93 protein-coding genes, 3 tRNA genes and 1 other RNA gene (1 of these 97 running past the window's edge) are annotated in these 115,343 nt (G+C 62.0%); 43 read left to right on the top strand and 54 right to left on the bottom strand.

Features of this window, described 5'->3' with window-relative positions; genetic code table 11:
- The 8 genes from KGJ62_13100 to KGJ62_13065 form a co-directional block, all read left to right on the top strand.
- Positions 1-201: the end of a DUF1559 domain-containing protein gene (locus KGJ62_13100; GenBank protein ID MDE2127518.1), read on the top strand. Its footprint begins 501 nt before the window's first position; 201 of the gene's 702 nt are visible here — the last part of the coding sequence; its start codon lies off the left edge, out of view; it ends in the stop codon at positions 199-201.
- A gap of 49 nt (positions 202-250) precedes the next feature.
- Positions 251-454: a hypothetical protein gene (locus KGJ62_13095; protein MDE2127517.1), complete on the top strand. Its 204-nt coding sequence runs from the start codon at positions 251-253 to the stop codon at positions 452-454.
- Positions 455-700: 246 nt separating this feature from the next.
- Positions 701-4,057, top strand: a complete 3,357-nt coding sequence (locus KGJ62_13090; GenBank protein MDE2127516.1) for a zinc-dependent metalloprotease — start codon at positions 701-703, stop codon at positions 4,055-4,057.
- Positions 4,058-4,106: 49 nt separating this feature from the next.
- Positions 4,107-7,088, top strand: coding sequence for a hypothetical protein (locus KGJ62_13085; protein ID MDE2127515.1), 2,982 nt, complete (start codon positions 4,107-4,109; stop codon positions 7,086-7,088).
- A gap of 215 nt (positions 7,089-7,303) precedes the next feature.
- Entirely contained in the window at positions 7,304-9,922 is a 2,619-nt protein-coding gene (gene gyrA, locus KGJ62_13080; protein ID MDE2127514.1) for a DNA gyrase subunit A, read from the top strand.
- Positions 9,923-10,038: 116 nt separating this feature from the next.
- Entirely contained in the window at positions 10,039-10,641 is a 603-nt protein-coding gene (locus tag KGJ62_13075; GenBank protein ID MDE2127513.1) for a sigma-70 family RNA polymerase sigma factor, read from the top strand.
- Positions 10,634-11,173 carry a hypothetical protein gene (locus tag KGJ62_13070; GenBank protein ID MDE2127512.1) on the top strand — a complete coding sequence of 180 codons (540 nt, stop codon included), beginning with the start codon at positions 10,634-10,636 and terminating at the stop codon, positions 11,171-11,173. The genes KGJ62_13075 and KGJ62_13070 overlap by 8 nt, the downstream gene beginning before the upstream one ends.
- Positions 11,148-13,097: a hypothetical protein gene (locus KGJ62_13065; GenBank protein MDE2127511.1), complete on the top strand. Its 1,950-nt coding sequence runs from the start codon at positions 11,148-11,150 to the stop codon at positions 13,095-13,097. The genes KGJ62_13070 and KGJ62_13065 overlap by 26 nt, the downstream gene beginning before the upstream one ends.
- Positions 13,098-13,112: 15 nt before the next feature.
- Here KGJ62_13065 and KGJ62_13060 read toward each other — a convergent pair whose 3' ends face one another.
- From KGJ62_13060 to KGJ62_13045, 4 genes are read right to left on the bottom strand one after another with little or no spacing between them, the layout of a single operon-like run.
- A complete protein-coding gene (locus KGJ62_13060; protein MDE2127510.1) occupies positions 13,113-14,543 on the bottom strand; it encodes a TolC family protein in 1,431 nt (476 codons plus the stop codon).
- A complete protein-coding gene (locus KGJ62_13055; protein MDE2127509.1) occupies positions 14,536-15,000 on the bottom strand; it encodes a MarR family transcriptional regulator in 465 nt (154 codons plus the stop codon). Before KGJ62_13055 ends, KGJ62_13060 begins: the two co-directional genes overlap by 8 nt.
- Positions 14,997-18,224: an efflux RND transporter permease subunit gene (locus KGJ62_13050; protein MDE2127508.1), complete on the bottom strand. Its 3,228-nt coding sequence runs from the start codon at positions 18,222-18,224 to the stop codon at positions 14,997-14,999. Before KGJ62_13050 ends, KGJ62_13055 begins: the two co-directional genes overlap by 4 nt.
- The gene (locus KGJ62_13045) at positions 18,221-19,831 is read right to left on the bottom strand and encodes an efflux RND transporter periplasmic adaptor subunit (protein ID MDE2127507.1); all 1,611 of its coding nucleotides are present in this window, start codon (positions 19,829-19,831) and stop codon (positions 18,221-18,223) included. The genes KGJ62_13050 and KGJ62_13045 overlap by 4 nt, the downstream gene beginning before the upstream one ends.
- A gap of 217 nt (positions 19,832-20,048) precedes the next feature.
- Here KGJ62_13045 and KGJ62_13040 point away from each other — a divergent pair, with 217 nt between their 5' ends.
- From KGJ62_13040 to acs, 4 genes are all read left to right on the top strand, one after another.
- The gene (locus KGJ62_13040; GenBank protein ID MDE2127506.1) at positions 20,049-20,792 is read left to right on the top strand and encodes a DUF542 domain-containing protein; all 744 of its coding nucleotides are present in this window, start codon (positions 20,049-20,051) and stop codon (positions 20,790-20,792) included.
- Positions 20,793-21,157: 365 nt separating this feature from the next.
- Complete coding sequence (locus tag KGJ62_13035; protein ID MDE2127505.1) at positions 21,158-21,874, top strand: hypothetical protein; 717 nt, start codon at positions 21,158-21,160, stop codon at positions 21,872-21,874.
- 41 nt (positions 21,875-21,915) lie between these two features.
- On the top strand, positions 21,916-23,106 hold the full coding sequence (locus KGJ62_13030) for a hypothetical protein (GenBank protein MDE2127504.1): 1,191 nt from the start codon (positions 21,916-21,918) through the stop codon (positions 23,104-23,106).
- Positions 23,107-23,336: 230 nt separating this feature from the next.
- Complete coding sequence (gene acs / locus KGJ62_13025) at positions 23,337-25,313, top strand: acetate--CoA ligase (GenBank protein ID MDE2127503.1); 1,977 nt, start codon at positions 23,337-23,339, stop codon at positions 25,311-25,313.
- 42 nt (positions 25,314-25,355) lie between these two features.
- On the opposite strand, the gene KGJ62_13020 is transcribed toward acs, so the two are convergent.
- The 6 genes from KGJ62_13020 to KGJ62_12995 all read right to left on the bottom strand — a co-directional run bounded on the left by KGJ62_13020 (position 25,356) and on the right by KGJ62_12995 (position 29,669).
- Complete coding sequence (locus KGJ62_13020) at positions 25,356-25,748, bottom strand: VOC family protein (protein ID MDE2127502.1); 393 nt, start codon at positions 25,746-25,748, stop codon at positions 25,356-25,358.
- Between the two features lie 62 nt (positions 25,749-25,810).
- Positions 25,811-27,064 carry a Glu/Leu/Phe/Val dehydrogenase gene (locus tag KGJ62_13015; GenBank protein ID MDE2127501.1) on the bottom strand — a complete coding sequence of 418 codons (1,254 nt, stop codon included), beginning with the start codon at positions 27,062-27,064 and terminating at the stop codon, positions 25,811-25,813.
- Between the two features lie 253 nt (positions 27,065-27,317).
- On the bottom strand, positions 27,318-28,043 hold the full coding sequence (locus KGJ62_13010) for an aquaporin (protein MDE2127500.1): 726 nt from the start codon (positions 28,041-28,043) through the stop codon (positions 27,318-27,320).
- Positions 28,040-28,456, bottom strand: a complete 417-nt coding sequence (locus KGJ62_13005; GenBank protein MDE2127499.1) for an arsenate reductase ArsC — start codon at positions 28,454-28,456, stop codon at positions 28,040-28,042. The genes KGJ62_13010 and KGJ62_13005 overlap by 4 nt, the downstream gene beginning before the upstream one ends.
- A complete protein-coding gene (gene arsM / locus KGJ62_13000; protein MDE2127498.1) occupies positions 28,447-29,310 on the bottom strand; it encodes an arsenite methyltransferase in 864 nt (287 codons plus the stop codon). Before arsM ends, KGJ62_13005 begins: the two co-directional genes overlap by 10 nt.
- Positions 29,307-29,669 (bottom strand): helix-turn-helix transcriptional regulator, encoded by a 363-nt coding sequence (locus KGJ62_12995; GenBank protein ID MDE2127497.1) that lies wholly within the window; start codon positions 29,667-29,669, stop codon positions 29,307-29,309. Before KGJ62_12995 ends, arsM begins: the two co-directional genes overlap by 4 nt.
- A 438-nt stretch (positions 29,670-30,107) precedes the next feature.
- Here KGJ62_12995 and KGJ62_12990 point away from each other — a divergent pair, with 438 nt between their 5' ends.
- From KGJ62_12990 to KGJ62_12980, 3 genes are read left to right on the top strand one after another with little or no spacing between them, the layout of a single operon-like run.
- A complete protein-coding gene (locus KGJ62_12990; protein ID MDE2127496.1) occupies positions 30,108-32,408 on the top strand; it encodes an HDIG domain-containing protein in 2,301 nt (766 codons plus the stop codon).
- Positions 32,359-32,715, top strand: coding sequence for an rRNA maturation RNase YbeY (ybeY, locus tag KGJ62_12985; GenBank protein ID MDE2127495.1), 357 nt, complete (start codon positions 32,359-32,361; stop codon positions 32,713-32,715). Before KGJ62_12990 ends, ybeY begins: the two co-directional genes overlap by 50 nt.
- The gene (locus KGJ62_12980; GenBank protein ID MDE2127494.1) at positions 32,712-34,127 is read left to right on the top strand and encodes an HlyC/CorC family transporter; all 1,416 of its coding nucleotides are present in this window, start codon (positions 32,712-32,714) and stop codon (positions 34,125-34,127) included. The genes ybeY and KGJ62_12980 overlap by 4 nt, the downstream gene beginning before the upstream one ends.
- Here the strand turns inward: KGJ62_12980 and KGJ62_12975 are convergent.
- Complete coding sequence (locus tag KGJ62_12975; GenBank protein ID MDE2127493.1) at positions 34,094-34,414, bottom strand: Rieske 2Fe-2S domain-containing protein; 321 nt, start codon at positions 34,412-34,414, stop codon at positions 34,094-34,096. The genes KGJ62_12980 and KGJ62_12975 overlap by 34 nt on opposite strands.
- A gap of 1,095 nt (positions 34,415-35,509) precedes the next feature.
- Here KGJ62_12975 and KGJ62_12970 point away from each other — a divergent pair.
- The 7 genes from KGJ62_12970 (at position 35,510) to KGJ62_12940 (ending at position 40,824) form a co-directional block, all read left to right on the top strand.
- The gene (locus KGJ62_12970) at positions 35,510-36,427 is read left to right on the top strand and encodes a matrixin family metalloprotease (GenBank protein ID MDE2127492.1); all 918 of its coding nucleotides are present in this window, start codon (positions 35,510-35,512) and stop codon (positions 36,425-36,427) included.
- 4 nt (positions 36,428-36,431) lie between these two features.
- The gene (locus tag KGJ62_12965; protein ID MDE2127491.1) at positions 36,432-37,544 is read left to right on the top strand and encodes a hypothetical protein; all 1,113 of its coding nucleotides are present in this window, start codon (positions 36,432-36,434) and stop codon (positions 37,542-37,544) included.
- Between the two features lie 135 nt (positions 37,545-37,679).
- Positions 37,680-38,057 (top strand): hypothetical protein, encoded by a 378-nt coding sequence (locus KGJ62_12960; GenBank protein ID MDE2127490.1) that lies wholly within the window; start codon positions 37,680-37,682, stop codon positions 38,055-38,057.
- A complete protein-coding gene (locus KGJ62_12955; GenBank protein MDE2127489.1) occupies positions 38,054-38,479 on the top strand; it encodes a hypothetical protein in 426 nt (141 codons plus the stop codon). Before KGJ62_12960 ends, KGJ62_12955 begins: the two co-directional genes overlap by 4 nt.
- A complete protein-coding gene (locus KGJ62_12950) occupies positions 38,449-39,222 on the top strand; it encodes a hypothetical protein (protein MDE2127488.1) in 774 nt (257 codons plus the stop codon). Before KGJ62_12955 ends, KGJ62_12950 begins: the two co-directional genes overlap by 31 nt.
- A 151-nt stretch (positions 39,223-39,373) precedes the next feature.
- Entirely contained in the window at positions 39,374-39,829 is a 456-nt protein-coding gene (locus KGJ62_12945; GenBank protein ID MDE2127487.1) for a hypothetical protein, read from the top strand.
- A gap of 851 nt (positions 39,830-40,680) precedes the next feature.
- Positions 40,681-40,824 carry a hypothetical protein gene (locus KGJ62_12940; GenBank protein MDE2127486.1) on the top strand — a complete coding sequence of 48 codons (144 nt, stop codon included), beginning with the start codon at positions 40,681-40,683 and terminating at the stop codon, positions 40,822-40,824.
- Between the two features lie 82 nt (positions 40,825-40,906).
- Here the strand turns inward: KGJ62_12940 and KGJ62_12935 are convergent, their stop codons facing one another.
- Both KGJ62_12935 and KGJ62_12930 read right to left on the bottom strand, forming a co-directional pair.
- Complete coding sequence (locus KGJ62_12935) at positions 40,907-42,961, bottom strand: DUF4965 domain-containing protein (GenBank protein ID MDE2127485.1); 2,055 nt, start codon at positions 42,959-42,961, stop codon at positions 40,907-40,909.
- A 17-nt stretch (positions 42,962-42,978) separates the two neighbouring features.
- Positions 42,979-44,307, bottom strand: a complete 1,329-nt coding sequence (locus KGJ62_12930; GenBank protein MDE2127484.1) for an SAM-dependent methyltransferase — start codon at positions 44,305-44,307, stop codon at positions 42,979-42,981.
- Here KGJ62_12930 and KGJ62_12925 point away from each other — a divergent pair.
- Genes KGJ62_12925 through KGJ62_12915 form a run of 3 tightly spaced genes read left to right on the top strand, consistent with a single transcriptional unit; the run spans position 44,290 to position 48,390 of the window.
- Positions 44,290-47,001 (top strand): hypothetical protein, encoded by a 2,712-nt coding sequence (locus tag KGJ62_12925; GenBank protein MDE2127483.1) that lies wholly within the window; start codon positions 44,290-44,292, stop codon positions 46,999-47,001. The two genes, KGJ62_12930 and KGJ62_12925, sit on opposite strands and share 18 nt — an antisense overlap.
- On the top strand, positions 46,991-47,482 hold the full coding sequence (locus tag KGJ62_12920; protein ID MDE2127482.1) for a low molecular weight phosphotyrosine protein phosphatase: 492 nt from the start codon (positions 46,991-46,993) through the stop codon (positions 47,480-47,482). Before KGJ62_12925 ends, KGJ62_12920 begins: the two co-directional genes overlap by 11 nt.
- A gap of 41 nt (positions 47,483-47,523) precedes the next feature.
- Positions 47,524-48,390 carry a fructosamine kinase family protein gene (locus KGJ62_12915; GenBank protein ID MDE2127481.1) on the top strand — a complete coding sequence of 289 codons (867 nt, stop codon included), beginning with the start codon at positions 47,524-47,526 and terminating at the stop codon, positions 48,388-48,390.
- A 151-nt stretch (positions 48,391-48,541) separates the two neighbouring features.
- Here KGJ62_12915 and KGJ62_12910 read toward each other — a convergent pair whose 3' ends face one another.
- The 17 genes from KGJ62_12910 to KGJ62_12830 form a co-directional block, all read right to left on the bottom strand.
- Entirely contained in the window at positions 48,542-49,318 is a 777-nt protein-coding gene (locus tag KGJ62_12910) for a response regulator (protein ID MDE2127480.1), read from the bottom strand.
- Between the two features lies 1 nt (position 49,319).
- Positions 49,320-50,507, bottom strand: coding sequence for a hybrid sensor histidine kinase/response regulator (locus KGJ62_12905; protein MDE2127479.1), 1,188 nt, complete (start codon positions 50,505-50,507; stop codon positions 49,320-49,322).
- Between the two features lie 38 nt (positions 50,508-50,545).
- Positions 50,546-51,001, bottom strand: a complete 456-nt coding sequence (locus tag KGJ62_12900; protein MDE2127478.1) for a response regulator — start codon at positions 50,999-51,001, stop codon at positions 50,546-50,548.
- Positions 50,991-53,813: a PAS domain S-box protein gene (locus KGJ62_12895; protein ID MDE2127477.1), complete on the bottom strand. Its 2,823-nt coding sequence runs from the start codon at positions 53,811-53,813 to the stop codon at positions 50,991-50,993. Before KGJ62_12895 ends, KGJ62_12900 begins: the two co-directional genes overlap by 11 nt.
- Positions 53,814-53,847: 34 nt before the next feature.
- Positions 53,848-54,675 (bottom strand): hypothetical protein, encoded by an 828-nt coding sequence (locus KGJ62_12890; protein ID MDE2127476.1) that lies wholly within the window; start codon positions 54,673-54,675, stop codon positions 53,848-53,850.
- Positions 54,672-56,582, bottom strand: a complete 1,911-nt coding sequence (locus KGJ62_12885) for a hypothetical protein (GenBank protein ID MDE2127475.1) — start codon at positions 56,580-56,582, stop codon at positions 54,672-54,674. Before KGJ62_12885 ends, KGJ62_12890 begins: the two co-directional genes overlap by 4 nt.
- Positions 56,583-56,611: 29 nt before the next feature.
- Positions 56,612-57,331 (bottom strand): hypothetical protein, encoded by a 720-nt coding sequence (locus tag KGJ62_12880; protein ID MDE2127474.1) that lies wholly within the window; start codon positions 57,329-57,331, stop codon positions 56,612-56,614.
- Positions 57,332-57,335: 4 nt separating this feature from the next.
- On the bottom strand, positions 57,336-58,910 hold the full coding sequence (pilM, locus tag KGJ62_12875; protein MDE2127473.1) for a pilus assembly protein PilM: 1,575 nt from the start codon (positions 58,908-58,910) through the stop codon (positions 57,336-57,338).
- A gap of 38 nt (positions 58,911-58,948) precedes the next feature.
- Positions 58,949-59,158: a hypothetical protein gene (locus tag KGJ62_12870; protein ID MDE2127472.1), complete on the bottom strand. Its 210-nt coding sequence runs from the start codon at positions 59,156-59,158 to the stop codon at positions 58,949-58,951.
- A gap of 28 nt (positions 59,159-59,186) precedes the next feature.
- Positions 59,187-59,792 carry a hypothetical protein gene (locus KGJ62_12865; GenBank protein ID MDE2127471.1) on the bottom strand — a complete coding sequence of 202 codons (606 nt, stop codon included), beginning with the start codon at positions 59,790-59,792 and terminating at the stop codon, positions 59,187-59,189.
- Positions 59,789-60,193: a hypothetical protein gene (locus tag KGJ62_12860; protein MDE2127470.1), complete on the bottom strand. Its 405-nt coding sequence runs from the start codon at positions 60,191-60,193 to the stop codon at positions 59,789-59,791. The genes KGJ62_12865 and KGJ62_12860 overlap by 4 nt, the downstream gene beginning before the upstream one ends.
- 89 nt (positions 60,194-60,282) lie before the next feature.
- A complete protein-coding gene (locus KGJ62_12855; GenBank protein ID MDE2127469.1) occupies positions 60,283-60,681 on the bottom strand; it encodes a type II secretion system protein in 399 nt (132 codons plus the stop codon).
- A gap of 113 nt (positions 60,682-60,794) precedes the next feature.
- Positions 60,795-61,193, bottom strand: a complete 399-nt coding sequence (locus tag KGJ62_12850) for a type II secretion system protein (GenBank protein MDE2127468.1) — start codon at positions 61,191-61,193, stop codon at positions 60,795-60,797.
- Between the two features lie 585 nt (positions 61,194-61,778).
- Positions 61,779-62,177, bottom strand: coding sequence for a prepilin-type N-terminal cleavage/methylation domain-containing protein (locus KGJ62_12845; protein ID MDE2127467.1), 399 nt, complete (start codon positions 62,175-62,177; stop codon positions 61,779-61,781).
- A 294-nt stretch (positions 62,178-62,471) separates the two neighbouring features.
- Positions 62,472-62,864 (bottom strand): type II secretion system protein, encoded by a 393-nt coding sequence (locus KGJ62_12840; GenBank protein ID MDE2127466.1) that lies wholly within the window; start codon positions 62,862-62,864, stop codon positions 62,472-62,474.
- Between the two features lie 354 nt (positions 62,865-63,218).
- The gene (locus tag KGJ62_12835; GenBank protein ID MDE2127465.1) at positions 63,219-64,439 is read right to left on the bottom strand and encodes a type II secretion system F family protein; all 1,221 of its coding nucleotides are present in this window, start codon (positions 64,437-64,439) and stop codon (positions 63,219-63,221) included.
- A gap of 6 nt (positions 64,440-64,445) precedes the next feature.
- The gene (locus tag KGJ62_12830; GenBank protein MDE2127464.1) at positions 64,446-66,155 is read right to left on the bottom strand and encodes a type II/IV secretion system protein; all 1,710 of its coding nucleotides are present in this window, start codon (positions 66,153-66,155) and stop codon (positions 64,446-64,448) included.
- Between the two features lie 670 nt (positions 66,156-66,825).
- Here KGJ62_12830 and KGJ62_12825 point away from each other — a divergent pair.
- The 5 genes from KGJ62_12825 to KGJ62_12805 all read left to right on the top strand — a co-directional run bounded on the left by KGJ62_12825 (position 66,826) and on the right by KGJ62_12805 (position 76,479).
- Entirely contained in the window at positions 66,826-67,500 is a 675-nt protein-coding gene (locus KGJ62_12825; GenBank protein ID MDE2127463.1) for a response regulator transcription factor, read from the top strand.
- 140 nt (positions 67,501-67,640) lie between these two features.
- Positions 67,641-70,499 (top strand): PAS domain-containing protein, encoded by a 2,859-nt coding sequence (locus KGJ62_12820; GenBank protein ID MDE2127462.1) that lies wholly within the window; start codon positions 67,641-67,643, stop codon positions 70,497-70,499.
- 109 nt (positions 70,500-70,608) lie between these two features.
- Positions 70,609-74,067 carry a response regulator gene (locus tag KGJ62_12815; protein MDE2127461.1) on the top strand — a complete coding sequence of 1,153 codons (3,459 nt, stop codon included), beginning with the start codon at positions 70,609-70,611 and terminating at the stop codon, positions 74,065-74,067.
- 155 nt (positions 74,068-74,222) lie between these two features.
- Positions 74,223-75,014: a phytanoyl-CoA dioxygenase family protein gene (locus tag KGJ62_12810; protein ID MDE2127460.1), complete on the top strand. Its 792-nt coding sequence runs from the start codon at positions 74,223-74,225 to the stop codon at positions 75,012-75,014.
- Positions 75,015-75,174: 160 nt separating this feature from the next.
- A complete protein-coding gene (locus KGJ62_12805; GenBank protein MDE2127459.1) occupies positions 75,175-76,479 on the top strand; it encodes an MFS transporter in 1,305 nt (434 codons plus the stop codon).
- Between the two features lie 141 nt (positions 76,480-76,620).
- Here the strand turns inward: KGJ62_12805 and KGJ62_12800 are convergent, their stop codons facing one another.
- The 14 genes from KGJ62_12800 to KGJ62_12735 all read right to left on the bottom strand — a co-directional run bounded on the left by KGJ62_12800 (position 76,621) and on the right by KGJ62_12735 (position 92,232).
- Positions 76,621-77,280, bottom strand: a complete 660-nt coding sequence (locus KGJ62_12800; GenBank protein MDE2127458.1) for a hypothetical protein — start codon at positions 77,278-77,280, stop codon at positions 76,621-76,623.
- A gap of 57 nt (positions 77,281-77,337) precedes the next feature.
- On the bottom strand, positions 77,338-78,165 hold the full coding sequence (locus KGJ62_12795; GenBank protein MDE2127457.1) for a phytanoyl-CoA dioxygenase family protein: 828 nt from the start codon (positions 78,163-78,165) through the stop codon (positions 77,338-77,340).
- A gap of 1 nt (position 78,166) precedes the next feature.
- Positions 78,167-79,129, bottom strand: coding sequence for a D-glycerate dehydrogenase (locus tag KGJ62_12790; protein MDE2127456.1), 963 nt, complete (start codon positions 79,127-79,129; stop codon positions 78,167-78,169).
- 30 nt (positions 79,130-79,159) lie between these two features.
- Positions 79,160-80,005: a type II secretion system protein gene (locus tag KGJ62_12785; GenBank protein ID MDE2127455.1), complete on the bottom strand. Its 846-nt coding sequence runs from the start codon at positions 80,003-80,005 to the stop codon at positions 79,160-79,162.
- Positions 80,006-80,021: 16 nt separating this feature from the next.
- Entirely contained in the window at positions 80,022-81,116 is a 1,095-nt protein-coding gene (aroC, locus tag KGJ62_12780; GenBank protein ID MDE2127454.1) for a chorismate synthase, read from the bottom strand.
- Positions 81,116-83,206, bottom strand: a complete 2,091-nt coding sequence (locus KGJ62_12775; GenBank protein ID MDE2127453.1) for an ADP-ribosylglycohydrolase family protein — start codon at positions 83,204-83,206, stop codon at positions 81,116-81,118. Before KGJ62_12775 ends, aroC begins: the two co-directional genes overlap by 1 nt.
- Positions 83,207-83,271: 65 nt before the next feature.
- Entirely contained in the window at positions 83,272-84,633 is a 1,362-nt protein-coding gene (locus tag KGJ62_12770) for a site-2 protease family protein (protein ID MDE2127452.1), read from the bottom strand.
- A 3-nt stretch (positions 84,634-84,636) separates the two neighbouring features.
- Entirely contained in the window at positions 84,637-85,776 is a 1,140-nt protein-coding gene (gene dxr, locus KGJ62_12765) for a 1-deoxy-D-xylulose-5-phosphate reductoisomerase (GenBank protein MDE2127451.1), read from the bottom strand.
- On the bottom strand, positions 85,773-86,528 hold the full coding sequence (locus tag KGJ62_12760) for an isoprenyl transferase (GenBank protein ID MDE2127450.1): 756 nt from the start codon (positions 86,526-86,528) through the stop codon (positions 85,773-85,775). Before KGJ62_12760 ends, dxr begins: the two co-directional genes overlap by 4 nt.
- Positions 86,529-86,534: 6 nt before the next feature.
- Positions 86,535-87,092 carry a ribosome recycling factor gene (gene frr / locus KGJ62_12755; protein MDE2127449.1) on the bottom strand — a complete coding sequence of 186 codons (558 nt, stop codon included), beginning with the start codon at positions 87,090-87,092 and terminating at the stop codon, positions 86,535-86,537.
- Positions 87,073-87,846, bottom strand: coding sequence for a UMP kinase (locus tag KGJ62_12750; protein MDE2127448.1), 774 nt, complete (start codon positions 87,844-87,846; stop codon positions 87,073-87,075). The genes frr and KGJ62_12750 overlap by 20 nt, the downstream gene beginning before the upstream one ends.
- A gap of 47 nt (positions 87,847-87,893) precedes the next feature.
- Complete coding sequence (locus tag KGJ62_12745; GenBank protein ID MDE2127447.1) at positions 87,894-88,799, bottom strand: elongation factor Ts; 906 nt, start codon at positions 88,797-88,799, stop codon at positions 87,894-87,896.
- Between the two features lie 35 nt (positions 88,800-88,834).
- Positions 88,835-89,866 (bottom strand): 30S ribosomal protein S2, encoded by a 1,032-nt coding sequence (gene rpsB / locus KGJ62_12740; protein MDE2127446.1) that lies wholly within the window; start codon positions 89,864-89,866, stop codon positions 88,835-88,837.
- Positions 89,867-90,189: 323 nt separating this feature from the next.
- Positions 90,190-92,232: a hypothetical protein gene (locus KGJ62_12735; protein ID MDE2127445.1), complete on the bottom strand. Its 2,043-nt coding sequence runs from the start codon at positions 92,230-92,232 to the stop codon at positions 90,190-90,192.
- Between the two features lie 116 nt (positions 92,233-92,348).
- Between KGJ62_12735 and KGJ62_12730 the strand changes: the two genes are divergently transcribed.
- The 4 genes from KGJ62_12730 (at position 92,349) to KGJ62_12715 (ending at position 95,023) form a co-directional block, all read left to right on the top strand.
- Entirely contained in the window at positions 92,349-92,966 is a 618-nt protein-coding gene (locus tag KGJ62_12730) for a class II aldolase/adducin family protein (protein ID MDE2127444.1), read from the top strand.
- Positions 92,967-93,203: 237 nt separating this feature from the next.
- A complete protein-coding gene (locus KGJ62_12725) occupies positions 93,204-94,172 on the top strand; it encodes a hypothetical protein (protein ID MDE2127443.1) in 969 nt (322 codons plus the stop codon).
- 20 nt (positions 94,173-94,192) lie between these two features.
- A complete protein-coding gene (locus KGJ62_12720) occupies positions 94,193-94,831 on the top strand; it encodes a hypothetical protein (GenBank protein MDE2127442.1) in 639 nt (212 codons plus the stop codon).
- A 9-nt stretch (positions 94,832-94,840) separates the two neighbouring features.
- A complete protein-coding gene (locus KGJ62_12715) occupies positions 94,841-95,023 on the top strand; it encodes a hypothetical protein (GenBank protein MDE2127441.1) in 183 nt (60 codons plus the stop codon).
- 21 nt (positions 95,024-95,044) lie between these two features.
- On the opposite strand, the gene KGJ62_12710 is transcribed toward KGJ62_12715, so the two are convergent.
- From KGJ62_12710 to KGJ62_12700, 3 genes are all read right to left on the bottom strand, one after another.
- The gene (locus KGJ62_12710; protein ID MDE2127440.1) at positions 95,045-97,366 is read right to left on the bottom strand and encodes an HAD-IC family P-type ATPase; all 2,322 of its coding nucleotides are present in this window, start codon (positions 97,364-97,366) and stop codon (positions 95,045-95,047) included.
- An 88-nt stretch (positions 97,367-97,454) separates the two neighbouring features.
- An RNA gene (gene rnpB, locus KGJ62_12705) (RNase P RNA component class A) lies at positions 97,455-97,816 on the bottom strand.
- Positions 97,817-97,859: 43 nt separating this feature from the next.
- Positions 97,860-99,347 carry an alkaline phosphatase family protein gene (locus KGJ62_12700; GenBank protein MDE2127439.1) on the bottom strand — a complete coding sequence of 496 codons (1,488 nt, stop codon included), beginning with the start codon at positions 99,345-99,347 and terminating at the stop codon, positions 97,860-97,862.
- A gap of 160 nt (positions 99,348-99,507) precedes the next feature.
- Here KGJ62_12700 and KGJ62_12695 point away from each other — a divergent pair, with 160 nt between their 5' ends.
- Both KGJ62_12695 and KGJ62_12690 read left to right on the top strand, forming a co-directional pair.
- The gene (locus KGJ62_12695) at positions 99,508-101,256 is read left to right on the top strand and encodes an HlyD family efflux transporter periplasmic adaptor subunit (protein ID MDE2127438.1); all 1,749 of its coding nucleotides are present in this window, start codon (positions 99,508-99,510) and stop codon (positions 101,254-101,256) included.
- A gap of 12 nt (positions 101,257-101,268) precedes the next feature.
- Entirely contained in the window at positions 101,269-102,516 is a 1,248-nt protein-coding gene (locus KGJ62_12690) for an ABC transporter permease (protein ID MDE2127437.1), read from the top strand.
- A gap of 136 nt (positions 102,517-102,652) precedes the next feature.
- Here KGJ62_12690 and KGJ62_12685 read toward each other — a convergent pair whose 3' ends face one another.
- Entirely contained in the window at positions 102,653-104,449 is a 1,797-nt protein-coding gene (locus tag KGJ62_12685) for a M3 family oligoendopeptidase (GenBank protein ID MDE2127436.1), read from the bottom strand.
- Between the two features lie 604 nt (positions 104,450-105,053).
- Between KGJ62_12685 and kynU the strand changes: the two genes are divergently transcribed.
- The 3 genes from kynU (at position 105,054) to KGJ62_12670 (ending at position 107,520) form a co-directional block, all read left to right on the top strand.
- Positions 105,054-106,301, top strand: coding sequence for a kynureninase (gene kynU, locus KGJ62_12680; GenBank protein ID MDE2127435.1), 1,248 nt, complete (start codon positions 105,054-105,056; stop codon positions 106,299-106,301).
- Entirely contained in the window at positions 106,301-106,951 is a 651-nt protein-coding gene (locus tag KGJ62_12675) for a cyclase family protein (protein ID MDE2127434.1), read from the top strand. The genes kynU and KGJ62_12675 overlap by 1 nt, the downstream gene beginning before the upstream one ends.
- 152 nt (positions 106,952-107,103) lie before the next feature.
- Entirely contained in the window at positions 107,104-107,520 is a 417-nt protein-coding gene (locus KGJ62_12670; GenBank protein ID MDE2127433.1) for a hypothetical protein, read from the top strand.
- A gap of 129 nt (positions 107,521-107,649) precedes the next feature.
- Here the strand turns inward: KGJ62_12670 and KGJ62_12665 are convergent, their stop codons facing one another.
- Positions 107,650-108,276, bottom strand: a complete 627-nt coding sequence (locus tag KGJ62_12665; GenBank protein MDE2127432.1) for a sigma-70 family RNA polymerase sigma factor — start codon at positions 108,274-108,276, stop codon at positions 107,650-107,652.
- Between the two features lie 299 nt (positions 108,277-108,575).
- Complete coding sequence (locus KGJ62_12660; protein MDE2127431.1) at positions 108,576-109,319, bottom strand: SIMPL domain-containing protein; 744 nt, start codon at positions 109,317-109,319, stop codon at positions 108,576-108,578.
- A gap of 142 nt (positions 109,320-109,461) precedes the next feature.
- Here KGJ62_12660 and hemL point away from each other — a divergent pair, with 142 nt between their 5' ends.
- The 4 genes from hemL (at position 109,462) to KGJ62_12640 (ending at position 113,969) form a co-directional block, all read left to right on the top strand.
- The gene (gene hemL, locus KGJ62_12655) at positions 109,462-110,760 is read left to right on the top strand and encodes a glutamate-1-semialdehyde 2,1-aminomutase (GenBank protein ID MDE2127430.1); all 1,299 of its coding nucleotides are present in this window, start codon (positions 109,462-109,464) and stop codon (positions 110,758-110,760) included.
- Positions 110,761-110,897: 137 nt separating this feature from the next.
- Complete coding sequence (locus KGJ62_12650; protein MDE2127429.1) at positions 110,898-111,218, top strand: hypothetical protein; 321 nt, start codon at positions 110,898-110,900, stop codon at positions 111,216-111,218.
- A 113-nt stretch (positions 111,219-111,331) separates the two neighbouring features.
- Entirely contained in the window at positions 111,332-112,015 is a 684-nt protein-coding gene (locus tag KGJ62_12645) for a TIGR03936 family radical SAM-associated protein (protein ID MDE2127428.1), read from the top strand.
- 7 nt (positions 112,016-112,022) lie between these two features.
- On the top strand, positions 112,023-113,969 hold the full coding sequence (locus KGJ62_12640; protein MDE2127427.1) for an Rne/Rng family ribonuclease: 1,947 nt from the start codon (positions 112,023-112,025) through the stop codon (positions 113,967-113,969).
- Between the two features lie 87 nt (positions 113,970-114,056).
- Here KGJ62_12640 and KGJ62_12635 read toward each other — a convergent pair.
- From KGJ62_12635 to KGJ62_12620, 4 genes are all read right to left on the bottom strand, one after another.
- Positions 114,057-114,141: transfer RNA gene (locus KGJ62_12635), tRNA-Ser, on the bottom strand.
- A 39-nt stretch (positions 114,142-114,180) separates the two neighbouring features.
- Positions 114,181-114,256 (bottom strand) — tRNA-Arg (locus KGJ62_12630).
- Between the two features lie 41 nt (positions 114,257-114,297).
- Positions 114,298-114,370: transfer RNA gene (locus KGJ62_12625), tRNA-Arg, on the bottom strand.
- Between the two features lie 160 nt (positions 114,371-114,530).
- A partial coding sequence (locus KGJ62_12620) for a hypothetical protein (protein ID MDE2127426.1) occupies positions 114,531-115,343 on the bottom strand: 813 nt, incomplete at its 5' end.

Here is a 115,343-nt window from a genome sequence, read left to right as displayed (position 1 = left end):
TGGACGTACGACGGTCGCGACGAGTTCTATCCAATCGCCATACACTCTAACGGCATTAACGCAAACTATGCCGATGGCCACGCGAAGTGGAATACAATCGGCCCTGTCTTCCAGATCGCCGACAACACCGGATGGGCCATCGACTGGTGGGCATGCTACGGAGCCTACTCATACACGACCTCGACATGCCCTGCGCAGTGACTGCAGCAGCGCGGACACCGCTTGACGACCAATCTGGAGCAGTAAGCGCATGACCACCACCGGGTTGGATCCCAAGAAGCTGGCGGCGGCGGTTATCGGTTGCGTGCTGGCCATCGGCCTAGCGGTTTATGCCGGCATGCGGGTCAACCAGCAGAGCCAACCGGTGAAGATACCCAGCAAGGAGGCGTTCCGCAAGTACGGCCCGGCCGGGCCTAACCCGAACATCCCACACGGGTCGATGCCGGGCCACTAGCAGCGGCGCCTTGTGAAGAAGCGTTCAAGGGGGAGCGGCTATCCGCCACTCCCCCTTGAACCACGTCTGCGAACCCGGCCAACGAGCCGATATTGCAAGTTACGCTCTGTTCATGGCATTCTATACTCAAGTTGGCCTGCCGCTTCAAGTTATCGTTTGCTTTCGCGAACTTCGTCCAGCCGGCTCTCCCCTGGCCGTTCCGGGCTTAGCCGTTCGCACTATCTCGCCGCCACCTGAGGTGCCTCCTTGTTCCTGCTCAAACCGCTAGCCGCGCTCAGCGCGGCAACCCTCCTCGCTGTCGCTGCCGGAGCTGCTCCCGCAAAGACGGCGATTTTGATTTACAAGGCAAAAGCCGGCGCTATGGCCCGATATAGCTCAACCGGCACGCTGACGATGCGCGACGGAGCTCAAACTGCCATCGTCGGCGTGCGCGAGGTGGAGCGCGTTACGTTTTCGGCAGTTGCCGCCGACGGCTCAATCTCGATGGACAGACTGGACGAGTCGGACCAGTTGACGGTGAACGGCAAAACTACGAACGATGACACGCACGCCACCACGCACATGGTCATTACACCCAACGGTACATTGACGGCGTACAAAACCAGCGATCCCGATCCGGACCACGTCTCAGCGCGCCTCTACGTGGCCACCGACCCAATCTATGCCGCGCGAGCGCTTGGCGTGGGCGATAAGTGGAGTATCGATTATAAGCCGAATGCAGAATTAGGCCTGCGCGCGGCGCACGGCGACTACACGTTGACGGCATTCGAGAAGAACCACGGCGTGGATACGGCGCGAATTACCTTTAGCTACCACGAGACCGGAACGGCTCCCGATATCGGCGCCTCCGGCACGCTTTGGATTGAGCTCACCACGGGAGATACCGTATCCGGCGACGTGCACCTGGATTCAGTTCCTTTCGGCGGCGCATCGTCGTCGCTCGCGTCCGGCGACGTCCACCAGGAGCGTATCGAGGGTGGGCCGCTCTCCTCCGGTGCGCTGACGCCGGCGTCCGACCTGCTCACCAAGACGATCGACGACACCGTGAAGGGCTTTGAGAAGCTGCCGGGCCTGTTTACGCTCTATCGAAAATCAGAGTTTGGCCGCGACACCATCTATATGGAGATACCGGAAAGCCAGCTCAACCATCTGTACATGCTTGAGGCGACGGTGGCTTCAGGTACGGCCGAGCAGGTCATCGCCGGCGAGCCGATCGACGACCTGGTGTTTGAGTTTCAGACGGTCGCTCCGGATCGTCTTGCCATGGTAACGCCCAACACAACGTATCGGGCCACGCCGGGCACGCCGATGGCACGCGCCATTGCGCGTTCCTTCGCCAGTTCGTATCTGGAGTCGTTCCACATAGAAGCGCGGCAAAAGAGCCGAAAGAGCCTGCTCATCAACGTGAGTGACCTGTTCCGCGGTGATATCGCGAACGTCAGCGCGCTCTTCAGCGGACCGGGCTTCGCGCTGGGCGGTGGGCTGTCGTTTGGCGGCACCTACATCATGGATCGCGAAAACACATTCATCCAGTCGCTGAAGGTGTTTCCGCAAAACATCGAGGCAGAAACGCTCTACAACTTCATCAAGCCCGGCGCCGGCATCGGTGGCAGCGTCACGCTGCCGGACCCGCGTTCCGCCGCCATCCGCGTGAGCTACGCGCTGTTTCAGCTGCCGGAGACCGGCTACACCCCGCGGCTCGCCGACCCGCGGATTGGATACTTCCTTACCGCGTGGCAGAACTTCAGCGATGATGCCAGGCAAGACCCATTGGTGCACTACATATACCGCTGGAAGCTGCAGAAGGCCAATCCGAAGGCGGCGCTCTCGCCACCCGTCCACCACATCGTCTTCTGGCTGGACAACGCGATACCGCTCCAATACCGAGCCGCGATCCGCCACGGATTGCTCTACTGGAATGCCGCGTTCGACAAGATCGGAATAGAGGATCCGATCGAGGTCCGGCAGATGCCCGACAATGCAGACTGGGATCCCGCCGACATGCGCTACAACGTGGTGCGCTGGGTGGCGTCGCCAAACAGCGCGTATGCCGTTTCGTGGATGCGTGTGAATCCCTTGACGGGTCAAATCCTCAACGCCGATATCACCGTGGATTCCGGCATGGCTCACGTTACACGGATCGAGCAGAAGCGGATTATCGATCCTGCCTCCTGGTTCGCCAACCCAAAGCCGGCTTCGCCCCTGGCATGGGAGCAATGCGACATGGCCCAGGGGGCCGAGACCTCGGCGGAATTCGGATGGCTTGCGAGTTCGCTCCTTGCGCCGCCCGGCCTCCAGCTGGATCCGCAAAAGTTCGTCGACTCGTTCCTCAGCAGCACCGTGGCGCACGAAATGGGCCACATTCTGGGGCTGCGGCACAACTTCATTGCCAGCTCCTGGCACAGTCTCGCCGACCTTCAGAATGCAAGTCTAGTCGAGAAGCAAGGCATCACCGCTTCCGTGATGGACTACCTGCCGTTCAACATCGAGGCCATCGGACATCCCGGCGTTCCGTACTGGACTCCTGTGTTGGGAACTTACGATAAATGGGCCATCGAATATGGCTACACGCCGATACCCGGATCAACGCCGGAAGCCAAGAAGTGGCGGCTTAACGCAATCGCATCCGAGTGCAATCTGCCCGGCCATGCCTACGAAAGCGATGAGATGGCCGACCAGTGGGATCCTGCCGTGGTTCGATTCGATCTCGGCTCCGACCCGCTTCAGTACTGGCACGCCATGATCCAGCTCAGCAGGAAGTTGATGACCTCGCTGGGAGACCGGGTGCCGAAATACGGGCAGAGCTATTCACGCTTCACGCAAGATTTTGAACTGCTTCTTGGCGAGTATGCGCATGCCGCCGCCGTAAGCTGCCTCTATATCGGCGGACTTTATGCCAATCAAAACTTCCGCGGTGACCCGGGGCAGCGCCCGCCAATGCTGCCGGTTCCGGCCGATGAGCAGCGGCAAGCGCTGGCGCTGGTCAGCCGGTACGTGCTCGGGCCCGATGCCTGGCAAATCCCAAAGGCCTACTACAACAACCTGACCGGTCCGCAATATACCGATCTCAACGGCCTGGTATTTGGCGCAAACGACTTTCCGGTTCGCGATACGCTTCAAAACGTTCAGGGCGCCGCGCTCAAGCACCTGTTCAGCGGTCCCGTGCTGGATCGGATTGCCAATAACGAGTTCAAGGTTGGAGACAGCAATGGCGCCTTCAAACTTACCGAGTTGTTTCATGCCGTATCGGCATCGGTGTGGAGCGAGCTGGAGGCGCACAAAGACGTATCCGCGCTGAGGCGGCAGCTGCAGCGCGACTTCCTCGACACCATGACGGCAATGGTGCTGGGCTCCGGCGCTCCCGTGCCGGACGATGCGCGAATGTTGGCCTGGTACCAGCTTGTCAACCTCAGGACGCGCATTGTCAACGCGCTGCCGGCAGGACATTACAACACCTACACCCAAATCCATCTGCGTGAGTCGCTCATGCGGATCAATCGCGTTCTTGATGCGCAAGAGACCATCGGTGGCTCCGGCGGTGGGGGCCAAAGCCTCCTCAGCATGCTGTTCGGCGGCTCGAAACCAGCCACGCCGCGGCACTGAGTAACGGTCCGGCCATCTCGTACCAATTGGAAAGGGTGGGTGTTCTCCTATGGCCCGTAACGCTCTGGGCATCTTCTGGACAAACGCGGCGCGACGGATCTCGGCTGCTCCGGCGGCCGCATGCCTGCTTGTTGCCGCGCTGGCAGTAACTACGGCCCAGGCGCCAAAGGTCACCATTCAGGCTGCCACATTCTGGACGCCTGGAATCTGCACGCCGCCCGGTATCCCGATGGCTGGCGATTTTGACGGCAGCGGACGTGACGCCATCCTCTGCCTGAATCCGTCGGGCGATGCCTTTATCGATGTGGTGCGCACCTCCGCCATCGGCAAGCCGGTGTCGCCCGCGCGCGCGCTCTCCAGTTTTGGATCCGATGCGCTGGCGGCGGCAGCCGGCAAGTTTGATGGCTCCGGCCAACTGGGCGTGATCGCCATGTTTCACGATGGTGAAGTTCGGTTGGCGCACGACATCGTGAACGGCACGTTCACGCGGAATGATTTCATCGCCGATGCCCCGCTCTGGCTGCGCAGTGCACCGCCGGTACACGCATGCTCACTGCAGCTTGCAGACGGCAAGGCGCAGGATGTGTTGATTGTGAATGGCAGCGGGGATGCGGCGCTGCTGGTGAATACCAGCGCTCCGGGCAAACTCAGCTTTTCGCTGCACCGCGTCCGCGCGCAATTCAACCGCATTACCACGCTTGCCCCGGCAACCACCGGCGCGACCGGCGCTCAGAACGTGATCTGGCAGGATGCAGCCGGCCAGCTCTACAGCACGGAGCTCACCGTGAGCCGCGCCGGTGAGGTTTCGGCCGCCACGCATCTCCTATGGAAGGGAAGTCCGGGCGAACACTTCGCAACCGGCTGCTTTCGAGGTGGCCACCGTGACGACCTGATTGTGGGTCGGAGCTTTCTGCCGGACTGCGATCCCTCGCATGCGTCGATAATGGCAGCGCTGCCCAGTGTCAAGGCTGCGGCATCGGACCGCGCGTGGCTGACCGGCGACTTTGACGCAACCGGCCGCGACGCATTGGTGCGACTGACGCACACCGGAGCGCCGCTGGTTGGTGACGATACGCTCATCCAATTTGCGTCTCCTGCCGGCGCGGTCAATCCAGACCGGGATCAGGATAACGATGGACTTCCCGATGCGTGGGAAACAGGCGCGATCAAGCCCGACGGGCTCGACCTGAAGGCTATGGGCTGTTCGCCGCTTCACGCCGACGTAATCGTGGAAGTTCAGCCATTTGCCAACGTGGATCAGAAACACCTGCACGAAGACCTTGCACGGGCAGTTGCGTACTATGCTAAATTGCCCGTCAAGAACCCCGACGGCAAGCCCGGCATCAACCTGCACGTGATCTTCCGCAAACCGATCCCGATGACGGAGGCCGGAAAGCCATGGTGGACCCTGGCCGACGAATATCAACGCCACCGCGGGATTACGCACTATATGGTGGTTTACCACGGCGGTGGCGGGCAGAGTGATGAGATGGCCGACCGCGGTAGCTGCGGCGACTCCGCGCTTTGGGCCGTGTTTCTCCACGAATTCGGTCATCAGGTAGGCCTGGACCATACGGGATTCTATCCCGTGGATCACTGCCCGCTCTATCCCAGCCTGATGAACTATCCGTACTCCTACCAGTTAAACGGAAACGGCAACGATATCGGCTACTCCAACGGTGCGCTCGCCGGTTTTGTGCTTAATGAAAAGCATCTCTCGGAGGTCCTGCCGTTTCCAATCGACAAAGTGCGGTTTCTCGCCGGGCCGCCGTACCACTACCACATCAAGCCGGGGCCGGATGGCAAGACGACGCTTATCGACTGGAACTGGAACGGCATCTTTGGGGAGAAGAACATCTCGGCCGACATCAACTACGGTTACAGCACCACGGCGGGTGATCGCCATCCGGTTGGCAAAACCATGACCGCGCCCGCGCTTGCAGCGTCCGGAAGTGGCGCCCGGGCGCGCCTGCTGGTGTTTTCCGGTGTTTTGGACGGCAAAAGCCCGATTCTAAGCGGTCCAGCGGATCTCAAGAAGCCAAACCTTGCTGCCGATAATCCCGGAAAGCTGATCGTCTATGCATGGCCCGGAAAGGCCGGGGTTGCAGACCACGCCAAGTTTGATCCGCCGGTGACCGTGGAGGCTCACGATGTGATCGGTTCCGCCAGCGCTGCCGGTGTTCACGGCCGCGTTTGGGTGGCATATCCCACGCTAGCCGGCGTCAAGGTCCGCTCCGTGCTCGCACCCGACGGCCACGATCCGTCATTCGGACCCGTAGTCGCCATACCCGACTCGACCGGTGCGGCGCCAACGCTCGTGGCCGTCAACGGACAGCTGCTTTTGCTGCTTTGGAATGGACCGACGAAGGAAGTCACGACGCGCCTGCTGAGTCCCAGGGGTGAATCGCTGGAACCTGGCGCCGTGCAAACGCTCGACCTGAAGTGCGACGATCCTCCCGGCGCATTCCAGGGCGCGAACGCGAACGGCGAGCCGGTTGTGTGGTTCGGCCTTATGCAGGACCAGAGCGCAACTGCCACGGCGCGATTCCAGGTTCGCCGGTACCAGATGCTTCCGGGCGGGCAGTTGAAACTGTTGGCGATGGAGTGGGTTGGCGGTGACAAGGGCGGCGAACGCGGGGCTGCGCGAACGGTTCTGCTGTGGCACGCCGCAGCAGGTTTCAAGCACGGACAGCCGCTCCTCTTCTCTTGCGGCCTGCTCGGCAAGGATCCGCCGATTTCGTGCCACTACGTCTCCATGAAAATCGCCGACAAGACGGTGAATGGCGGTTGGCTCACCAAGCGGTACTACGATGAATGGACACAGAGCCGGTCCGGTCCTGGCGCCTGCTGGTTCCGCGGCGATATCGCCTTTGCCCTCCGCTGGTTCGGTGGGGAAGATGCATCCAACGACAACCTGCTCGTTGCGTTCCACGGTACCGGGGTGGAGAACGCCAACATGGGCGACTATAACGACATTGCCGAAATCCGCAATATCGGCCTTGTCCATTCCATACCCTGGGTCTCCAAATAGTCCCCGGCCCGACGGTCGTGCGGACGTCCATGATTTGTAAAAGCTCCAAGCGCAATATATAAGCGGGCCGCGGGTATAATCAGACGTAAGTACGCGGCAGCGGCCTCCGCGCCCGTGTTGTGGGCCGCGCCCTGCCGCGACCGGCTTGCTGCGTCTCTTTAGCTACTCAGGAGCTCCGTTTGCCCGACGAACCGATAGACCTCCCGCCCGATGAAATCGATGGCGGAGATGCCGCCGACGCGCCTGTAACGCTCGTGGAGATTGAGTTGGAATTGCGTCGCTCGTATCTGGGCTACGCAGTCTCCACGCTCGTCTCCCGTGCCCTGCCCGATGTCCGCGATGGATTCAAACCGGTGCAGCGCAGACTGCTGTACGCGATGCGTGAAATCGGCGCCGGCGCAGGTGCAGCGCGCGTGAAGTCGGCCAAGGTTGTCGGTGAAACCATGGGCAACTACCATCCCCATGGCGATCAAGCCATCTACGGCACACTGGTCCGCATGGCGCAGTCCTTCTCGCTGCGGTATCCACTCGTCGATGGCCAGGGCAACTGGGGCAGCGTTGACGGCGACCCTCCTGCGGCGATGCGGTACACCGAGTGCCGGCTCACGCCGCTTGCCATGGAGATGCTTGAGGACCTCGACCGTGACACGGTCGATTGGATGCCGAACTACGACCAGTCACGCAGCGAGCCGATTGTGCTGCCAGGCAAGTTTCCGAACTTCGTCTGCAATGGAGGTGAAGGCATTGCGGTAGGGATGAGCACGTCGATGGCCCCGCACAACCTGCGGGAAGTCGCCAATGCGTGCATCCACCTGCTGGATCATCCCGACGCCACGGTCGATGACGTCATCCGGATTATCCCCGGACCAGACTTCCCAACGGCCGCGTTTATCCTGGGTAAAAAAGGCGCCCAGGAAGCCTATCGAACCGGGCGCGGCCGTGTGATTATGCAGGCCAAGGTTGAAATTGAGCAGCTGGAGAACGGCAAGAGCAGCATTGTGGTTACCGAGCTGCCGTACCAGGTGAACAAGGCCCGGCTGCTGGAGACCATCGCCGACCTGGTGAAAAGTCGGCGACTGGATGGTGTGACCGACCTCAACGATTTCAGCGACAAGCGCGGCATGCGCGTGGTTATTGAACTGCGGCGTGACGTGATGCCTCGCCGCGTTCTCAACTTCCTGTTCAAGCACACGTCGCTGCGCCAGACGTTCGGCATCATCATGCTGTCGCTGGTCAACGGACAGCCGCGCCAGTTGAACATGCTGCAGGTGCTGGCACAGTTCATCATGCACCGGCGTGAGGTGGTAATTCGCCGCACGCGCTACGAGCTGGCCCGCGCGCGCCATACGGCTCACATCCGCGAAGGGCTGAAAATCGCCCTCGATTTCCTGGATGAGATCATCGCGCTCATCCGCTCTGCCGCCAGCGGCGAGGCAGCGCGGCGCGGACTGGTTGAGCGATTTGGGCTTTCGTTTTTGCAGGCGGAGGCCATCCTCAGCATGCAGCTGCGGCAGTTGGCGCAACTGGAAAGCCAGCGAATTGAAGACGAGTATCGCGGCCAGTTGAAACTGATCAGCTTCTACGAGGATATTCTTGTCAATCCGGCGCGCGTCACCACAATCGTCAAGGACGAGATGACCGCTCTGCGAGACAAGTATGGCGATGATCGACGAACACGCATACTTGCCCAGGAAGCCGATGAGATCACGGAAGACGATCTCGTTACCGAAGAGGATACGCTGGTAACCATCTCGCGTGATGGCTACGTAAAGCGCGTGCCGCTGGATACATACCGCACGCAAAAGCGCGGTGGACGTGGAGTTCAGGCCGCCAATCTGAAGGAGGAGGATCAACTGGCGCATCTGTTTGTAGCCACCACCACGCACCTGATCCTCTTCTTTACCGACCGCGGCCGCGTCTATCGCCTGAAAGCTTACGAGATACCGCAGACTACGCGCCAGGCACGCGGCCAGCATCTGAACAACTTCATTCAAACCGAGTCGGGTGACACCGTAACGGCGATTCTGCCCTTGAGAAACCTCGGTGAGGGTGGTTACCTGTTGATGGCCACAGGATACGGTGAGGTGAAGCGTACCGAGCTCAGCTTCTTTGCCAACCTGCGAAACAACGGCCTCATCTGCTTTGATATCGAGGATGGCGACAACCTGCGATGGGTCAAGCACACCGATGGCAATCAGGAAGTCATCATGATCACAAGTGGAGGCAAGTCGATCCGCTTCCTGGAATCGCAGGTTCCCACCCGAAGCCGTGGCGCCGGTGGCGTACGTGGCATCGAGATGCGCCACAGAACCACGCGTGAGCTTGCTGACCGGGTTGTTGCCACCGACCTGGTCACTCCCACCAGCCAGCTGCTGGTCGCCAGTGAGCATGGATATGGAAAGCGCACGGTGCTCAGCCAGTATCGACCGCAGTCTCGCGGTGGTCGCGGCATCCTTACGATGAATGTCACGCAGCGCACCGGACCAATCGTGGATGCAGCCGTGGTTGAGCCAACCGACCGGTTGATGGTTTTGACGGAGGCCGGCGTAGCTATCCAGATGGATATAGCGGGAATCCGGTCTACGGGTCGCAGCGCACAAGGGGTTCGTCTCATCAATCTGGATGCCGGCGACCGCGTGGTTACGATCGAACGCCTGCTGAGCGCCGAAGATGCGCAGGAGGCTGCCGACCGCGCTGCGGCAGCGTCGGCAGCCACTCCGATCGTGAACGAGGATCCGGGGTCGGCTGAAGGCGAAAGCGACGGGCTTGAACCGAATGATGAGGAGATGGAAGGCGAAGATGGGGCAGTTGGGGAAGATGAAGGCGAGGAGTGAGCGTTTCACTCCCTTTCGTGGTAGTGCGAACTTGATGGACCCCTGATATCGTCTACAATCTATCGATGTCCGTTGCTGCAGCCGGACTGCTGTGCAGCCGGACAGGAGCGTGAAATATGGTTAGCGATGCCATACAGACTATTCCGATTCAAGTCGCAGCGCCGGCCGATCCGCAGGCCAGGTCCGAAGAGCGCGCCTGGCTGGATCGGTGCGCCCTCGGGGACCGTCAGGCTATCGACTGGGTGCTTCACAGGTATCGTGATCGGATTGTTCACGTTGCGGCAACCGTGCTCCGCAACCCGCGGGAGGCCGAGGATGTTGCGCAGGAGGCCTTCATCAAGGCTTTCCGCCAGATCGGCCAATTTCGCGCTGAGAGCGGCTTCTATGCGTGGCTCTATCGCATCGTGGTGAACCTTTGCCTCGACAAGATGCGCCGGAAGCACGTGACGGCGGAGGTCTCACTGGATGCTGCGCCGCCGGCGCTTGCGGCATCATCACCCGACCTCGACAAGAAGATTCTGGTCCAGCAACTGCTCAATTCGCTGAGCCCAACCATTCGGGCTGCGCTGCTGCTCCGCGATGTTGAGGGCTTTGACTACGCCGAGATCGCGGTGCTGCTGGAGATTCCCGTCGGCACAGTCCGTTCGCGTCTGAATGCTGCTCGCAAGCAGTTCCGTCAGAGGTGGCTGGCACTGCAGGCCGAGGAAAACCGTGTTTGACGGCTGCCGGCCCTTTCGCCGGCTGCTGGACGTGAGGAATGAGGCGCAGATATCGCATGGCGATTACCTTGCTCTCACAGCCCATCTTGCTGTTTGCCGTGACTGCGCCTCGGTAGCCGATGCCGACCTGGTGTTGGCCGCCGGCCTTTGTGAGGAGATCGGCGCAGTGCCCGATGCCGACTTTAATGCGGCCGTGTATGAGGCTGTGGCGGCGCAGCCGGAGGAGTTTGACCCCACACTGGTTCTGGAGGCGCCGAGATCCACATCCGCTGTACGGGTGCGCTTTCTGTGGCAAATGGCGTTTGGCGCAGCGCTCACAATGCCGCTCACAGCCCTGGTGCTGGCTCTCAGCTTGCGGCCGCAGCCAGCGCGAACGGGAATCACGGCCCCACCACCGGGCATCTCCGTCCGAAACCTGGCATCCGGGTACGGCTCTGGCGCCAGCCGTGCCGCGTTTGCTGGGCCCGCACTCCAGGCAGTCCCTTCTGCGCAGCTGAAACGCGCGGATGCACGGGGTAGCGGCCGGCGCTGAGCGCGCCGGCGCCAATGCGGCCGCCCCGCCGCGTCGCGCAGGCTGTGGTGGCTGGTTGGCCGGCGCCCTTCTCGGCATTGGCGCTGCGCTGCTGGTGTTTCCCGCCGTTCGCCAAACGGCGCTAGCCCAGGCGCAGTTCGCACTGTCGCCGCAAAACTGGTTTTCGCGAGCCGCTGCCGGCAGTTACTACAGTTCCGAGCAGAAACGGCGCCTGCTGCGCACAGCGGCACGCTATCCGACCGACTATTTGATCCAACTCGGTTCGGCGACGTCGCCTGTGATCCACCGATCGGTTTCTGGTGCCGGCGCCGCGCGCGCTGCCGCGCGTCTCGCGGCTATTGCCGCACAGCATCCGGATAGCCCCGGAATCTACGCGCATATCGCGCGCTACCTCATCGAAGCCGATATGCCTGTCAGCCGTCGCCAGGCGGCGGCTGGCGGCCACGTGGCGGCAGTGGCCAACCCGGCTCTGTTCAGCGCGGATGTGCGAGCCCTACTGGAGGATCTCCATGCCGGATGGCACCGCGACCTGGGGAACGGCTACTTCCCGGCGCTCATTGCGGCAGTGGAGTTCGCGGTGGGCAGCAACCGGCAGGCGGAGTCCACGCTGAGCGCAGCTGCGCGGATGCCGAGGTGGAATTCATACCTCTACGAGCAGGTTCTCGGGCAGTGGCGGCTTACCGCCGCCGCCTACGGCGATCTGGATGCCGCCCGCCTTACCGAGCCTCTGTCGTACCTTCAGTTTGCCCACCTGCGCCTGCTGCGTGAGATGACCCTGCTGGCGCGCGCCCGCGCATATAAACTTGCCGGCGCCGGGCACGCCAACCGTGCGTCGCGCTTGCTGGTCAACGTAGCGTGGGTGGGTCACAACCTCCGTACCAACTCCGATTGGATGCTGGAAGCGCTGTGCGGCGCCGATATGGAGGTGTTGGCATCCACAAACGCTACCGTTGTGGAACCGCCCGCGTCGCTGGCGCAATGGATTGGCTTATCTAGCCAGATGCGCAATCTGCTCCATGGGGGCTACTACGTGAGCGACATCGGCTGGCTGCACAACCAGGCCGAGGCCTCACTGGATTTGAGGAAGGACGCTCAGCGATCCGGCTCGCTCTCTTCGGATCCGGTTATTGCTGAGGCTCCTGTCGCCGAACTGCTGGGCACGTGGATGCTGGGTGTACTGATACTTCGCCAGGCGGGTCTACTGATACTGATTGCGGTCACGCTTCCGCTCTGGCTCGGCTCAAGCTTGCGGTTGCGGCTGCGGGCAGGTTGGGGCAGGCTGGCGGCATGGCTGTTCGTAGTCGGCGCCGCAGGTGCGTGCGTTGTTTCCGCCACGGCCGGCCTCCGCAGCGGCCCAATCGATACTATTGTCGCGGGTTGCGGCGTGGCGCTTCTCGCCATGGCTGCGGAGTGGTGGTTCGAACATCACCACTTGAGCACCGCCAGCATTCTGCCACGCGATCAGTGGACCGAGGCGATTGCCGAGGCGCGGGCGCACTGGAGGTGGTCGCATGTGCTCGTAGCGCTGGCTCTACTCGCTGCTGCCGCAGCAGCCGGGATTGCGCTGGCGCTGCCGCAGTTGGCGCTACTGCATCCGCTCGCTGAATTGCTCTCGTCATCCACGGGGTTGGGTCAGCCGATTTTGGTGGAGGCAGCGTGGGTTCGAATTGCCCTGTCGTTTTCCCTGTCGGCGATTCTGATCGTGGGTGCGGTTATGTGGGCGCTCCGCGCCGGCATCAGCCCGGCGGCTGCATGCTCGGTCGCCTGTCGGCGTGCGGCGCCTGCAATGGCATTGTGCCTCGCGGTAGCCTGGGTGGGCGTATTAACCTATACCGTAATGCTGGATACGGAAGCGGGCGCTTCCATCAATCAGGCTGTTATGAATAACCGGCAATGGGTTTTGGCCCACATTCCATCCCAGTAGGCGCCCGAGCCCGGTCTACGGCGCTCCAACTGCGTGCGCCAATGCTGCCCGCGCCTCGTCAACCGCAGCGTCGGCATTAATCTGGTCCGTTTGGGCCGTCACGTAGGCCGACTGGGCATCCAGCAGGTCGAGGAAAATACCGACGCCCGAGCGATACCGGCCCTCAGCAATTCTCACGCTCTCCTGTGCATTCGCCACCTCGGACGCGGCCGTTTGCGCGTGCTGCATCGCAGCCTGCAGGTTTACGGCCGCTGAGGCCACGTCGGACACAATCTGCTGGCGCTCTCCAATCAGCGCAGCCTGGCTGCTCTGCACGCCCGCCTGGGCAGATTTGATGCGCCCGGTCGTCAAGCCCGAGTCGAAAGGAGTCCACTGAAGGCTTAAGCCGGCGCTGAAGAACTGATCCTGTGGCGTGAATGCCGAACCACGCCCGCTAAGCCCCAGGCTGGCCGACAGGCTCGGCGCAGCGCTCGTGCGCGCGGAATCCAGGCCGGCTGCGGCTGCCTGAACGTCGGCAGTGAACTGAGCCATCTCAGGGCGGTGAGTAAGCGCTTCCGCAACCGATTGGTCAATGTTCACGGAAACAGGCGCCGACTCGTGCGCATCGGCCGGTACCAGTGGCAGTCGTGGATCCACACCCATTGCCGCGGCCAGCGTCAGCCGTGCAATCAGGTTTGCGTTCCGGGCCGTTGTCAGCGCCTGGATCGCGGCATCCAGCGCCGTGCGAGCAAGCAGCACGTCGGAGGGTTCGCCAAGGCCGGAGCGTAGTCGAGCCTGGGCCAGGTCCAGATGGGACTGCTGGTCGGACACGTTTGTCTCGTTCAGCGTCACGAGGTGCTTAGCCTCATCATAGGCGTAAAACAGCTGCTTGACCTGCAGCGCCAGGTCCGCATCGGCCGTGCTGTACGCCGCGTTGGCGGAACGCTCGAGCGCCTCTTCCTGGCGGACGGTGTCACGCGTGTGGTTGAAATCGAACAGCAGCTGCTTCACGGAAGCGCCGGTATTAAAGCCGGAGAAGCTGAGAAGCGCGTTTGCCGCACCGGACGATCCGCTTCCGCTCGATGTGCCGCCCGTCGACTGCGCCGCGGGGTGTGCGATCGTCTGTGTGTTCGTGTAGCTGGCCGAGAGCGCAAGCGACGGCAACAGCCCGCTGCGAGCCTGCAAAACAGCGCCATGAGCCGCTGCCACGGCTGCACGCGCAATCGCAAGGCTCGGCTGGTTGTGGAGCGCGATCTGCACAGCCTCCGCAGCTGTAAGCGGTCGGTTAGGCACATCGGCCGGTACCGGAACGCTGCTCTCTATCGTGAGGGGCGTGGGTAGCGGTGTCTGGCGCATTGGTGGCTCGATGGGCGGTGTACGCGGCGTTTTGCCACCGGACTGGGCCCACGAAAGGACCGTGACGAACGAAAGTGCGATGCTGGCAAGAAGTGTGGCGCCTCTACGCATCGCCGGTCTCCCTACATGCCGCCATCAGCCTTTCCATGGCCTCCAGAACGCTTCGCCTCACTTCCGGCGTCATTCTACCAAGCACCTGCATGGCGCCATTCAGGCGGAACGCACGACGCGTCTCCATGATCTCCTTTCCCACCTCCGTGAGAGCCAACAGCCGGACGCGCCGGTCATCCGGCTCCGACTCGCGCATTACAAGCCCGGCGCGCTCCAGGCGATCGGCGATCTGCGTGGTAGCGCTCAGTGATATGCCCAACTCTGCGCTGATGCAGTTCATAGGACGCGGACCGTGCAGCAGAATCGAGCAGACCTTGAGTTGAGCGACCGGGAGGTTGCTGGCAGGGTGGGCGTGGTCCAACTGAAACAGCCTGCGCGCGATTCTCGGCAGTATTGCCTCGATCTCCGCGGCGTCTTCAGCCAGTGTGCGCGGTGCGGGCGATGCGTCAGGCTTCAATCGGCAGCCTCGGTAATCGGCTCAGATCCTTCAGGCCGCTGCTCGCGTTCAACAGCCTCCACACTCGGCTCTACCATCGGCGGCCCGGCCAGGTCTCTGCGGTCGCGCCGCATAATACGGCCCAGATCGTCGAACATCGTGTAAACCGTTGGGGCAACAAACAGGGTCAGGATGGTGGAAGTGATCAATCCGCCGATAACGGCGGTTGCCATAGGAGCCTGAGTTTCGCTGCCCTTGCCGATGCCGATGGCCAACGGAAGCATGCCAAGCACTGCCGTGCAGGCCGTCATCATAATAGGCCGCATCCGGGTGGCGCCGGCCGTGAGTACGGCCTCATCGCGTGGAACCCCGCGCCGTCGCAGCACGTTGGTATAGTCCACCAGCAGAATACCGTTTTTAACCACAATGCCTACCAGCATCAACAGGCCTATGAAGGCCGTCAGGCCAAAGGATCGACCAGTAAGGAACAGCGCCAGAATCACGCCGACAGCCGATAGAGGAATGGAGCATAACACGGTGAGTGGATGTACAAACGACTCAAACTGTGAGGCAAGCAGCATGTACACCAGCGCAATCGCCATGAATACCGCCAGGCCCATTCCTCCAAACTCCTGAGCCTGGCGTTTCTGAAAGTCGCCCCACGACCAGTACATGCCGTTCGGCATCGAAATGCCCTTCATCGCCGCGGCGATATCGGCCTGTATAGCTCCCGAGGAGCGGCCCTGCGGCTGCCCGCTAATGGCGATATAGCGCTGCCGGTTGAGGCGGGTTATCTCGCTGGGCCCGGTAGAGAGATCTGGATGAGCAACCTGCTGTAGTTCTATCTCGGTGGGCGTGCCGCCACCTACAGGCGCCACATACAGCGGCATCGTATTCAACTGGCTGATCGTTTTGCGATCGGCCTGCGGAAACTGAACGATTATCGGATACTGGTAACCGTTCTCTTCATAATAGCTGGCGATATTGCCGTTCGTGGCCGTATTGACCGTATTCGCCACATCCGAAAAGTTGAGGCCAAGTTCCGCCGCCTTCTGCCGATTGACATGCCACTGGATCTCCGGTGTCGCCTCCTGCCAGTTCACATCTACATTGGCCAGTCCGGGAATAGTGCGCATTTTGGCCATGACCTTGGCTCCCATTGCGCTCAGCTTCGTGAGGTCGGAGCCAAAGACGTCGACCTCCACGTTACTCGGTCCACCGCTCAAAATCATTGAAACGATGTCGAACTGGCTTACTAGCGGCCTTACCCCGGCAAGGCGTGCGATTTGTGACCGCAGCTGCCCCATAACCTGGAGTGTGCTCGCCTTCCGGTTATCCTTGAGCTTTACGGTAACCGAGCCTTCGTATGGAATTAGCTCGGTGGTGCTGCCGTTGAACTGGCTCAGCGTGGTTCCCGCAGCCGAGAAAGCCGTTTGGACGTTCGGATTCTTGATGACGATAGCTTCAACCTGCTTCATCACCGCATTGGTCTTTGCTAGCGCCGTGCCGATCGGCAGCTTTACCACGATGTTGAAGTCGCCGCTGTCGGTTGCCGGCATCAGTTCGGTGCCGATCTGGCCAAGCAGCAGAAAGCTCAACAGGGTAACCGCTGCCACGCCGGTAAGTACCCAGATGCGGTGATGGACCGCCCACGCGAGCATTCGCCGGTACCGGACGTCCAGTTGATGCATGGCTCGGCCGCTGATGGTGAAGAGTTTGTGCAGCAATCCGGGCCGCTCATCCAGCGACTCGCTCTCCTCCACATCCTGGCTGCTGATCAGGCGCGAGGCCAGCATGGGCACCACGGTGGTGGCGTCGAGGAGTGAAACCGCCAGTGAGAATATGACAACCAGCGCGAATTGCGTAAACATCTGGCCCGCCTGGCCCTTGATGAAGAACAGTGGCAGGAAGACGACGACGATGGTCAGCGTTGATGCTATAACGGCGGATGCTATTTCTCCCGTACCCGACACGGCCGCCTCCGCCGGCCGCAGCTTGTCGCGTTCAATATGCCGGAAAATATTCTCTAAAACTACAATAGCGTCATCTACAATAAGACCTGTAGCCAGTGCAAGGCCACCCAGACTCATGGTGTTCAGCGTAAAGCCGCCAAGGTAGAGCAGCGCAAACGTACTGATGATCGAGATTGGAATGGAGAGTCCCACCACGAGCGTGCTGCGGACGTTCCTCAGGAAGAGCAGCAGGATGAGCAGCGCCAGGATGCCGCCGATGATGGCGCTGGTTTCAACGTCGGCGACGGAGGCCGAGATGAACTGAGCCTGGTTGTACGCGATGCGCCAGGTAAGGTCCGGATAGAGCTTCTGGATCTCGGCGACCTTCTGCATGACACCGGCTGCCGTTGAGACGGTATTGGCCGCGCTCTGCTTGGTGACGATCACGCCGCAGGCAGGAACACCGTTCAGGCGCGTATAGAGGCGCGTTTCCGCGTGCGAGTCCTTCACCTGCGCCACATCGCCGAGCAGAACCTCGTTGCCGTTGTAGCTGCCTATCGGGATTTTTGCGATCTGTTGGGGTGAGGTGAACCAGCCGAGACTCCGTATCGTATACTCCGTGTTTCCCATCTTGGCGATGCCCGCAGGCAGGTTGATGTTCTCCTGCGCGATACGGGTGGAGATCTGACTGAGGCCCAGATTGAATGCGCGCAACTTGGCCGGATCCACATCGATGAGGATCGCGCGGTCCTCGCCGCCCGAGACCGTGGCTGCCGCCACACCATCGGCCGATTCGAGGATCGGCGTGATCTCGTTGTCCAGCAGAGTGCGCAGCTTGACGGGGTCGCCACCACCCGAGACCGCGTAGATGAGGATCGGAAGCTGCGATGGGTCGTACTTGAAGACGATTGGCGTCTCGAGCGTTGGGTCCGGAGGGAAGTTCCTTCGCGCACGCTCCACCAGTTGGAGCACGTCAACGGCGCCCTGACCGATGTCGGATCCCCAGGTGAACTGGACGCGAACGGTGGAGCTGCCTTCGGTGGTTTGGGAGCTGACCTCGTACATGTTGGCGACGGAGCTCACAGCCTGCTCAATCGGCCTCGTAACCTGTGTTTCGATCTCTTCCGGCGACACATTCGGCCAGTCGGTGATGACCGCGACCGTGGGAATAGAGACGTTCGGTAGAAGGTCCACCGGCAGTTTCGTGAAGCAGATGGCGCCAAGAAGCACCAGCGCGGCGATGCGCATGGTGACGGCTACCGGCCTCGTTACGGAGAATCGCGCAAAGTTCATGGCGCCGCCTGCTTCCGTGAGCCGCCCGGCGAGCCGCCGGAAATCTTTACCGCGCTGCCGTCCTTGACGGGCGCGGCGCTCATGACCACTACCCGGTCCCCTGGGGCGAGCCCGGAGGTCACCTCCACGTTTGAGGAATCGCTGTCTCCGGTGGTTACGGATACCTTGTGTGCGATGCCATCGGCTCCGACCACGGTCACACTGCTGCCGCCGCCGGGAACCACCTGAATGGCTTCATGCGGCGCAAGCAGCACCCCGCGTTCGCCGCCAACCGCAAACGTGACCCGGCCAAACATACCGGGTTTGAGCCTGTCGTCCGTGTTGTTAATTGCCACCTTCACCGTGAACTGGCGGCTGAGCACGTCGCCTGCCGGGTTCATCTGCACGATCGCGCCATGGTAAGTGCGGCCGGGCAGGGCGTCAAAGTCTGCCGTGGCCGGCATCCCGATGTGCATGTGCTGCGTAACCTCTTCGGGGGTCGCCACACTTACCCACACCTGGTGAATTGTCTGGAGCGCAACGATCGGAGCGCCGGGCGTGGCCATTGCCCCTGGGTCCATATCGCGCTCGGTAATCGTGCCATCCAGCGGCGCGCGGATAACCACGTCGCTCAGGTTTGCTTCCGCACTGCTCAGCTGTGCTTCGCTGGCGGTAACAGCCGCTCTAAGTGCGGCAATGTTGGCTTCGTACGCCGGCGCTTGCGAGCGGTTCGCGCGGTCCAGCTTCAGCGTAGCCGCGGCTTGCTGGGTGGCCGCGCGGGCAACCGCCAGGTCGGCAACTGCCTTGCTTACCGTTACGGTCTGGTTCTGCCTGGCAGCGTTCAGCTCAGCAGCCATCGAGCCTTGTGCCGATTTCGCCGCGTTCACCTGGGCTATGGCGCTATTTACCGCACTCTGGGTTACCGAAAAGGCAGCGCGCGCATCGTCCACATCCTGGGCTGCCACAAAGGACTGCCTGTACAACTCCGTGGTGCGGTCCAGCTTGGCGCGGGCGTCACTCATGTTCGCTTTCGCTGCGGCTACCGCAGCCTGCGCAGTACCAATCTGCGCGGTGGCCGCATCCAGTTTTGCCTTCGCGTCGGTAACTGCCGCTTCGGCGGAAGCGCGCTGCGCATCCAACGTGCGCTCGGCATCCATCTGATTGGCTTGCGCGCTTGCCAGCCCGGCTGCGCCCTGACTGATCTGAGTGGATACGCCGACGTTGGTTGAGTTCTGGGTCAGCGCTGCCTGCGCCAAACGATAGCGGGCCTCGGCAAGAGCTGCCTGCTGCTGGGTTACTGCCGCCGTCAAGTCGCCGGGATCGAGCCGCACAAGCACCTGCCCGGCCTTTACGCGGTCACCCTGCCGAACCTGCAGGTACAGGATCCGGGCCGTAACTCGCGCAGAGATTTTGATATCAAATGGCGACTCCACCGAGCCGATACCCTCGTACTGGTGCGCGATGTTGCCGATGACGGCATCCGCCACGCCCACCACAACCGGCGCATGCATCTGCGCGACGCGCTGCTTGTCGGCAATTGCGCCCTGAACGGCATTGAAGTGCAGCCGCCAGGCGATCAGGGCGGCCAGGCAAACAAAAGCGATTCCCGGTACGAGCCAGCTTTTCATCCATCAATCCTATGCTTAATGTACGTAAATGATTAATTCACATTAAGAGACACTTTAGATCGGCAGAGGTTTCGCCTTTTCGGCGCCGACCGCAGATTTTAGCTTGACATGTGGTTGGTGATTGGCCATACTTCGGTGAAAGGATAAGACGATCCAGTTATCGGTATTATCCGGCGGCGAGCGCGCGCAGCCGCGCACTCTGCGAGGTGAGCATCCCATGAGCGTCATCGAACCAACTATCTCTGTGGCCAAACTGGTCGCGGAACGGCAAAGCCGAGCCATGGTGTTCGAGCGATTTGGCCTGGACTACTGCTGCCAGGGAGGGCTTCCCCTGGACGAAGCGTGCCATCGCGCAGGCATCGACCTGTTCGAGATGATCGGCGAGCTTGCGGCAAGCGATGCGCGAACGCCGGCGCCGGACGACACCGATTGGAACAGGGCCAGTATCAACGAGCTGGTCGACCACATCGTAAGCGTTCATCACGCCTACCTGGTTCACGCGCTCCCGGACCTCGCAGCGGTAATCGACAAAGTGGATCAGGAGCACGGCCGCCAGCGCCCCGAACTTGCCGAAATCCGGAAGGTTTTTTCCGACTTGCATGTCGAGCTGGAAACGCACATGGCGAAGGAGGAGCATGTACTGTTTCCGTATTGCCGCCGACTGGAGTCGGAGTTCGGTACGCCTCGGCTGCACGGCCGATCCATCGCACAGCCGGTCCGGATCATGGAGGACGACCACCTCCGCGTCAACATCGCTCTGGACCGGCTGAGCGAGCTGACGGATGGGTTCGCGTCGCCACACACCTCCAGCGCTGTTTGGGATCACATGCTTATGCTGCTGCTGGCGCTGGAAGTAGATCTGCATCTGCACATCAGCGAAGAGAACAACCTGCTGTTTCCGCGAGCCTTGGAGCTCGAATCGAAGCTGGCTGAACCGGTTGGAGCCGCTTTTCGGTCATAACGCACCGCGGTTCTAAGCGAAACGCCCGGCGCCACTTCCCGGCGCCGGGCATTTTTGTGCGATTTGCCGCTCGAACCTGAGTTCGATTCTCCGAACGGGTAGTGAGGATAAATACTGTGCCGCGATTCTGTGAATTAAAGCACAATCCGGGTAAACAGCTCCTCGTGAAGCCTGTTTCCTGGCGGTTTTCGGGCGTGATGCACGAGGAAACAAGGGAACGACCGCATAAAATAGACTGTATAATGTAATAGATTGAGAAATAGATAACAATATCCGGTTATCCTGTTGGAACGAACGCGAACGACAGGTCCGAAGGCGGTCTGCAAAGGACCCAGTCGGTAAGCGGGATAGTAAAGGAAACGAAAATGAGAACCACGTCAAGACGGCAATTGATCATCCTCGCGACGGCTGCGGTGCTCGCAGTCGCCGGCCCGGTTGCCGGGGCACAAGACACGCCGATTCCCGGTACGGTCACAACTCTGGCGGCGCAGCCGACCAGCCTTGGCTCCATCTCGCTGTTGCCGATGGGCAAAACGGCGCCCGTCACGGTCAGCGTTGCCGATTCCAGCACAGTCGGGGGCATCTGCCAGGACTGTCTGGGGTTGCAGCTGTTCAAACCCGGTCAGTCGGGCAGCACCTGCAAAATGTGCGGCTGTGGCCAGCCAAATGCCGTGTGTGTAGCGTGGGGCAGCATCAAGCACAACACGTTCCTTGACGCACTGCAGTCGCTTCCGTTTGGCACGGTCTTACGGCTCACAGCAGCGGATCCCACCGCGTCGCCGGGCGTCGCTCAAAAGCTGATTATTGACCGGTCTGTAGCGCTGCTGCCTGTATCCGGCCTTTCCGGTAAGTCTCCGGCTGACCTGCTGGCGGCCATGAAGTCCATCGGCATCACATCCGCGGAGCTCGTGGCAGGGAACACGCAGCTGTTGCTGCACACCAAGAAGCACTGGGATGTCGGTCCGGAAAAGGCCGTTGCCAAGGCCATTGCCGCACTTGGCGGGTCTCTGACGTCATTGCCGATCACGGCAGTTGCCACGGGAGCGACCACGGCTGCGCCAGCCGCTAACCCAACGAAATAGGCGCCGGCTATCTAACGATCGCTTAGTAAGGAGTCACTGGCATGTCTGCAAATCGCAATCGCGCCCCCGGGGTTGTCGCTTTCGCCACGGCCCTGATTCTCTCTGCAGTCGGTGGAGGCTCCGCCGCGGCATACCCCATGTTCGCGCGCACCTACCACTTGCCGTGCGCCAGATGTCACGATATGGCGCCAAGGCTGACACCGTTTGGCTATGCGTTCTTTCGAGCTGGGTTCCGACTGCCGCAGCCAATACCCAAACCCACCAACACGGCCAACTACGTCAGCTTCGTCTCCACGCTCACTGCCCAGCACGTCAAGGGCAGTGGAAGCAGCGACATCTCGATCCCGCAGATCGATTCGGCGATGTTCGCGCCGCTGGGCAATCACGTCACCGTGCATGTTCACTACATCTTCGGCACATCCACGGCGAGTTCGTCAGGATTCGATGAGACCTGGGTTCAGTACAACACGGCTGCGCGTGGCAGCTTCTGGTCCGTACGCGTCGGGCAGATGCCGGTTCTGGACGGCTACCAACTGCTTGGCGATCGCGGAGTGACGACCACCGACGCCAGCCTGTTCGGAGCCAGTGGCCCGCTCACGGCGAACACCGTGGGCAACTTCGGCATCGCCGGGCTGGAGCGTGGCGTGGAGGTCGGCTACACCAGCGCGCCGTTTGATGCGCGCATCTCGTGGCTTCAAGGCGTGGACGAGTCGGGCGATGGCGCTACGGGGATAGAGCATGGCGGCTACAACGACTTCGCGTTGCAATCCGACTACCTCATCGGCAACCAGGGCAGCGCCATCGGGGCGTTCTACTACCACGGTTCGCGCCCCCTGCCGTCGGTCGGCTTTACAAACCACTTCGGCCGGGCGGGGCTGTTTGGAACATACAGCAGAATGACGAAGCCGGGGCGATTTGGCATCCCGGCGCTGCATGTTGAACTAAACGGCGGCCTGCTGTGGGGCCAGGATACCGTGGATGCCGCCGGTACCAACGTAAACAGTTACGGCGGCCTTCTGGAAGGTGACGTCTACTTCCACAATGCAACCGCTCTGGTTGCGCGCTACGACTCGGTGAAATCCGCCGACGTGGCCGGTACCCCGGTCACCGAAGCCCTCACGTTTGGAGTGCAGCATCGCTTCAATCAGACGCTCCAGCTGGGAGCGGAGTACCGTCGCCAACACGGCCCCGGTGACGAGTCCCTGATTGGCACGTTGATGTTCACCTTCTAGGCACGAACAGGCAACTGGCAGCAGTCCCGGTCGAGTGCCCGGGCCAGCGATGTCGTTGGCCCGGGCACTCTCGTTTCAGGCGCCTCTGGAGGTCACGAGCTGCCGGACGCCGCAGCGTATCACTCGACCAGGTGGCTGCCGTGTGGGAGCACGGCAGGAGTTGAGCCTATTTCCGGTGAAACGCACGGAACCATACCGTGTCGAAACGCCGTGAACAGAAGGACCCATCGATGTCGAATGAGGAAGCCGCCTGGCAGTTAGGTGAGTCGTTTGCCCCGTCACCGCAGTTCGCCTCGGCGGCGAACGCCGGCGATCCGGCCATCTACGCTCGGGCGGAGCAGAATCCGGAGGCCTGGTGGGCCGAGTGGGCGCTAAAGCTGCAGTGGGATCAGCCGTGGACCGAGGTACTGCAGTGGACTCCGCCGCATGCAAAGTGGTTTGTTGGTGGCCGGCTGAACGCTGCAACAAATTGCGTGCACAGGCACCTGGCCACTCACCGCCGGCACCGCCGCGCTATTGTGTGGGAGGGTGAACCCGGCGACACGCGCACGCTCACGTATGAGGAGCTATCGCAGCAGGTAGTGCGCTTCGCGTCGGTCCTCAAGGACCTTGGCGTGCAGCGGGGCGACCGCGTCATGCTTTACATGCCCATGGTGCCTGAAGCAGCTGTAGCCATGTTGGCGTGCGCGCATATCGGCGCACCACATTCGGTGGTATTTGGAGGATTTTCGGCAGACAGCCTCAAGGAACGGACGCAAGACTGCGCGGCAAAGGTAGTGGTAACTGCCGACGGCTACTGGCGCCGCGGCAAGGTGGTGCCGCTCAAGCAGACCGTGGATGAGGCGCTTGCGGACTGTCCCGATGTGAAGCATGTGGTTGTGCTGAAGCGTTCGGGTACCGACGTGGAGATGCAGTCCGGTCGCGACGTCTGGTGGCACACACTCATGGAGAGCGCCCGAGACGTCTGCGATGCCGAGCCGATGGAATCGGAAGACCCGCTCTTTGTTCTCTACACCTCGGGCAGCACAGGCAAGCCGAAGGGAATCCTCCACACCACGGGCGGCTACCTTACCGGCGTGACGGCTACCAGCAAGCTGGTATTTGACCTCAAGGATGACGACCTCTACTGGTGTACAGCAGATGTAGGATGGGTGACCGGCCACTCTTATGTGGTTTATGGGCCGCTTGCCAATGGCGCCACGGTGTTTATGTATGAAGGCTCGCCAGATTGGGGCAGCAGCGGCGCCGTGGCGCGCGACCGTTTCTGGGAGATGATTGAGCGCCACAGAATCACGATCCTGTACACGGCGCCCACGCTGATTCGTGCCTGTATGAAGTGGGGAGATGAACATCCCGCCGGGCATGACCTGTCATCGCTGCGGCTTATTGGCAGTGTGGGCGAGCCGATTAACCCCGAAGCCTGGCTCTGGTACAACCGGCACATTGGCCACGGCCGCTGTCCTATTGTGGACACCTGGTGGCAAACCGAAACCGGCGCCATCATGATCACACCGCTACCGGGGCTGACAACAACGCGCCCCGGTTCTGCCAGCCGTCCCTTTCCAGGCATCATCGCGGATGTGGTGGATGAGGCCGGTACGCCGGTCCCGCCCGGCAGGAAAGGCATTCTGGTTATTCGAAATCCCTGGCCTTCGATGCTGCGCACGATATGGGGCGATGATGATCGATACCAGCAGGTCTATTGGAGCCGCTTTCCGGGCCTCTACTTTCCGGGCGACGGTGCGCTGCGCGATGACGCCGGCAACTTCTGGCTGCTAGGGCGCATCGATGACATTATGCTGGTTGCCGGCCACAACATCAGCACCATGGAGATGGAGAGCGTGCTGGTGGAGCACCCGGCAGTTGCCGAGGCCGCGGTGATCGGCCGTACGCACGATGTGAAAGGTCAGGCGCCGGTGGCGTTCGTCATCATTCGCGAAAGCCGCCTTGCCGATATGACAACCGCGGAGCTGCGCGACGCGCTGTCAAACGAACTGAAGGAGTTTGTTGCCCACCGTCTTGGAGCGATCTGCCGGCCGGACGAGGTGATCCTCACCGCGGACCTGCCAAAAACACGATCCGGCAAGATTATGCGGCGCCTGCTGCGAGATATTGCCGAGGGCCGGATACTGGGAGACACGACCACGTTGGCCGATCCTGCTGTGGTCGCATCCCTGCAGGAACTTCACGCCGGCGAGGAGGCGTAGCCCGTCGCCGGCGGCACGCCCGCCGGTCCGGCCATTTAAGCCTCAGCGCAACTCGGCGCCTACCTCCCAGATGTGCCCATCCGGGTCCATGAAGCAGGCCGTTCGCATGCCCCACGGCCGATCCATTGGCCCATTGATCAGCGAGACGCCATTCTCCGCAAGTGTGGCGCAAGCGGCATCGATGTCGGTTACGCCTATCGTCAGCTGGAAGCGCGCGCCGGACTCCGGTGAACCAACTTTTGCCGGTCCGATCAGCGTTGGCGCCTCTCGCACCTCCAGCAGGTTCACGATCAGGCTCTCGAACCTGAACGCGACGGAGTTCTGATCCTCGAAGATGGGCTCAATCGCGAAGACGGCGTGGTAGAACGCTTTTGACCGATGCCGATCTGCTACAAACAGCGTTATAGCTTCGGCGCGCGCCGGTAATCCGCTCATCTCCTCACCTCCTCATTCGAAACGACGCCGACGCGATGATGATGTTTGCGCTTGCCCCGCGGTTATGGATAGATTCCGCGGATCGTTATGGCGTCGGCCACTCGCTTTACGGCGATCAGGTGGGCAGCAAGTCGCATATCCACATTGCGCGACCGCGCCATCTCACGCACCTGGTTGTAGGCGCGAACGAGAATATCCTCCATCTTCCGGTTGACTTCATCCTCGTGCCAGAAGAAGAACTGCAGATCTTGCACCCATTCGAAGTACGACACGATTACACCGCCCGCATTCGCCAGCACATCGGGCACGAGAAACACGCCTTTTTCTCGCAGAATAGTATCCGCAGCCGGCGTTGTGGGTCCGTTTGCTCCCTCCACGATGATCGGAGCCTTGATCCTCGGTGCGTTTTCCGCAGTGATCTGATTCTCGATGGCGGCCGGTACCAGAACGTCCACGTCCAGCTCCAGCAGCTGCTGTGTATCCACAACATCGCCGCCGGGATGCGTCGTAAGGGTTCCGTCGCGGTTAGCGCAGTCGCGCAGCGCCGGCACGTCCAGACCCTTCGGGTTGTAGAGGCCGCCCATCGCGTCGCTCACGGCCACAACCGTGGCGCCCATTTCGTGGAAAAGATTCGCGGCCACTCCGCCCACGTTCCCGAATCCCTGCACGGCCACGCGCAAGCCGCGGAGCGATTTGCCAAACTCCTTGGCGACCTCACGCGTTACCACTACGATTCCGCGGCCGGTAGCATCGTTGCGCCCGGCAGAACCGCCGATGGCGACGGGCTTTCCAGTAACCACCGCGGGCACCGACCGCCCGCGCGTCATGGAGTAGGTATCCATTACCCACGCCATCGTTTGGGCATTGGTGCCCATGTCAGGCGCCGGGATATCCGTATCGGGCCCGATGATGATGCTGATTTCCGACGTGTACCGGCGTGTGAGGCGCTCCATTTCCAGCATGGTCAGGTGCTTTGGATCGCACTCAACACCACCCTTGGCGCCGCCAAACGGAATATCAACAATCGCACACTTCCACGTCATCCACATGGCCAGAGCGCGCACTTCATCCAGATCGGTGTTTGGGCTAAATCGGAGGCCACCCTTTGTCGGCCCGCGTGAGAGGTTATGCTGAACGCGGAAGCCTGTAAATACGCGCACCGCACCATCCTGCATCTTGACCGGGAAGTGCACGGTCAACTCTCGCTCGGGGTACCTGAGCACTTCGTGCAGGCCCGAATCCAGGTTCAGATAATCGGCGGCAATGCCCAACTGCTCAACGGCGTTATGATACGGGTTGCTGCTCTCCTGTGGCATGCCCTCACGGCTCGCCATCGCCGGCAGCGGTTTACGGACGCGCTGCGCCTCGCGCGGCGGAGCTGAAACTCTCATGGATTCCTCCTTGAATCGTCTGGAGTATGGGTGCGGGGCGCCATCGTGGTGTGTTCAAACGGCCAACGGGCAGCACCGGCGCCGCAAGGCGCCATCCCGAATCGCCCGAACGATTCTACCCGAACTGCAGCGTGCCACGTGGCGTCCGGCACGTGCATCTTGCCAACGCAGCCCGGGTCTAAGCTTCGCTCCGAATGCTTTGCAGCGCCACAAACAGGTCATTTGGCGCACCCTGTGCGTGGTGCTCTCCGCCCCGCAGCAGTTCATAGGTGCGCGCAGCCAGAACTGCCCCCGCCGCTGGACCGGCGAAATAGATCCACAGATGTGCGATTGCAGCGCCGCCGGCAAACAGCGCCGGCCCAAGTGATCGAGCCGGGTTCATTGAGCCTCCGGTCACGGGGCCGCCGATGAGAACCCCCACGATCACCGCGAAGCCGATTGCCAGGCCCGGCACGGCGCCGTTCACACGACGGTCTGTCGCTACCGAGATTATCACCAGCATAAGCTGAAACGTGATCGCCGCTTCTAGCGCCACGTTGCGCAGGACCGGCCCGGCTGCGGGGACCTGCACGCCGCTTCCGGCTCCAAATAACCACACGGCAAAAGCCCCGCCCGCGATCGCGCCGGCAAACTGTGCGGCCCAGTAGCCGGGCACGTACCGCCATGGGAAACGCCCGGCCACCGCAAACCCCAGGGTAACAGCCGGGTTGAAGTGAGCGGCGCTGATGTGGCCAAGCGCGTAAATCATGGCGCTAACCGCCAGGCCCGATGCGCATGCGGCGGCCAGCAAGCCGGGTGCACCGCCGGCGAGATGACTGCTGCCGGCAAGCGACGCCGGCGCAAAAACGATGCCGAAGGTGCCCGCCATCTCAGCCGCGTATCGACGGGCCATCGCCGCCGTCATGGCCGCGCCAGATCCTCCAGCAGGCATCCGACCCGGCGCAGGATTTCGTCGCGTACCAGGCGGACGGCCTCAAGCGGCTGCCCGGCCGGATCGGCGAGGCCCCAGTCCTCGGAAACCAGGATCCGCGCTGGGCACGAGCTTGCATCCACGCCACAGCCCATTGTGATGATTCGGTACGCGCCTGCCGCAATCTCGGGTGTAAGCATTTTCGGCGCCTGGCCCTCCATCATATAGCCGAGTTCCGCCATAACCTCACGCACCACAGGATTGATTGAGGCGCCGGCCTCCACACCGGCGGAAACCGCCTGTACCGGCAAGCTGCCCTCACGGGCCATCCGGTTGAGGAAGGCTTCAGCCATCTGTGAGCGCCCTGCGTTGTGAACGCAGACAAACAACACGGTTTTCACGGGCAAGGCTTGACGGCGCGAATGAAGGCTCCCATAACGCGGCCATCCAGCGCAGCACGCTCATCCTCCGGCAGTGCGGCGATCTCGGCCGAGCAGCAGGCAGTGGCCTCCATATCGGCGAACGTGTACCGTCTGACGGGCTCGATGGAGCACTGCCCGAACCCGGCGCGATGCAGGCGCTCCAGGTAATCTTCTCGCTCCAGAGCTCCGGCAACGCAGCCCACATACGCCTCCATGTCGGCGCGGATCACCGCGGGTAACGGCCCATCCACCACCACATCGGAAACGGCCAGGCGTCCACCGGGGCGCAGCACCCGGAACGTCTCTCGCAGCACGGCGTCCTTGTCTGCCGCCAGGTTGATCACGCAGTTCGAGATCACCACATCCACGGTGTTGTCCGGCAAGGGAATCTCTTCGATGTGCCCTTTAAGGAACATCGCGTTGTCGGCGCCTGCCTCAGCGCGGTTTCGGTTCGCCAGGGCCAGCATCTCATCGGTCATGTCCAGTCCCCAGACAAACCCATCCGGCGCGACGCGTCGTGCGGAGAGCAGCACATCAATACCGCCTCCGCTGCCCAGGTCCAGCACCTTCTCGCCCGGGCGCAGCTCGGCCAGAGCCGTGGGGTTTCCGCAGCCGAGCGAGGCCAGCAGCGCCGACTCAGGTATTTCGGCTGCTTCGGTCTCATCGTACAGCCCGCCTGTGATAGCAGCGCCTCCGCAGCAGCTTTCGCTCCCGCCTCCAGCGCTGCCTCCGCAGCAGGCGGCGCCGGCGCCCTTCAGCACGGTGACGGCCGCGGCGCCATATTTCTCGCGGACCAGTTTCCACACATCCTCGCGGCCTGTCAGGTCTGTTGCATTCATCGTGTCAGCCTCTCCGCAACGCAGTACTCCGTTTGTGTCAAGCCTTGCACCCAACTCCCGAGCGCATCCAGCGCCTCCGTGTTCACGGCGCAGATGCGCCGCTGCCCGCACTTTTCCAGCGTGATCAAGCCGGCAAGTCGCAGCTCCTTCAGATGGTGGCTCACGGTGGATGTGATCCGCTCTGAGCCGGTGATTGTGCAGCAGACCTCGCCGGCCGAAGGGCCTGCAGCAGGACGCACACCGCCGCCAGCCTCCACGCTCACCGGGCAGCGGCAGCTGCAGAGCATCTGGAAGATGCGCAGCCGCGTAGGATCGCCCAATGCGCGGAACATGACGGCGAAACGCGCACGATCAGCCATATCCGCCTCCAGATCGATATTTCGTGAACTATCGAATTATGTATACCAGACCTCAAGTCAATTGTCAATGTCCCAGGCACGCGACGTCCGGCGGCAGCGCGGCCACTTACAGCCGGCATTGACTTGCGGGCGGCTCACCGTTATAATGAGTCTTGCATTGAACGAGTTACCAAAGCGGACCTTTGAGGGTGACCACCCGCCAGCCGGTGGCGCCAGGGGTCTTGCTGACGCGTGCGGCAGGTGGCCCGGTATGCGGCTGGCCGGCGTTTTGCCATGCTGAACTGGCTCAATCGCGTCTCCGGTCGCAGGCCTCATAGTTCGGTTGTGCGGTTCGCGGCACGAAGGGCTGCAGCAGCCTCCGGGATCGTACGGCGACCCACCATCTCCTGGCGTCGACTCCTATTAGCGTGTGTTACGGTCGGCTCCCTCTCGCTCCTCATGTCGGTGAACCTGCTGCCCGATCGCGTGGCGCTTCGTCTCGGCGAGGTCAGTCCACGTGATATCCGTGCGCCACGAACGGTCGTATACATCGATAGCGTGGCCACCGGTAGACTGCAGCAGGCTGCGCGCCTGGATACCCGTCCAGTGTATGAAACCGACAGCGACGCTCAATCCGCGAGTTTGGCAACCGTGCAGGAGGCATTCGGCTCACTGGCGCCGATGCGGACAGCAGCAGGTCCGCGGGCCCGTGGCAAGCCGCTCCCGGCGTCGTTGGCGTTTCTCGGCGCCGGCGCAGTAAGCCACCTGCTGTCCATGCCATCTTCCGACTTTGCCCATCTGCGAGCGGTTACGCAGCGGGTTGTTCAGCACGCCATGAACGGAGATATCCGGCAGGGCACGCACGATCTGCAGGATGCCGATACAGTTGCCGCCGCCTCCGCAGCTCAGGCGCTGCCGCCGGCCGACGCAGCAATTGCTTCCAGAATCGCTGCGCGCGCTATACGCCCCGAGCGAACCATCGACCCGGAGCGGACGGAGCAGGCGCGCGATGCAGCCGAACGCGCAGTGCCGATGCAGTACCACCGCATCGCGCGTGGTGACAAGATCATCTCCAGCGGCGACACGGTTACGCAGGAGACTCTGGACAAGTTTGCCGCCGTGGGCTTGCTGAACCCGCGCCTGGATGTAACCACGGGCGCCATGGTCTGCCTGCTTGCGGCTTTCATGGTGCTGCTTGTTCTGGTGGTTGTTGCCCGAACGCTGCCGGCGCTCTACCGCGACACGCGACGGCTTGCGCTCCTTGCGGTAATCGCGCTATTGAGTGTGCTGGGCCTCAAGGTTGGCGCCAGCATGCTCGGCCTCTCGTTTTCATCGGGCCAGCTCGGCTACCTTGGAATGATGAGTGTGGCGGCCGCCGGGATGCTGGTCGCGGCGCTGCTGGATGTTCAACTGGCTGTACTAGTGGCCGCGCTCCTTTCGGTGCAGAGCGGTCTCATCATGAACCACGAGATCCGCTTCACCATCATGACGTTGATGAGCAGCCTCGTTGGCATATTCAGCGTGTCACTTGCTCGCACACGCTCCGGACTGCTGCTGGTGACCGCCGCGCTGGCAGGTACCAACCTCGCGCTGGTATGGCTCCTTGGCATTCTGCTGCGCGACTCGCTACCGGAGCTACTTACCGGTTCGGCATGGGCAGTCGGCTCCGCGGCGTTCGCCACCTTCATGTTCTGGATCGGCGCGCTCGTACTTGAGCGGCCGTTCGGCATCCTGACTCCTGCAACACTTCTGGACCTCTCGTCCATTGACCAGCCTCTGCTGCGCGAACTCTGCGCCGTGGCTCCGGGCACGTATGCTCACAGTATGCTGGTGGGTACGCTGGCCGATGCCGGCGCGCAAACAATCGGCGCCAACGCGCTCCTGTGCCGCGTCTCCGGGTTCTACCACGATATCGGCAAGATGCGGCGTCCGGAGTTCTTCATCGAAAATCAGCAGCATGAGAACGTGCACGGCCGCCTGAGCGCTTCGCTCTCGGCCCTCATCATAACCGCGCATGTGCGCGACGGCCTGGAGATGGCCGCGGCAAACCGCCTGCCGCGAGAGATACGCGACGCCATTGCGCAGCACCATGGCACCACGCTGATCCGCTACTTCTATCACCGGGCGCTCACCGACTGCGGCGGCACCGATGAAGCGCCGCCCGGCCTGGAGGAGCGGTTCCGGTACCCGGGTCCAAAGCCTCAGACGCGCGAATCGGCCATCGTGATGCTGGCCGACTCGGTGGAAGCGGCGGCGCGATGCCTGCAGAAGCCAAACCCGGAGAGGCTGGAAGCGCTGATCGCCGGTATCGTGCGCGAAAAGATTGAAGACGGTCAGTTTGATGATTGCAGCATCACGTTCCGTGACGTGAAAGCGGTCTCGGATGCGTTTCTGCATGTTCTGGCCGCCATGATGCACCACCGAATCGACTATCCGGATCCGCTTCCGCGCGGAGCCTCCGGCATGCCAATGGAGGTGGTGCGCGCGGATCTGAAGCCGGAGCCGCCGGAGCTGGAGTTACCAATGGCTGCAGGCGGTCTTGCTCACTCGGGAGAGCTTCCCTATCCCGATGACGATCCGCCCGCGAACCGGCCCGCTAATGCCGAGGCCGCCGAACCTCACCATCTATATGCCCATAGCGATTATCAACAAGAATCGGTATCCCATTCGGGCAGCAGGTCTGCGGCGCGCCGCAGAGTGCGTGCTGCACGTGGAGCGCCGACCGGCGACGGCGGAATTGAACGTCGTGTTGACGAGTGACCGTCGGGTTCATGCTCTCAACCTCCTCTATCGCGGCATTGATGCTCCCACCGATGTTTTGTCGTTCTCGCAAATAGAAGGCGAAACACCGATCGAGGTTGACCCAAACCTGCTGGGCGATGTGGTTATCGCGGTTCCTACGGCCGCTCGCCAGGCGGCCGTACGCGGAGGCCAGCTGCAGGCGGAGGTGGAACTGCTCACCGCACACGGCGTCTTGCACCTCCTCGGCTACGAAGACGACACCGAACGTGGGGTGCGGCGGATGTGGAAGAAGCAGCGCGAGGCGCTGAAGCTCCTCTACAGATGATGCCTTCCGGCGCCTTCAACCTCACGCTTGCGTCGCTCCTGGTGTGCGGCCTCATCCTGCTCAACGCCTTTTTTGCGATGGCCGAGCTGGCGTTAATCACGGTTCGCAGAACCCGGGTGCGGCAGCTTGCTGAGGAGGGCAACCGCAGCGCGCTGCGCATCGAACAGCTTCTGGCGCACCCGACGCGCTTCATGGCCACCATTCAAACCGGTGTGACGCTGGTGGCCACGTTATCGCCCGCTATCGCTGCTACGGCATTTGTAGCGCCGCTTAACGTGTGGTTCCAACAGCGGCATCTGTTTGGCGCCGCCGGTTCTACGATCAGCCTGCTGGTGGTCACAATACCCGTGGCCGTGGTTACGCTGGTCGTGGGGGAGATAGCGCCGAAGAGCCTCGCAGTACGACACGCGGAGCGCATCGCCCTCGTGGCGGTTGGGCCGGTGCTGAGACTGCAGGCTCTCTTCACGCCCGCGGTAGCGGTGCTGACCTACCTCGGCAACGTTGCAGTAAGGCCGTTTGGCGGGACCGCCACGTTCAGCTCGTCCGTGGTGAACGAGGCTGAGCTGAAAATGATGGTAGAGGCCGGAGAAGAGCAAGGCGTGCTGCAGTCCGGAGAGACCGAGATGATTCACTCCGTACTCGATCTCAGCGACACGGTGGTGCGCAAGGTGATGACGCAGCGCCTGGATATCGCAGCGATTCCCAGCACGGCAAACATGAAGGAGCTGCTCGACATCATCCGGGAATCGGGCCACAGCCGCATACCGGTTTATGCGGAGGATCTGGATAACATCGTCGGCACGCTCCACGCTAAGGATCTGCTGGCGATCCCACCCGAGAGTGGCCCAGACGCCTTTCAGTCTGCGATTCGCGAGCCGTGGTTTATTCCCGAAACGTTGAAGGTGGATATGCTGTTGGCAGAAATGCGGCGAAAGCGCCAGCACATCGCCATTGTGCGAGACGAGTACGGCGTCACGGTTGGACTGGTTACCATCGAGGATCTGGTCGAGGAGATCGTTGGCGAGATCACCGACGAATACGACTCCGACGAAGACCCGCCCAAGGCAGAGCGCCGGGCCGATGGGGCGCTTTTGCTGGACGGCCTGATGCAGATTGATGAGGTCAATGAGGTCGCAGACCTGCAGCTGCCGGAGGACGAAGCTGACACAATCGGTGGCTTTGTCTTCGGCCTGTTGGGTCACCAGCCCGAAAAGGGAGAGCATGCGGCGTGGAACGACTGCCGGTTTACGGTGGAATCCACTGATGGTCGACGCATTACGAGCGTGCTGCTGGTCCGCACGCCACCACCCCATTCGGACGACAACGGCAACAGCGACGCCGCAGCGGTCGAGCCGGAAGTCCCGCAGGCTGACGGCGATCAGGCGGGACCGGACTCCGGCAGCTCCACGTAGATTCTCCCTTCCACCACATGGCACGGGAACGTGGTCAGATCGACTCCCCAGCCGTCCATGGATTCGCCCGTCACCACGTTGAATTCCCAGCCATGAATCGGGCAGGTGAGCGTGTCACCCTCAAGCGTGCCTTCCCCAAGCGGACCGTAGCTGTGCGGGCACTCGTTCTCCACACAGTAGTATGTGCCGTCCACATTGCATAAAGCCAGCTCCAAACCGTCCGGCCGTACCACCCGGCATTCACCCGGTCCCAATTCCGCAGCCGTAAGGAGTTCAATCAGTTTCATCGCCGATATTATGCACGTCCCAGCCCGCTGCGCGCGCTCCGAGCCGCGATGTGGCTGAATAACGTAAGGGGCGGGCAGAGAGAGCTTTCGCCTCGCTCAAAATGACGATGCGCTCCGCCGCGCATCGCGGAAGCATCTCAGTGGGATGGTTCCGGCGGTGCGCCAGGCTTCGGTTCCGGCTGCCGCATATGTCTCATATGTCCCATTGGTCGCATTTCAGCGAGCGTTCCGCGCCGCCATCGAGCTCGGCGCTGGGGTACGCGCCCACCACATGGGACCAATGCGACATATAGGACATATAGGTTCGCGCACACGTGGCAAGCGGAGTGCGGCCCCCCAGCCGCGCGCCGGGCTTCGGTTCCGGCTACCGCATATGTCTCATACGTCCCATTGGTCGCATTTCAGCAGGCGTCGCGCGCTGCCATCGAGCTCGGCGCTGGGGCACGCGCCCACCAGATAGGACATATAGGTTCGCGCACACGTGGCAAGCGGAGTACCGGCCCCAGGCCGCGCTCCAAGCGCAGATTCCGGCTGCCGCATATGTCTCATATGTCCCATTGGTCGCATTCCAGCAAGCGCCCCGCACTGGGGTAGGCGCTAACCAGATGGGCCACTGCGGCATATAGGTTCGCGCACACGGTTTCGGTCCCGCCTCAGGTGTGACCGTCTCGTGCGGTTGTATTCCGACAAAGTTTTTTTACTTTTTGCTGCAAAAGCCTTGACAGCATGAAACAGGCGTTGGATACTAGTTCACAGCATCCTGGTTAACAGGGTATTTTAGCAATTGGCAGCCGGCAGGGCATCGTCGGCAATCGTTTTAATAAGACGCACGCCACAGGACCTTAGTCTGCCCCGCGACGTACGCCTCTCACGGCAACCGTTTGACGTCCGGCTGCCAGCCGCTAAGGCTGGAGAAAGGTCAATTGTAGTGGCAGGCAAACGTAAGTCGCGCGGCGCCTCCGACTCCAACTCTCCGAATGGTGTGGGGGCAATCGCAAACTGAATTGTGACCGGATTGATTACGAGCCCGGAGCCACCCGCCATGAGCTATCTCGCGGACTTCGCTGCGCTGGTCGTTTTTCCGTCGCGGTCGTAATGCTGGTCGTGTTCGCAGGTCCGGTAAGCGCGCAAACTGGTTCTGCGACGGGACCCAACCCCACCGTCTCCCTTGAGAGCGAGTGGCAATCGCCTGAGGCACTTATGTATCCCGGCCAGGTGATTACGTATTGCGCTGTCGTCACGGCAGGCAAACCGTACGTGGTGCAAGTCGGCGTCACGGTTGACTTCACGCTCAGCTACGAAACTGGTGCGCAGGTTTATCTCAGTTCAAGCTCCGCCGTGACGAACGACTGTGGTCGGGCGCTCATTACGGCAATGCCATCGGGCGAGGGATCCGCCCTGCTGACGGCTAGCTGGACGGATCCGAATGGTAAGGCGTGGACCGCCAGCGGTGACGTGGGCGGTGTAATCGGGCCGTGCCCGGGCAACAGCGGTCCCGACGGGCCCGGATATCCGGTTTTGCCCACCAACTGCCCGGTCTACTACTCAGACGTCTTCACCTACGGCAGCGCTGTGTCTGCCGGCATCGCAGCGTGGGAAAACAGCCACTGGGCGACGTTCGGCGAGGTGCCGCCGGAGGGCGCGTGGAATGTCCAGTCTTGTGACCAGTGCCTAAGGGACAACCACCTCCTTGCGTTCACGCAGCTCGACAACGCAGGTCGCCGGATCATCACCTTCTACTACGATCAACTCGACCCGTGCAGTGCCAGGCTCAACTGCGTTTACGGCTTTCCGCCAAAGGCCTCGCGCCACGACCTGGCGATGGTATGTGCCCATGAGATAGGCCACGCGCTGGGATTGGCGCACACAGCCTTCCCGAACGAATACGGCTCCCTGATGTATGCCAACTCCCGCTGCTGGTGGTTCTGTGGAGTCGCCGCTCCCGCCCCGGATGAGACACTGGGCATGGCGGCTCTCGGTTATGAGCCGTGTGTCGCACAGAAGGGACGCTAAGGCTATGACACGATTAATTCGTACGGGCTCATTCTGCGCTGCGGCGGGTATTCTCCTGTCCGCCGCGTTTGCATCGCCGCGAAGAAGCTCGCATCCCTGGCGGTACGCGGTGATCTTCCACGTCGCCAACGGCGTTCGTACGTATGCTGGCGTTACCGACGTCCTTCCACTTTCCGCGCGGATCGATGCTTTGGCCGCTGCCGCGCCGGCCACTCACGCCGCCGGGCTCGCGCCCGATAGCGGCGACGACATCTGGCTTGTAGGGAACGGAACGACCCGTGACCTGCTGTTCGACCCCAAGTCCGGCGCTGTACGCTTTGTCAGCGCGGGTCACATGGAGGAGACGGCTTGGACCATCCGTTTCGTAAACGGCAGGCATCTCACTGCACCGGTGCCTGACGACGGCACGATCTCCGCGATCGTGAAAGGCGCCAAGCCGTTTCTACAGCCACCGGAGTTCGGCAAGGGCGCGCATGGGCCGTCCGCATCCTTTGGCGAGGGCGAGTATGCTCCGCTGCCCGGCACCCTGGCTGGTATGGTGGCGAATGCACCCGTTATCGTCCTCGGGCGGATCGCTGCCGTGCTGCGGGAGCAGCACGTGCGCCAGGGCGATTTTGGGCCGGAAGAATTCACGGCCTTTGTGGTTGTGGTGGAACGATACCTTCGCTCTCCCGGCGCTGGCGCACCGTATGTGATCAAGGTGATGGTGCGTGGCGGCGACCTGCCGTGGACGGACGACGCCGGCGGCGGCATCGGATCGCGCGACATCGATCAGCCTCTGCTCAGGCCGGGCGCCCGCTACATTCTGTTTCTCTCGCCGTCGACCCGGCCCAGCCCAAAGGAGTTGCGGCTTGGATATTACCTTGCGATGACCAAAGGCGTGTGGGGCAAGGAGTCTCCGTTTGACGAGTACACTTTGACCGAACCATGGCGCGCTCAGGTTCTGCTCCAGCGCGGCATGGCAGTGGCCCCGCAATTGGAACGTCAACCCATCGGCTACAGCTGGACGTTCAACGACGGCCAGAAGCTGGTTGACTTGCCCGAGTCGATCGCTGAAAAGGAGATCGAGACCGCCGTCGAGGCTTATGAGAAGCGGAAAGCGGCCGATGGCGGGTAGCCAGGCCGACCATTGTGATCGCTGCGCGATCTCGTGGTTCAAGTACTGCGAGTCCCAGTGCAGCCAGATATCGTTGCCATGATCACCATCGGCAGGGCGCCACGGTGATCCCGGCACTCCGTAGGAGGACGATACATGATAGCAATCAAGCGTTTCGCGTTACTGGGTATTCTAGCTGCTTTCGCGCTCGGTACGTCGGGAGCTGGCCGTGCATGGCAGAAGAAGCCCTCGCGGCATCATGCCATTACGCGAAGTTCGATCTCCCAGGAGATGCGCATCCCAGAGCCGCGGAAGCTGACCCCGGCCGAGGTGCGGCGGATAAACCAGCGAGACGCGGCACATATCGAGGCGGCAAACTACATATCCTACACGATGCATGTGTACAAAGAGCTGGAGGCTTCGCCACGGTTGGAACCAAAAGGCGATTTTGCCAGAATGACTGTGGAGCTAGTTAAGCAGGAGGTTGACCGCGTGGATGCGTCGCAGGCCCACACGCGGGCGCAGCGCAAGTGATTACCGACGGCTCAGCCAACGTGCTGAGCAACAACCTCTACGAAGCGTTTGGGGTATTGATGTACACGAGCGGCTCGGCCGCCACGCAGTGGCGCTTCCAGGGCCGGTTCGTGGAGGAGGAGGGGTTGGTGGCGAGCGCCGGCGGCGGAGGGGATGTGCTGGTAGGGCGGGGGATTGCCGTGCTGCGTGCTGCGCGACTGCGGCACGGCCCGGTAGGAGAGCCGAGACAGCGCTGCTTCCACGAGTGCGACAAACGGTACAAGGACGCCGAGAAGGACTGCGTGGAGGCATTCGCGGAGTGTCTGGCGGAGGCCTTCCCCCCAATTGGATGGATCCTCTGCGAGTATTCCGCCTTCCTCTGCTTTGAAAACGCGAGGAATGACCTGCACTGTTGCTACATGACCTGCATAGGGCTATTGTGATGGCGGGGCCGCGTGAAGATTGGGCGGGAGCCAGGCATCGCCCGGGCAGCGGCGCGGTTGCGCTGCTGCTGACGGTTGGCCTCACCGCTGCATCGTGTGGCCGGCTCCAGCGCCTGATGATGCCGCCAGAGGCACAGCGTTACTACGCGTTAACCGAATGTGTTGCGCACATTGACTCCTTGCCAGCGTATAGCGTGGAGATCCGCACCTCCTTTCCGCGCAGCACCACGTATGTGGTGACCAGAAGTCATCACCTCGTCACTGTCGCGACCGGGTCTGGCCAGACCGCGCGGCGGGAGCAGTTCGATCCGGCTGGAGCACGCGAACGCGTTGAAGCGCACGGAAGGTGGGGACCCTGGGCCGGCACGTCGGTCTCGGCTTGGCAGCTGCTAGCGCGCGGGGGTTACCTGGGACCGAATTCAGGTACCGGTGCGCCTCTGTTGCTATCCGGCTTGGTTCTGGGCGGCGTGACCCCCGAGGCGATGCTAGATCTGGATAGCGCCGGCGACTCGGGCGAGTCCTGGGTCGACGGACACCAGGTCACTATCGTGAAGGGTGCGCCGGGAATGCGATCCGCCGAACTCCTGGTCGGCACGCGATCGGCGGCCCGCGTTGCCTCATTAACGTTCTGGATCGGGTTAAAGAACCACCTGCTCTACGTGGTACGGGCGAGGCTCCTTCCTGCGCCGGGAAGCCCGGATACGCTTACGGAGAGGCTGACGTGGAAGGCAACAACGCCATAGCCATCGAAGCAAACTCCTGATACAGCGGGCGGAAAAGGGAACGCACGCGGAAGCAACGTCGCAGCGATTCTTCGGCGACGCGCGGTCTCCAGAGGAGCGCGACGGAGCCGCGAAGGAGCAGCGCCAGCTCTACCATGCGTTTGGCGCACTGATGGTTGTAAGCGGCTCGTCCGCCACGCAGTGGCGCTTCCAGGGCCGGTTCGTTGAGGAAGAAGGGTCGGTAGCAAGCGCCGGGGGCGGAGGGGATGTGCTGGTGGCGAGGGTTACGCCGCTGAACGCAAAGAAACACGCCCCACCCAAAGAGGGCCGATCGCACGATCCCGGTGGGCACGACAGCGACCCGACCCTGTGCCAGGGTGCACGTGATCGCGAACTTGGAAAGTGGTTGGTCAAACATCTCGGCGGCGACACACGCAAGGCCGTGATGGAGTGCGTCAACGAATGCGCCACCGACCCGCCGGCGAACTGTCTGGCGGACTGCCTTACTCCCAAAGTGGGTGCGTTGGCGGCTGGCATCGCAAATTACGCTGAGTGCTGTTATTCGCTATGTGAGTCGACCGACGGCAGTTTCACGCCACCGGGACCGTGTGAGAAGTGGCTGCGATGATCACGGTTGTGAATACGATCCGTGGGCGGCGCATGCCAGAGTGTGCCGTCGCCGTCATGGCCGGTCCCGTCGCTGGCTGCAACGCGCGTTTGGCGCCGGAGTACGCGCTCACCACATGGGACCAATGCGACAACTAGGACATATAGGTTCGCGCACACGTGGCCGGCAAGCGGAGTAGCGGCCCCCCCGGCGGTGCGCCAGGCTTCGGTTCCGGCTACCGCATATGTCTCATATGTCCCATTGGTCGCATTTCAGCAGGCGTCCCGCGCTGCCGTCGCGTTTGGCGCCCTGGTGCGCGCTCACCACATGGGACCAATGCGACAACTAGGACATATAGGTTCGCGCACGCGTGGCCGGCAAGCGGAGCGGCCCCTCCACCGGTGCGCCGGGCTTCGGTTCCGGCTACCGCATATGTCTCATAAGTCCCATTGGTCGCATTTCAGCGAGCGTCCCGCGCTGCCATCGCGATCGGCGCTGGGGTACGCGCCCACCAGATAGGACATATAGGTTCGCGCACACGTGGCCGGGAAGCGGAGCAGCCACCTCTCGCTGCGCGCCGGGCTTCGGTTCCGGCTATCGCATATGTCTCATACGTCCCATTTGTCGCATTTCAGTAAGCGTCCTGCGCTGCCATCGAGATTCCGGTCACGATCACGGTATCGCAGGGGCCTCGGATACAGGCAGCGCTTCCGGCCATTGCGCCGCGCAAATCGCTTATTTCACGATGGAATCGGCGATTTTCGGCCTTATCGGCCAAAACGTGCGGAATCCGAAGTATAACGAGAAGGAATCCTCGTGCGTGCCTCGAAAGAAGGCACCGTGCGCAACCACACACTCCGGGAGGTCATCGCATGGAAGCTTACTGCGTCAAGTGCAAGGCAAAGAAACAGATGAAGGATGCCAAGCCGTTTACCATGAAAAACGGCAAGCCCGCCAACAAGGGTGTCTGCCCGACGTGCGGCACTGTAATGGTGAAAATCGGCTCCGGCAAGTAGTTACTCGACGGTTCGGCAATACGTTCCACCGCCGGGGCCGTCGCCGCAGACGGCCCCGGTTTCCGTTTGGCATCGCCAACCGTTACGGCCCCGCGGTGCGATCGGCCATCCGGCGGTCCAGGATAGCGAAAACGCCGCCAATTACCGGCCGCGCAACAAAGCCCACCTGTTGACCGCTGATGGTGTCGTACCAGTCGCTGAACGCGCCACGAAAGCCCGACGTGTTCGCAAAGCGATACACCGCATCGATGATGGCCTGCCGCAGCGCCAGATCGTCCGTCGACGCCGCCGTCCAAAGCTCCCAATCGGTCTTTGTGTAGCTGTGGCGCACGTCCAGTGGAATACCAAAGGGATTCTCGCGACTCGCGTACCAGGCTGCCTCTTCACGAAGCACGCGATCGGGAATCAGGTCGAGGCGCAGAACCCGATCAGGAAACGCGTTGTACTTCAGGCTCCAGGTGGAGTTCCGCCCATACGCCAACGTCAGGTGGGCTGCCGTGGTGGATTGGGCCAACCGCGTCCATTTATCCATCATCTCTCGCGCCTTCGCCAGGTAGCCGGCAGCTGCCCTGTTGTGGCCGGCCGCCTTTGCTATTTGGCCCATCGCGCCCACCCCGAGTATCGCCTTCAACGCCAGATTCGAACTGCTTTTGATGAAGCCGGTAAAGTCGTCCGTCTGGTTCTGCAGCGCTGGATCGAGGCCATTCGCCTCCTCGTAGTCTGCCCATTCACTTAGAACTTTGTAGTGGCGGGCCGCCCACCGTGATGCGGAGGGACCGGGAGCGTAGTCCACGTACGCGGCGGCCAACACCAGCATATTGGCCGACTCTTCCACCGGCATATCCTCTTCGCGCCCGTCGTTGTGGCCGTTGGCGTTCGGGTACGAGGAGCCGATGTCGTGCTCTGCAAACGGCTTCGGCCAGCCACCGCTCTCCGCATAGTCAAGCAGCGGCTCGCACAGCAGCCTGACCAGCAGTGGGTTGGTATACAGAAACGCCGGGAACGCCGGATAGACCACGTCCACCGTGCTGATGTTGCCGTCGCTGCTGATCTCCTTCAGCAGGAGCCATGGATCGCTGCGCGTACCCACCAGCTCGGTTGCTCCAAAAGCCTGGCGCAGCGCCAGATTGCAAAGCGCGGCGTAATGCGCTCCGCCGGCACGCATGGCGTCGCGTTCGACGCGTGCGTCCTCAACCGCAGCGCGACTAAATGCCGCTCGGGCGTCCGAAAGCGCAAATGCCGCCATCGCTTGCCATGTAGGCCAATACGACTTCCACAATGGGGGAACCGGCTTACCGAGGTAGCTGACAGCCGGGTCTCGCGCAAGTCCCAGGAGCATCGTAACCGGCGATGTTGGCCGGTCGCCTACCATGCCCAGCTGGTACTGCCAGGCGAACACCGGCCAGTGGTCGTTGATGGCGCGAGGCATGCTGGTGGAAGCCGTATCGGTCAGGCTTCCACGGATTCCAGCAGGGCGCACATCGTCCTGAAGTCCTGCCTGCCATCTGGTGTGGCTTGACTCCATAGTGGCAAAAACAACGTCTCCCCATTCTGCCGCGTCGCTGCGCTCCTGAAGGACACCCGGCGAAGATTGCGTAACGTCCCATGCCTCCATCGTGCCGCCGGATGGCGCCGACTGCTCCACCCGCTGCCAGCGGATTTTGGCCGAAGGATCGCCGGAAGCCCATTCGCCGGAGATGTCGAAGTAGAGTGAGACGCGGTGCGAATGCCCGTCGATGCTGACCGCGCTCGCCGAGATCGTTCCGAACGGCATCGACAGCCGGCGCAGGTCGGTGGCCTCAACGGGCGAGAGGAAGCGAAGCGTCAGCCGGATACCGCCGCGCTCCAGTGTGTAGATGGATTGTGTTGCCGTTACCTTCAGCGAAACCTGGTTCATGGCCAGGATCACGCCGCCAGGCGCGCCAATAAATGCATAGGGTTCGCCGTCGATCCGCGCGATGCCCGTGATCGCTCGTGTGCTGCCGGTCCAGAACGCCGGCCACGTGCCGGGAAGCGTATTGGACGGCTGCCAGACACTTACATAGGGGTTACGCACAATCAGTGGTGTTGCCGGCGGCCGTATTGGCGCCTGCTGCGCAGCAGCGCCTGCCACGCAGAACGCGAACAGTGTTGTCAAACTTGCTCGAACTCGGATCACGGTCTGCCTCCCAATATGGTTTTCCCGTCCTGGCCTCCGCCCGCAGCTCGGAGCCACCGAGCCAACGCAGGTTCCGCACCCCAGAAATCGCAAAGCGACCTCCAGTCCTGGGTATGCGGGCGCACCTCACCGGTCAGCACGGCTCGCAACAGGATATTGCGTGATGTGTGCTCGGCCTCCACAAACTCCACCACCTTCACCTGGTAACCGAAGGCCTCCAGAAGCGCCGTTCGAATGCCGTCGGTTGCCAGCGCGGCAAGCCGCTCACGAAAAAGGCCGTGTCGCAGCATCGGCGCCAGCTGCGGCGCTTGAATCCTGCTCCGCAGTTCGTGCTGGCAGCAGGGCGCAGCCAGTATGACGCGAGCATTCATCTGTATCGCCTTGAGCAGCGCCTCATCCGTCGCGGTATCGCAGGCATGCAGCGACAGCACCAGGTCGGCAGCCGGCGGGCCAACGAAGTCACGAATGTTGGAGGTTTGGAACGTGGCACCCGTAAAACCTGCGGCCAGCGCCGCTACCGCCGCGCGCTCCATTTGATCCTGCTTCACGTCAACACCGATCACGCGTACGTTGCGATTCAAGTGTTGGCTCACGTAGTGGTAAGTCGCCAGTGTCAGCACCGCCCGACCAGCGCCGAAATCGACAATAGAGATTGGTCCCTCCGCGGGTAGATGCGGAGCAATATCGCGGATCAATTCCAGAAACCGGTTCACCTGCCGGAACTTATGGTAATGGGCGGCGAGAACGCGCCCATCCGGCGTCATAATGCCTACCGCCGTCAGAAAAGGGCAGGGCGCGCCTTCGGGCAAGATGTGGTTTTGCGCCCGGTTATGCAGCGATTGCGCTGCGGGCCGGGTTGCCGCACTTCGCGATACCCGAACGCGCCCGGAGCTTTCTCGCCGAATACTGATGGTGGAGTCGGTAAACTTCAGGTGCGTGCGCCAGTTGGAAACCACTATCCGTTCAGCCAGCCGTGGGCCGGCATCCATCGGCGAACAGTTACGATGAGCAGCGGTCGCACCATCCCGCTCCTCGATCTGAATGACGGCTTTGCCTCGCAGCGTTATGGGTCTCAGTTTCCACAGCGGGTTTCCATGCCCAACCGATGCCGAGCCGGATACAAACTGTCCCAGGCTCAACAGCCGGCTCAGCTCACCGGCAAGCGCTTCAGCCTCAATGATCATTCGGATCAAGTTCGTCGTCAGGCGGCGCAGAACCTGCCGCAGGCCTAATGGCGCAAAGGTTCGCAGCGCCGGTAGGCCCGGCGCACCACCGCGTCGATACCGTGGACGGAGCCACTGTTCAAAATGAGTATCAAGAAGCATCTTGCTGCATTTGCAGTCGCGCTCTGCTCGGCGGCGACGCCCTGGCTCACACCGCCGGCTGCGGCACAATCACTCGCGCTTTTCGATTTCACCCAGCCTACAACCGCGAGCGAATGGGGCCCCACGCACGATATGGGACCGCTGAGCAGCGACGCCGCCGGCCTCAAAATCTCGATCACCGGCAGCGATCCCTATATCTTTGGACCGCCGCGTGACTATCCAGTTGGCCAGCCGCTGTGGTGCACCGTACGGCTCGACTCCCAGGCGGGCGGCACCGGGCAGATCTACTACTACCGGAATGCCCCTTCCGAGCCGCACTCGGTCAAGTTTCCCGTGAGGGCCGGCGCGTGGGAAACCTGCCAGGTTCCGCTCCCACCGCTCGGTCCTGGTTACCACCTTCGCCTCGACCCGCCCGGAGCACACGGCAGCGTTGTTGTTTCCGGGATACGTGTGTCACGTCGCGTGATTCTGCAGGATCCGGTGTGGCTCAAGCCGTCGGTCGGTCCCATTGGCGCCGATGCCTTGTCGGTTGCTTCCGGCGACGTGTCAATAAGAATCGATCCCCACACCTGGCAGCGTTTCGATGTGCTTGTGGCGGGCAAGCTGATGGCCATGGGCGGCAGCCGGCCGCTCATCGGCGTACTTGCAAACGGCAAGGAACAGTGGCTTGACCTGGCTCACAGCGACGCGGTCCAGGCCCAAAAGGGTGCGACAGTCACTGTTACTGCGACGGCGCGGGATGCCGGCGGCGCCGCATGGACGTTTGTGCAGACGTTCACCAGCCGAACAACCGACCCTGCTTCTCCGCGCGACGGCGTGCAGGTGCAAACAACGGTGACTGTGGACCAGGATCGCCAGGTGATCTACCTGCCCATGCTGATGATATTCCCCGGTCTCGGCGCATACGGCGCATCCAAAACTCAGGCGATACTTCCTGGTCTTGAGTATCTGGACGGCGATGAGCCCAGCAGTTCGACGAAGGACCTCGTTGGTCCGCAAGCCGACCGGCGTGTGCCGCCAAATGAGAAGGTGACCTTCCCCATGATGGCGCTGGCTGCGGATAGTCGTTTTGTTGGCATCACGTGGCAGCGCAGTTCCGAGTATTGCGCACTGTTCGACGCACCGGATCGCACGTTTCACTCCGGCGCCAACGTACTGGGCGTGCTCTTTCCCGGCGCGGATACGGCCAGCCGCGCGGATGGAAGCCTGCTGCCATACGCTCCTGAACTGGTGCAGGCCAACCAACCGATCACGCTTCAGGCTACCATCCTTGGCGGGCGTGATGACAGTGCTATTGGCGCCGTTTCGCAGTACGTGGACCTGATGCCACAGCCCACAATTGTCAAGCCGGCCGAATCGGTATGGGAGGGGATGGCCGATGACGGTTGGCTGCACAGCGGCATTCGCAGCGGCGGGCTCTTTCATCACGCGATTCCCGGATCGTTCGGCCTGCAGCCTGCGGCCGACGCGGGCATGATGATGACATGGCTGGCACAGCACACACGTGATAAAACGCTGCGCAGCGAGCTGACGGATGCCGCGAGCCAGGCGGTAGCAGCGATTCCGAAGGGCGGATGGAACGACGCTCATATCGGGCACATCGTCACGCCTGCCCCGGCGCTGATGTTTGGAGACCCGCTGGCTGCCTCAAAGCAGGCGCAAGTTCAGGCTCGCGACGAGCTTCAGCGCCTGGGACCTTCGTTCACCATTCATTACAGCGCGGCGCCGGGGCGACTCGACCTTTCGCGTACGAACGGGTCCGATCAGGCAAATGGCCTGACGGCTGCGGTGGTGGCCTCCGCGCTGCAGCATGCGTCGTTTGCCGGCGATTGGAACGAAATCCACGATGCGATCGCCGCTCTGCGCGCGCTGGAGAAGTACGATGGCACGGCGCCACGAGGAGCCCAAACGTGGGAGGTACCGCTGCACACGCCAGACATTCTGGCGGCCGCATGGCTGGTCAAAGCGTTCACGCTTGGCTACGCGCTTACCGGCGACACCACGCTGCTTGCCCGCGCGGAATACTGGGCATGGACCGGCATCCCGTTCATCTATCTGGATGGCGACTACAAGCCAGTTGGTATGTTCGCTACAATACCTGTGTTCGGCGCCAGTGACTGGAACGCGGCTTACTGGCTTGGTGTGCCGGTGCAGTGGTGCGGGCTGGTCTACGCCGATGCGCTGTATGGGCTGAGTCAGTACTCCGAAACCTGGCTCTGGCGCCTTTTGGCCGATGGTATTACCGCGAGCGGCATTCAGCAAACGTGGCCGGCCAGAAGCGATCCCACACGTTCGGGCCTCCTGCCGGACTCGTACAACCTCATCAGCCAGTCGCGGAACAACCCGGGTATCAATCCTGCAACCGTCCAGATGGATGCCGTCCGGCTGTATCGCGAAACGCCCATCTACAGTTACCACGTCTTCCGCGATCTTGGCGTGATCGTGCACGCGGCAGGTTCCATCACGAAGCCCGGCAGCAGCGGTAGCGCGATAACGTTCCAGGTGGACCTGTGGCCGAACAAGCCGTCAGCGCTCCTCGTGGTCGGCTTTCGGGTCCGGCCAACGATTCATGTGGATGGCCGGCTGCTGGGCGCGGACGACCCGCGCGTACGCGTGGATGCCGAAGGCAATCGCCTGGCGCTCTACCTCGCGGGTCACCACACGATATCACTGGAGTTTGCTGGTGACCGGTAGCAGCGATGAAGGGCCGACGGCACTCGGAGTATCGGTATGCTTCGTCTGCTATGGTAACATCTGCCGCTCGCCCATGGCTCAGGCGCTGTTTGAGGACCGCGTGAGGCGCGCCGGTCTGGATTCGCGGATCTCTGCGGACTCTGCGGGAACCAGCCGCGAGCATCTGGGTGAGCAGCCACATATCGGCACACGGCTGCAGCTGCAGAGGATGGGGATCCGGTTCCACCACACCGCGCGTCCGCTGCTGCCGAGGGATGGGCAGATCTATGCGCATCTGCTCGCCCTGGACAGCGCAATACTGGCACAGATAAGGTCCACCGGCCTGAGCCAGGCGCGACTGCTCATGGAATATGCGCCCGATGCTCGCGTACTGGATGTGCCGGACCCGTGGTATACCGGTGACTTCCAGGAGACGGCTTGTCTCGTTGGCCCGGCTGTGGAGGGCCTGTTGAGCGCTATTCGGCGCGAACACGGTTGGTAGGGCAAACCTCGTTATCCGCCTCCTTGCTCGAGCAGATGCGTTTGCTTGGACTTGTGGTCACCGCGGTTCAGCCTGTTCACGGCGGCATGATCAACGAGAGCGCCATACTTCACACCAACATCGGCACGATCTTCGGCAAATGGCGCAGCCGCGCGGCGCCAGGCTTTTTTGCTGCCGAGGCCCACGGTCTGGAGATTCTCCGGCGCGCGGACGCCTTTCGGACTCCAGCGGTAATTGCATTCCGCGACTCCGAACAAGGCGCCGAACCGGCGTTCCTACTGCTTGAGGCCATCCGGCCGCATGAGCGGCAAACGGCCCGGCCGGCCGAAGTTGGTGAACGGCTGGCGCGCCTCCACCGCTTCACCGCAAGCGATTTCGGCCTGGAGCGCGACAACTTCATTGGGCTGATGCCGCAACAAAACGGCAGAATGGTGGCCTGGGCTGGGTTCTATGCACAGCGACGCCTTGCGCCGCAGATCGCATTGGCGCGGCAGAGTAGGGCGCTCACGCCGGATTTGGAGCGAGACGTGATTAGGGTAACGGAGGCGCTTCCAGAGCTGCTGGCGGACGTGGATGAGCCACCATCGCTGCTGCACGGCGACTTGTGGAGCGGCAACCTGCTCACCGGCGAAAGTGGGGAGCCTGTGTTGGTGGATCCAGCCGTTAGCTACAGTCACCGTGAACTGGAGCTGGCGTATATGCAACTTTTTCCGGGTTTCGAGCCGGAACTGTTTGCGGCGTACGAGGCGGCCTGGCCATTGTCACCCGGATACCGGCGCCGTCGCGCCGTTTACCAGATCTATCCGCTGCTAAACCACCTCAACCATTTTGGAGCGCAGTATCTGGCGCCGCTTCAGGCTGCGTGTCGGCTTGCAGTGGCGCCGTTGTCGCTGGCGCCTGAAGCGTGAATCCACTTGGCTCTCGTTCAAAATGGCGGCTTGCGCTCGCCATCCCGTTCGCCCGCTCGCGAATGCGCCGTGACGTTCGGGTGAGTAACAAGCGCCGCTTGCCGGGCGGCTGACCCAGGTTTCCGAATAGATGGGATTTCATGGCCGCTCCTTAAGCAATGCGCAGCCCGATGCCGTCGGGAGCTGCCTCGCGCGCTGCCCGATAGAGAGTGTCGAACAGTTCGCCGTTGTCCGGCGGCTTCTGGAGGTACGCGAACGCGCCGAGCCGAAAGGCACGATCGGCATGCGCTGCGGGGTCTCGGGCCGACAGTATAACGATCGGTGTTCGCGATCCGAGATCGTTCAGCCTCTGCATCACGCTGTAGCCGTCGCCGCCCGGCAGACCGATATCCAGCAGAATGACATCCGGGTGATCGCGCTGCCAGACGGTTATTGCGGTCAACCCGTCGGAGGCGGCGGCCGTGCTGAAGCCGGCGCCGCGCAGGCGCACCTGCATGGCGCTCCGGATATCGGGATCGTCATCCACCACCAGCACCCGGTATTTGGGAGTCGTTGCGTCGTTGTTTACCCGTGGCGCCAGGCGCGATATCAACTCCAACAGCTCGCTATTGTCTGCCGGCTTCTGGAAAAACGCGGCAGCCCCGGCAGCGAGCGCACGCTCTTCCGCCAGCTCCGGGTCGCGCGCGCTGAGCACGATGACCGGAGTATTGCTGCCGAGCTCCCGTATGCGCTGCATCACAAGGAACCCATCGCCACCAGGTAGGTTGATATCGAGAAGCACCAAAGCAGGCGCAAACTTTTGAAAGAGACCAACACCCGCCACCGCATCCGGCGCCGTCACGGCGTCGTACCCGGCCGCACGCATTCGCACCGCGACTCCCGTTCGAATATCGGGGTCGTCGTCAACAATCAGAATCGTGGATCTCATATCAGGTGTCTCCTCCAGATGCTGCAGTTTGCGCCATTGCCGATCCGCCTTCAGATGCGGCTTCATTCTCGGTGGCTGCACTGGCCGGCACAGTGAAACTGATGCTGGCGCCGTTGCCCGGCGTACTCTCGCACCAGATCCGGCCGCCATGCAGACTTACAATCTCGTGGCAGATGTGCAGGCCCAGTCCCAGGCCGCGGCGACTGGCTTCGGTGGCATCCGGCGCCTGATAGAGCCGCTCAAACATACGCTCTACGTCTTCGGTTTCCATACCCGCGCCGGTATCCGTAACGGTCACCAGAGCCGCCCCATCCGATTCGGGCAGGATTCCCGCCGTCACGGTGATGGTGCCGCCGCGCTGCGTGAACTTGATGGCATTGTCGAGCAGGTTGGTGACAACCTGGCGAATGCGCGCATCGTCACCGGATACGGTCGGCGCCGAGGCCACATCGGCAGTGAGTTCGATGCCGGCCTCCTTTGCCGATTCGGCCATGGCTCGCACCGCTGTGGCGACGGTATCGGCCAGGTTCAGTGTTTCGCGCTGGATCCGCATCTTGCCGTTGGATGCGCGTGTTACGTCCAGCAGGTCGCCGATCATCCGGCGAAGCTGGTTGACGCTGCGGAGCGTGATCTCCAGATACTCTCGCTGCTCTTCCGAAATTGGCCCGCTCAATCCGTCAAGAATGATCGTCACAAACTGGTAGATGGTAGTCAGCGGGGAGCGGAGTTCATGCGAGACGTGCGAGAGGAAGTCGTCCTTTGTGGCGATCTCAGCCAGGCGGGCAGTTTCGAGAGCTGCCTGCAGTCGGTGACGCTCCATTGCGTAGCGAATGCCGCGCGCCAGCGAGTCACCGTCGCAGATTCCCTTCACCATGAAGTCCTGTGCGCCGGCCTGCATTGCCGCCAGGCCCGTTTCCTCGTCGTTGCTGCCCGTGAGCACGATGAGCGGCAATCCCGGCGCGGTGGCCTTAAGTCGGTTGACGGTCTCGAGCCCGCTTGAATCGGGCAGCGAAAGATCACACAGAACGATATCGTAGCTGCCGGTATCCAGGCAGTCGATCGCGGTCGCAAGCGATGGCGCGTGGGTCACGTCGAACCGAACCGTGCGTGCATCGCGCAGCGCTTCCTGCATAAGGCGCGCATCGCCCGGGTTATCCTCTACAACCAGTGCTCGTAAGGTAGCTGGCATGCTATTCTTTTGCGACCGTGGCTCGTTGCCTGCCGTCATCAGTTACCTGCGCTCATCGCCGGCAGCTTGACGATGCTCAGCCAGAAGTTCTCGATGGACTGTACGACCTCGATGAACTGATCCAGTTCGAGCGGTTTGTTGATGTAGCAGTTGGCATGCAGGTCGTAGCTCCTCACAATGTCCTGCTCAGCGGCCGAGGTGGTGAGTACCACCACCGGGATTCGGCGCAGGCATGGCGACGCCTTGATCTCCTCCAGCACCTGGCGGCCGTCCATGCGAGGTAGGTTGAGGTCCAGAAGAATTAAGTCCGGTCGTGGCGCTGCCGCGAAGGCGCCCTCCTTCCTCAAGAATGCCATCGCATCCACGCCGTCATTCACCACGTGCAGCGTGTTGACGAGATGGCTCTCCTTCATCGTTTCTCGCGTGAGACGAACGTCACCAGGGTTATCTTCCACGAGCAGTATCTGTACGGCGGATCGATCGTCAGGCTCCATCCGGTTCTCCTTCCGTGCCCGCGTTTAATGTGAACCGGAATGTACTGCCGGCGCCGGCGCCCGACTCCACCCAGATTTGCCCGCCGTGGCGCATCACAATCTTTTTGCATATCGCCAGGCCGATACCGGTACCCGGGTATTGGTCCCGTCCCTGCAGCCGCTGGAAGATCACAAATATCCGTTCGGCATACTGCGGTTCGATGCCGATGCCGTTGTCGCGCACCTGGAACTGCCACTGGCCGGCGGACCGCTCGGCGGCGATATGAACTTTTGGCGCTTCCTCGCCGCGGAACTTGATGGCATTGCCGATCAGATTCTGCATCAGCTGAAGAAGCTGTCCGTCGTCGCCATGTACCACCGGCAGCGGATCGCTGGTCACTTCGGCGCCACACTCGCTTAGAGCCACTTCCAGGTTCTTCAGCGCCGCATCGACTATCGCGTCCATAGCTACTGATCGAAACTCCGCTGCCTGTGTACCAACCCGTGCGTACTTCAGCAGGTCCTGTATCAGGCGCTGCATCCGCGTGACGCCGTCCACGGCGAAGCCGATAAACTCGTCAGCGTCCGAGTCGAGCCGGCCCTTGTACCGCCGCGACAGCAGTTGCGTGTAGCTGGAAACCATTCGGAGCGGCTCTTGCAGGTCGTGCGACGCCACGTATGCAAACTGCTCAAGCTCCGCGTTGGAGTAGGCCAGCTGCTGCGCCTGCTCGCTCAGCGCCTCCGCAGCCAGCGACTGCTCGGTAATGTCGCGGATGTTGGCGACCACGCCTTGAATACCGGGATGGTGGAGCAGCGGCGTGAAGACCACGTCCATGTAGCGAATGGAACCGTCCTTGGCTAGCGCCCGGCACTGCAGTGTGCTGTGGCCGGCGCCGTCTTGTAACAGAGTATCGAAGACATCGGTACCGCGCTCAATATCATCAAACACCACGTTGTCGAAGCCGTTGCCGCCAATCACTTCTTCCGGTTTGTATCCCAGAACCGCTTCGATGGCTGGGCTGATGTACTTGACGGTGCCTTCCTCATCGTATATTGCGATAATATCGGAGCTGCGTTCGATGAGGCACCGGAACCGCTCCTCGCTGTTGCGCAGCGCTTCGGCAGACCGGATTCGATCCATGGCAATACCGGCGATACGGGCGGCAGCGGCAACAAGTCGCTCCTCGGCAGGCTCCGGCTTGTGCGGTGTTGTGTAATAGAAAGCAAATGCACCGTATACGTCGCCCTCACCCGACACGATTGGCTCGGCCCAGCATGCCGCAAGACCAAACTGTAGAGCGGTCTCAGCGTATCCGGTCCAGAGGTTGCTGGTGGCAATATCTTCCACGATGACGCGCTCGCGCCGGAAAACCGCGGTGCCGGAGCTGCCCACACCGTCGCCGATCGCGACGCCGTCAACAAACTGCTTGTATCCCTCCGGCAGGTTTGGCGCCACGGTTGCCCGCAGCACGGTTCGGCTCTCATCCAGCAGCCATACTCCGCACATCAGACCGGGATAGAGCGATTCCACTGTAGTGATCAGCCCTCCCAGTACCTCTTCGGCGGTGGCGCCACGCGCGATCTGCTCCAAAGCCGCCGCGTACGCACCGTTCAGTGTCTGCTCCCGCCGGGTGTCGGTAACGTCGGTGCACAGGCCCACCACCGACCACGACTCCGGTCCGGTGGATGTGATCCTCACATCTTCGTACAGCCATCGAAGCGCGCCGTTGGCGTCGGTGCAGCGAAAACTCTGCCGGTATCCGTCGACGCCATTTTCCAGCGCGTCTATCGCCATTTGATCCATATGCGCCGTGTCATCCGGATGCTTGCTTCGGTACCACGCCTCGGACCAGCGCTCCCCAGGCTGATAGCTCAGCGGCAAAAAGCGTTCGGCCGTCGCCTGGTCTACCGCGTCCACAACCCAGGCAAAGTCGCCCTTGCTCTGGCGAGTCACCGTGGCGCTCCACATCAGGCAATTGGCGCTGCGGACAAAGTGGCGCAGGCTCTCTTCGGCCTGCATCCGGTTTGTGATGTCGGTGCAGATGCCGATATAACCCTCAAACGTACCGTCATCCAGAAACCGCGGTACCGCGTGGTCCAGGATCCAGCGGTATGTGCCATCGCTCCGCAGCATGCGGTACTCAATATCGAAATCGCTGCGCGTCTCACTGGCCGACGCCGTTACCGAGATATACCGATCCCAGTCATCGGGGTGTACGCGTTGACGGGGCTCGGTCGCCAGCTCCTCTTCCAGTGTGCGACCGGTAAACCTCCGCCAGCCTGCACTGAAATATGAACCCAGGTTATCGGCATCGGTCTGCCAGATCATAACCGGCGCACAGTCGGCCATCTGCCGAAAGCGCGCCTCGCTTTCACGCAGCGCTCGCTGCGACTCCTGGGCCTGGCTGCGCATTCGGCGCGCCTCAATTGCCTGGCGGACCGACTCTCCCAATCGTCTCAGGTTGTCTTTGAAGAGGTAGTCGGCCGCTCCCAGGCGCATCGCGTCTACAGCCACATCCTCGCCAACGGCGCCGGTGATGATAATCACGGGCACGTCCAGGTCGGCACTCTTCACCCGGTGCAGCGCCTCCACACCGTTATATTGGGGCAAGTTGTAATCCGAAAGGATAACGTCGAGCTCGGAGTTGAGCTCCGCAGCGAAGGCGGACTCCGAATCGACACGTTTCCAGTCGACGTCGAAGCCCTGCCGTTCCAGTTCGCGAAGCGTCTGTTCCGCGTCGTCCGGGCAGTCCTCCAGCAGCAGCGCCCGGATTCTCATCCGGCCGCTGCTGCCGAGGGCCGCTCTTTCTGACTGTGCTGGCGCCAGCGTCATTGCGCTCTATTCCTCGTCCAGGACTCGCGTCGAGCTACGGCGCTGCGGTCCCGCACTGCTCGGTTTGAGCCATCATGTAGTACTGGCGCCACCGTGCCACATATCGGCTGGTATCCGGCGGCGACGCGTCCATCGCCGAGGTTACGGTATGGGGCGCTACGCCACCCGCCGGCGCCATTCCCGGAAGCGTAACCGCTGCCGGCTGAAGCGCGCCTACAGGTACGCCAGGCGCTTGCGGCGCCACATGCACCACCGGCGGCTGTACTCCGGGCGCCAGCGTGCCGGGTATCGAGAAAACGGCGTCGTGGCCAACAGGTACAAAGGTATCCTGGCCACTGCAGGTCAGGTAGACCCCGCCATCCGAGATCCGGTGCAGAGTAACCGTGGGCACCACTTGCTGCCCGGATGTTCTCGGCTCCACGGCGGCGCCAACCTGAAACACAGCGACGGCTGGTGAGCCGGTTATTACGCCCTGCAGCTGCACCGATACCGGTACCAGCTGCACCGCCGGCGGGGGAATGTGCCCGCCGCCCAGACCGCTTGCCACCATCGGCGACGGCACGACCGGCTTTATCTGCATTGCGGCGGAGTGCAGAGATGCGCCGGGTACCGGTGGCTTGAATGGGTCAGCCGGCAGGGCAGGTATCGGGTTCAGCATGTCCGTACTGCTTACGCCGGCAGCCCCGGCCGGAGCAGAGGCCGAAGCCGTCTGCACCGGCGCGGAGGTGCTAACCGCCGCCGAAGGTTTGCTGTGTCCCATCACCTTGGGCAGCTGAAACACAGCCAGGTAGAGAACCACGATGCCCAGCGCGCCAAGAATGGCGTATAGCTTCGGCTTGTCCTCGGCTCGAATCGGTGTCATTTGGAGTGCTCCATGCCCTGCTGCTGCGCATGCTCTGCGTTCGCGTCGGGCCCACCCAGCACGTCTGCGCTGGGTCCGGGATGCTGTGCATCCACGATGTAGGGAGTGATGAAGACCAGAATCTCACTGTGTTTGCGGTCCGTCGACGTATTCTTGAACAGCTCTCCGATGATCGGGATGTTCGAGAGGAACGGAATAGCGGAGATCGTCTTGGTCATCTCATCCTTGATCAGGCCGCCGATCACCACCGTTTGACCACTCTTCACCATGACGGTGGTTTCGGCTTCGCGAGAAGCGGTCTGTGGAAGGTTGTCGGTGCCGATCGAGGTAACGGTGCTGACCACGGGATGCACGTGCATGGTGATCTCGCCATTGGCGTTCACCCGCGGCCGAACCAGCAGAGCAATGCCTACCGGGAACTCCACCACTTGAAGTGTGGTTCCGGAGAGGCCGGCCTGCGAGATGGTGGTTCTCAGCGTATCGCCGATGAAGATGCTGGCGCTGTCGTCATCCAGCACGCCTACGGAAGGATCGGCCAGTATCTTGGCATCGGAGTGCGTCACCATGGCATTCAGAATGCTCTGGAACGACCATGGCACGCGGCTGAAGTAGGCGAAGTCGGGCCCGGTGGTGTTTGCTGTCGCACTGGCCACGGGCGTGCCCTGCTTGGCTTCCAGGAACTGGAACGGGGTCCAGCTGAACTGCATACCAAGGTTCTCGGCCCTCTCTGGAGAGGTATCCACTACCTCAACGCGTACCATCACCTGCTTCGGTGGGATATCCACCTTGTCGAGCAAGCGGATAGCCGCATTCAGATCTTGTGGCAGGCCGTAAAGCACCAGTGTGGTGGATCGGTCGCCATCTTTCGGTTTGGGAATCGTGGGGTCGGCGTTCAGGGTAGAGCCGCCGCCGGACGACCCGGCCGCGCCGCCGCCGGCTCCGCCCGCGCCACCCGCGCCGCCGCTTCCGCCACCGCTGTTGGAGGTCGAAGCCGACAGGGTGTTGCCGCCAAGTGGCGTGAACGACGGCGCCTTCGGTGTATACCGTTCCGGTCCCATCACGGTAAACACGTTGGGCATGGCGGTCTGCATAAACTTCACCAGCTGCGGTGCGCTGCTGTACTTGATGTGGTACACGCTGTACCGGCGATCGGGATTCTCATCCTGGCCCGGGATATCGGCAGCTTTTACGGTGCGGCTGGCTTCCTCAACCAGCGCACGTGGCCCTGCTATACCAACCACGCCACCAGGCTTGGCGCTGTCGCCCACCGATTGCACCTTAATGCCGGGATACATCGCCAGCAGCATCTTTGCTACCTGCGCCGACGAGACGTGTGTCAGCTCCACCACCCTGGTCACCGGCTGGCCGGCGCCGCCCGGACGATCCGAGTCGGCAAGGATAGTGCGCGCCTGGGCGATGTCTTCATCGGACCCAATTACCAGCACCTCGTCGCCGGCAGGGCGCGCCGTCAGATAGGGCAGGGCCGATTCCAGCATGCTCGCGGCGTCGGACGCAGAGAGCAGGTTGAGAGGCAGATGCGCTCGCGTGGCGAATGGCTCGAGGGCCTGGCGGAGGTCTTTCGGCTCTGCCACCACATATGTGCTTCCGACCTCGCGAAATGCCAGGCCGGCTGCCGCCGTGATGTAGCCCAGTGCCGTCTGAACATCCGGCGCCGTCACGTTGATCGATATCATCCGCTTCATCTGCGCTGGAAACACGATACTGGCGCCCGACTTCAGGCTCAGCGCCTGAAGCACGTCGGATGCATCGGTATTTGAAAAGCTCAGGCGTATGCCGGAGGCTGAAGCCATATGGTCGAAGTGCGTTCGCGGTACCGGGGCGGCGTTTACCGCGCCTCCGGCAATGACGGCACACAGACCGATTGTGATTATGGATGGGGATTTCACTCGTGGTCTCCTTGGGTGATTGTGCTGGGCTACCGGCCCATGCTAGCAGGCGTTACAGATGCGACCCGCTCTATACGGGGCATCGAATGCGAATTCATGGCGATTGGCGCCGCGGCGCCGTTGGAAGCGGCAGGTCCGTTCTGCAGCGGCTGGATGTTGGCTTGCGGATCGATATCCGGATCGGCATCCACGTCCTGGCCGGCAGGCACGATGAAGCGGGTTACGGTGAACGAGAGGTCCGTAACCGGCCAGCCGTTTGTGCGCTGCCAATGGAGGTCGTCCAGTGCCAGAAGGCGGCGATACCGCGCCAGGTTGTAGAGGAAAGTGCGTGCATGCGCAAAGGTGCCGTTGATCTCGATCAGATTGGTCATCGGCGAAACACCGGTTGGGAACTTGGAGCCCGGCGCACCCTTGGTTGCGCTTCCCGGTCCGGTGGTTGGCGCTGTCTGACCGACCGACCAGCGCACCAGGCTGACCTTGGAGGTGTCGGCAATGACGCGCAGGGCGTTCACAAACTGCGCCTGCTCCATATTCGAGTCGGCCACAACCGGCACCCGCGCGGACTTTGGCCGGTTGGCCAGGTCGCGCAGGGCGTTTTGCAGGTCGGAGATTTGGGCAGTGCCACTGGCCTCCTGGTACCTCAGGTTGGTAAGCCGCATGAACTCGAACATGCCGATTCCCACGGCGAAACAGCAGCACAGCACCGGAGCGGCGACCGTGCCTATCTTGTAAATCAGCTTGCGATCCATGGAACTAGCCTCCCTGCTTCACACCGCCTACCGTGGCCGCCGGCGCGCCGGCGAGGTAAGCGGATATCTGGAAGTGTACGACTTGCTTCTGATGCTGTTCATTAGTCGAGTCGAATGAGTCGAGCGAGGCGCCCTGCAGCTGCGTCGAGTCGCGCAGATGCTCCAGCGTCTGAATAACCGCCTGGTTGGTGGCGGCATCGCCGGTAAGCACAAGCTTGGCCCCCGGGTCGAGCCGTGCGTCGCTAAGCCCGGCTTTCTCGGCCATCGATTGCGCTACGGCATCCATGACCCAGGGCAGTGGGTAACCCTGGCCGGCCAGAGCCTTGGACAGGGAGTCCTCATGCTGGGCTCTGGCGACCTCGGCGCCGCGCTGCTGTTGAAGTCCAGCAATGCTCTGCTTTTGCTGCGATACGGCCGCCTGAACCACGTTGGCATGGATTCCAACAGCCACGGCGATGATAACGCCGGCGGCGACAGCCGCGATGGAGATCGCCAGCGCGCCCACAAGTTTGCGGCGCTCAAACTCTACGGCGTCGGCTGCCCGATTGCGTTTCGCGAGATCGAATCTCGGAACGGTGTTCGGATGGGAGGCCAGGTTGTGCATTGCCAATCCGGCTGCCGCGGCATACCTGCAGTTACTTTCGCCTGGCGCGGCGCCGTCGCTGAGGATCTGCGGTGACGCCAGCGTGACGGGCAGCCGCAGCGTATTTCCAAGCCAGTCGGCCAGTCCGGCCAACTCGGCATCCTGCACCACCAGAACCACGTTCTCAGGCTTTACGGCTTCGGGGAACTGGCTCCCGTAGTAGTCCAGCGAGCGCCGGAGTTCGGTGGCGAGGTTCATTGCCGACACCACATTGAATCCGGGCCCGGTCTGCACCACCGGGCCGGTCAGCGGATCCGCGGAGAGGCCCGGCTGAGCGCCGACCAGCTGCCTTGCGCCTACGTCAATCCGGCGATACAGCCGGATCGCACCCTGGCTGGTAACCGCGAGTTCGGTCTGCTCCGATCCCACAGTTACGGCAATTGCCGCCTCGATCTGGCCGGCCTCCTGAGCCGCCAACCGGTACATCGCCAGCAGCTCCGGCTCAAGTCCTACCAATCGCAGCCCAGCCCGCTCGGCAGCATCGCAGTAGCCATCTACAAGCGATTGTTCGGCAGCCGAGACGAGAACCTGCGGTGATGGGTCGGTGCGGTTGCCGTCGCGCTGCTGCAGGCGCAAGTAGTCGATGGCGTTGTTGGCGGTGGTTACGATGTGATAGTGTTCAAGCTCTCCCTCGATAACCGTACGCATCTCAGCATCCGGCGCCGGCGGCGCCTCAATGACGTGCGTCATTACGCCGCGAGCGCTGATCGACATCACCACGTCGGTGGGGCCATCCACAGGTCCGACCAGCTCGCGCAGAGCCGCAACCAGAGCGTCTGGCTGCATGATCCGTCCCGCATCGATCGCGCCGGCTGGCAGCGGTACTTCGCGGGCGTTGGCGAACTGCGGCGAACTCCATGCGCCGCGAGCTTCGATGGCGCGCACGCCCAGCGGATGGACGTGGATGCCGAGTATCGGTTTTTTAGGAACTCGCATTGGGTATCTCTCCTCCCCGATGACTTCCGTTCTGGTGGCTAGGCCGTTCGCGTTGCGCCAACGCCGCAGAGCCCCTGCGGCGCACACGTACGCTCCTCATCGCGCAGCTGCGTTCGGCAGTATTCCGACAGCTTCTCAAACGCCGACAACTGGTCCAGGGACATGTCGCACGGCGCGTTCATCAGAATCTCCAGGAGACCCAGTGCTTCGTTGCTGCTGAGCCTCACGCCGCGAAATCGTTCTATCATTGCAATAGCCCTTTCGGCTGCCGGCGCCCTAGTGGTAAGGGCTGCAGCGCATGCGTACCTGGGTGTTCAGTGTGCGGCTGTAGCCGTTCTGTGCCACAGTTGCCGAGATCGCCACAGCCGCCAGTTCCGGTAACTCGGCGCTGGTCGGCGCCTGTGGATTGGCGGTTGTGGTCCATGAACTGGCCGGCGCGTTGTACTCGCCGCCGGATGTGTAGTAGGTGAACTGCAGGCTGGTCACGTTCTCAAGCAGCGCCGTCGTTGTGGCGCCCACGGTCTTTTCCAACGTGTTGTTGCTGGTGTCCAGCCAGAACTCGGCGGTGTCGCCGGAGCTGTCGGTATAGATGGTCACGCTGTTCGCGGTGGCCGCGGCAACGGCTGAGTACGTGTTTTGCCCGCCGCCCATGCTCCCGCCGCTTGTCGTGGCGTACAGCTGCGCCATTCGGATGTTGTCGGCAAGTTCGTCCACCGTGCGCCGTGCGTTTGCCAGGTTGGCGTCACTCTCAGATATCAGCGATCGCGAGCGGTAGGTGGTCATGACGAGGGTGGCGAGCGCCGCGCCGATTAGAACCATAATTGCCGAGGCGACCAGCGCTTCCGTGAGCACCTGGCCGCGGTGATTAGCATGCGGCTTCATATTCCATCCCTCGCAAGGTAGGTAACCGTTTGGTACAGTTGGCGCCCATCGCTGATTCGCGTCACGGTGACGGTAACTGTACGGAGCGCGTCGTCGGCCCATGTTTGGCCGGTGGTCGCCCCGCTGGATTTGTCACTGACCACCGAGACGGTCACCTTGAACTGGGCGTTGGCGGGCGTCAGCGTCTGGTTGACTTCGTTGTGGTCGTAGTAGTAGATCACCGGGTTATTGACCGGCGCTTCGGCGGTGTCGTAGAATCCCGTCTCGTGCACCTGTTCAATGGCGCTGCGACCCAGGTTGTAAGCCACACCCTGGTCGTCCGTAAGGCGATCCATGTTGTACGCGAAGTACCACATGCTCACCACCGAGGCCACCGAGATGGTGACGATAAGGGAAGTCACAAGCGCTTCAATGAGCGTGAAGCCCGGACGCGTTCTCTTCCGGGTTGCTGGTTGGACTCTGATTTGCATCTCTCTGCCGTGGGCCTCCGTTATGGTGTGTCGATGCCGGGGGCGTACTTGGGATGTCCGCTGGCGCTGCAAGAGACCACGATCTGTCCATTCGGCACCAGCTGGCCATTGTTGGCCGTGGCCGAGCCGTTGGAGATTGTAATGGAGTACGTGCCGCCGTCCGGGCATACCGGTGTCGTCGGCAGCAACGCTCGTAGACTCGCGATCGAGGTGGTATAGGTGTGAGCGGAACTGCGCAGCCGGTACTGCTCCTCCGCGTTTGCAACCGACTGCTCATTGGAATAACACTGTTGATAGTCGCCGTTAGCTATTGCATGGGTGTAGAGGACGGTCGCAAGACCCATCATAACGCTCATGATGATCAGGACGACGAGTATCTCGATGAGCGTGAAGCCCTGTGTTCGATTTCGTTTCTTCATTGCCGGCGCCCCGCGGGGCAGTTCCTGAATTCGTATGCTGTCTCGCTGGAGTGAATTGCCGGCAGCGACCCAAAACGGGCGCCGCTGCCGGCGATTCGGCGTGTGTCTGACGCCTAGTTGCTGTCTACGCCCGGCTCAAAGGTGCCGTGAACCGTACAGGCAACCTTGAACGTGGTGTTGTCGCCGCTGCTGCCCTGCTCGATGCTATAGGTACCGGCAGTTGGGCAGACCGGCTCTGCCTTCAGGTCGGGCTCTACGGTCGGGCCAATGGCTGCGCCGATCGCAGTCGTGTAATCCGCCCAATTGCCTTCAACGCGGGCCGCTTCTACAGCGTTCGCGATGGTCTGCATGTTGGCGCGGCACGTCTTTTTCTGTGAATCGGCGACGGCTGCCAGGTAGAGAGGAAGTGCGACCGCCATAAGGATCGAGAGGATCAGCACAACGACCAAAAGCTCGATGAGCGTAAAGCCCTTGCGACCCCGGAGGTTTCGCGCATGTTTGACAGACTGCATTACGGTCTCCTTCAGTTCTTCTGAGGTTCGTGGGACACGGTGCCCCGATGTGGAAGTGGATCGTGGCCGTGCCGCTTGCGGCAAGCCTTGACCGATGTTATCGCCCTGGTATCGTGTGGTGAACGGACGCGGTACGGCAGTGGATGAGGACTCGGCGGAACAAGCGGCCATGCCGCGCAATCTCGGCAGATTGGGGCCCTGCGTGTGCCGGCAGCCCGTCCTTCGGTTCCTCGCTGAGTTTGTGTCACGTCTGATCTTCACATTGAACGCCGCGGACTGCTCACCACAGATTGTGTTGGCGGCTTAACCGCTTCGGCGCGATACAGGTATTGTGCGGTTGCTAGTACTAATTGTTGAGGACGCTTTGACCCTAAGCGGGCTGTTTGGGCGGGTACTTTTGACCTACGGCCTGTTCCGGCCTCGAACCGCCGCGGGATGGTCGCGATCTTGTTAGCGGCCAGCGCCCGGCGGTAAGCGATCAGACATCTCCGTCCTTGGGCTCACGGAGGGCAAATAAAAGGCGCGAACGGCCCGGCAGCGCGCCCGAGTGGCGCAGCTGCCGGACCGCCCGGATGCAAGGCGAGACTAGTTGCTGTCTACGCCAGGCTCAAAGGTGCCGTGAACCGTACAAGCAACCTTGAACGTGGTGTTGTCGCCGCTGCTGCCCTGCTCGATACTATAGGCGCCGGCCGTTGGGCATACCGGCGTCGCTTTCAGGTCGGGCTCTATGGTTGGGCCAATCGCGGCGCCGATGGCGGTCGAGTAGTCGGCCCAATTGCCTTCAACTCGCGCGGCCTCTACGGCGTTGGCGATGGTCTGCATATTTGCGCGACACGTCTTTTTCTGTGAATCAGCCACGGCGGCCAGGTAGAGTGGAAGCGCCACGGCCATAAGAATAGAGAGGATCAGCACAACGACCAGAAGCTCGATGAGCGTAAATCCCTTGCGACCAGCGAGGCCGCGCTTGCGGTTGACAGACTGCATTACGTTCTCCTTGAAGAGTTCCGAGTGATTTGGGGGAGCCTTTGGCTCCGGCTGAGGTTTGGCAGGGACCGCACTAACGCGGCCCGGAAGTTGGAGCAGGCTTAATGCTGCGCTGGGTGCCGAATTTCGGCCGTTGGTGACGCAGAAGTAGGCCCATGGGGCGGCCGCATCGCGCTGTCATAACCTGGCAGGTAGTTAGCGCGTAGTGACCGGGCGAAATCGATGGCTGACCGTCACCTCCTCGTAGTGAGCCCGCTTACGAACGCGGACCTGGCGTAGCGCTGTCGGCTGCGTCTACTGGTTGTCCTGTCCCAGCTCATAGGTGCCGTGCAGCGTGCAGGCAACCTTGAATGTGGAGGCGTCGCCGCTTGAGCCGTCCACCACGGAGTAGACGCCGCCACTCGGACACCTCGGCTCCGTTGCCAGATCCGGCTCTGTGCCCGGACCGATCGGCTGGCCAATGTACGCAGAATAGTCCTGTGACATAGCGCGGACGCGGGCGCTTTGAATGGCAAACGCAATCACCTGAAGGTTCGCCCGGCATACCTTCCGCTCTGAATAGGCCACTGCGCCAAGATAGATCGGCAGCGCGATAGCCATCAAGCAAGAAAGAATGAGGATGACGACCAACAATTCGATCAGCGTGAACCCGCGCCGCCGGTGTTTGGTGGCAAATGTTCGTGTCATCGTGTTCGTGCTCTTGGACGGAAACTGCCCGTCCGGCGCGGAGTCAGCCCGCGTACTGCTGGTTCGAACAGTGTTAGAGTGCACTTGCCTGTGGCATGTGATGCGCCAAATGCGGCCCATCGCACGGAGCGGTTCAGGAACTTAAGTCCCTGGTGTGCCGGCGCCCGCCGTCGACTGCCGGCGCTTGCCGGTTGGCCGAAGATATGCTCAGGCAACGATTGGCTCGCCGCAGGGTAGGGCGGCTGTGGTCCTTGAGGGGTTATGCGATTGGACCACGGTGGGACGAACGCAAAACGCACCGGCTACTGCACGCGCAGTAGCCGGTGCGTTCAGGCAGCTATGCTGCTCCCTTGGCTACGGGCGGCGAACAACCTGTGTCAGGTTGAATACCGGCATGTACAGAGCCAGGAGGACGAAGAGCACGATGCCGCCGACCACCACGGTCATCGCAGGTTCCATGATGCGTGTGAGTTGGCCCACCGTGTACTCGATATCGCGATGGAAGAAGTGGGTCACCTCTTCCAGCATCTCGTCAAGGTTTCCGGACTGCTCGCCGGCGGCCACCATTTTGGTGACGATCGGCGGAAACTGTCCCGAAGACTCCAGGGGGCCACTCAACGTAGCGCCTTCCTTGACCGCGGTGGAGACACTGGTAACGGCATCCATAATGATCACGTTGCCGGAAGTCTGCGCCGCTGTGGCCAGGGCGCGAAGTATCGGCACTCCGGCCTTGATGGCGCCCGCCAGGGTTTCCGTAAACCGGGCAATTGCGATCTTGCGGTTCAGCTTGCCGAGTACGGGCACCTTCAGTTTGACGGTATCCCAAACCCATCGGCCCTTCTTTGTCTTGACCCATGCCTTCAACAACAGCGCTACACCGATCATGGCCGGGATGACAATCCACCAGTACCCCATGACAATGGCGCTGAGATCGATCAGCATCTGCGTTATCGGCGGGAGCTTGGCGCCAAAGTCCTTGTACACTTTGGCAAACACCGGGACGATGAATACCAGCATGAACATCACGACCAGAATTGACGCGATGAACACGATAATCGGATAGACAAACGCCGCCTTCACTTTGTCGCGCAGGTCGGCTTCCTTGTCAAACTGCGTTGCCGCTACTTCCAGCGTCTGGTCCAGCACGCCACCCGTTTCGCCGGCGACAACCAGCGAGCAGTAGGTCTCGTTGAATATCTTGGGATGCTTCTTCAGCGAGTCGGCCAGCGTCATGCCGGAGAGCACATCCACCCTCACCTGCTTGAGCGCGTTGGCCAGCGCGATGTTCTCGGTCTGCGAGGATACGGCGGAAAGGCACTCCACGATTGGCAGGCCGGCACGGACCAGCGTCGCCAACATGCGGCTCATCACCACCATGTCCTTCAGCTTTACCTTGCGGCGCTGGAACAGTCCGGCCGGCCGCTGTTCGATCGGTCCAGCCTGTTCACGCACCGTTGTAAGGTACAGGTTCTTGTTGCGCAGAAGTGTGCGTACTTCAGCGACGTCTCCGGCTGGCAGACTGCCCGACGTCATCTTTCCTGCAAGATCCCGCGCTGTGTATTGATAGTTCGGCATTGGGTTCTACTCCTCGGCAAACAGGACGCGCGCGACCTCTTCCGGCGTCGTAACACCGGCGAGTACCTTGCGGCGCGCCGACTCTCGCATTGTAATCATTCCTTCTGCTATAGCCTGGCCCCGCAGCTGCGCTCCATCGGCGCGCTTTAACACCAGCTCGCGAAGTGCGTCCGACATCGGGGTGATTTCGTATACGGCAGTTCGGCCCTTCATTCCACGCTGCCCACATTTGTGGCAGCCCTTTCCGTGCGCCAGCATTGGCAGCTTGTTGCCCTTTACGGGCAGGTCGAGCGCCTCAACCATCGCTCGTGTGGCTTGCATTTCTTCCTTGCAGTTGGTGCAGATTGTACGAAGAAGGCGCTGCCCGACCACACCGACCATCGCGGAGCTGATAAGAAACGGTTCCACGCCCATGTTCTGAAGGCGTGTCAATGAACTGGGTGCATCGTTGGTGTGCAGCGTGGAGAGCACCAGGTGTCCGGTGAGCGCAGCCTGAATGGCAATCTCGGCGGTCTCACCATCACGAATCTCGCCTACCATGATCACATCGGGATCTTGACGTACCAGTGTGCGAAGGCCCGCCGCAAACGTGACGCCGATCTGCGGCACCACCTGCATCTGGTTGACGCCGCGCAGCTCGTACTCCACCGGGTCCTCAATGGTATTCACATTCCGGCTGCTGTCGTTCAGCAGATTGAGCGCCGCAAACAGGGTCGTGGACTTACCGGACCCGGTGGGACCCGTCACCAGGATGATGCCATGCGGCCGTTTGAGGAACCGATCAAATTGTTCTTGCTGTTCCGGGAACAGCCCGAGCCGGTCGCGACTGGCGAACGCGCTCGATTTTGCGAGAACGCGCATAACCACCTTCTCGCCCCACTTGACCGGCATAATGGAGACGCGGAGGTCGAAGTCGACGCCGTCCTCCGTGCTGAACGCAAACCTGCCATCCTGCGGCCGCCGGCGTTCGGCGATGTTCATGCCGGAAACAATCTTGATGCGCGAGACCACCGCCGGCACGTGCTGTCGCGGGATCGTCATCTGTTCGTACAGCAGACCGTCCTGGCGGAACCGCACGCGGACCGTATCTTCTTGTGGTTCGATGTGGATGTCGCTGGCTCCGGACGTGACGGCAGCCTGTACGATTCCGTTCACCAGGCGGACGATAGGCGCATCTTCAGCCAGGTCGGCGAGTTCGTCGGGAGAGAGCTCCGCTTCAACCGTCGAGATGATATTGATCTCGTCGAGTGCCGACTGCGCCTTGCCACGAATATCGTAAACGCGATTGATCGCGTCTTGCAGGTCCGACTCCAAAGCCAGATACTGCACAATAGGCCGGTTCAGCCTTAGCCGAAGGTCGTCAACGGTGTCCAGATCCAGTGGATCGGCCATCGCCACTTCAAGGGCGTCCCGGCTCTCGGCAAACGCCAGCACCTGTTTGCGCCTCGCGATGCGCTCTGGGATCAACTGTGATGCAGTCGCGTCCACCACACGGTCGGCGAGACAGACGTAGGGGAACCCGGTGGCGGCCTCCAGGTAATCGCCGAGCACCTGTGGTGTCGCGACGTTGAGGCTTACCAGCGCCTGGCCCAGGAATGTGCCGGTTTGTCGCTGATACTCTTCGGCGCGCTCCAGCTGATGCGAATCGATGATCTCATCTTCGATCAACAGTTCCGCCAGCCGGCCGCTCGTCAGTCGTATTGCTGCCTGTGCCAACACCACCTCCGCTCATTGACGCACTGCGCGTCCAACTGTAACGTACTTTTGCCGGCTGTGCTGCGCAGGTACTTCCGACCGCAAACTGCCACCGGCATTCCGACTTTTCGATCCCCGCATGGTCCGCCGGGACCGTGCTCCGGGTCTATGCATACCGCGGCTGCCGGATGAGCTCTGCCGAACTCGCGCAAGCCTCACAACTTCCTCGCGTTCGATGTTGCAATGCGTCCCGGAAACGCCGGCATGCGTCCGGAACGGTATCAGCAGGTTTCGGGAAGCCATCGGCGCCTCTGGGAGGGACTTCCGACCCAGTCCAGCCTCCTCAGGCGCGCGTATACATAAAAGTTGCGGGGCGATAGTGGGCTCCAGCCCATGATGTCGCTGCCGACACACGGGTGCCGATGGGCCGCCCACTCCCGGGCTTTCGGCCCGAAACAGGCTCACTGTCACGGCCCTTTTGTACGTGAAGTTTTGTCTGTGTTTTTGGCACCGTTTTTCGCGCCAATTCCTCGTGAATTGGCACTAATTGCCGCCGGATTCGTGCTTCCTAATCGCCTGTAAAGTGCAGGTGGGCCGCCGATCTGTGCCGTTTGGCCCGATGTGGGAGTGATATACTTCGCCTGGGTGCGGCACTATATCACTGCAGGTGCACAAAGGCGGTAACGATCCCATGCCAAACATTCGCGTTGTAATAGCCGAGGACACGACACTGGTCCGGCAGCTGCTTGCGCATCAACTGGCGGCTGAAGGCGATATCCACGTGGTCGGTGAAGCGCCGGACGGCCGTGTGGCTGTAGAACTGGCTGACCAGCTCCGCCCGAACGTGGTGCTGATGGACCTGGATATGCCGGTGCTGAACGGAGCGCAAGCTACCGAAAAGATCGCGGCGCGGGTGCCGCAAAGCCGCGTGCTTCTACTGACCTCACATAGTGAACTCGCCTCTATTGGCCGCGCTGCCGGCGCGTACGACTGCCTTGACAAAGGCTGTACACGCCAGGAGTTGGTTGCCGCAATCCGCCGAGCTTATGCCGCGTCCGTGGCTGTAGATGCCTCCGACGCCTCGGCCCCAGATCACCAGGTGGCGATCGAGCGGCTGGCAAACCGCGCCGGGCTGAGCCCAAGAGAGCGCGTGGTTGTGGAGAAGGCGGTCACCACGGAATACACGATACAACAGATTGCCAATCGGCTCTCTCAGGAACTGAAGACGGCCGTTACCGAGTCGTCTGTGAAGCACGCGCTCGACCGTGGCATGGTCAAACTGAACATCGAACCGAAAACGCGGTATGCGCTGGTACGCCACGTGCTTGAGTTTGAGGATGAACTTGGGCGGCAGCGCCGCGCGTGACCGGCTACCCGCAAGCTTGAAGTAACAACGAAAACGTTAGCTGGGAGTTCTCGATGGCTAGCCTGCAAAACAGGGCAAAACAGGGTCAAAAGGCGGCGCCGGTTTCATCGAGGCGGCGTCGTACTCCCGGCGGTCGGGCCGTGACCGTACGCTCAGAGAGCTCGGCAACGTTAGCGCGCCAGGGTTTCAAGACGCCGTTTGCACCCTTCGAGTCAGCCTTTCTCAGCGCACCTGTCGCGACACTTTTTACCGATGGCGCCGGCCTGGTGACCGCTGCCAACCGTGCCGCAGGCGCCATCTTCCAGTCTCTGCCGCATCGGCTGGTCTCGCGCTCCATGCAGGCTCTGTTTCATCCGGATAGCGAGCCGCTGCTGGGCGCAGCCCTGGCCGAGCAGCAGCGCAGCGAAAAGCCCGTAACCGTTACTGCCCGTACCATGCTGGGTGTATCGGTACGAGTAACGGTGCAGGATTGCTCGGAAGCGGGCCACAACGTGGCGGCCTGGTACCTGGTGGCGGATGATTCAACTGTACAGCAATCCGTCGCGGCCGGAGCGCTCCAACTCGAAGCCCTTCACGATATCGATCAACCGGTTTTGGCATCCGATCTTCAGGGTCGACTGACATTCGCCAACACCTCTGCTCTCGCCTTGTTGCGGCAGCCGTACGATGCTGCATTGGCCGGACGTACCGCGGAGGCGATTGTCGCCGCCGAAACGGCCGAAATGATCCGCCGGGTCGAGGTCGAGGTGGCGGAGTCCGGACAACCTCAGCGCGACGTGCAAGAGGCATGGGAGTTGGCCGGTGGTGACCGCTATCAGTTGGTGGTTCGAAGAGCGCCATTGCGCAACGCGGTGGGCAAAGTAACCGGCGTCGTCACGTTCCTCCGTCACGCAGGCGCCGAACGGTTGGGTTGGCAGCAGAGTCTGGACAGCGACCAGGTGTTGGCTGCCTTTGCTGCACAGGCCCCCGCCATTGTATGGGTAACGGACCGCGATCTGACGATGATCTCGGCTTTCGGCACGGGTCTGCGCGCCTCCGGCGTGCCATCTGAGGACCTGATTGGCCGATCAATGGCCGATATTATCGGCATCTCGGAGGATGCTCCAACTGCAATGGCCGCTCACCGGCGTGCTCTGGCGGGTGATACGGTTGGGTACGAGATCGAGTGGCAAGGTCAGTACTATCACTGCCAGGTGGATCCGCTCCGCGACTCTTTGCAGCAGATTACCGGCGTTGTAGGCGCGGGAGTGGACGTCACCGCTCTGCGCCGTGCCTCAGCCGTGAGCGAAGACGAGCGCAACTTGCTGCGGACGCTCATCGATAATCTTCCGGACCTCATATATGTAAAGGATGTCACCGGGCGATACATGGTGACGAACGAGGCTCACCGTGCGATGACCGGACCTGAGCCGGCAATTGGCCGTTCCGATTTCGAATTGATGCCGTACGCCCTGGCCGCGGCAGGGCAGGTCGACGAGCAGCAGGTGCTGACCACCGGTGAGGCACGTCACTCGGAAGGACCTGCCGTTGATTGTCACGGCCAATGGCGGTGGATGGCTTCGATGCGGTGCCCACTGCGAGATGCAGATGGCCAGGTGATAGGAATTGTTGGTGTCAACCGCGACATCACCGACCGGAAGAAGGCAGACGCGGAGCGGCAGGACCTGTTGTGCCGCGAACAGCTTGCCCGTGCCGAGGCGGAGCGTGCTACAGAGCAGGAACGACATCTGCGTAGTATCACCGATACCGCTTTGGCGCAGCTGCCACTGGACGAGCTGTTGGCTGAACTGTTAAGACGCATCCGCGAAATCCTCAACATCGAGAGCCTTGCAGTGCTGCTGGGCGCGGCCGACACCGACATCTACGAGGTGAAGGGAACGCTTGGCTACAGCGGGGCCATGGGACAGAGGCTAGGGGCAAACCGCACCGTTACTTCAGAGGACCTTGCCGAAGATTCCCGTACGCTCGTGGGACTTTGCTCGGCCATTCAGAATGCGGCCGGCGAACCGAGGTTCGCGCATGTGGAGTTGAAAGCCGAAGGACGGTGCATCGGTCTGCTGCGCGTTGGCTCCCGCACGGCATCCGGCTACTCGGCCGAAGATGACGAGCTGCTTCAACTGGTGGCAGACCGATTGGCGCTGGCCATCGACCGAACACGCCTCTACCAGGCCCTACAGGAGGAACTCGCCCAAAAGATGGCTGCCGAACGTACGATCCGGCGGATGAATGCCGATCTGGAGGCCAGAGTGAAGCAGCGCACTCGCGAGTTGGATGTCGCCGTAAAGGATTTGGAGGACTACAGCTATATGGTCTCGCACGATCTCGCCGCTCCGCTGCGCGCGATCGACAACTTTGCCAAAATCATCGATGACGACCATGGCGCAGATCTCTCGGATGACGCCAAGGGGTGCCTTGAGCGCGTACGCCGCAACGCCGATCATATGGGCAACCTCCTCAAGGACCTGCTGGAGTTCTCGCGCACCAGTCGTCAGGCGATAAAGCTGCAGCCGGTAGCCATTGACGAGATGGTGCGCAACATCGTTGCCGATCAGGTGGCCGGAGCCATGGGGACCAGCGCCGCATTTCAGATCGGCCAGCTTCCCGTCTGCCAGGGCGATCCAACCCTACTGCAAATGGTCTTTACCAATCTCATCGTGAACGCCATCAAGTTCTCGAGCAAGGTGAAGCAACCACAAATTGCGATTGACACCGTACAACAGGCTGATGATGCAACGGAGACAATATTCTTCGTGCGCGACAACGGCGTGGGCTTTAACATGAAGTACGCCGCCAAGCTTTTCAAGGTGTTTCAGCGCCTTCACAGCGTCGAGCAGTTCCCCGGCACCGGCGCAGGGCTGGCTATCGTCCACAAGATAGTCACCCGTCATGGTGGCCGCATTTGGGCCGAAGCCGAAGTGAATGCCGGCGCCTGCTTCTATGTGGCCATACCCAAGGGTACGGCTGTACCGGGCAGTTCTGCACAGGAAACCGAAGCCTGAGCATACAGTTAACGAACCGCAAGAGCAACCACCACATCACCCAGGGTCTGCCGGCTCGAAAGAACCGGAAGTGCCTGCCAAACCTCACCCATCTGGAGAGATGTATCCCATGTCACGACCGCTGAATGTACTGCTGCTGGAAGATAATGCCACCGACGCGGAGTTTATCCTCCGCGCTCTCACCGATTCCGGGTTCGAAGTGGTTTCAAACCGCGTTGAGAACGAAGCCGACTTTGTGGCTGCGCTTTCGCCTGATCTGGATGTCATTCTGGCGGACTACAGCCTGCCGCAATACAACGGGCTGGAGGCGCTGAAGGTTCTGCGCGAAATGGCGTTCGACACGCCGTTCATCTTTATTGCAGGGGCGATTGGAGAGTCGCTGGCTGTGGAAGCCATCCGGCTTGGCGCGGCGGACTACCTTTTGAAAAACAGTCTTACGCGCCTGGGTCAGGCCGTCTCGCAGGCTACGCAGAACCGCCAACTGCGTCAGGCACGTCGCCACGCCGAAGATGCCCTGCGTCGCGCCAAGGCCGAGCTGGAACTCCGCGTACAGCGTAGAACCGCAGAACTGAATGCGGCCAACGAAAAGTTGACGGAAGAGATTCGCGAGCGTAATTGGCTGGACAGCGTTCTCAAGCAGAGTGAGCACCGGCATCGGATGCTGGCCCGAGCTGCAAACGATGCACTGTGGGATCGTGACCTCACCACGCAGGAACTGGTATGGAGTGAGGGATACACCGCGCTGTTCGGGTACGATACCACTGAGAGCGCGGTAACGCTTTCGCAGCATATCGATCGCATTCATCCGGAAGATCGTGATCGCATTATCAAGAGCCTGAACGACTTTGTGCAGGCTCGCGGTACCTACTGGACGGAAGAGTACCGATACCACTGCGCGGATGAGCGTGTGGCGCATGTGCTGGACCGCGGCTACCTGGTCACTGAAGATGGCGGTGAGCCGGTGCGTATGGTCGGTGCAATAACCGACATGACGCACCGACGCCGGGCCGATGAAGCGATGGCCGAACTGGAGCGCCGAGCCACATTGGAAGAAGCCGTGGGCACCGCAATCACCAGCAGTCATGCTCTGCGGCCCATGCTTCAGAACTGTGCGCAGGCGGTGGCGGAGCACTTTGGCGCCGCACGTGTTCGCATCTTCACGTGTGACGTTGCAGCATCCATGCTGAATCTTGAGATCAGCGAAGGCAGCGCACCCGATCCACCGGGTGAGCAGCACGTTCCAATCGGGCGATTTGCAGTAGGACGAGTTGCACAGGATCGCAAGCCGATTATGGCGTCCACCGTGTCTGCCGACCAGGACAGTTGCGATGCCGAATGGGCACAGCGCGAAGGCATTAGCGCCTATGCCGGCTATCCACTGATTGTGGAGCGTGAGCTGGTCGGAGTACTGGAGGTATTCAGTCGCACTCCGATGACGGTGATGCGGTTTGAAGCGCTGGCGGCTGCAGCTGACGGTATCGCCCTTGCGATTGATCGCTCCCACAACGTGCGCCAGCTTTCTGAGCAGAGTGAAGCACTCGCCAAGGCGCTTAAGGACGCGGAAAACGCCTCCCGGATGAAGAGCGACTTCGTGGCCACTATGAGCCACGAGATTCGCACGCCGCTCAACGGAATTGTTGGCGCTGCCACGCTGTTGAATGGTACGCCCCTGAGCGAGGAGCAGCGCGGATTCATGCAGATGCTGCAGACGTCTGCGGAGTCACTTCTCGAGATCGTCAACGACATCCTGGATTTCTCCAAGATCGAAGCCGGAAAGCTGCAGCTGGAATCGGCGCCATTCAGCTTCGCTGAGATGGTGGCCAACAGCACCGCCATGATGGCCACGCGGGCCGAAGAAAAGCGACTGGACCTCGTTCTGCGCGTTTCACCGGCTATGCCCACGGCCCTCCGTGGAGACAGCGCCCGCATGCGCCAGATTCTACTGAACCTGATCAGCAACGCCATCAAGTTCACCGAGGTCGGTCACGTCTTCGTGAACGTGGACGTGGAAGATGACCAGGGCGACAGAATCACCGTGGTGACGCGTGTGGAAGATACCGGCATCGGTATTGCACCGGAGAAGCTGGATCACATCTTCGACATGTTCACGCAGGCCGACAGTTCCACCACTCGCCAGTTCGGCGGTACGGGCCTCGGTCTCGCGATCTGTAGGCAGCTGGTCCAGTTGATGGGTGGCGAGATTACCGTGAGCAGCACGGTGGGGCAGGGCACGGCATTCGCATTCACGCTGACGCTGCCCGTGGCGGAGCGAAGTTTCGAGCCGGCGCCGATACCGCTGGAGCTGGCGAACGCGCGCGTCCTGCTGGTGGGCGAAAACGCCCTGCACCGCCGGGTGGTTCGCGAGATCATCACCGGCCGTGGCCTTCGGACCTCCGAATGCGAGGCGATTTCCGATTGCGCCGACTCTGCGATCCGAGCCGCTCACGATGGTGACCCGTTCACCGTTGTGGTGGCCGACACATCGCGTCGGACGGAGACGCTCGGCGAAATCCTCGAGGCTGTTCAGTCCGCCGGTGTCTCGATGGCGGTGGTTGCGCTGAGTTCACGTTCGGCGCAGCACAATGAGCGCTACTCCGGCCATGCGAACGTGGTCGCCGTGCCGATGCCGATTGTGCCCGAAGCTCTCTTCGACGCCATGGCGCGCGCCTTCCAGGCAGCACATCCCACAAGCGGTTCGGCGGAACTCTCGTCGGCAGAGCTTACCGAACTGGCCGGCGGTCTGCCGCCGGTGGTGGTCGCGCCTCCGGTACAGGCGCCCGTCGTGGCGGCGCCGGCCACCATTGCCGCCAGCATCCTGGTCGCCGAAGACAATATGGTCAACCAGCAGGTGGCGCGGCGTATGCTGGAGAAGCTCGGCTGCACCGTCGATCTCGTCAGCAACGGCAAGGACGCCGTGACGGCGCTGGGTGAGAAGCACTATGACGCGATCTTCATGGATTGCCAGATGCCCGTGATGGACGGATATGAGGCCACCGCGGAAATCCGGCGCATCCAGGCCGATACGGGCTTGCATGTGCCGATCATCGCGATCACGGCGAACTCGATGAAGGGTGACAAAGAGAACTGTATAGCTGCCGGTATGGATAGCTACATTTCGAAACCCATCCGCGAGCAAGAGCTGCGTGACGCGCTGAACCTTCATGCGCCACATCTGTTCGAGACCGCCGCCGCCCCAACCGAGATCGAGTCGGTACCGGAGCCGGAGCCTGCGGGTATGCCGGCCGCGCCACTACCGGAAGCGATGAGCGTTGAGCCGGAGTTTGTGAGGTCGCTGATGCCGTTGGTGGAGAGCGAGTGTCCGGCGCTGTGCAACGGCCTACGCCGCTCGGCGCGTACGGGCGATGCCGAAGGTGTGCGCCGAATCGCACACCAGATCAAGGGCACAGCCCTCATGCTGAACGCCTACCGGTTTGCCGATGTGGCCGCCAAGCTGGAAGACATGGGCCGGCGCGGCAATCTGAGCGGCGTCGACGGCCTGTTGAATGAACTGGATCATGAGTACGACGTCCTGCACGATGCACTGGAGAAGTACGCGGCTACCGCATAATCCTTCAAGCCTGTGCGGTGGAGCAATACCTGCCGCGGCTGCCCATTCCGGCGGCCGCGGCATTTTTGCATTCTGGTGCGCAAACGTCAAACGAAGGAAATCACGGCAGAAGCGCGCAATAAGTTTCCGCCCGTAATGCGTTGGTAGGAGGCGACATGGCCCTGGGAACCCTGACGGCTGAGCAGACCGCAGCATTTGAAGCGGATGGATACCTGATGATCCCTGGCCTCTTCAACCGCGAGGAGGCCGACCTGATGTGCCGTATCGCTCGCGCCGATCGCATCCTGGCGGAGCGAGCGCACGATCGGGGTGACCGCGAGGGCCTCCGCTCCAGAATATCGCTGGATAACGAGCTGCATGACGATATCTATGCAGCCATTGCCCGCAGCCGGCGCGTGGTTGGCGCCATGGAGCAGTTACTGGGCGGCGAAGTTTATCACTACCATCACAAGATGACCATGAAGGAGCCGCGGGCAGGTGGCGCCTGGGAGTGGCATCAGGATTATGGGTATTGGTACAACAACGGTTGCCTTTGGCCCGATATGGCCAGCGTGATGGTGGCCGTGGACCGCGCTACACGCCAAAACGGATGTCTACAGGTGATACGCGCCTCGCATAAACTGGGCCGGCTGAATCACATGGCATCCGGCGAGCAGACCGGCGCCGACCTGGAGCATGTGGAAGCGGCCCTGAAGAGGTTGGAACTGGTCTATTGTGAAATGGAGCCGGGCGACGGCCTCTTCTTTCACTGCAATACGCTGCACCGTTCCGACGCCAACCTGAGCCCGAATCCGCGGTGGACACTTATTTGCTGTTACAACACCAAGAGGAACGATCCATTCAAGGAGCATGGCCATCCCAACTACTCACCGTTAGAGGTCTGGGATGACGAGTGCGTGCTGGAGATCGGCCGCCGCGATGCGGCGGCACTGGTGCCGGCCGGTTAACCGGCCAGGTCGGCAGCCGAGCATCAAAGATACCGGGCAACCGGCCTGATAGTCCTGCGCTCGGCGAAGCGGCAAACATACGTGGCGCACGCCGGTTCCTCAGCGAGGGAGGCACATCAACTTGGCGACGAATGAGGCGCGAGAACAGAAGGCTGTTTTCATGGACCTTACCCGGTACCAGTGGCAAGTTTTGTTTGCCGCGTGGCTGGGCTGGGGCTTCGATGTGTTCGACGGGTTACTGTTCAACTTTGTAGCGCCGAACTGCCTGCCGGTTCTGCTGGGGCTTGCCGCCGGATCGGCCATGGCCAAACATGCTACGTTGCAGTGGACCGGTATTCTCACATCCCTGCTGCTCCTCGGCTGGGCCGCCGGCGGCATTGTGTTTGGCCGAGTTGCCGATCGTATTGGCCGTGCGCGAACGTTGATGTTGACGATGGCTATGTATGCGGTGGGCACGGCGGCCTGCGCAGCGGCCGGCAACATCTGGGAGCTCGTTCTGTTTCGGCTTGTCGCCAGCCTGGGCATCGGCGGTGAGTGGGCGGCTGGAGCGGCGATGGTCGCCGAGGTTGTGCCGGAAAAGCGCCGCCTGGAAGCCGGCGCGCTGCTCTACACCTCGGCGCCTCTTGGCCTCTTCCTGGCATCGTGGGTAACGTGGCAGATTTCCGGTGTGGCGTTGAAGAACCACCCCGAGGTGTCGTGGCGATATGTGTTCCTGGCCGGGTTGGTTCCGGCTGCAGTAGCCATGTTTGTACGGCGTGCGGTCCGGGAACCCGAAAGGTGGCAGAAGTCGGCAACTGCGGCTGCCGGGCGCGTGCGAGATCTCTTTGCTCCGGAGTACCGCGCACGGACGATCAGCGGATTCACGATGGCCGTCACTGCGCTCATTATGTGGTGGAGCTGCAACGCGTTCATCCCCGTGGTTGCTGCCGGGCTGGCAGCTCGGCACGCCGCACTGCTCCACCTTGGAAAAGGCGCTGCCCAGGCGCTGATCGAAAGCTGGAAGGCAATAGCTACCAACTGCTTCAACCTTGGCGGCCTCCTCGGCACGTTGCTTACGGTACCCATCGCGCGCACATTGGGCCGCAAGTGGATGTTCATGATCTACTTTGCTGCCTCGGCTGTATCGCTGATTGCTGCGTTTGCATTCAACGTGCCTCCGCAGGCTCGCCTCTACCTCTACTTTCCCATCGGCCTGTCGATCTTTGGTGTCTTCGGCAGTTTTACCTACTACCTGCCGGAACTGTTTCCCACCCGCCTGCGCGGCATTGGAGCCGGGTTTTGCTACAACGTGGGGCGAGTTTTCGCCGCAATTGGTCCGTTTGTGGTAGGCGCCGTGGCCGCGCAGGGCGTAAACGCTCTCGACAGTGCGCTGCACGTTCTGGCCTGGGTGGCCGTCGTTCCGCTGCTGGGCATTCTGGCAATGCCGCTTGTGGTGGAAACCAGGGGACGCGTGCTGGAGGACTAGGTGAAATGCCGGCCAGCATCGCGCCACCGCTTGCCGAGCCGCTGCCGACCACCCGCCGGCAGGCGCGGAGCAATCATAAGCTGGGTGGGCCGTCGAAGCGACGCCTTTCGCCGGACGGCCTTCAGGCTTACGCCGGTTAACCTAGAAGAGGCGGGAGACGGCCTGATCGTTCACGGTTGGATCGATGTAGAAATGACTCCCCATCGGCTTGAACGCTGCTTTCCACTTTGGCTCATAGCGCAGCGGGATGTTCATGGCGGCGATGCGGATGTTCGGTACCGCGCAAAGAGGCGCGGCTGCCGTGGCAAACGCCTTCGCGTTGGCAGGCGTAGCATCGCCACTGCTGATGATCACCACCATGGGCTGAGCGCTTGGCGGATTCTGCGCGAGGTTTGTTGCCACGGTATTCAACAGACCGATAACGTTAGACGGATCACCCACGGCGCCGTAGGTAAACCCCGATGCCGCCTGCAAAGCGGAGTCGGGATTCAGGTTCCCCGGACCGGCAATAACCTGCGAATTGCGGCCAAATGCGATAAGTTCTACCAGATCGCCGGAGATCGACGCACGCGTGAGGATGCCCTTGCCGATGGTCATCCACTTGGCATGGTACGCAACCTGCTGGCCGGCGCTGTCCGCTGCTATGATCCACAGGTGCTTAGGATGCTTTGCCGCCGTGACGGCGGGCTGTTTGGAGCACCCTGCCAGCGCAGCGGCGCACATCGAGATCAGACAAACCGTTTTCAACTGCTTCATCCGGTCAACTTCATCCTTCTGCCCGTTCCGGGCTATCGGCACCATCTCTCATACCACTTCAATTCGAGCCGAACTCGCGATTTCCCTGCGTGACGCCGTACGTCACGGAGCGATTACCACGGTATTCCGCTCGGATTCGCGCCGCCACGTTCCGCATGGGCCGGCGCCCGCGCTTTCACCCATCGAAACCTCGGTTCCATCCATGCGCAGCACCGGATGGTAATAGGCGCCACATCGTTCGGCTTCGCCGGCGATATAGTGGCCGATGAGTGCGCGCCGAAATCGGTTCTCGCTGCGGTTGCGAAAGCTGCCGTGGATAACCGAACCGTTGAAGAAGAGTACATCGCCGGCGTTCATCCGAATTGGCACAGCCTCGATCCCCGGCGCCAGCGGAACCGCAATATCCGTGAAGCTTTCGGTGAGGTCTGCCGGCTGCGTGCATAACAGAGCCAGGTCGCCGGTGTTCGGCACCACCTGGAGGCACCCGTTCTCCTCATCACATCGATCCAGTGCCATCCAGGCCGCGATACATGTGCCTGGCTTTACGCGCAGATAGAACTGATCCTGATGCAGCGCCTGCCCGCGCGATCCAGGGGGCTTGAAGTAGAGCATCGTCTGAACGGCAAATGGCTCCCTGCCAAGCAGGGCTGTCATCCAGCGATTGAGCCGTGAGTCGGTCAGCCAGCGCAGGCTTGGTTCGTCCCAGCGATGCATATGGATCATGCGCGGAAAGCGCTTCAACGGGTCGGCATCGTTTGGATCGACGCCCTCAAAGTCGCCGGGCCAACTGCCCTGCGCGCGCAGCGCCATGTAATGCTCGAGTAGTGACTCGGTTTCCGCAGCCGTGAACAACTGCTCCGCCAGCGCATAGCCATTCTCGGCGTACTCTTTGAGGCTGCTTTCCGGAACAGCATCCAGCTGAAGATCCATTTTATCCTCCTGCCGGTACCGCGTGCGCCAGCGGCGCACCGCGCAAGCCAGCCAGTAGATTCTCGGCGGCCATCACCGCCATGCGTGTTCTGGTGGCCACAGAAGCAGACCCGATATGAGGCAAAAGCGTGACGTTGCGCATCTGCATCAGGGGATGGCCCAGCGCCAGCGGCTCCTCCTCAAATACATCCAGCCCCGCACCGGCGATCGTCCCGGCGCGCAGCGCCCTTACCAGGGCATCGGTATCCACCACTCCGCCACGCGCCGTGTTGATCAGAATCGCCGTCGGTTTCATCTGCGCCAACGTTTCCTGGTTCATCAGGTAGCGCGTCTCTGGGGTTAGCGGCACGTGAAGACTCGCAAAGTCGCTGGTGGCAAGCAGGTCGGGCAAATCCATTCGGACAGCGCCCAGCTCACGTTCGGCCTCGGTATGGACGTGGCGTGCCGTGTAAGCAATTCGCATACGGAATCCTGCTCCGCGGCGAGCTGTCTCGAATCCGATCCGCCCCATGCCGATGATGCCAAGCGTTGCGTGGTGCACGTCCGGGCCGGCCAGCAGCATTGGCGACCATGTGGTCCACGCGCCGTCGCGCAGAAACCTGTCCGCTTCAACCAACCGCCGCGCGCTGGCAAGGATCAGGGCAAAAGCCAGGTCGGCTACCGTTTCGGTAAGCACACCGGGAGTATGTCCCACAGGTATGTTTCGGAGCCGGCACGCCGCCAGGTCAATATTATCCACTCCGACGGCCATTTGGCTCACCACGCGCAACTGTGGCGCTGCGGCCAGCAACTCGCCGTCAATACGGTCGGTGAGAAGGCATAGCAGGCCGTCGCAGCCGGCTGTACGCTGCTTCAGCACCTCGTATGGCGGAGGGTTCTCACCTTCCCACACGTCCACCTCTGCGTTCGCGCGAAGCGGAGCCAGGGCCGAGTCGGGCAGGTTTCGCGTTACAAATACTCTCAAAAGTTGGCTTTCACGGCGCACTGCGGCCGCCTAATCGGGAAACCATGTTGCGCCGGTTTTCACATACGCAGCGGCCACCTGACCGCATGGCATCGAGCCAAACGCCGAGTTGATCGTCAGGTCGGGATCGGCGCACCAGTCGTCCCATGCGGCGGTGTCTTTCGGTACGGCAATGCGACCGCTCTGGCTCGCGGGAAACACCTCGCTGAGCGCGCCTTTCCATGGCATTGCCTTGGCATGGCCATCCACATACGCGATGTTGAACATGCCGCCATGCACCATGCCGCTATTGGTATCGCCGTCATAATTGCTCAGGATAGATGTAATCGCGAGTGTGTACCAGGGCCGATCCATACAATCGCCAAATGCAAAAGTTGAGGCGGTATTCGGTACTGCAGCTTCCGGTATGCCGGCGTAGACCTCATTGCCGGCCACATTGACAGCGGCGCCCAGGAGTCCGCCCTGGTACTCGCCCGTAGAAAACGATTGCATGGGGCCCCAATTGTAGCCATAGCCGATACATGGCGCGTCCGGGCTCTCATTCATGCCCTCCTTATAACCGCATCCTGTGTCGTTTCGGTCCGGACAGTAGAAAATCTGGTAATTCCTGGTGTAAGGCTGCAGGATTTGCCACGAGTCGACAACTTTGTTGTTTGCGATATCGGTGTACACGCTCAGTGTCACCTCGTCGTAATCCTCGATATACATCTGGAAGGCCAGGCCAATCTGCCGCGTGTTGCTGAGGCATGCGATGCGGCGTGCAGCTTCACGCGCCTGCGCGAAGACGGGAAACAAGAGCGCGGCCAGGATTCCTATAACAGCTATAACAACTAGAAGTTCGATCAGCGTAAAGGCCGATCGATGTCGCTTTTCCATGCCGCTGTCCAGCCTTTCACCTATCCGAGGGAATCCTCGCTGCCTGTTGACGGAGCGCCATGTCGGCAAGCACCAGCGCCACCATTGCCTCAACGCCGGCCACGGCTCGGGGAAGGACGCATGGGTCATGGCGCCCAGTCGCTTTGATCATGGCCGGCTCCCCCTCGCGCGATACGGTCCGCTGCTCACGCATAATTGTAGCCGTTGGCTTGAATGCCACGCGTAGTACCAGCGGCTCACCGTTGGAGATGCCGCCTTGAATGCCGCCCGAGTGGTTTGTTTCCGTCCCCACGCGGCCGCTCTTCATCACAAACGGATCGTTGTGTGTGGATCCACGCATCAATACGCTGCCAAGACCTTCGCCGACCTCAAAGCCGCGCGCGGCCGGCAGCGACATCAGCGCGCCGGCTAGACTGGCCGTCAGCTTGTCAAACACGGGTTCGCCAAGGCCGGCGGGCACGCCTCGGGCAATGGCTTCTACCACACCTCCCAGCGAGTCGCCATCCCGGCGTGCGGCTTCAATCAAAGCAACCATCTTACCAGCCGCCACGGCGTCCGGGCATCGCACGATCTGGGCGTCCACTTCCGTTCGGCTCACCGAATCACGATCTACGTCACCGTGGACCTCGGCAACTTGCGCTACGTAGGCAACAACCTCGATGCCGTGCCATTGCGCCAACATCTGGCGTGCCACCGCGCCGGCCGCCACGCGGCCAACTGCCTCGCGGTACGAGGCGCGTCCACCGCCCCGGTGATCGCGTATGCCGTACTTCGCCTCATAGGTATAGTCTGCGTGGCTCGGCCGAAAGAGGTCGCGCATCGCCTCATAATCGCGCGCTCTGGCGTCCTCATTCCGCACCATCATTGCAATTGGCGCGCCGGTGGTAACGCCCTCGAGGGTTCCGGAGAGCAGCTCCACAATATCGGATTCGCGCCGCTGCGAGGTTATCCGGCTTTGCCCGGGCCGACGCCGGTCCATGTCCTCCTGAATTGCCTCCAGCGAAAGCGACACTCCGGCTGGGCAGCCATCCACGACACACCCAACGGCCGGGCCATGCGACTCACCCCACGTGGTGACGCGGAACAGTGTGCCGATGGTGCTGCCGGCCATCAGCGGTTCAACTCGCCGGGCGGAGCTACGGCCACATTCCGGAATCCCACCGTACCCTCCGAACAGAGCAGGGCGATCGCGCCGCCGTCCAGCATGTGATCCTCAGCGCTCAGAATGGTGTCGGCGCCGGCTGTTCCCGTGAGCCGCGCGCCGGATACGGTCAGCGATAGTGGCACCGTGCGATCCAGCGGCCACGCAAACGGCGAGGCTGCCAACACCTGCGTTTCGCCATCGAGCACACGCACCAGCTCGATGTGACCTTCGGAAGCGCGCCACAGAGCATAGAATCGCGTCATTCCCTGCACGCGAACGGCGATACCGGCGCGAGCCGCCATGTGGATGTTCACCTCTGCACGCAGGGCGACGCCGCCCCACACACGTGCGCCCTGGATCAGCAATCCGGGCCGGGAACCGTTCTCAACGAGCCGGATCCACTCATCCCTGGGCCACTGCTGCAGCGCGGTCGCTCCTAAAACCCACGCATGCGCAGAAGCCGAGGAGGTACCCCGTACGAATGAACACTCCGGCGTGCCATCCCAATCCAACGAACGGAGCAGCACATCTGCCGTCGAGCCCGGCGCTGTCTGCATTGCGACCCCGATCCGGGCGACGGGGCCAGACGTTTCCGGTGGGATGCGCCACTCGAGGGAGGCGGATCGGCCCGGATCCAGCGGCGCCACCGGACCGTAAATGGTGCTCATAGCGTCGTTCTCGTCGTAGTAGGCAGCCTGCAGCCGCACCCGCACGCCTTCGTTATTGGCCGGATCGGCCGTTACATGCGCCTGGACGGTTTGGCCGGGATAGAGGGAGGGCGAGGCCACTAGCTGGTACCCGGGCATATCAAAGTCTTCGGGTGGTATGAATGTGGCTGTGTGTGCATAGAGCCAGTGATCCGGCCCGGCGCACGACCCGGAAATGCGAAGAGCATGGCTGCCCTGAACGGCGGCCGCACCTGCCTTCGCACCTTCCGCCGTGAAGCCCTGCACCGCGCCGGGAAAGCCAAATCGATAGCGGGGCCCCGCCGGAGGCCCCTGATCGGCAAGGCCGTGCAGTGCGTAAGCGCGGCGGACAATGCGCCATGCCTCCTGCACCGCATCCGTAACGCACCCGCCACCGTCCGACGTAGGGATGTAGATCCGGTCGCGAACGGGTCCGCGCCAGTCGTATCCGCCGTCAAAGGCCGCAAGTCCGCCGCGAACTGCCAGGAGGCATCCAACATTGCCGCTGTTACAGTCGGTGTCCCAGCCACAAGTGTTCACGATCATGAGCGATCGGTCAAAACTTCCGTCGCCGTAGAGCAGCGCCAGGACAATGAGCGCAAAGTTGGGAATCACGTGGCATCCGCCACCATACCGATGGTATCCGTAAAGCTCGTCAACCCGCTCTCTGGTGGAGCGCCAATCCGTCTCCTCCGCACGCCAACGCTTCAAATCGCCGACTACCGCCGCCACCAGCGAATCGCCCGGGATGACGCTCAGGCCGATATCCAGCAAGCGCTGGATATCGCGCTCGGTGAACGCCGCTGCCACCATCGCCGCAACAAACTGTGCGGCGAACACCGCCTCGCCGTCGTGGCTCACGCGGGCGGCGCGGCCCGCCAGGTCGGCGGCCAACCGCGGCGCGCCCGGAGCCAGCATGCCCCAGCCATCGATGAATATCTGTGCGCCGATCTGCTCCGATACAACCGTCCCGTTTACCGCTGCCGAGCCACTCTCTGGGGCCGGCATGCCGCTCTTGAGGCGCAGGTAGGCGGTGTGCTCGGTGGAGACTCCCATGCCGCCCCACCAGAGGATCGTTCGCTCTTCAATAATAGTGTTCAGCCAGCCACAGCCAATTTGCCGCGACGAGATGGCCAAACCGGCACCCGTATCATCCAGCACCCGCGGGAAGGCGAGTGTGCCGCTGATGTCATCGTCACTAACGACCAATCGTGCGCCAAAATCCTCGTTAACGTACCGGTTGATCTCGCCAAACCGTGCGGTGATGTCGGCGAAGCTCCAGCCCTCAAATGGCCGGCCCGCGTAAACGCCAATCACCTTGCCGAGTACGCCGGCGTACACCCGCTCCGCGTAATCTGCCGGGAACTGCAGTGTTTCGAGCACCAATCACCTCGCCGCCATGGAATCCGCGCGTACGCCCGTGCCGGGTTCGTGACCTAACCGCGTAGACGCTGTATGTCGTGAACCATCACCACCAGCACCAAGACCGCGATGATCGCCAGGCCGATGGACTGAAATGCTTCGACTTCGGTACTCGACATTTTGCGTCGCCGAATGAACTCCACCAGCATCATCAAGAGGTGGCCGCCATCCAGGATTGGGATCGGGAAGAGATTCAGAAGCCCAATCGAGATGCTGAGAAGAGCGGCAGTCAACATCACCTGGGCAGGACCGTGGTGGCTGTCGTGGTGAATCTCGGCGCCAATGCTTACTGCGCCGCCCAGGTTCTGGAATGCATGCTTGCTAAACAGCGTTCTGAGCGTTTCTACTACATAGGTGTACAGCTGTTCGCTGCACACTCTCACAGAGTTTAAAGCCGAACTGTGACGCCACACGATCTGCTCGACGGGAGAGTAGCCGATCAGTCCGACGCGCACCGTGTTGAGATGATGTGTGCGCGGGTTCAAGATCGGTTCATTTGTGGCAACTGGTGCCGCAGCGACCTGAAAGACCTGAGCGCCTCGCTGAACGGTGATGTGGAGCAGTACGCCGGCGCTGCTGTGGATGGTATTCACCGTGTCGGCGCCGGTTCGGATTGGCTTGCCATTGATAGCCACGATCCGGTCGCCCGGTTTCAAGCCGACCTTCGCGGCCGGCATTCCGGCCACAACTGTATCCACCTGGTTCGTCGGTATCCCATCCGGCAGTCCCATGGTGATTCCAAGGGCGCAGAATAGAAGATATCCGAATAGAAGACTGGCAAACGGTCCGGCCAGTATAACGATGGCGCGCTGCCATATCGGCCGCTGGTTGAACTCTGCCGGATCGACCTCGTGGTGGCGCGCATCCAGGGTCTGCTGCAGGTAGTTCCGCTCTTCGGCAGTCAGGTCTGCGCTGCGCAGCCGCTGCTGCAGATCGGCGATTCCGCGAAAGGTAAGGTTGCAATCAGCCCCCACACTGTTCCATGCCAATTCACGTACCGGTTCGCCAATTTGCCCGGGAACCAGTCGCGCCATCGCATCATCGCTCATGCCGATGAGGCGTTTCTCGCGTTTGGTGGCACGGGCCGGGCGTATCAACGCGGCGCCGTGGAACAGGTCGTCCGGCTCCATGCCGGCTACTTTCACGAAACCGCCAAGTGGCAGCAGGCGCAGGTTGTACTCTGTGCCGTTTATGGTAGCAATACGCCAGACGCGCTTCCAGAAGAAGATTGAGAACTCCACGACCCGCATTTTCAGCAGCTTGGCCGCCAGAAAGTGGCCGCACTCGTGCGCTACCACCAGCACCGTGATAACCGCAATAAAGTAAGCGGCGGTGCGCAAGATATCGATCAGGCTGGCGACTAGATGAGAAGTCATCGGTTAATGCTGCGCCTCCAGGCGCGCCCAGGCGTCTGCTGCCAGCACGTTATCCAGTGTTGCTGCCTGCATTGTGTGTCGGCTCATCACCTCTTCAACTCGCTGAACGATCTCCAGGAAGCCGAGCTCGCCGCGGCAGAAGAGCTCAACGGCGGCTTCGTTTGCGGCGTTCATCACCGCCGGCATCGTACCTCCGGTGTTTGCCGCGCACCGCGCCAGGTTCAGCGCCGGAAACGCCTCCAGCCGCGGCAGGTGAAATGTAAGCTCTGCATAGTCGCCGACCTGCAGCCGGGGCAGGCCCGAATTGATGCGCCGCGGCCAGGTTAGCGCCAGCTGGATAGGAAGCCGCATATCCGGCAAACCCAACTGGCCAATCACCGAGCCATCGCGGAACTGAACGAATGAGTGGACGATGGACTGCGGATGAATGACCACGTCGACCGCCTCAATGGCTACGCCAAAGAGCCAATGGGCTTCGATGATCTCCAGAGCCTTGTTCATCAGGGTTGCCGAGTTGACCGTCACCAACCCGCCCATCTGCCAGGTTGGGTGGTTCAGCGCTGTCGCCAATGTGGCCTCGGCCATCTGCGCCACGCTCGCCGTGCGAAATGGTCCGCCCGAGCACGTGAGGATGATGCGCTCAACGTGGGCCGGCGATGCCTCTATGCATTGAAGGATAGCGGAGTGCTCACTATCGATCGGCACTATCCGGGCGCCGTGTTGCGTAGCCAGCGCCATGGTGGATTCACCGGCCGCTACAAGTACTTCCTTGCTCGCCAGCGCTACATCCTTGCCAGCCGAAAGAGCAGCATGTGTTGGCCGGATGCCGATAGCGCCTGCCAGCGCCATCACCAGCAGATCGCAACTCTGCAACGCTGCCAGCTGGCACAATCCCTCGACGCCGGAGCAGAGTTCGCCGTTCCATCCCCGCGTCGCCAGAGCGGCTCGCAGTTCAGGTATCGCGGTTGGGTCGCCGATGCAGACCGCTTCGGCCTTGTATCGAGCAGCCTGTTCCGCAAGCATCGCCACATTCCTGTGGGCCGCCAGCGCAGTAACAGCAAACTCGCCCGGTAGCCTGTCAACTACATCCAGCGTTTGCTTCCCAATGGAACCGGTGCTGCCCAATACGGCAATCCGTTTCACTCCACAACCGCTCCAAACCGGCGGACACGCCGCTGATACTCTTTGATGGCCGCAATCAGGTCCTCACGGTCGAAATCGGGCCAGCAAACCTGTGTGACAAAGATCTCACTGTACGCAGTTTCCCACAGCAGAAAGTTGGAGAGCCGCAGTTCACCGGCCGTGCGTATCAGCAGGTCCGGGTCGGGAATATCGGGAGCGTACAACTGCGTCGAAATGCACTGCTCATCGATATCTTCCGGATTGAGCTCGCCACGCTGTACGAGGCCGCAAATCGCCTTGACGGCGTCAACGACTTCGGCCCGGCCGCCGTAGTTGATGGCCAGATTGAATGTAAGACCGGTGAGCCCACGGGTCCGCTCCATGGCGCCGGAGAACTCCTCGCGCAGGTCTTCCGGCAGGTCGGAAAGGCGGCCAGATACGCGCACCCGCACTCCGCGCTCAATCAGCTCCGCAATCTCAGCGCGCATCGCGTCCAGCATCAGATGCATCAGGCCGCCGACTTCGTCCTTCGGTCTCCGCCAGTTTTCCGAAGAGAATCCGTAAACGGTGAGGTATCGGACTCCAATCTCTTCGGCCGCCAGTACAATCGCCTTCAGCGTACGGTAGCCCTGCCAGTGGCCGGCGAGCCGGTTGTCGCCCCGCGCACGTGCCCAGCGTCCGTTGCCATCCATGATAATGGCTACGTGAGCCGGAATGCGGTCCGGGTCGAGGTCCGCCAGTGCCGTGTCGGCGTCGGCAGCGCCGTTAGCCATGCTCACTCAGACTTCCATCATCTCCGCCTCTTTTGCTTTGGTGAGGCGGTCGATCTCCTGGATGAACCGATCTACGAGCTTCTGAACGCTCTCCTCTCCACGCTTCTCCTCGCCTTCCGGCAGTTCGCCGGCCTTACGCGCGTTCTGGAGCTTCTTTACGGAGTCGTGCCGGGCGTTTCGTACACCAACACGTCCGGCCTCCGCCTTCTGATGCACCTGCTTGATCAGCTCGCGCCGGCGCTCCTCATTGAGTGGCGGAATGTTGAGACGGATGGCTGAGCCGTCGTTGTTCGGCGTCAGATTGACATCGCTCTTCAGGATGCCTTTCTCAATGGCTGCAAGCGCGTTCCGATCGAATGGCATAATCATCAACTGCCGCGGATCGGGCACCGAAACGGAGGCGACCTGGTTCAGGGGCATGGTGGCCCCGTACAGGTCCACCTTCACGTGCTCCAAAATCGCCGGGCTTGCGCGCCCGGTGCGAATGAGTGAAAACTCATGGCGTGTTGCCTCCACGCTCTTGTGCATCCGCTCTTCGGTCTCTTTAAGAAGCTCTGGAATCATCGCCGTCACCTCCGCCAAACTCGTCCACCAATGTGCCGAATTCGGTACCCATCGCGGCGCGCCGGATGCTGCCGGCCGCGCCGATTTTGAATACGACAATCGGGATACCATACTCGCGACAGAACGTAAATGCGGTTTGATCCATCACGCGGAGATCCTTGCGGATGCACTCCTCAAAGCTGACGTTGGTATATCGCGTCGCTTCCGGGTGTTTGCGTGGATCACCGCTGTATATGCCGTCTACGTTCGTAGCTTTCAATACGACGTTTGCATGGATTTCGTGCGCACGGAGTGCAGCTGCGGTGTCGGTCGTAAAAAATGGATTGCCGGTGCCACCGGCAAAAACCACCACGCGGTTCTTCTCCAGGTGGCGGAGCGCGCGCCTGCGAATAAACGGCTCCGCCACTTCCGCCATGGCAATCGCGGTCATCACTCGGGTCGCCACGTTTTGCTTCTCGAGGGCATCCTGCAGGGCCATGCTATTGATCACCGTGCCCAGCATGCCCATGTAGTCGGCGGTGGCGCGGTCCATACCGGCTACCGCCGCTCGTTCACCGCGCATGATGTTACCGGCCCCAGTTACAATGGCAATCTGCACGCCGGCCGAATGCGCCTCGGCGATCTCACGGGCAATCCGTGAGATGGTGCCAAAGTTCAGACCGGCACGGGGATTGTCGTCCGGAGGCGATTCCTGCGTGGCATCCTGCGCGAATGCCTCGCCGGAGAGTTTGAGCAGCACACGCTGCCAGCGCAAGCCGGCGCCAGGATGCCCGCCGTCGCCCGAGGCGCTGGGCGAGTCGCTCACGCCTCTGAACCTGGTGGCTCTGCGGTGGAGAGCTCACCAACCTCGTACCGCACAAATCGACGTACCTTGACACCGCCGGCAACCGATGCCAGCAGCGCCGAGACGGTGAGCTTGGGGTCACGCTGGTAGCGTTGGTTCAGCAGCACCACGTTCTCGTAGTACTTCTGCAGACGGCCCTCAACAATCTTCTCCACAGCAGCTTCAGGCTTGCCTTCGTTGAGCGCTTGCGTACGGGCGATATCGCGTTCCCGGTCGATCTCAGCCTGCGTCACCTCGGCGGCTTCCAGGTATTTCGGGCGAGCGCCGGCTATCTGCATGGCGAGCTCGCGAGCCAGATGGAGCACAGCCTCGCTGCGCGCGGCGTCCGCGCTTTCTGCTTCCACCTCAACCAGAACGCCGATCTTGTCGCCTGCGGGTGTATGCACGTACGTCGCCACGGCGCCACACGCGTCGGTGGAGATAAACTCGAACCGCTTGAAGACAATGTTCTCACGCAGTCGTGTGAACACGTCATGCAGTCGGTCCTTCACAGTGGCTCCTGGCGCTTCCGTCGATTCCTGCGCCAGCACGGTTTCGACGCTGTGTCCGCCCCGGCGCGCCACCTGTTCAGCCAGTTCCGCGGCCAGTTGCCGAAAATCAGCGCTGCGCGCAACGAAGTCGGTCTCCGAGTTCAGCTCGATAAGGGCCGCATCCTCATTGTCAACCACGCAGGCTGCGATGATGCCCTCGGCAGCTACTCTCCCCTCACGCGTGCTCAGTTTGCTGCCCATCTTCTTTCGAAGGTAGACAATCGCTTCATCGATATCCCCGCCCGTTTCGGTCAGCGCTCCCTTGCAGTCCATCATTCCGGCGCCGGTGCGTTCGCGCAATTCTCGCACCAGCGCAGCAGTCACTTCAGCCATTCCGCCGTACTCTCGCTTTCTTCACTCTACGCTTGCTAAACGGCCGGCTCGGGTTCTGCGACACCTGGCGCCACCTCGTCCGCCACCGCCTCTGAGCTCTCCCCGGATGGTGCAGGGTCCCCGCCGGCAGCGTCGGGCTCATCGGTCGGTTCCGGCGGTGCGCCCTCTGCGGTGAACTCCTGCGATGCTTCGGTCGCGCCGGCAGCAGCCAGTTCGCCGCCGAGGTTGGCCATTCGGGTGTACTCGTCTTCCTCGCCACGATGGAAAACAAAATCGCTATCCGCGATCTCCGCCGCCGACGTGACTACCTCGCCGGTCTCCGCGTCCACGTTGGGCTTTTCGGCGCCATCTTCAACGGGCGCGTCGCCGGCCTCCTCCATTTCCCACTCTGCGCGTTTCATCTCGATCACGGCTTCGGCGAGACGCGTGGTGACCAGTTTGATGGCGCGAATGGCGTCATCGTTTCCGGGAATCACATAATCCACCAGTTCCGGATCGCAGTTGGTATCCACCAGGCCGATAATGGGTATCTCCAGCCGACGCGCCTCTGCGACCGCGATGTGCTCCTTCTTCAGGTCCACAACAATCAGGCAGTCCGGCATTCCGTCCATGGTCTTGATGCCACCGAGGTACCGCTCCAACTTGTCTCGCTGTTCCAGCAGCAGCAGCGCTTCCTTCTTGGTTAGCCGGTCCAGCGTTCCGTTGGCCTCCATCTCGTTCAATTCGGCCAGGCGCTTCACGCGGTCTTTCATCGTCCGAAAGTTGGTCAGCATGCCGCCCAACCAGCGATGGTTCACGTAGTACTGGCGGCAACTGATGGCTGCCTCGGCGATCGCTTCCTGTGCCTGTTTCTTGGTGCCTACGAATAGAACCCGCCCGTTGTTTGCGGCAACCTCCTGCACAAACGCATGCGCGGCCGCGTACAGGTCCACGGTCTTGTGCAGATCAATGATGTAAATGCCATTGCGAGCGCCGTAGATGTATGGCTTCATCTTGGGGTTCCACCGCCGGGTTTGATGCCCGAAGTGAACGCCCGCCTCCAACAACTCCTTCATCGAGAGCGACATCCATAACCTCCTGGGTTGTTTCAGGCACATCTGGCCTGACCGCCTTGCGCCACGTTGTTTTGGATCCCAGGACCGCATGGTCCCACCCGGATTCCGATGGTCGCAAGTGTGGTATACGCACATGAAAGCCCGGAAATCCACTGGTCTCCGGGCAGACTCGCCTAGTGTACCTCAGCCGACGCACGCGCGGCAACTTCTGAAGTGCCGGCACGGTACCGTGCGGATCACCGCTGAGGCTGTTATCGCAAGACAAAAGGGGCGCGTCGCGCGCCTGAGCGGAGACCGGGCAGCGCGAACGGCATGTTCCGATGCATGCGGCCGCCCTAGATGAAGATCTTGTAGACCTGGATGTGCGCGAGCGGGCCGTAAATTGCCCACGCGGCGCCAACAACGTAGTCACCCAGAATCAGGCCAAGGAAGAACGGAACCGCCGCATTGTAGCTTCGCATACCGCCAAAGCGGACGATCAGCCACTTTGCCAGCCATGCCACGAAGAAGCACATCCAGAAGTAATCCATCGCAAACGAAACTGCCAGCGCGTAACCGGCCGGATGGAACGGCCACCACAGAAATGAGCTGTGCATCACGCTCAAGAACAGCACCATTAAAAAGCCGCCTGCCATATAGACCAACTGGATGAACTGCGGCCTTACCGGCGTCTGCAGCCAGCCGGCCAGCGGGTTGTAGCTCTCGCCTCCCACAAACCCTTTGAAACCGATTGCTTTTGCTGAAGCGCCGGCGGCAAAGGTCACGTGCATGTTCGCCCAGAAGGCCGCCAGCGTACCCCACAAAAACGCGACCACGAGCACCCACAGCACCGACGTCTGGCGCATGCGCGAAACGTCGCCCATCTTCATGGCTTCTAACTGGTTTGGCATCGGATGGCAGCGATAGCAACGATTGAACCAGTACATGGTGGAGAGCGCGGTCAGCCCTTGAGGCCCAATCGTGGCGCTGCCGAATATCGTCACGAGAATGGTTCGCGGATTCACGAAGTAGATTTCGTGGGGCGTACCCAACTCGGCCCGCGCCCGGGCAATGGTCAACGCGATGAGGAAGTAGAGCCCGAAGAACAGCACGGCGACCCACAGGCTCAGCCCCATGCGCCACGAGAAGTACCAGAGTACGGCCACACCAACGAGAATGCCGTACCACGCTGCCCGGTACTGGTTGCGATTCCGCTGGTCGCAGATCGGAGCGCCGCGAACCGCCGGCCCGTCCGGCTGCGCAAACGCAACCTGGAACGTCCGCTTGAACTGCGCGCGAAGCGCCCACACCAGCGTCACGCCCCAGGCGATCCAGGCTCCGCTGGCCTGCTGATCGAAGTACGGAAAGCCGTTGCTGGCCGGCCCATCCCAGCCCAATTCAGCCCCGAAGACGTGGAACAGCTTGCGCCAGATAAAGAAGAACCAGCACGAAAACGAGAGGTCGAGCGGCACGAAGAATGCGAGGCCAATGGCGAACGGATACAACGACATATTCGTGCCGGAGATAACGCTCCATGGCCGCGTGGTGAAGAAGTTGCCGATGTTGTACTGCTTTATAAGCGCCAGATACGGAAACGACGGGTGGAGAACGTGCAGGCCATTGATCAGGTCAACCGTGGCAGCAAGTGAAAAGCCCAGCCACATCAACCGGTTCTGAAGCAGCGGGCGTGCGCCGGACCGCGCCATCGCGCCGCCCGCTCCGGTCAGCGCCAGCGGGAGCTCGATGATTGGGAAGGCAAGCCGCTCCGATTCACTCCACTGCGTACGGATGAGGATGTTGAAGCACAGGCAGATGCCGATGATGGTCAGGATGAAGATGGCCCACCAGAACAGCGGGCGCAAGAATGGAACAAAGTACTGTGGCTGATACGCCGATACGCTGCCGTTGTAGAACCCCTTGAGCGCGGTTTTGTCCGTAACCAGCCAGAACTTTGGCAGGAATGGAAAGAACAGATCCTTCCACCTGTTCTCAGGAGTAGCGAACTGGTAGGGGTGCCCGATCGTTCCGAACAGATCCTGAAACAGGTCGTGGGCGCCGAGCAGTGTGCCGATAACCAGAATGATGTAGACCGTCAGCAGCTCGTAAGGTGTAAGCGCCTTCTCCTTCCAACGCGCCGGCAGCGCGCGTCGAACAAGAGCGTTGACCACGGTGAGGCAAAACAGCCAGAACACAGGCTCGATGAACAGCGGGAGGCAGCTGCCATCCAGGGTGTACCAGCGGACCTCCACAGTGGTCAGCCAGAGCGCATTTGGTACTATAAGGACCATTCCGAGCAGGATGGACCGTGCCGTGACGTGCCGGTAGTCTGGCTGCGCTCCGCCGATAGGCTCATGACCCAACTCGGTTTGAGACTGTGCTTCGGGTAGGGGGTGCGCCATGCGGTAATCTTTACGGGAGCGCAACCGCCGGCTCCCGCAGGCCTGTTCGCCAAAGGCAAGCGCTAATCTTGCCTGACCGCGGCGGTGAAGCTTGAGGAGTGCCTCGGAATGTTGACATGAAACCGCCGGACGAAGCCGAATGTCGTCGCACGATCGCGCAGTTGGGCGCATTGCTTTATCAGCGGCGAATGCTCGATTCCGCCGGCGGCAATATCTCGGCGCGATGCTCCTCCGGCGATGTTTGCATCTCGCCCCGTTTTTCCGGCAGCCGCCGGCGTTGGATGCTCGATCCCGAGGAGGTGCTGCTGCTGCGGCCCGAACGTTCCCCGCCAGCCGCTGCATCGCGAGAAACCGGCATGCATCTTGCCATCTACAAGGCGTTTCCGAATTGCGGCGCCGTCATTCACGCCCATCCACGACACCTGCTGGTTTTCGCGAGCGCCTGCCGTCCGCTGGCTCCGCCGACCGAGCAGACGGACAAGTACGGCGTGATCCCTGTAGCAAGTGCCGCCCCGGCGCATTCGGCGGCATTGGCAAAATCGGTGGTGGAAGCCCTTGAACCACAGCAGGTAAAGCTGAAGGAGCACTCTATTGCGTGCCTGCTGCCCCGGCACGGCATAACCGTGGCGGGTCCAACGCTGGATGACGCTTACGACGCGCTGGAGCGGCTCGAGGGTAGTGCGCGCGTCTGGATCGACCGCGCAAGTCTCGACCGACTTCCGGACAGCATGTGATGAGTGCGGCGCTGCCGGCGATCGCCGTTGTTGCTGCCGTGGCCGCGTGCGCCTTCGCGGCGCTTCACGTTCGGCGATCCGTCGCGCGGCTTAATCGCGGTATTGAGCAGCTTCACGAGGAACAGGATCGCGATGGGGCGCCCGCGGATACGTGGAGGTCGCTCGCGGAGATTTGGCGCGAGAACCAACCGCCAAAATGAGATGCAGCAGGCGGCCCGTGCCCGGAACGCACCACCGATGAACCGTTGGTATGTGGGCATCGACGCAGGAGGCTCGAAGACAGCCGCCGTGGCACTGAGCCAAGTGGGAGCGGTGCTGGGTCGCGCGCGTGCCGGTTCCGGCAGCCTTACGACTCAGCCTCCGGCCGCAGTAGCGGCAGTCTTCGCTATGGCGCTATCTGAAGCAGCCCGCGAGGCCGGCTTCGACGCGGCTGCTGAGCCACCCTCGGCAGCAATGGTTGGCATTGCGGGGTTCTCCAACGAATCGGGCCGGATCGAACTTCAGACGCGACTCGCCTCAGCGTGGCCGAAGACCAGCTGGTACGTCGTTCCCGATTACGTTACCGCCTGGTACGGCGCCTCCGGCGGCACGCCAAGTGCCTGCGTCATCGCCGGCACCGGGTCTGTGGCGTACGGGCGCAACGACGCCGGAGACGAGGTGCGCCTGGATGGTCTTGGCTACCTGCTCGGCGACGTCGGCGGCGCCGTCAAGCTGGTGCTCGACGCAATTCTGAACAACCTGGATCTGCCCGCCGGCGATTCGCCAACTTCACTCGGCCGTGCGATGATGCTCGAGGCAGGCGTCACTTTGGCGGCCGACATCATTCCCTGGGTCTACGCCGACTTTTCACCGGCTCGTGTCGCCGCGTTGGCGCCACTCATCGGGCGCCTTGCCGACGCCGGCGATCCTCACGCCATCCGCGTTATTCGTAGACACGGATTCCGCCTCAGGCGGTTGGCGCTTCAAACGGTGCAGCGCCTGCAGTTCCGGCACGAAGCGCCGGTATTTCCCGCCGGCGGTCTCTGGGCGTGCTCACGGCATCTCCGCGATGCGTTTGCGCACGGCTCCAGGGCCGAGTCGAGCGGACTGGCGCGGCGTGGCGCCACGGCGTCGATCACCATACAACAGCCGATTGCGGATGCCGCAATGGGCGCCGCGCAGATGGCGCGCGAGCAGGAAACCGCGCAGCCGCCTCGCACCGTATGAAACGGGTAGAGCCGCAGCCCATGAACGCCAAACCATTCGCACATCTTCGGCCGCTCGCGATTATCATCACTTTCTTCCTCGGCGCTACTGCGAGCGCCAAAGCGGATCCGGTCTACCATTGGCGGATACTGGCGGGGGTGCATTCGGTAGCCATCGTACCACCTCAGTTTTTTCTTGGCGAGCCCGCCAAACGTCATGATCGGTCGCGCCATCCGGAGCATCCGGGCAAGGCGCCGGCGGTCACAGAGGAACAGAAGCAGGCCGTTTATGCTGAGCTTGAGGCGCGGCTCGGGCGCGAGCTTCCTGCCGCCGTGCGGCAATATGGCAGGTTTAGAGTTGCCCGCTTCTCAGAGGTCAAGCGCGCGTTGGGACGGCTCAAGCTGCAGCCGTCGCAGCTTTTTGCCGAACAGCCGAGCCATAAGAGCGCATGGCCAGCAGCCAACCTTGCGAACCTTCAGAAGCTCGCCGCCGCCCTGCAGGTGGATGCCGTTGTGGTCTGCGCGCTGCGGCCGCCGCAATCGGTGGGTGAACACATCGACATCACGCGCCAGGGCTGGGATCCGGATCCTTTCGATATCGGTCTCCTGCGCGTTCCGCTGCATGTCGTCTCGCCGCGCGCGCACGCGCTGATGATCACGCGTGGCGGCGACCTGGCCTAGGAGGACGAGATGTCGCAGGATCATCCACGCACCGATCCGAGGACGCTCGCGACGCTTCAGGTTGATTGGGATGAGGCGACCAACGAATTGGCGCAGGACCTCTCCGACAGCATCAATCGGCTGCCACCGCTACTACGCGGCGGCACGCGAGACACCAAGGCGAGAAAGGTAGGCGACGCCACGGGCAGGTAGGCACTCGGCTTGCGCCTTCGCCTAACTGAGCTGTAGTCGCGGGAACACAACCGCCTTCACCGCGTCGGCAGCCAGCGCGAACAGGAGCGAGGCGCCAAGGACAGAAGCGACTAACGCTACAGGTATCGGCGCCATCAGCATGCCGCCTGTCGCCATTGCCGAGATGAGCGCGACATCGGCAACCGAGGTCAGCACCAGCCACTTGCCGGGCGCGGATGACCAGATATGGCGTCGGTCTCGAATCGCATACAGAACTGCTTCACTGGTGAAAACGAGCACGATTAGGCAGTAGGTCTGAAGGGTGGGGCCCGTTAGCCGGAGCGTCCGAACTGCGAGCAGCAGCGCGCCCGTGCAAAACAACACGGCGCAGCCGCCTATGGCGAAGGCCGCCAGCATCAGGCTGTGTATTCGCCACCGGTTCGGCGCAGAAGAGGGCCGAACGTTGTCGGTGGTAAGCGACATCGTCAGGAAGTCGCTGGTAAGCAGCACCAGAACCATCAACATCGGTGTCAGGATCGCGCGGCCGGTGATCAGTAAGCCAACGGCCAGAAAGCAGATCTGCACGATCTTCTTGATGAGTGAGTTGAGAGTATAGGTAAGTATCCGCTGGAAGATCGTCCTGCCCTGACGTACGGCTGCCACCACCCCGCTAAGCCCGGGCTCCGTAAGTACAATCCCGGCTGCCGATCGTGCCGCGTCGGTAGCCGTGGATACTGCGATACCCATTTGAGCCTGACGCAGTGCAGGCGCGTCGTTGGCGCCATCGCCGCACATTCCAACGGTGTGGCCGCGGCTCTGCAGCGCCTGCACCAGGGCAAACTTGTCTTCCGGCAGCACGCCGGCATACACGGCGTAGTTTAGCGGATCCACGTTCGCGGCCGGCGCGCCCGCCGGAGCGGAGGCGCCGGCCAAACCCACCGCATGCGCAACAACGGCGGCCGTGCCCGCTGAGTCGCCGGTTACCATCACAGTCTTGATGCCCTGTGCGTGAATCTGGGCAATCAGTTGTGCAGCGTCGTCTCGAGGCGGATCGGTGAGAGCGATAAGTCCGAGCAGAGTCATCTCACTGCCGGCGGCTTCGCCCACGGCCAGCACGCGGTATCCGGTCTCCTCCAGCCGCCCGGCTTCCGCCGGCGCATTGCCGCCGCCGATGGCCACCACTGCCGCGACCGATCCTTTCACCATTCTGACACTGTGGCCGTCGGCGTCCACAGCGGTGCATGAGGCCAATTTGGTCGCCGGGTCGAACGGCGTGAAATGCAGGCTGCTGAAGTTGGCCGTTGCCGCGGCGCCGGCAGCCGTCCGTACAGCTACATCGACCGGATCCTGACCGCCGGCCGCGCTGGCAAGCGCGGCTGCGGAGAGCACTCGGGCCCTGTCGACGCCGTTTAGGGGCACAACATCGGCAACCTGGAGCTGGTTGCGCGTGAGCGTGCCGGTTTTGTCGGTGCAAAGAACGTCGATGCTGGCCGCCTCGTCCACCGCCGATAGGCGGGTTGGCAAAACGCTGCGGGCAGCCAAAGCGCGCGCTCCAATCGCTTCAGCCAGTGTAAACGTCGCCGGTAACGCAACCGGAATTGAGGCAAGGATGCCCGTAAGAGCCAGAGGAAGCAGCCCGCTCGCAGTCATGTGCCGCGTGAATGCATAGGCAACCATCAGCGCCAGCACAACACCGTTGAATGCCGCCAGATTGCGCACTACACGAAGAACTGTCTGCTGTTCGGTGCTTGGCGCTGCGGCCGAGCGGACCAACTCCGCCGCCCTTCCGAAGCGCGTCCGCGGACCGGTGGCAGTAACCTCCGCCGAGGCCTCCCCCCGGCGGACGAGCGCGCCGGCCCATGCCGTGGCCCCGTCCGATGCTTCAACCGGCAGCGACTCCCCGGTAAGCCTGGATTGATCCAGAAGCACGGAGCCATCCGTCAGGCGCACGTCTGCCGGCACAACAGCGCCAAGCGAGAGCTTCACCAGATCGCCAACGACAAGCGTCGCTGCAGGGACGATACGCCACGTGCCGTCGCGCATCACCGAGGCGTTCAAGGCGAGACTGGCTCGCAGCGCGCGTAACGTGGCGTCGGCGCGCGATTCCTGGACGGCGCCAAGGACGGCGTTGAACGCTAACAGGATGCCGACGACCGCGGCCTCGGCTGTCTCATGCAGCAGAAGCTGCAAAACCATCGCCCCTTCCAGCATCCACGGCACAGGCGCCCAGAAGCGACGGGCAAATCGGAGAAGTGGCGGCGCAGCGCTGCCGGCGGTGCTATTCGGTCCGTCAGACGCGAGGCGATCGGCGGCCTCTTGCGATGTGAGGCCCAATGGTGACGGCGCCGCTGGTTGCTGCGTCAAAACTGGGTGACCGGGCGCTGCGGATGGCCGGCAGCACCGGATCGATGCCTTTTCACCCGCAAGCAACCTCGCAAAGCCATCAACCAGAAACTCCAGGAGGTCTATAAGCCGGGTTCTGTATTTGTGTGGTCATCTCTCTGGGAGGCCGGTTGCCCGACCCCTCGTGCGGCCTACCCGGAGGGTCCGCGGGCAGCATCATTCCCTCCCTTTTAGGCCTTGCTCCCGATGGGGTTTACCTGGCCGGTATGTCTCCATGCCGCCGGTGCGCTCTTACCGCACCATTTCACCGTTGCCGCGCCGGGGCGCAGCTGTGTCTTTTCTGTGGCACTTTCCGTCGGGTCACCCCGCCCGGACGTTATCCGGCATCGCGCCCTGTGGAGCCCGGACTTTCCTCTACGCCCCGTGCCCGGCAAGCCGAACACGCGGCGCAGCGACCACCCAACCTCCTGAAGCACCATAGTCTACCCTTGCGCTTTTGCTCCCGGTGCCGCCGCTACAAATACCCGAGGTCGGAGAGTCGCCGGGCCAGTTCGGCCTCCTCTTCCGCCGTATACGCCGATGCGCCGCCATCGGATTGGGCAACCGCGTGCCGGCCAACACCGGCGGGCGCCGCTACGCCAAGTGCCGCCAGAACTGTTGGGGCAACATCGTAGATCGAGATATCCTTGCGCTCTGGCTGTGTTGTCGTGGTACCGGAGCGCTGCTCCAGCAGCGCTCCGCGTTCCGCCATCATAAAGATTCCCTGTTGAGCGTGATTGGCATCGTCCGGGCCGGTGTCGTTGTCATGTGTCCAGATTGACCTGTTGCCCACTGAGCCGATCGAGCGCCACGAGAGGTCACCGAAGTAGACGATCAGGTCGGGCGCCACGCCCTTCACGGTCCGGTAGGTGGCGTGTGGCTGGAACACCTGGCTGCCGAGCGGCGCGCCGTGCTCATCGGTGAGCCGCTCCAGCTTCGCCGTCAGCTCATTCTTCAGCGCCTCCACATCCTCCGGTGGGACAATACCGGCCGGCTCACGGCCCGCAATGTTCAGGAAGAGCCGCCCGTAGTACCCTCCATCACCCCAGGCGCGTGTCCGGCTCCAATCCACCAGTTCGGGGTCGAATCGAGTGGGGCAAACCGGTGCGCTCTTCAGAACCAGATAGTCTTCCGCGATCAGCCAGTCATTAAAGCATAAGCCCCCTTCCAGCCGTTTGGCGCCGTGGTCCGAAACAACCAGCACGAGCGTATCGGAGGGCAGCCCGTCAATGAGTTCGCGGATCTCGCCATCCAGCAGGCGGTAGTAGTCGCGGATGGCATGCTGAAGGGCATTGCCCGGCTCAAACGCGCGGTGCTCTGGATCGTGGAAGCGCCAGAAACCGTGATGCATACGGTCCAAACCAATCTCCACCATCACAAACAGGTTCCAGGGATGGTGTTCGAGAAGATGGCGGCCGACGCGGAACCGGCTCCGCGTCATGGCGATAACGTCGCTAAGGAGCCGGTCTTTATCGTTCGTTCGAAAGTCGCGGACATCCAGGGCGTAATCGGGCGCGACGCCCAGAATCTCATCTCGCAGCGAAGGCGGCCAGGTGAAGTTGGACTGCGTGTCTGGAGCGAGAAACCCCGATACCATGAGGCCCTCAATAGGCCGAACCGGATAGGTAAGCGGCGTGCCAAGCGTGATGGTTTGCAGTCCGCCGGCGCCGAGGATGTCCCAAAGGGCCGGTGCGTCGATCATACGGCTGCTGGCAAACGTGAGGCCGTCGTAGCTGTGGTCGCGACGATTGCGGAAACCGTAGACCCCAAGTTCGCCAGGGTCGCGTCCAGTCATCATGCACATCCACGCCGGCACGGTTATCGGCGGAATGGTGCTCTCCATCTCACCCCAAACACCCCGCTCCATGAACCGCGACAGTGTCGGCAGTCCGGAGCGGAACTGCTGGAAGACCAGGTCGGGAGCGGCGCAATCGAGACCGATAACGACCACGTGCTGGGTCATAAATGGCACTTTCTACCAATGGTTGCGGTACTCAGCGGGCCATACCTGCGAAACCGCCAACCTGTCCCTCGCGTATTACCGGCAAGTGGTGTCGGCCGCGTGCCCGGCACCGGTTCGCCGTGCGCTCCCCGCATTCCTGTTCGTATGGGTTCCCTTGCAAATGAAGAAAAAACTGCTCTACTTCTGCGCCTTGCCGTTCGTGGTTTTCGTGCTCGTGATCGTTCTCGCAGCCCGAGTCCTCCTTCATCCCACGCCGAAGGCGATCCAGACGGACACGGCCACTACCGGAAACGTTTCGATCAAGGTCGTGGAGACAGGAACCATTGAGCCACTCCACAAAGTAGACGTCAAGTCTCGCGTGGCCGGCCGTATCTCCGTTCTGTATGTGGATGAGGGCGCGAGCGTTGCTCAGGGTCAGGTTTTGGGTCGCATCGATCCGCAGCAGATCGATACGCAGGTGAATGCCCAGCGCGCCCAGCTCGAGAGTGCCGATGCGCGCATTGCGTCGGCACGCAAGTCGATGCAGTTTCAGCTCACGGCTACCACCACGGGCGTCAATGAAGCGGAGCAGAACCTGCGGGCAGCGGCTGCTGCCCTGAAAGAGGCCGAGATCGAGTCGGCGGTCCAGCCAAAGCTGACCACCGCCGGCATCCAGGCGGCTGCCGCCAACCTTGCCAGCCAGCAGCAGGTGCTGAACGCGCAAGAGCAGAGTCTGAAGTTGCTGAAGGAGACGACCAACCCGCAGGCAGTGGTCTCGGCACAGGTTGCGGTGGACCAGGCGAAGGCACAGCGGGACAACGCCCGGCTGAACATGCAGCGCCAGCACCAGTTGCTGGCCAAGGGGTTTGTATCGGCGCAGGCAGTCGATCAGGCCGATACCGATTACCAGGTGGCGCAATCGCATCTGCAGGATGTGGCGCAGCACCTGGCTCTGGTGCGGCAGGCAAACGCGCTTCAGCTTGCCACCGCGGAGGCGCAGGTTGCGGGCGCTCAGCAGCAGGTACGGCAGATGCGTGCCGCACTGAACCAGGCCAGGAGCACGCCGCTTAACCAGCAAAAGGTAGCTGCATTGGAAAGCGCCCGCGCTACGTACCTGCAGGACGTGGCCCAACTTGAGGCAGCACGGTCGCAGGTGATACAGAACGGTGTGAAGTCCGACGCCATCAATGGCGCGGTTGCGGATGCGGCGCAGATCCAGCAGGGGCTGCAGGGACTGCTCGTCAACCAGCGCGATACAACCATTCTGGCGCCGATGTCCGGCGTAGTGACCAAGCGCTTCGTCGAGGCCGGAGAACTCGTCACGTCCGGTATCGAGTCGTTCAACTCGGGCACCGCGATTTTTGAGATTGCCGACCTGGCAAAGATGCTCGTCACCGTGGATATAAACGAAGTGGATGTGGCTAAGGTCCGCCGGGGAATGCTCGCCGAGGTCACCATCGACGCGGCGCCCGGGGTCATCTTCACCGGTCACGTGCTCAAGGTAGCGCCGGCCGCTATCGGCAGTAGCTCCGATACCGGCACGTCGGCATCAACCACCGCGGCGGCGAATACACAGCAGGTGATACGGTTCGAGGTCAAGATTCAGATGGATCACGCGGATCGGCGCCTCAAGCCCGGAATGAGCGCACGATGCTCGATTATAGTGGCGCGCCGCCGCAGTGTGGTGATGGTGCCCAACGAGTGTGTCACCGGTACCGGGGCGAATGCCACGGTCCAGGTACTGCGCAACGTGATCGTGAAGGGCGTGCCCACGCAAAAGCCGACGCCGGTGCCCGTGGTGGCCGGCTTGCGCGGCGATGAGTATACGGAGATCGTCTCGGGCCTCAAGGCGGGTGACAAGGTTGTGCCTGCGCCGTATACCGGTCCGCCGCGCAAAACGTTCGACATCAACGCCCAGATGGGAGGCTGACGCAGGCGGTCTATGCAGTACTTCTATGCCTTCCTGACGGCCCTCGACAACCTCAGGGCCAACAAGCTGCGCTCAGCGCTCACCATGCTGGGCGTCATCATCGGCGTGACCGCTGTTATTATGATGGTGGCTATTCTGGAAGGCTCTATGTCGCGCGTCACGGGCGAGTTCCAGAAGCTCGGCTCCAATCTCATCATAATTGTTTACAACCCCGATAAAGCTGACCTGAAAAAGACGACGCGGCGCATAACCGGGCTTACGATGGAGGACGTGGCTGCCATTCAACAGCAGTGCAACCTTATCGGCCAGGTATCGCCCGAAATGCAGCTTACCGGCGGCGGATCGGCGGAGTACGAGGGTCGCGAGCTCGATGTCACCGGCGATGGCGTAGGCGCCGAGTACGCGCAGCTGCGCAACGCGGTCGTGCAAGAGGGGCGATTCATTTCTAACCAGGATGTGCGCACGTGGGCAAAGGTGTGCGTCATCGGCTCGGAGGTGAAAGACAAGCTCTTTCTCAAGGAAGACCCGATCGGCAAGGACCTGAGTGTGAACGGCATCTATCTCACTGTGGTAGGTGTGCTGGAGCCGAAGGGTCGCACGTTCAACGGCGATGCCGATTTGCAGGTTTTTATCCCCATAAGCACGGTCCAGAAGCGGCTGCTGGGTACCGAAAACGTCAGCGCCATCTATGCGGAACCGGTGAGTTTGAAGCAGATGGACGCCGCAAAGGATCAGGTTTGGCGCCTGTTGATGCTGCGATACAATAACCTGCCCGGCTTCACCGTGGACAGCATGGACAATATCCTCGACAGCATCCGGCGGGTTATCGCCATCTTCACGATGCTGTTGGGCTCCATCGCCGGACTCGCGCTCCTTGTGGGCGGCATCGGCATTATGAATATCATGCTGGTTTCCGTGACCGAGCGCACGCGGGAAATCGGACTCCGCAAGGCCGTTGGCGCCCGCGGGCGCGATATTCTCCTTCAGTTCCTCATCGAGGCTGCGGTGTTGTCGGGTACCGGCGGGCTGACCGGAGTATTGCTGGGCAGTTCGGCAGCGTGGTTCATCGGTTTCGCCACGCAGTTCATACCGTCGCTCACCAACCCCAGGTCGGGCGAAAAGGGCATCGCCATGTACGTGCCGCCGAGCCTGGCAATTGGCGCGCTAGTGTTCTCCGCAGGCGTCGGCATGTTCTTCGGCATCTATCCGGCATACCGCGCGTCCAAGCTCGATCCCATCGAAGCGCTGAGGCACGAATAGCAGTTATTGGTTGGGGTTACACGGGCGTTCCTGCGTGAACCACCACGTGTCGGTGAGCGCGAGTGGGCCCATGCGACTTTTAAACCAATGCGACCAATCGGTCGTCCGGGAGTTAGCTCGCAGCCGTCGGGCGCCCCTATTTTCCGGCCGCGGCCACTGCCGACTCGAACTCGGCTATCTGGCCGCGAATGATGTCGAGGCTCGCCCGCCAGAATGAAGTGGACGTGACATCGATACCAAACCGCGCGGCAAGCGATACGGCATCGGCTGTGCCGGTACTGGCCAGCAGGTCGTCATACTGCGGTTTGAACGTATCCGAAGAGTTGCGATACAGGCTGTAGAGACCGAGTCCGAATAGTAGGCCATAGGTATACGGGTAGTTGTAGAACGTCGGCCCGTAGTAATGGCCCTTCACGGCCCACATCCATGGGTGCAGCGGATCTACGGCCGAGTCGTACGCTGCGCGCTGGCACTCGGTCATCAAATCGCACAACTCGGTTACCGTCAAGTTCCGCTGAGCACGGCGCTGGAATACTCCGCGCTCAAACAGGAACCGCGAGTGGATATCAACCACCACCTGCAGGTTGCGCTGCAGCACCGTGTCGAGAAGCACAATCGTGTCGTCGCTGGAGGCTCCCTGAAGCGCTCCGTCAAACGTAAGCGTCTCACAGAAGATGCTCGCCGTCTCGGCCAGCGTACTCGGCGTGCGCCGCTGCAGGATCGCGTGCTTGCCCAGGTTCAGATTGTGGTACGCATGGCCCAGTTCATGGGCCAGTGTGCTGACATCCGTAAACGATCCGGAAAAGTTCATCAACACGCGTGACACACCGGGTGAGAGCCCCATGCAGTAGGCGCCACCCTCCTTTCCAAGCCGGGGACCCGCGTCTACCCATTCGTCCCGAAATGCCGCAGTAGCGAAATCGCCCAGTCGCGCGCTGTACCGGTTGAAACTGGATGCAACAAACTCGGAAGCTTCCGCCCAGCCCCAAATGCGCGCCTCCTTGCCCACAGGAGCCGAAATATCCCACCACGCCAGGACGGGAACTCCGAGCCACTTCGCCTTGGCCCTGAGGTAGCGATGAAAATCGGGAAACGACTCGATGCATGCCGCCTGCATCGCCTCCAGAGTGATGGCGTCGATGCCGTTGGCAATCAGCGTCGGCTCTACGTCGCTGCCGAACGAGCGCCGGGCACGCAGCGTCTGCTGCCAACCCTTGATCCCGTTCAGAGCCGCCGCCAGCGGAACACTCACGCTCTCCCACGCCACTTGCTCGGCTTCCCAGGCGCGCTGCCGCACAGCGCGGTCGGCATCGGCGGCCAAAGCACGCACTGCGCTCAACGGCAGCTGCTCCACGCCCTTGCCGGCATCTACCGGCGCGGAAAGAAGTGCAGACATCTTGCCATGGAGCGCTCCCCATGCCGCCAGCCCCGATGACCGCAAGTCAACCGCCAGCGCCTCCTCGCTTTCGCTCATCTGGTGGCCGGCCAACTGTTGAGCGCGAGATAGCAGGTAGCCGTACTGCGCCGCAAGCGGACTCCGCTTCTGCAGCTCGTCGATATCGGTCGTGCCGCACCACGCCGTGTACCGGGTCATCAGCTGCTGCAGTGGCTGCGCAGCGGTCTCCAGGCGGGACTCGAATGACTGCGCAATCTCGTCCTTCGCGTTCGTGGTTACCAGGCATGCCAGGTACGCCTCGAGAAGGTGCACCTCTTCGAGCGTACCGTTCAACGCCGTCGTCACATCCTCCCAAGCGGTGACCAAGGCCGTATCCACTTCGGACTCGGTGCGCCGGCGCACGTTGTGCTTGTCAAAAAGCACCTGCATCGCGCGAATCTCGGCTTCGGCGCTATCCAGCGCCTGCCGAAACTCCGACGAATCCAGCGATGGAAAGAACGGCGTGAGATCCCAGCGGGGTAAATCAGCAACTGTCATGCAATCAATATCTCCGTGTGGGTGGTAATTCCGCACAGCTATTGTACTCCGGCAGCCGTTTCCATTCTGTAACGGAGGGAACGACACCGATATACTTGACAAATGTGATAAACTAAGTCATATATAGAGCAGATCGGCGACCTGCGTTCAGGTAGCAGGCTCAAAAAGGCTAAAAGCCGGCAGCGATGCGAGTAACCAAGACAACGGTGAGGCGTTACGGTTCGGCTTGCATATGAGCTGGAGTCCGCATTCTATCCGGATACCGGGCGCGGCCGGCATTCCCCGGGCTTGCGCGGTTCGAGATGACGACGCTTACGAGACGGCCGGCGAACTTCGTGAAATCTACGCGCCGCACGAAACAACGCCCGGGAAGGATGCAGTGACCTGATGCCGTATTGGCGAACGCTCGTCGCACACCCGGTTTGCGCTCAAGTATCTGCCCGGCTACTCCAACGTAAGAAACGACGACGGCTTGCCGACGGTGTGCACACCATTATCGGCGCGCCGATCGAGAAGGAAGTGGCTCACTAACTGCAGTTCGGTCTCTCCTTGTGACCGTGATCATCGGGCGCCCCGCCGACTTCTGGCGCAGGGCGCCCACTTTTTGGCTAAACTGATCAGCGTGAACTCACTGTCACGCGAGCTGGCCGCGGAACTGGATCGCAACGATCGATTTGCTTTTCAGCGCAGCATGTTCGCGCGGCCGGCCGGCGCCATCTACCTCGACGGCAACTCACTGGGGCTGCTGAGTCAGCCGTCCGAGGCAGCCGTGCTTCGCGCCCTCGCCATGTGGCGTGAGAACGCCGTTGGTGGTTGGTTTCACGATGATGGCTGGCTGACTGCGTTTTCGCGATGTGTCGACCGGCTGGAGCGGCTGACGGGCGCCGAGCACGGGGAGGTGACTCTCGGCAGCTCCACCACAGTCGCACTGCACCAGTTTGCCGCCACATTCTTCCAGCCGAAGCCGGGCCGCGACTGCATCCTGGTGGATGACACCTGCTTTCCCTCCGATTCGTACGCGCTTCGAAGCCAACTGTGCTTGCACGGCCTGTCGCCGGAAACCAACCTCATCCGGGTAAAAGCCGGCGCCGATGGACTGGTTGAAGAAGAGGCGATTGTGCGGGCCATGCAGGGTCCCGTGGTGCTTGCGGTGCTCTCGGCAGCCATCTTCACGACCGGGCAGCTGCTCAGCATACCGAGACTCACTGAGGCCGCGCACGCCCAGGGCATTCTCATCGGGTTCGATGCTTCCCACTCCGTAGGCGCAGTGCCACACCAGCTGCACGCCTGGGGACCGGACTTCGCCATCTGGTGCGGCTACAAGTATCTCAATGGCGGTCCCGGAGCGCCGTCCGGCGTCTTTATGCACCGCCGCCACTTCGGGCGCTCCGCCGGGCTTGCCGGCTGGTTCGGCTCTCACCCAGAGCGGATGTTTGAGATGAAACCGGTGCAGTCGCCGGCGCCCGGAGCAGCCGCAATGGGAATGGGTACACCCCCTGTCTTGAGCCTGGCTGCGCTCGATGGTGCGCTCGAAGTGTTCGACGGCGCCCCGATAGACGAGTTGCGGGCCAAATCGGTTGAGCTTACCGAGTGGCTGATTGCGCTCGCCGATCTCAAACTCGGCGCCATGGGGTTCACTGTGGCATCCCCGCGCGACGCGGAGCGCCGGGGCGGCCATGTTGCACTTCGGCACGAGCACGCTCAAGAGATTTGCCGGCGGCTGCTTCAAAAGGGCATCGTTCCGGACTACCGGCCGCCCGACATCATCCGCCTTGCTCCGGCGCCGCTCTACAATGGCTGGTGTGACTGCTGGGATGCCGTCACCGCCATTTCAGAGATCGCCGGATCGTGATGCCGGAGCCGGAGCGAAGGAATCCATACGGCCGGATTGTCGACATCTCGCCGGCCATCTCTGCGGCCACAGCGGTGTGGCCCGGCGATGCGCCGTTCCAGCGCACCGAGCCGCATTCGCTGGAACGTGGCGACACGATCTCCCTCGACGTGGTCACCACGACGCTCCACCTCGGCGCGCACGTGGATGCACCCAGCCATTTTGCGCGCGGAGCGGCCTCTGTGGAGCAGCTACCGCTCGCGGCATTCATTGGCCCTGCGGTGGTCATCGATGCGCCGGTGCTTCGTGACGGTTCGATCGCGCCGATCTCACCTGAGGCCATCGTGGCGCCGCGTGTGCTGGTGCGAACGGGCTCGTGGACCGACCGAACCCGGTTCCCGGAGCACTTTGCTGCACTTAACGAGGCTCACGTGGCACTATTGGCAGCGAGCGGAGTTATACTGCTCGGAATCGATCTGCCGTCGGTGGATCCGGCCGATAGCAAGGAGTTGCCCAACCATCACAAGTTGTTCAGCGCCGGCATTGCGATTCTGGAGCAAGTCGACCTCCAAATGGCGCCGGCCGGGGAGTACACGCTGGTCGCGCTGCCGCTCAACATCTGCGGCGCAACGGCATCTCCGGTGCGCGCGGTGTTACTGAAAGCGTTGTGAAAGGGCAGGCCCGCTGCGCTCGCGCAGGGTGTGCTATACGGTGGTGGCCGTCACGTAGCGGCTTGCCTGGGGCAAAGTTTCGCCCACGTTGCACATTTCCTAACTGCGCGGGCACAAATAGAGCGGACTTGGTACTATAATTGATGCGAGAAATGGTCGTTCGTTTCTTCAACATTCCGGCAGCGGCACTGCCCGCCGCAGCGCTCATACCCGAGGCACCATTTATGCGGAAGCAGGCTCAACAGGTCGAATCCGGTGTACTTCGCGATGCCAGAGCCCGCGTAAGTGCGATGCCCGACGATCTCCCGGCCCGGCGCAATCTGGCGCTGCTGCTTCTTCAAGAGGCTTCCGGCCAAACGCCGGACGCGGATACGACCGCAACGATTTACGAGTGCCTTCTGCACGCCTCCGTGGTGCGTGAACTCAGCCGTGACGCTGCAGATGTCGATAGCATGAAGCTGCTGGTTGACGAGATCCGGCAGAGCTACGGTGATGAGTTGATTAACCGCGTGGAGGCCGCGCGGCGCGAGAGCGTTCAACGGCTTTGGGACGACTTGATGATGAACTGACGCCGAGGAAGGCGCCACACAGTCAACGGGGCCGGCAGCAGCACGCGGAGTGCGGCGGCCGGCCCCGTTTTGTTATTCCTGTTCGCATGCAAGCGCCCAGCGCGGATCGATACGCAGTGAACCCGGGCGCTAGATGGCCTGGAGGCGGCCCTGCTCGATCTGGCGGCGCAGATTGTTGAGCGCGTGACGCAGCAGTGAGCGCGCGGTTGCATCACGCACGTTCAGCGCCAATGCGATATCTTCAAAAGAACGCTCATCGTAATAGCGCAGGATAAGCACCTGCCGTTGGCGCCGCGGCAGCGCATAGATCGCCTCGGCCAGGCCCTCACGAAACTGATCCTGGGCGATCCGATCGTTCCACTGCGGGGTGGGATCCACACGATCGGTTGGGTCGTAATCCTCACTCAAACTCGCAACTTCGCGCTTGCGCAGCCGCCATTGATGGCGGGCGTACGTGTACACCGAGGTCGTCAGCGCGCGGCCAAGATACGGACGCAGCGGCACGCCACGCTCCGGGTCGTAGACGTCCAGAAGCTTGCAGAACCGGAAGTAGATCTCGCCGCGAAGGTCTTTTCGCATCTCGGCGTCGTCGGCATACTTGCCAATCAGCCGGCGGATGAAGGGATCGAATTCGTGGAACAGCTTCAGCCGCGCGTCGTCTGTATCTGGAACAACGTTGTCAAGCTCGGGGGCTGGCACGGAAGCGGGCGCGGTCGCGGGATCGACCTGGTGGTCCGGATTGTTCGTGCGTGCCACGCTCGGATCCATCTAATCCTGCATGTCTCTCTGCCTGTCTGCCCCCACCGTGAGGGTGCTGCGACGCTGGCCCCGCACGCCTGGAACAGGCTGGAACGACGACGCCCTGGCGCGAACCGGACCGGTGCCGCTCGTTTGCCATGACGGCACGGGAAACGAACTGTCTGATCGTAGGCACCAGTATACCACACCGTTGTTCCGATTCAGGCTTTTGGAACCGGTACGATGGTGCGGTTGGAACTGGCGTTGCAGCCGTCGCTTGCCACTTCTGTGCCCGTTCTGGACACTACCGGCCGTTGCTAGCGGACCTCCCCATCCGCGATCTGGTAGACGATGGTCACGTCGGCCGTGATTGTCACCTGCCCGGGTTCAACCGGCGTCGAAGGCGCGGCGGCCATGCCGGCCATCGCGCGGGATGCAAAGTACATTGGCTGCGGTCGCGACACGCTGGAAATGTTCACGTCCAGGGTGGCAACCACGTGGAGATTGCCGGCGGTGCAGGCCACGTCGGCCTGCCGGCGCGCATCTTTTATAGCGGCGGCTATCGCGGCATCGTGCTGCACATCCGGGTGCGCCACGCGGAATGAGATGCCGTTCACCGAGTTGGAGCCGGCGCTGGTGACGCCATCGAGGATAGGCCCCAGCGTGGTCAGCTTGCGCACGGTGACCAGAACATCGTTCGAAACACGATAGCCGGTAATGCGCTGCGGCTCATTGTTAAAGCCACCTGTGGTCAGCGGTTGAACGCTGTAGTTGGATGTTTGAATATCCTTCTCCGCCACGCCAAGGCTGGCGACAGCATCCCGGACGCGCGTGGCTGCCAGCGCGTTATCCCGCGCGGCTGCTACGGCCGATTTGTCATCCGTCACCACACCCACACTGATCGTGGCCTCATCCGGCGTCGCCTTGATATCGGCGTGGCCTGAAACAGTAAGGCGGTGCGGCTGTGGCCGGTTTGAAGTGGGCGGAGTCTGCGCGGCGCATAGGGTTGGCGTAAGGGCGGCGACGGCGCTCAGCAGCGCGAAAAAGGGTGAACTCTTCATGACTGGATTGCTCCTTGCACCGCCTCAGCAGCCTCGCGGCGCGCGATGGCTTGAGGTACAGTGCACTTCAACTTTAACTTTTTTGCTTTGCGATACCTGCCGCCAGCCGCCCGGGAGCTATACCATGACGACACCAGAGAGTCTGCCCGTAGAACGCTCGTCCGAGTTGATGACGCGCGCCGAGCGCCACATACCGGGCGGCGTTAATTCGCCGGTTCGCGCTTTTCGGTCCGTCGGCGGCGAACCTCGGTTCCTGCAGCGTGGCTCCGGCTGCCATGTTTGGGATGCGGATGGCAACCGGTACATCGATATGGTCTCATCCTGGGGGCCGCTCATCCTGGGCCATGCGCACCCCGATGTTCTGCGGGCTGCCTGCGCGCAGGCTGAACTCGGCACTACCTTCGGCGCACCCACCGCGCTGGAGGTTACACTTGCCGAGGAAGTGTGCCGTGCGGTGCCCTCGGTCCAAATGCTCCGGCTGGTCTCCTCCGGCACGGAGGCTACTATGAGCGCTATCCGGGTTGCCCGCGGTTTTACCGGCCGAAACCGCATTGTAAAGTTTGCCGGATGTTACCACGGTCATGCCGATTGCCTGCTGGCTGCCGCCGGATCCGGTGTGGCATCGCTCGGCCTGCCCGACAGCGCCGGCGTGCCCCCAGCGGCGGTTGCCGACACGCTCACGCTGCCATACAACGATATCGGCGCAGCCGAAAAGCTTTTCAAAGCCGAGGGCGGGCGTATCGCCTGCGTTATCGTAGAGCCGGTTGCCGGAAACATGGGTCTGGTTCCGCCGCAGAGCGGGTTCCTGGAGGCGCTGCGCCGGCTCACAGCGACTGCCGGTGCGCTGTTGATATTCGATGAAGTCATCTCCGGCTTCCGCGTCGGCCTGGGTGGCGCCCAGGGTGAGTTTGGAATCGCTCCGGATATCTCCACGTTCGGCAAGATACTCGGCGGCGGGTTCCCGCTCGGTGCTTATGGTGGCCGTCGCGACGTGATGGAGCAGGTCGCGCCACTGGGACCGGTCTATCAGGCCGGCACGCTCTCCGGTAATCCCGTTGCCACTGCCGCCGGCATCGAAACTCTGCGCCAGCTGCGAAACGGCGGCGGCGCGCTGTATGCGCGGCTCAACGGGCTGGCTGCCGGCCTGGCCGCCGCGCTCCGAGCCGGCGCCAAAGAGGCCGGACTGCCCGTCTACGTTTCGCAGTATCAATCGATGCTCACGGTCTTCTTTACCGATCAGGATGCCGTGCCCGATTACGACGCCGCGTCGCGATGCGACCGTGCGAGATTCGGTCGATGGTTTCACCATCTGCTCGATCATGGAGTGTACTGGCCGCCGTCGCAATTCGAGACGGCGTTTGTGTCGGCCGCAATGACGCCTGACGACATCTCAATGGTGGCGGAGAATGCTGCGCTGGCATTTCACGCAGCAGCCGGATGACGAGCTCCGATCCGATACCATGGCGCCGCTCACCAGGGCATCTCGGGTACTATCTTCACAGTCAACCTGCGGGTTGCGACACATTGCGTCGCAACCGCAACGGTGTTCGGCGCCACGCCGGCGCCATGGGGAATATCATGAAAAGAACTGTCGCTCTCTGCTCCGCAGCACTCCTTCTACTCAGCGCAGTGGCGTTTGCCGGACCTAAGCCAAAGGCACACAAGCTGGTCAAGCACGCAAAGCACGTGAAAGTGGCGAAAAAGCTCACGGACGTGTGGACTTGCCCAATCGAACTGGATGCTGCCAGCAAGACCATCAAGCCTGTGGTGTTTGCGGGCTATCGCGTCCACTTCTGCTGCTCCAGCTGCCCTGCCATCTTCAGCAAGCTGACGCCGGCCCAAAAGAAGGCCAAAATCCTCGCGGCGCTCAAGCACAAGTCTGCGACAAAGATGGGCTAAAGGGTAGGCGTGCGGTTGAACCCACGAGCCGGCCGCCCCGTGCGATGGATGCGACCGGCTCACCTTGCTAGTGGGCGATCCACCGACGCCACTGCAGTTGCCGACAAATTGGATTGACAGCCTGCATTGTAACTTTTCGCAAAACGGAGCCCGTTCGATGGCTCTCGCACCTCGACCTTCTGAGAGCGTTTGAACGCGCGGTACGCCGGGCGGGCCTGCCGGTATCCTACACCGCCGGATTCAATCCGCGCGCCCGCCTCGTTTTCGCTTCCGCACTCAGCACCGGTGTTACAGGCGATGGTGAGGTTCTGGGTATCCATCTCGAAGCGGAGTTGGCGATGGATGAAGCTGCCGCTCGACTTACCGCGGTGCTGCCGCCTGGAATCTCCATCGTCTCATGCACTGCGATGCCTGCCGAACGCGTAGGCGGCTTCCTGAATGGCTTCACGCGCGCCGAATACCAGGTGTTTTGCGATGTGCCGCCCGGCAGTTTCGATGCGCTTTGCCGGGCGCTGGAATCTGTGCAAAATGCAGCGGAGCTGCCCATCGAGCGCATCCGGCAGGGAAAGTCGCGGCGGGTGGATGTGCGGCCATGGCTCTACCGGATTGCTGCGGCGCCGGCCGCGAAGGATCGGGCCGTGATATCGGCCACTGTTGGGATCGGCGAAGGCGGCGCCGCCAAGCCGAACGAGATCGTGCAGTTGCTGGCGGAGCGCGGCGCGGAGTTGACGCCGCGAAAAATACATCGAGTGCGTCTGATTGTCCCGGAAGTCGGGCAGCTGGCGTGTGAGGAGTGACCCGCAGTTGAGCAAAGAGATTATTGTGAACGTTGGTGAACGCGAAACTCGCATCTGCGTGGTGGAGGATTCGCGGCCCCTGGAGCTTCAGATCGAGCGTGAAGAGCGCGTGGTCGGCGGCGTCTACAAGGCCAAGGTGGTCAACGTGCTGCAGGGCATGGACGCTGCATTCGTCGACATCGGATTGGAGCGAAACGCGTTCCTCTATGTGGGCGACGTGCTGCCGACCAGCTTCAGCGGCAGCCTGGCAAGCCGCGGTAAGCCGGCGCCCGGTCCGGTGGCAAGAGTTGAAGAGGCCGACAGTGCGGAGTCTGGTGATCTCACCGATGATGACGAGCCGGACGATGACGACCTGGCCGACGATATCGAGTACGCCGATGACGACCAGGCAGCCGAGGAAGCGGCGCCGGTGGCCGCCAGCGCATCGCCAACCCGCTGGCAGCAGGGTCGCGGCCGGCTGCGGCGCTCCGACCTGCGCGACCAGCGTATACGCGACGTGGTGCGCACCGGCCAGGAGCTGCTGGTTCAGGTGATCAAGGGGCCGCGGAGCACCAAAGGCGCGCGCGTCTCTACACGGATATCGCTTCCCGGCCGGTATCTGGTGCTGATGCCGGAGATCAACTCGATCGGCATTTCGCGCAAGATTGAGGATGCGCGCGAGCGCGACAGGCTGCGCCGGATCGCCGACAAGCTGCGGCCAGCCGGCGCCGGCATCATCGTGCGGACCGAGGCCGAAGACAAGGCGGAAGAGGATCTGGTCCAGGATATCGAGTTCCTCAAGAAGACCTGGTCCGATGTACAGATCGCCGCCGGAGAGCGCCGCGCCCCGGCGCTGGTGCAGCAGGATCTCTCTCTGCTGTACAAAACCATCCGTGATATCTTCGGTTCCGACGTGGACCGCATGATCATCGACGATCCGGCGGAGTACGAGAAGGCCAACGACCTCTTGATGCGGATTTCACCTGGTCTCGCCGGGCGGATCCAACTTTACGATGGGCGCGAGCCGATTTTCGATCACTTTGGCCTGGAGGAGGAGCTGGACCGGCTGACGCGCCGCAAGGTCTTCATGAAGAACGGCGGTTCGCTGGTTATTGACGAGACCGAAGCCCTCACCGTGATCGACGTGAACACCAGCCGGTACGTTGGCGGCGCCAGCCTGAACGAGACCATTCTTAAGACGAATGTCGACGCTGCCGATGAGATCGCGCGACAGCTGCGCCTGCGTGACATCGGCGGAATCATTGTCATCGACTTTATCGATATGTCCAGCGTCCGCGACAAGCAGACCGTGCTGCGCACGCTGGAGTCTGCGCTCCGGAAGGACCGCTCTCGCACGCGGATTTCCGGAATAAGCGGGCTGGGGCTGGTGGAGATGACGCGTAAGCGAACCGGCGAAACGCTCACCGGCTTCATGACGGACGAGTGTCCGTACTGCAACGGTCGCGGTCATCTGCCATCGGCGGAGAGCGTAACCAACCTGATTGAGCGTGACCTGCGCCGGATGGCTTCGGCACAGGCAAATCGTGGCAAGGCGTTCATCGTGCGGTGCCACACCGATGTGGCCGAACTGTTGATCGGTCCCGAAAGCGCTGCCGTTGAGGAGCTGGAGCGGCTGTTGCAGTGCGCGGTCTTTGTGCGTGCCGACGATGACGCGCACCTGGAAAAGTACTCGATCAAACCGGCCGATGCCGACGCGCTGGAAGCGGAGGTCGCGTCACTGCGTGCCTCCGGGGTCACACAGTGTCGCGTGGCGCGATCGCTGCTCAAAGAGGCCGGGCGATGCGTAGGCTGGGCAGGCGGGCTATTGATCGATCTGGACGACAGCAGGCGGCAGGTTGGCCAAACGGTTGCCGTCAAGCTGACTTCGGTTCGGAGATCGTGGGGCGCAGGTGAACTGGATGCCGCTCCGCGAAAGGAGGGCGCGAGACCTGCGGCGGCGGGTGGGCGCCGCTAATTCGCGGAGCGTGGCAAACCGCCTCGCGTTTTGCCCGCTAGCCCGTAATAGCTGCGTTGGCAGGGCGCGCACCGTTCCGAATGCGTACGGAGAGAGTGGGATTCGAACCCACGGGGCTGTGACGCCCACGGCTTTTCGAGAGCCGCACCATCGACCACTCGGACATCTCTCCGAGCCATGCCACCTTCGCACCAGGTGCCGTGGTCATGGATGGCGCCCTCGGAGGGAATCGAACCCCCTGCGCCTTCCTTAGGACGGAAGCGCTCTATCCGGTGAGCTACGAGGGCAGCTAAACCAATTCGTATGCCTCAACGCGCCAGGCATGCAATGCGCTCGAAGGGAATCGAACCCCCGGCCTATAGGTCCGCAACCTATCGCTCTATCCGCTGAGCTACGAGCGCCCTTTCGCACTTTGCCGTTCCAGCAACGGCGTGAGCCAGTATACCCCGTTACCAACCCTGCTTGCACGGACGGCAGGCGGCACACAAAACGAGGGTCGGAGCGCGAATTGCGCTCCGACCCTCGTTTCTGCTGTATTCCGCAGCGAGCAGTCAGGCCGAGTTACTGATTTGGTTCGAAGTAGTTCAGTTCGCCGGGCGCGCCACCGTTGGTGCTGCCGGCCAGTATCTGCAGCCACTGTCCGGCCTTCATCCCCTTCGCGTGGCCGTCCAGAAACGCGATGTTCGCTACGCCTTCTCCGTAGGTAGTGGCGCGGGTTGCGACATAGCAGAACTGGTTGCCACCGGAGTGGCGGGGCTGCGGTCCGAAGAACGCGTACGCCGGAGGAGAACTGGTGCCCCAGCCTGGATACTTGGCCGGATCCACCCACGCGCCGCACCAGCCGAGCGCGGACTGCATGCCGAAGATGCCGTGCCACGCGTCGAAGTTGCCGGCGTCCTGGATGAAGACATACTCGGATGGGCGGGCAACATTGGCGAGCGCCAGCGAGTTCACCACGTTCGGATAGTAGAAGTGGTGCATGTCGGCGTCACCCGCAATGCCGTCGTACTGTACGCCGGCTGCGATGTACTGCTGGAACCAGGAACCGGGCCCGCGGGTCACCCAGTACGGGAAGCCCTGGATCGCTGCGCGGCCGTTGATGCCGTAGCTGAGCCAGTATCCGTAGTCGGGCGGACCGCCGTCCCAGCCGGAGGGAGCGTCTGGGCAGTTGACGATGGGGTAGCTCTTGGTGTAGGGCTGAACCAGGTCCTGCCACGTGTAGAGCACGGTGCCGGCGGGATCCGATGCCAGGTCGAGGACGACCTGCTCATCGTAGTCCTGGATATACATTTCGTTCGCGGTGGCCAGCTGCCGGACGTTGCTGAGGCACACGGTTTTGCGTGCCTCTTCTCGGGCCTGCGCGAAGACGGGGAA

It is taken from the genome of Armatimonadota bacterium (assembly GCA_028871815.1).
In the GTDB taxonomy this organism is placed as follows: Bacteria; Armatimonadota; Chthonomonadetes; order Chthonomonadales; family Chthonomonadaceae; genus REEB205.
Note: the sequence above shows the minus strand (reverse complement) of the source record. Positions and strands in the feature narration are given on the sequence as shown.

What these genes read in the sequence shown, in the direction of transcription:
- KGJ62_12900 (MDE2127478.1), bottom strand. Translation starts at nt 51,001, where the DNA reads ATGGAGCCTGACGATCGATCCGCCGTACAGATACTGCTCGTGGAAGAT.
- KGJ62_12945 (MDE2127487.1), top strand. Translation starts at nt 39,374, where the DNA reads ATGGTTGTAAGCGGCTCGTCCGCCACGCAGTGGCGCTTCCAGGGCCGG.
- KGJ62_12785 (MDE2127455.1), bottom strand. Translation starts at nt 80,005, where the DNA reads ATGGAAAAGCGACATCGATCGGCCTTTACGCTGATCGAACTTCTAGTT.
- KGJ62_12855 (MDE2127469.1), bottom strand. Translation starts at nt 60,681, where the DNA reads ATGAAGAAACGAAATCGAACACAGGGCTTCACGCTCATCGAGATACTC.
- KGJ62_13035 (MDE2127505.1), top strand. Translation starts at nt 21,158, where the DNA reads ATGAGAACCACGTCAAGACGGCAATTGATCATCCTCGCGACGGCTGCG.
- KGJ62_12845 (MDE2127467.1), bottom strand. Translation starts at nt 62,177, where the DNA reads ATGCAGTCTGTCAACCGCAAGCGCGGCCTCGCTGGTCGCAAGGGATTT.
- KGJ62_12670 (MDE2127433.1), top strand. Translation starts at nt 107,104, where the DNA reads ATGGTCGTTCGTTTCTTCAACATTCCGGCAGCGGCACTGCCCGCCGCA.
- KGJ62_12760 (MDE2127450.1), bottom strand. Translation starts at nt 86,528, where the DNA reads ATGGCTAACGGCGCTGCCGACGCCGACACGGCACTGGCGGACCTCGAC.
- KGJ62_12995 (MDE2127497.1), bottom strand. Translation starts at nt 29,669, where the DNA reads ATGGCTGATCGTGCGCGTTTCGCCGTCATGTTCCGCGCATTGGGCGAT.
- aroC (MDE2127454.1), bottom strand. Translation starts at nt 81,116, where the DNA reads ATGGCCGGCAGCACCATCGGCACACTGTTCCGCGTCACCACGTGGGGT.
- KGJ62_13075 (MDE2127513.1), top strand. Translation starts at nt 10,039, where the DNA reads ATGGTTAGCGATGCCATACAGACTATTCCGATTCAAGTCGCAGCGCCG.
- KGJ62_13010 (MDE2127500.1), bottom strand. Translation starts at nt 28,043, where the DNA reads ATGACGGCGGCGATGGCCCGTCGATACGCGGCTGAGATGGCGGGCACC.
- KGJ62_12700 (MDE2127439.1), bottom strand. Translation starts at nt 99,347, where the DNA reads ATGACCCAGCACGTGGTCGTTATCGGTCTCGATTGCGCCGCTCCCGAC.
- KGJ62_12735 (MDE2127445.1), bottom strand. Translation starts at nt 92,232, where the DNA reads ATGGCGCACCCCCTACCCGAAGCACAGTCTCAAACCGAGTTGGGTCAT.
- rpsB (MDE2127446.1), bottom strand. Translation starts at nt 89,866, where the DNA reads ATGTCGCTCTCGATGAAGGAGTTGTTGGAGGCGGGCGTTCACTTCGGG.
- KGJ62_12910 (MDE2127480.1), bottom strand. Translation starts at nt 49,318, where the DNA reads ATGAGATCCACGATTCTGATTGTTGACGACGACCCCGATATTCGAACG.
- KGJ62_12685 (MDE2127436.1), bottom strand. Translation starts at nt 104,449, where the DNA reads ATGACAGTTGCTGATTTACCCCGCTGGGATCTCACGCCGTTCTTTCCA.
- arsM (MDE2127498.1), bottom strand. Translation starts at nt 29,310, where the DNA reads ATGAATGCAACAGACCTGACAGGCCGCGAGGATGTGTGGAAACTGGTC.
- KGJ62_12870 (MDE2127472.1), bottom strand. Translation starts at nt 59,158, where the DNA reads ATGATAGAACGATTTCGCGGCGTGAGGCTCAGCAGCAACGAAGCACTG.
- KGJ62_12865 (MDE2127471.1), bottom strand. Translation starts at nt 59,792, where the DNA reads ATGAAGCCGCATGCTAATCACCGCGGCCAGGTGCTCACGGAAGCGCTG.
- KGJ62_13065 (MDE2127511.1), top strand. Translation starts at nt 11,148, where the DNA reads ATGCACGGGGTAGCGGCCGGCGCTGAGCGCGCCGGCGCCAATGCGGCC.
- KGJ62_12960 (MDE2127490.1), top strand. Translation starts at nt 37,680, where the DNA reads ATGATAGCAATCAAGCGTTTCGCGTTACTGGGTATTCTAGCTGCTTTC.
- KGJ62_13020 (MDE2127502.1), bottom strand. Translation starts at nt 25,748, where the DNA reads ATGAGCGGATTACCGGCGCGCGCCGAAGCTATAACGCTGTTTGTAGCA.
- KGJ62_12800 (MDE2127458.1), bottom strand. Translation starts at nt 77,280, where the DNA reads ATGGTGCCGATAGCCCGGAACGGGCAGAAGGATGAAGTTGACCGGATG.
- KGJ62_12840 (MDE2127466.1), bottom strand. Translation starts at nt 62,864, where the DNA reads ATGACACGAACATTTGCCACCAAACACCGGCGGCGCGGGTTCACGCTG.
- KGJ62_13030 (MDE2127504.1), top strand. Translation starts at nt 21,916, where the DNA reads ATGTCTGCAAATCGCAATCGCGCCCCCGGGGTTGTCGCTTTCGCCACG.
- KGJ62_12895 (MDE2127477.1), bottom strand. Translation starts at nt 53,813, where the DNA reads ATGACGCTGGCGCCAGCACAGTCAGAAAGAGCGGCCCTCGGCAGCAGC.
- KGJ62_12930 (MDE2127484.1), bottom strand. Translation starts at nt 44,307, where the DNA reads ATGCTTCTTGATACTCATTTTGAACAGTGGCTCCGTCCACGGTATCGA.
- KGJ62_12890 (MDE2127476.1), bottom strand. Translation starts at nt 54,675, where the DNA reads ATGACACCGATTCGAGCCGAGGACAAGCCGAAGCTATACGCCATTCTT.
- KGJ62_13095 (MDE2127517.1), top strand. Translation starts at nt 251, where the DNA reads ATGACCACCACCGGGTTGGATCCCAAGAAGCTGGCGGCGGCGGTTATC.
- KGJ62_12720 (MDE2127442.1), top strand. Translation starts at nt 94,193, where the DNA reads ATGAACGCCAAACCATTCGCACATCTTCGGCCGCTCGCGATTATCATC.
- KGJ62_12730 (MDE2127444.1), top strand. Translation starts at nt 92,349, where the DNA reads ATGAAACCGCCGGACGAAGCCGAATGTCGTCGCACGATCGCGCAGTTG.
- KGJ62_12940 (MDE2127486.1), top strand. Translation starts at nt 40,681, where the DNA reads ATGGAAGCTTACTGCGTCAAGTGCAAGGCAAAGAAACAGATGAAGGAT.
- KGJ62_12650 (MDE2127429.1), top strand. Translation starts at nt 110,898, where the DNA reads ATGAAAAGAACTGTCGCTCTCTGCTCCGCAGCACTCCTTCTACTCAGC.
- KGJ62_12745 (MDE2127447.1), bottom strand. Translation starts at nt 88,799, where the DNA reads ATGGCTGAAGTGACTGCTGCGCTGGTGCGAGAATTGCGCGAACGCACC.
- KGJ62_12805 (MDE2127459.1), top strand. Translation starts at nt 75,175, where the DNA reads ATGGACCTTACCCGGTACCAGTGGCAAGTTTTGTTTGCCGCGTGGCTG.
- KGJ62_12660 (MDE2127431.1), bottom strand. Translation starts at nt 109,319, where the DNA reads ATGAAGAGTTCACCCTTTTTCGCGCTGCTGAGCGCCGTCGCCGCCCTT.
- KGJ62_13045 (MDE2127507.1), bottom strand. Translation starts at nt 19,831, where the DNA reads ATGAAAAGCTGGCTCGTACCGGGAATCGCTTTTGTTTGCCTGGCCGCC.
- KGJ62_12980 (MDE2127494.1), top strand. Translation starts at nt 32,712, where the DNA reads ATGATGCCTTCCGGCGCCTTCAACCTCACGCTTGCGTCGCTCCTGGTG.
- KGJ62_12795 (MDE2127457.1), bottom strand. Translation starts at nt 78,165, where the DNA reads ATGGATCTTCAGCTGGATGCTGTTCCGGAAAGCAGCCTCAAAGAGTAC.
- KGJ62_13060 (MDE2127510.1), bottom strand. Translation starts at nt 14,543, where the DNA reads ATGCGTAGAGGCGCCACACTTCTTGCCAGCATCGCACTTTCGTTCGTC.
- acs (MDE2127503.1), top strand. Translation starts at nt 23,337, where the DNA reads ATGTCGAATGAGGAAGCCGCCTGGCAGTTAGGTGAGTCGTTTGCCCCG.
- KGJ62_12905 (MDE2127479.1), bottom strand. Translation starts at nt 50,507, where the DNA reads ATGCCAGCTACCTTACGAGCACTGGTTGTAGAGGATAACCCGGGCGAT.
- KGJ62_12850 (MDE2127468.1), bottom strand. Translation starts at nt 61,193, where the DNA reads ATGCAGTCTGTCAAACATGCGCGAAACCTCCGGGGTCGCAAGGGCTTT.
- KGJ62_12975 (MDE2127493.1), bottom strand. Translation starts at nt 34,414, where the DNA reads ATGAAACTGATTGAACTCCTTACGGCTGCGGAATTGGGACCGGGTGAA.
- pilM (MDE2127473.1), bottom strand. Translation starts at nt 58,910, where the DNA reads ATGCGAGTTCCTAAAAAACCGATACTCGGCATCCACGTCCATCCGCTG.
- KGJ62_12695 (MDE2127438.1), top strand. Translation starts at nt 99,508, where the DNA reads ATGAAGAAAAAACTGCTCTACTTCTGCGCCTTGCCGTTCGTGGTTTTC.
- KGJ62_12810 (MDE2127460.1), top strand. Translation starts at nt 74,223, where the DNA reads ATGGCCCTGGGAACCCTGACGGCTGAGCAGACCGCAGCATTTGAAGCG.
- KGJ62_12825 (MDE2127463.1), top strand. Translation starts at nt 66,826, where the DNA reads ATGCCAAACATTCGCGTTGTAATAGCCGAGGACACGACACTGGTCCGG.
- KGJ62_12725 (MDE2127443.1), top strand. Translation starts at nt 93,204, where the DNA reads ATGAACCGTTGGTATGTGGGCATCGACGCAGGAGGCTCGAAGACAGCC.
- KGJ62_12970 (MDE2127492.1), top strand. Translation starts at nt 35,510, where the DNA reads ATGCTGGTCGTGTTCGCAGGTCCGGTAAGCGCGCAAACTGGTTCTGCG.
- KGJ62_12835 (MDE2127465.1), bottom strand. Translation starts at nt 64,439, where the DNA reads ATGCCGAACTATCAATACACAGCGCGGGATCTTGCAGGAAAGATGACG.
- KGJ62_12770 (MDE2127452.1), bottom strand. Translation starts at nt 84,633, where the DNA reads ATGACTTCTCATCTAGTCGCCAGCCTGATCGATATCTTGCGCACCGCC.
- KGJ62_12815 (MDE2127461.1), top strand. Translation starts at nt 70,609, where the DNA reads ATGTCACGACCGCTGAATGTACTGCTGCTGGAAGATAATGCCACCGAC.
- KGJ62_12880 (MDE2127474.1), bottom strand. Translation starts at nt 57,331, where the DNA reads ATGGATCGCAAGCTGATTTACAAGATAGGCACGGTCGCCGCTCCGGTG.
- KGJ62_12990 (MDE2127496.1), top strand. Translation starts at nt 30,108, where the DNA reads ATGTCGGTGAACCTGCTGCCCGATCGCGTGGCGCTTCGTCTCGGCGAG.
- KGJ62_13050 (MDE2127508.1), bottom strand. Translation starts at nt 18,224, where the DNA reads ATGAACTTTGCGCGATTCTCCGTAACGAGGCCGGTAGCCGTCACCATG.
- KGJ62_12715 (MDE2127441.1), top strand. Translation starts at nt 94,841, where the DNA reads ATGTCGCAGGATCATCCACGCACCGATCCGAGGACGCTCGCGACGCTT.
- KGJ62_12690 (MDE2127437.1), top strand. Translation starts at nt 101,269, where the DNA reads ATGCAGTACTTCTATGCCTTCCTGACGGCCCTCGACAACCTCAGGGCC.
- KGJ62_13040 (MDE2127506.1), top strand. Translation starts at nt 20,049, where the DNA reads ATGAGCGTCATCGAACCAACTATCTCTGTGGCCAAACTGGTCGCGGAA.
- KGJ62_12675 (MDE2127434.1), top strand. Translation starts at nt 106,301, where the DNA reads ATGCCGGAGCCGGAGCGAAGGAATCCATACGGCCGGATTGTCGACATC.
- KGJ62_13085 (MDE2127515.1), top strand. Translation starts at nt 4,107, where the DNA reads ATGGCCCGTAACGCTCTGGGCATCTTCTGGACAAACGCGGCGCGACGG.
- KGJ62_13015 (MDE2127501.1), bottom strand. Translation starts at nt 27,064, where the DNA reads ATGCCACAGGAGAGCAGCAACCCGTATCATAACGCCGTTGAGCAGTTG.
- KGJ62_12965 (MDE2127491.1), top strand. Translation starts at nt 36,432, where the DNA reads ATGACACGATTAATTCGTACGGGCTCATTCTGCGCTGCGGCGGGTATT.
- frr (MDE2127449.1), bottom strand. Translation starts at nt 87,092, where the DNA reads ATGATTCCAGAGCTTCTTAAAGAGACCGAAGAGCGGATGCACAAGAGC.
- KGJ62_12925 (MDE2127483.1), top strand. Translation starts at nt 44,290, where the DNA reads ATGAGTATCAAGAAGCATCTTGCTGCATTTGCAGTCGCGCTCTGCTCG.